Source organism: Helicobacter equorum (genome assembly GCF_900198655.1).
Taxonomy (GTDB): domain Bacteria; phylum Campylobacterota; class Campylobacteria; order Campylobacterales; family Helicobacteraceae; genus Helicobacter_F; species Helicobacter_F equorum.
This window is the reverse complement of record NZ_FZPO01000015.1, coordinates 1-115,343: the sequence shown is the minus strand read 5'-3', so window position 1 is coordinate 115,343 and position 115,343 is coordinate 1. Positions and strand designations below refer to the sequence as shown.

Below are 115,343 nucleotides of genomic sequence, written 5' to 3'. Positions count from 1 at the left end.
TCTATGGTCCTGAATCTAGTGGTAAAACGACACTAGCATTACAAATTGTGGCAGAATGCCAAAGAAATGGTGGCATTGCAGCATTTATCGATGCAGAACACGCACTAGATGTGTATTATGCAAAAAATCTTGGTGTAGATACACAAAATCTCCTTGTCTCTCAACCAGATAATGGCGAACAAGCACTCGAAATCCTAGAGACACTTACACGCAGTGGAGCAGTAGATCTTATCGTTATAGATTCTGTGGCAGCCCTCACACCAAAAGCAGAAATTGATGGTGATATGGGCGATCAACATGTAGGCTTACAAGCGAGGCTTATGAGCCACGCGCTACGCAAAATCACAGGTGTTTTACACAAGATGAATGCCACACTTATTTTTATCAATCAAATTCGTATGAAAATTGGAATGATGGGCTATGGGAGTCCAGAAACAACCACAGGTGGTAATGCCCTCAAATTTTATGCGAGTGTGCGCATAGACATACGACGCATTGCCACTCTCAAACAAAATGAACAAAATATCGGTAATCGCGCAAAAGCAAAGGTGGTCAAAAACAAAGTGGCACCGCCATTTAGGGAAGCGGAATTTGATATTATGTTTGGTGAGGGCATTAGCAAAGAGGGTGAAATTATTGATTATGGTATCAAGCTTGACATCATTGATAAAAGCGGAGCATGGCTTTCTTATGGCGATATGAAGCTTGGGCAAGGGCGCGAAAATGCAAAAGTGTTTTTAAAAGAAAACCCAACAATTGCCCAAGAAATTACAAACAAGATCCGTGAGCAAATTGGCATAAAAGATGAAATTTTGCCACTTCCTGATGAGCCAGAGGAAGAGGAACTCTAAAAAATCTAACAAAGAGGAGCAAATATGGTGCGTATTAGCAAGATTTATTCACAAGAGGTGCTAGATTCACGAGGTAACCCAACCATTAAGGCAATTGTAGAATTAAATGATGGCACAAAAGAAAGTGCTATCGTCCCAAGTGGTGCAAGCACAGGTAAAAGAGAAGCGCTAGAATTACGCGATGGCGACAAAAATCGCTTTTTAGGTAAAGGGGTCTTAAAAGCTTGTGAAAATGTTGATCTTAGCATATGTGAAGCCTTAGTAGGTGCTAGTCCATACGATCAAGGACTAATTGATGCAACACTTAAAGATCTAGATGGCACACAAAATTTCTCTAAACTTGGTGCTAACGCCACGCTTGGTGTTTCTATGGCGACTGCTCGTGCAGCAGCAAAAAGCCTCCATATACCGCTTTATCGTTATTTAGGTGGCGCAAATGCACTTGTATTGCCTGTGCCTATGCTGAATATCATCAATGGTGGTAGCCACGCTGATAACACGGTAGATTTTCAAGAATATATGATTATGCCATTAGGCTTTGATAGTTTTAGTGAGGCACTACGTGCTAGTGCGGAAGTGTATCAATATCTCAAAAAGATTCTTAATGAGCAAAATCACATCACAAGTATCGGTGATGAAGGAGGTTTTGCACCTAATCTTACAAGCAATACACAACCTATTGAAATTATCCTCCAAGCCATAGAAAAAGCAGGATATAAACCTGGTGATGAGATTGCTATCGCTCTTGATGTCGCTAGTAGCGAACTTATCGATGAAAGCGGTATGTATCATCTTGCAGGAGAAGGGCGCAAACTAACTTCGCAAGAACTTGTGGCATATTATGAGGAAATGGTGCAAAAATATCCTATTGTTTCTATCGAAGATGGCTTGAGTGAAGATGATTGGGAGGGGTGGAGTTATCTCACACAACGACTTGGAAATAAGATTCAGCTTGTAGGCGACGATTTATTTGTAACTAACAAAAAGATTCTCGCACAAGGAATTGAAAAAAATATCGCTAATGCTATTTTGATAAAACCTAACCAAATAGGTACTATCACACAAACCATGCAGGCGGTGCGACTCGCACAACGCAATGCTTATAAATGCATTATGAGTCATAGAAGCGGAGAAAGTGAAGATAACTTTATTGCGGATTTTGCTATTGCGCTTAATACTGGTGAAATAAAAACAGGATCTACAGCTAGAAGTGAAAGGATTGCAAAATACAATCGCCTCTTAGAAATAGAATCTAAACTTTCTAATAGCGAGTATTTAGGCACACAACTCTTTAAGAAATAATACAAAGAATGGGTATGCAAGAGCTCTATCAACAGCCCTCGAGATTCAAGCGATGGATGCAGATTAATAAAACATTTCTTGTCATTTCTTCGGTGTTGATGGTGCTTTTGTCTTATAGCACATTCCTACTCTTTGGGAATGCCTCACTCCACACGCTACTAAGTTTGCGCAAACAGCAAGAAAAATTACTCCAAGAAGTCGATTTGCTCCAAAAGCAAAATGCGAAGATTCAAAAAGATATTTTTGAGCTTAAGGGGTTAGAACCAAAATGAAATACATCATTGCACTGCTTATATGCTGGGGTATCCTCATTGCTAGAGAAGATCCTTTTGAGCCCTCTATCACCCCAAAAGAAGAACAGCATAATCAAAGAAAACCAAAAAAAGAATTTTTTCAAGATATAGAAATTGCTTTGCCATCTACCGCGCGTGTGCTACAAAAAGTGAACATCACATACCAAAATATCGATGGCACCATATCAACCAAAGAACTTCAAATATACCAAAACATTGATTGGCATTATCCACTAGAACTTACACAGAAGGCTATAGGCAAAAAATATACTGGTGAAAAACGCCTTAAATTCGGAGACTTTGAGCTTATTTTTGATAATAATACAATCTTTATCACTACCCAATACCCAAATGTGCGACACTTTATTTTGCCAAACCCTTACCGCATTGTCTTAGATTTTGAAGGTATGGATAAAGCCATCAATCAAACACAAATCCTAGACAAAAAATACATAAAACAAGTCGTATTTTCTAGCCACGAAAATTTTTATCGAATCTCGCTTGAACTCGATGGACAATATGCCTATGACATTAATGCGCAACGCGATGGTTATATGTTGGAGTTTAAATAATGTCAAACATTGTGCTTATAGGCTTTATGGGCAGTGGCAAAACCACGATAGGTTCAGCTCTCGCACAAAAAATTGGGCGATTTTTACTCGATACAGATTCACTTATCCAAACGACATACAATCAACATATTCCTGAAATTTTTGCGCAATATGGTGAGCAGAAATTTCGCGAGTTAGAATCTCAAGTCATTGGGTGGCTTAGTGCTAATGTATCTAATGCTATCATTGCTACAGGCGGAGGAATGCCAATCTTTAATAACATAAACACCTTAGGAGAGATTTATTATTTACAAAGTGATTTTGAAACGATCCTTGCACGACTTGATCACCAACAACGTAACAAACGCCCTCTTTTTAGTGACCAAGCACAAGTCAAAGCACTCTATCTTGAGCGTCAGAATCTCTATACCAAAGTAGCACATCACACTATTAATGCCAACAACGACATTCCAGAGATTCTTACAGAGATTCTTACACACCATAATGCCTCTAGCATTTCTAAAAACGCTTGATAAATTTCTCCCAAACCCTACTCTTAAAAATAATCCAAAAAATCAATGCGCGTAAATATGTCTCCACAAAAATCATACCAAACACAAAGCGCACATCGCCTTGATAAAGCACACATATATACATCGGTATAATCCGCAATACCCAAATACTCATAGCATTGATCATAAGAGAAAGTTTAGTCGCACCTACCCCACGCAGTGCTCCATCAAGGCAAAAAATAATCACTAGTGGCACTTGAGAGAAGCCCACTGCAATAAGATAATACAAACTCGCACGCAATACCGCTTCTTGGGTGTTAAAGATTCTAGATAATTCCACGCCAAACACACAAATCATAAGCCCCAAAATTCCCATCATAATACTTGCATACAACAAAAGTGTGTGTAAAAAATCATATGCCAAATCCATACGCTTTCTACCCAAACTCTGTCCCACAAGCGCCATAGCTGCAACTTGAAACCCAAAGCCAAACGCAAGGATAAATGCTTCAACCTTAGATCCTATTTGGAATCCTGCAATGACATCAGCACCATAATCACTCATAAATTTTTGTGTCAAAACAAGGCTAAAAAGTGTCAAAAAGCGTTCGATACCAGCAGGAATTCCAACGCTAAATGTTGTTTTACTATACTCTAAGCGTAACACAAAAGTAAAGCCTATAACTTTTTTGCGCATATAAATTACACCAAAAAGAAGCAATGCTTCAAGATAGGTAATACACACATTACATAATCCTGCGCCAAAAATACCTAATGAATCTAGCGTAAAAATCCCAAAATCAAAACCAAAAATAAATACATAATTGAGTATGATATTTAGCGTAGTGGTGATGCATTTAATATACATTATGCGTTTGGTATCACCAAGTGCAGAAAGTCCGGCTATACAAATTGTTTTTATCATCAAGGCAGGAATTCCAAACACCACAATTCCCAAATATTCCATACCCAAGAGTTTTGTCTCGCCACTTACACCATTACCCATCCAATCCAAATACAACTCACCACCCATAAATGCCACAATCAAAAGCGGAATAGACACAAAAAGCGTGATAAGAAAATTATTGCCCATTATGCTTTTTAGGCGTTGATAATCTTTGGCTCCATAGGCTCGAGACACTTGTGCACTTGTCCCAATAAAAAAAATCGCCGTGATTGCAAAAAGCATCATCATATAGCTCATACCCACATTAAGTGCGATCATATGTTCTTTGGAAAAATCCGCAATAAAATACATACCAATCGTTATATTTGCCATATCAAGCAGTGAATTAGCGCCACTTGGCAGGGCAATAGAAAAAATCTTTATAAGCTTATGGTGAAGCGAAAATTTTGACATTTTAGGGCTTTTGTGCGATAAAAGTTTGCGTGAGATACACGCCCTTGGCAGATTCACTCACGCTTCTATATAAAGGATTTAGTGCATTATAGATAATTTTCCACCCCCTAAATACTTTTTGTAATTCTGCGTGTTTAAGACTTCTTTGTTCATTAAATTCACAAAAAATATCCTTATCATAGATTTTTGGCAGAGCACAAAATGTTTCAAATATCACAAGCCCTCCACTTTTTACTCCATCTTTAATCCCAGCAAAAAGTCTCCGATCCAAAAAATAAAAATTGAGCACCACATCATATATTTGCTTAGCAATATCAAAGCTATCCAAATCCGCGCATAATGTATCAATGCGCTCTATTCCCTGAAGGGAATCTAATGCCACTTGTGAAATATCCACGCCCAAAACCTCAAATCCCAGTGCTGCTAAAAACTTCGCATTACGCCCATTACCACAAGCTATATCAAGTGCTTTTGTGCTTCCTTTTTGTGTATAAGATTCTAACAAAGGCTGATATGTGTGTAAAATATCACTTGATTGTTTTGGCATAAAACCATCGCTGTGGCGCTTATTCCAACGAATCGCATCTTCTTGCATAACACATTCCAATTCTTAAAGACTAAAAATAAAATTATACGCACTTACACACAAAAAGCCTATTAAAATATTATAATTCCCCTATGAAAAGTTATCTCATAAAAGTTTTTGGCATTATTCAAGGTGTGGGGTTTCGCCCATTTGTATATAACCTCGCGCATACTATGAATCTTAAAGGCTCTGTATGTAATACCTCTACGTGTGTAGAAATATGTCTTTATGAAATCACACGCCAAGAACTCGCCATATTTCTTGCTCATTTACGCCACATTCCAAAACCTGCCAAAATTACTTCAATCACCCACACAATATACACACCACAAACCCCTTACAAAGACTTTTCTATCCTTTATGTACAATCTCACACTCTACCCCACACGCATACAAACACACCACTTGCGCTAGAGATACCTCTAGATCTGGCTATGTGTGAACAATGCTATGCAGATATGCAAAGCAATGGGCGATTTTCCAACTATGCCTTTTGTGCTTGCACACAATGTGGTGCAAGATATAGTATGCTCTACACCCTACCTTATGAACGACAAAATAGCACAATGTCTGTATTTAGATTCTGTGAATCTTGTGCCAAAGACTATCATAATCCACGTAATAGGCGCTTTCATGCACAACCCATTTCATGCAATCTTTGTGGCATACAGCTAAACTTTGAGAACACAACCTACAATGAGGCTGCACTAGATTCTACAATCCAAGCACTCAATCGCGGAGAAATTGTCGCTATCAAAGGCATTGGTGGATATGCTCTTGTCGCCAAGGCAAATATGCCAAATGCCTTACACACACTAAGAAAGCGAAAAAATAGACCCTATAAACCCTTTGTGATAATGTGCAAGGATATACAACAAATTCGCACCTTTGCGCTTTGCTCCAACGCACAATCCAAGATTCTATCAAGTCCGCAAGCACCGATTGTGCTTCTTGCAAAACGCAAAAATCTTGCACAAGGTTGCGTGTTAGATTCTACTTGTTTGCACCTCATTGCACCACAATTAGATACTATAGGCGTTGTATTGCCTTATAGTGGCATTATGCACCTTATTTGTGCTGCCTTGCAAACTCCACTGATTTTTACAAGCGCTAATCAAAGTGGTGCACCCATTGCAATACAAGCAAAAGAGCTTATGACAATCCCACAAAAACCACACGATGCACTCTTAAGCTATAATCGTGCTATCACGCATCGCATTGATGATAGCATTGTGCGCTTCATAGCCAATAAACCAAGAATCTTGCGCCTTGCTAGAGGTTTTGCACCAAAAACACACAAACTCCACACCCCATTCACACCTACAAAAATTCTCGCATTTGGTGCAAACCAAAAGGCAAGTTTTTGTATAACCGATGGGAGTTATACATTATTATCACCATATCTTGGGGATCTTACAAACCTCGCTACCCAACAGCACTACACCCATACACTTAAATCACTTTTGGGATTTTTTGGGTTAGAGGTTAAAGATTTTACATTCTATGTGTGTGATATGCACCCACAATACGCTTCTAGCGCACTTGCAAAAGAGATTGCACAATCTATACATACAAACAAGGTTTCTAAACATTCTAAACTTTGGTTCAAAGAAGCAAATATGTGTTATGTCCAGCACCATTATGCGCATTTTTGTGCATTACTAGGCGAGTATGGGCATAGCACTAATAGCACCCAACATCTTGGCATTATATGGGATGGCACAGGATTAGGAAGCGATGGACATATTTGGGGTGGAGAGGTTTTTGTAGGCAATCTTTATCATGCAAAAAGAGTTGTGAGCATAGAGGAATTTAGTCTTCTTGGTGGAGAAAAAGCTATCACAGATATACGGCGCATAGCTCTCGCCTTGCTTATAGAATTCGCACCAAAACATATAGAACTCATAGCACATAATTTCAGCACACACGAATTACAAACCCTAAACCTTATGCATGCAAAAAACCTCAATACCATACGCACAAGCTCCATAGGAAGGCTTTTTGATGGTGTGGCATATCTTTTGGGTGTTTGCCAAAATGCCACTTATGATGGACAATGTGGTGCAACCTTAGAATCTCTGTGCAAAAGTCGCACCAAAGAGTATTATCCAATCATATGGAGAGGTTCTTTACATCTAGGGATACGAGAAATTATCAACGCACTTTGTGATGATATAGCCAAAAAACTTTCCACCAAGTATATCGTTACAAAATTTTTTAATACTCTAAGCCATATAGCACTCGCCATAGCGCAAAAACATACAACAGATTCAAAAGAAATATTTTTTGGCGGTGGAGTTTTTGCAAATAAAAGTTTGTGTGAAAAAATTACCTCACTTCTAGCCAAAAATGGCTTTAAGGCACAATTCCCCACACAATACCCGAGCAATGATACAGCCATTAGCTTTGGACAGATTCTGGCTACACTCGCACGCACAACCCACTAACACCAAAGATTATCCAAAAGCCTTGTCTTACCAACTCGCACGGCAAGTAAAAATAGGCTTTCTCCCTTGCGGATCTTTTCAATTGGTGCAAGATTATAATCACAAAAATACGTATAAAAAATATGCATCGGCACAAGAGACTTGCTAGAATCTAGGGTTTTGTGCACAAGTGTATGAAGTTCTTGCACTTCATACACGCCTTGGGATATGGCAGATTCTATACATTGTATAGTCTTGGGGATACAAAATGCTTGAGCACGTTCTTGTGGGCTTAAATACACATTTCGCGAACTAAATGCTAATCCATCATCATCACGCACGATAGGACATGCTATAACTTCAAGTGGTAAATGCCAATCTTGCAACATTTTTTGCACGATAAGCACTTGTTGGGCATCTTTTTTGCCAAAATAAGCTTTTTGAGGTCGCACAAGCATAAAAAGTTTTAATACCACCTGCAACACTCCCCCAAAATGCGTTGGTCTATCAAAACCCTCCAACACATACCCCATCATCTTAGGTGGTAATATCGTAAGCTCATCGGCACTTGGATACATCTCATTTATGCTTGGGATAAACACTCCGCTTACTCCTAAACTCTCACACAATGCCAAATCCTGCTCTAATGTGCGCGGATATGCACTAAAATCTTCATTTACTCCAAACTGCGTAGGATTGACAAAAATACTGACAATTGTATGTGTGTTTTGTGTGCAAGATTGATGAATTAGGCTCATATGCCCCTTATGCAGTGCACCCATAGTCGGCACAAGCCCAACACTTTGTGTGCCTAGATTCTCTCTAAATGCCTTCAGTGCCTCTATGCTCTGTAAAACTTGCATATCCTCTCCTAATAGTTCATAATTTCTTGCCAAACCTTAGCAATAATCCAATCTGGTGTGCTTGCACCCGCTGTAATACCACAAACCTTCTTGTCCTTAAACCATTCTTTTTGTAATTCTTGTTCATCTTCTATGAGATAACTTGCGCAATTTTTCTCACAAATATATAAAAGCTGTTTGGTATTTGAAGAATTTTTGCCCCCAACTACAATCATAATATCCACTTCCTTACTTAGTGAATCTGCTGCACTTTGGTTATCAAATGTTGCGTTACAAATCGTGTTAAATACTCGCACTTCAGCCACACGCATACTCAAATATCCCGCAATCTTTGCAAAAATTTCTGGTTGTTTAGTTGTTTGAGAAATAAGAGTGATTTTTTTGTGTAATTTCAAAAACTCCAAATCCTCTAGCCCAGCGATGATATGTGCGCCATTTTGTGCATAACTCACTACACCTTTTACTTCAGGGTGTTCCTTATCTCCAAACACAATGATTTGATAGCCCTCTTTGCTCATCTCTTCGACTATCATTTGTGGTTTTCGCACAAATGGGCAAGTCGCATCAATTACCTCAAAGTGTTGATCTTGCAATCTTTGGAGATCTTTTTTGGGAATACCATGTGTGCGAACAATAAGCTTCCTACCAGATTCTAGATTCTCCAAATCTTCACTCAAATCCACATTAAAATCTCGTTTTAAACGCGCAATCTCCTTGGCATTGTGAATAAGCGGTCCTAGTGTAATAGAATCTTTGTAATCTTGTGCGATTTTTATCGCGCGTTTGACACCAAAACAAAATCCATAATTCTTTGCTAATCTCACTTCCATACTGCAATCCTTTCTGTATTAAATATGTTCAAAAATCTGTCTTATCTCTGCGGGACTTTGCGTGTGTATCAATGCCAAAGCAAGAAGTACCCTAGCCTTTTGCGGATTAAGGTCACACGCACCAACAAACCCAAGTGCACAATCTTGCTCACTCACTCGCACAACCCCAGAACCTACTCTCGTGCTTTGCACCACAACTAAACCCTGTTGTATGAGAGTTTGTAACATTGCCTTATGAGAGTGGTGTATATTTCCCGCGCCACTTCCTGCTATTACAATCCCTTGTGTCCCATGCTCATACAACGCCTTTGCAGCCACTGCCGATCCATCATTAGCATATGAATACAAAATATCAACCTTTGGAAGTTGGGTGATTGTATCAAGGCAAAATTGCATCTTGTGTGTAGCAAAAGGTGGATTATAAAAATATGCTCTATCATCTATCACATATCCCAAATCACCAGTATTTGGACAAGAGAAAGCATCGAGATTATGTGTGTGGGTTTTGCTCACATAGCGTGCACTCTGAATCCTCTCATTCATCACGATCATCACGCCTCTATGTTTGGCATATGTATCCTTTGCAACTACAACAGCACTATAGAGATTCTTTATACCATCAGCACTCAAGGCAGTATTTGGACGCATAGCTCCCGTAAAAACAATAGGCTTATCGCTCCTAGTTACTAAATGCAAAAAAAACGCACTCTCTTCCATGGTATCACTTCCGTGCGTGATGACTATGCCCTCAATATCCTCTTGTGCCAAAAGCGTATTGACACGATGTGCTAATTTTAACCACAACACATCACTCATATCGGCACTATCGATATTAGCAATTTGCTCACACATACATTCAGCAACGCTGTCTATCTCTGGCAAAGCCTCTAAAAGTGTTTGAACGCTAAGTGCTCCTGCCTTATATCCTGTATTATGAATCTTAGCATGAGCGACCCCTGCGATTGTCCCACCCATGCCCAAGATCGCGATCATTACAAAATACGCTTAAGGATGTGTTTGCGTAGATTCTACGCGCGTAAATTGCAAAAGAATCTCTAAAAAGTTTGGAAATGACACATCAATACACGCACTATCTCGTATCTCCACACCGCACATAAGCCCTGCTATTGCAAAACTCATCGCAATTCTGTGATCGCCTCGCGAATCCACACTTGCGCTTTTTAACTCTCCGCCTTGCACGCTAAAACCATCTTCAAATTCCTCACACTCTATGCCCATAGCACGCAAGCCCTCAATAGTTGTTGCGATTCTATCAGATTCTTTGACACGCAATTCTTTGGCATTGCGCACAACACTTTTTCCCTTTGCACACGCAAATGCAACACTAAGCGCTGGAATTTCATCAATAAGCCACGCAATATTATGCACAACCTCTATAGCGCTAAGCGGTGCATAGCGCACTTCAATATCGCCTACGTCCTCATATTGTGAATCTTTGCGTGTGTAAGAAATCTTTGCGCCCATTTTTTTGAGAATCTCAAAGGCTTCTATGCGCGTAGGATTGAGCAAAACATTTTCTAGCACGACATGAGAATCTGGCACAATACACGCTGCTAACGCAAAATAAAAGGCACTAGAAGGATCAGCAGGAATACGCATTTTAAACGCATGGAGTTTCTTGCCCTTTGGAAGCGGATCAAAACTTATATGTATACCATTTGAATCGTGATATGTCATAAACTCCACACCCATACCTCCTAGCATACGCTCGGTATGATCTCGGCTTAATAGTGGTTCGCTAAATGTATTGTGTGTATTGCTATAAAGTCCTGCAAGAATCATAGCGCTTTTTACCTGTGCTGAAGCGATGTTGCTCATATAAGAAAAACCTTGCAATTCCCTACCAATAATACTTAATGGCGCCAAAGAATTATGACAACGCCCATAAATTTTTGCACCGATATTTGTCAATGGCTCGATAATACGCTTCATTGGGCGTTTGTTGAGATACACATCGCCGCTTAGCACAAAATAGCCTTGCACCCCAGCCAAAAGTCCTGCATATAAACGCATACCTGTACCTGCATTGCCACAATCAAGCACATCACTTGGCTCAACAATACCATTTTTTGGTGGGATAAAACGCATACAATCAGATGATATGTGTTCAACCTCTAACCCCAACTGACAAGCAATCTTAAGCGTATGAAGTGTATCTTCACCCAAAAGATAATTTTCTACCTCACACACCCCATCACACAAAAGTGAGAAAATCGCGCAACGATGAGAGATAGATTTATCCGCTGCAATCGTATTAATGACGCTTGAAAATGTATGTGTCTTATCAATTTTTGTGATGCGCATATTATACCTTAAGCCTTGCACCAAATTCTTGCTCTAGCACCGCTAGTGCATGTTGTGTAGCCTCTAGTAAATCTTGCTCTTGAAGTGTTTTTGTCATAGACTGCAACACAAGCCGTATGCTAAGCGCAACTTGTGAATCTAGATCTTGGGTAAAAATATCCATAGGGTAAAGAGTTAATAAGTGAGGAATATTAGCCTTAAGCAGTGCTTCTCTAATGTGATAAAACGGAATCTTAGAATCTATAAGCACGGTGAGATCACGCTGGGATTTTTGGTATTTTGAAAATTCCTTAGCATGAGTGAGATGCTGCAGTGTAGAATCTAGCGCAATCTCACACACAAAACCATCTCCTAAACCAAGCTTTGGATGAAGTTTTGCAATAAATCCTATACACTCACCGCCCTTATAGACAAAACCACTTTGAAATGGGTGCAAAATATGGGGCTCACCACAAAAACCAAATTTAGCGAAATTTTGTGTTTTGTGTGGGTGTGTAGAGGCATTTTGTAAGCTAAACTCACCAATAGTATTCTTAATAAGCGCACTAAAACTAAAAATATCCCACTTCACACCTTTAGGATATGGATAATGCTCCCCTTCTCTTTCCCCACAGACAAAGACATTAAGGCGTTGGCTTTCTTCACGCTTTTGGGTATACACAGCACCTATTTCAAAAAATCCGATACTTTTATATCCCAAATTAAGATTACGCCTTGTGCTAGTGATCATATGCGGAATAAGACTCGTGCGTAGTGTATCAAGCTCGGACACAATAGGATTTAAGAGTCCAAGTTCAGAATCTATATGTACAAAACCATATTCCTCTAAATCTTTTGAAGAAGCAAACACATAATGAATACACTCATAAAGTCCCTGCGCCAATAGTGAATGAGCCAAATTCCTACGATATGCATAGAATCTATAATGCGTATTAAGCGCAAGATTCTCTCTAAAAGCCAATGGCTTAGCACGAATAGAATCTATCCCATAAAGGCGTAAAATTTCTTCAGCCAAATCCTGCATATCTGCAATATCGTGGCGATAATTTGGCACTGTCACCATAAAGAAATTTTCATCACAAGTGACATCAATCTCAAAATTTAAGCGTTTTAGGGTTTCAGTCATTTCCTCTGGGCTAAGCGTATTGCCAATGATTTGGTTAATGGTTTGAAAAGTGGTCTTAATCTTATGTTCTTGCTCATGGCGGGTAATATTGTGCGTGCCTGAATACAATAACACATCACCGCACTCTAACATACATTGACACAAAAAGTTCATACCTTGATCAAGATTAGGATTGCTCCCACGAGTGCTTCTGTAGGTAAGTGAAGGTTTGCATTCTGGCTTCTTATCATGGATAATTTCTGAAATCACAAGTGGTGGCACATAGCTTGCCTCCAAAATCAAAATCTCAGATTTTATATCGCAAGTAATTTCATCACAAGTTATGCCTATTTGGGAGAGAATCTTATCTTGTGCACACACAACTTCTATACCAGATTTATCTTTTTTGATAGAAAGCTGTGCTTGGAGGGAATTTGTGTCTGCCCCACGCAACCGACATTCATCCAAACGATAAGCATTCAAAATCACCCCTGTCATATATGTGGCATATTCCAAGAAATTTTGAATCACATTATCTTTAAGCGCGTCCGTATAGGCAAGAATTAATGACATCGATACAGATGGGCAAAGCTCTCTTATCTCAATAATCCGATACAACAAATGTGAATACAATGTATTTTCGGTAAATACACCAAGTACACGCCCAAGTCCTATGCTTAGAATATTATCCGCATCATTAATGGGTTTTAGGCGCAAATCAAAACACGCACTAATATCTCTTGCAATCCCAAGAACACTAAGGCAATCGCCTCTATTAGGAGTAATGGATACTTCAATGACATAATTGTCAAAAAGCTCCAATCCTCGCAATTCCTTGCCTAAGGTAAGGATTCCAGCACTCTTATCAAGCACCATAATACCATCATTGATTTTTGGTAAGCCAAGCTCTGTGCTTGAACAAATCATTCCGCAACTTTCTACATCGCGCAACATTGTGCGTTTGATTTCTAACTCTTCACCCTTGGCATTACGCACCACACAACCCTCTAGTGCTACTGCGACAAATTGATCTTTAGCAACATTTTTGGCACCACACACAATTTGTAGCACTTGAGATCCTACATCAACTTCACACACACTGAGCTTATCCGCATTTGGATGAAGAGTTTTAGTCAGCACCTTTCCAACAACGACCTTGTGTGGAATCTCTATATGCGTAACACCCTCAACCTCTAACCCAATATCATTAAGTTTTGCGCAAAGCTCTTGAAGAGAAATCGCGCTAATATCGACAAACTTTGATAACAAATGCTTAGTGATAATCATCTAAAACTGCTCCAGTACTCTTAAATCTGTTTCAAAAAAACTCCGCAAATCATTCACTCTATGCAGTAACATAGCAAAGCGTTCCACACCCAAACCAAATGCATATCCACTAACATTTTCATAGCCCACAGCCCTAAAAACGTTGCTATGCACCACACCACAGCCTAACACCTCAAGCCAACCTGTGTGAGAGCACACTCTACACCCTGCTCCATCGCAAAAAACACACGAAATATCTACTTCTGCGCTTGGCTCTGTAAAAGGAAAGAAACTCGCACGAAAACGCACACGCACATCGCCAAAAATATAACGCAAAAAATCCTCTAAAATAAATTTGAGATTTGCAAAGCTAATCTTTCCTGCCTCATCAACCACAAGTCCCTCAACTTGATGAAACATTGGTGAATGCGTCAAATCATAATCCCTACGAAACACGCTACCTGGTGCTATTACGCGAATAGGTAAAGAATGAGATTCCATAGTGCGAATCTGCACTGGTGAAGTATGTGTGCGAAGCAAAAAAGAATCTTTGAAATAAAAAGTATCTTGCATATCCCTAGCTGGGTGAAATTTGGGTAGATTCAATGCTTCAAAATTATGAAAATCATCTTCAACCAAAGGACCACTTTGGATAGAAAAACTCATATTAACAAAATAATCAATAATTCTATCTAACACTTGTGTGATAGGATGTCCCAACGATCGAGAATGCAGAGTGTTAAAAAGCGATACATCAATGTATTCTTGCTCAAGCTTTGCATTTAACTCTAAAGTCGTTAGAATCTGCTTTTTTTCTTCATAGAGTGTTTCAAATGTGCTTTTTAATGTATTAAGTTTTTGGGCTACGCTTTTTTTACTCGCTTCATCGAAATCCCGTAATGCGCTAAAACATGTAGTAAGCTTGCCTTTTTTGCCTATCATGTGGATACGAAAAGTTTCCAACTGCTCCATTGTTTTGATCGTATCAAAACTCTGCTGTATTTGATTATCTAGCTTTTCAATCTCTGCTAACACGCTTCACCCTTGCTTGTAAAATAAGTCGCAATTGTAACACACAAAACTTTATTTAAAACTTTTTGGCTATGCTTAGATTCTAAGCTTTAAGCACTCTTGTATTACAATAAAGTGTTTTTTGGATTTTTATATACCAATGTGAGGTCATCGTTTATGTATAAAATAGCCATATATCCGGGAACATTTGATCCAATTACCAATGGACATTTAGACATTATCAAGCGTTGTGTTGGAATCTTTGATAGGGTTATTGTTGCTGTAGCAAAAAATCAAACTAAGCACCCAATGTTTAGCCTTACTCAACGCCTTGAAATGATACGAATCGCGCTAGATTCTATGCCCAATGTAGAGGTGGAGGGATTTGATTGTTTGTTAGCAGAATTTGCAAAATCAAAAAAATCAAATGTGCTCATACGAGGACTTAGGGCGGTGAGTGATTTTGAATACGAACTCCAGTTAGGATATGCTAATACCTCCTTAAACCCCGATCTTGATACCATGTATTTTATGCCAAGCCTCCAAAATGCTTTCATTAGCTCTTCTGTAGTGCGATCTATTATTATCCATAAAGGGCAAATCTCTCATATGGTGCCACAAGCCGTGTGTGAGTATATCCAAGCACACACAAGATAAGGAATATCTATGCACCCACAAAATCTCTCATTCTCAACCCCAAAAAATGGTATATATGTTGTGATAGAAGGTATTGATACTTCTGGCAAAAGCACACAAATTGAGGCTCTTAGCAACCATTATCCTCAAGCTATTGTCACCAAAGAACCCGGTGGTAGCAAAACAGGACAACATATACGAGAGATGACTTTACACACGCCTAATCTCGATAGTTTTTGTGAATTTTTCTTATTTTTGGCAGATCGCGCCCAACACTACCACGAAGTGCTAAAACCCAACTTAGATTCTCAAAAACTCATCATCTCTGATCGGAGTTTAATCTCTGGCATTGCTTATGCAAAAGATATCCCTCAAGCCGTTGCGTATAATCACGCAAGCATGAGAGGCATAAAACCGCATTTATGCATTCTTTTGTCTCTTAATGAGGCAAGCCTAAGGGTAAGATTGGGGCAAAAAACGCACGACAAAATTGAAGAGCGTGGTATTGCCTATATGCTTGAGATTCAAGAAAGACTGCAAAGATTTTGTGCATTACTAGAAATACGCACACTCACACTAGATGCTACCCTGCCTCGAGAACGAATCACGCAAACAATTGTGCGTGAGATTAACTCGCTTTAGTAATGATGCGATGTCTTGTGTGTGAGAATCTTAGCCTAAAACCTATTTGCAAAAAATGCCTATATTCACTCCCTATACGCCCTACTTCAAGAGTGCTTGAATGCGGACTTAAAGTCTATAGTTTTTTTAGACTAAGTGATATCGCACCGCTACTTTATAGCAAATATCACCATTTTGGATCACGCGTTTTGGCACATTTGGCGCGACATTGTGCACAATATTTTTTTGCCAAAGCCTCCCTGCACTCACAAACCATTGCCATAGGCTTAGATGATATCCCTCGTGGCTTTTATGCGCACACTGCAATCATTGTCAAAGAATTCTGCAAGGCTTCCAACAAGACATTACACCCACAATATGGCACACTCATTGCCCAAAACCCCATAAGCTATGCTGGTAAAAATTTGGCGTTTCGCCAAAATAATCCACGCAATTTCCTTTATAAACCAAAACCCCATAACACACACAAAGAAGTGATTGTCTTTGATGACATTATCACCTCTGGTCTCACGCTAACCCAAGCATACCAATGCCTAACAATGCACGATGTCCGTGTGCTCTTTGCACTAACACTCGCAGATTCTAAACTCTAAATACCATATAATCCTCGTATATAAACTCTCACAAAGCACCTGCCAAACGCGATTATGCATCTTATATTTAAGTTATTATTAAGAAAGCTTGTCCTATTATCCACGCGTTATTTTACCCCCAAAGGATATGCTATGAATACAACAAACACAAGTTTTCTTATGCTTTGTTCGTTGCTAGTGCTACTTATGACTCCGGCATTGGCTATGTTTTATTCAGGTATGGTAAAAACCAAAAACACACTAAATACCATTATGAATTGCTTTATTGTCTTTGGTGTGATTACCCTGCAATGGATTGCCATAGGATTTTCTCTTGCATTTGGCGAAGATAGTGGGTCTGGTATCATAGGATCACTGGAAAATCTTGGATTAGTAGACATTAGTGGCTATGATGAAAATGGGGTGCCTCATATCTTGCATGTCATTTTTCAGATGATGTTTGCCCTTATTGCTTCAGCCATCATCACTGGATCTCTTGTAGGGCGCATAAAACTCGGTGTTTTGGTCGTATTTCTTATTTTTTGGAGCACCATAGTCTACGATCTATTAGCGCATATGATTTGGAGTGAAAAAGGCTTTTTGCTTGTGCGTGGTGGTTTGGACTTCGCTGGAGGTGGTGTTGTACATGTAAGTGCCGGTGTAGCTGGTCTTGTAGGAGCATTAATCGTGGGCGCACGCAAAGAAGAGGACAGCTATCATATCTCTAGTGGTGCACACTCTGTGCCCTACACATTTTTGGGGGCGGTGCTTTTATTTATTGGTTGGCTAGGATTTAATGCCGGAAGTGCAGGCAGTGTCAATGAAATTGCTGTTAATGCGTTCGTGGTAAGTATCATCTCTGCAGCAAGTGGCTTTTTGGCTTGGGTTTTGTTAGAGTGGGCTATACACAAGCGTCCAACTATTTTGGGTAGTTTAAGTGGTCTTGTAGCTGGGCTTGTGGGTATCACTCCGGCATGTGGATTTGTAGGAATCTACTCAAGTATTTCCATCGGTGCTATTTCCGCAATTGTGTGCTACATGGGACTTAGCTTTATCAAAAATAAGCTCAAATGGGACGACTCGCTTGATGCATTTAGTTTGCATGGCATAGGAGGCGTATGGGGCGGTATCGCTACTGGACTTTTTGCAAGTAGCGAGGTTAATCCACAAGCCACAGGCGAAGGCACATTGGGTGAGGGATTATTTATTAGCGGTAGCTATCATTTGTTTTTAGAGCAACTTTTTAGCATTATGGTGTGTATTGTATTTTCAGCGATTGTAAGTTTTGTGATTTTTAAAATCATAGCGCTTTTTACAGATTTGCGTGTATGTGAAAATATTGAAGCACAGGGCTTAGATATAGCACTTCATGGTGAGCAAGCCTATATGATGAAAGATCATTAAGACTTTCGTGGCACACGCCACACTTGCCATACCAAAAGCACAACACCTACATCAATCATCACATCAGCAAAATTAAAAATCGCAAATTCAAAACCATAATGCCAAAACACATAATCCACAACACCTCCGTGTATGAATCTATCTAACACATTACTTACACCTGCACCCAAAATAAGCCCAAATGGCACATAATGCCTTTCTATAAACCCTCCATATATGATAAATACACATAATACCACAAGCATAATACTTTGAATATATTTAAGGTATATACCCAAAAATGCAAACATAGAAAATGCTACCCCATCGTTATACACAAGGGCATTACCACCTAAAGTAATCATATGAGAATCAAAACTAAATCCCTGCAAAAACACATGCTTTAGCCACTGATCCACCCCAAAAATACCAATGCCAACACCAAACATAATAAGAATCTTGCCAAGATTCTTGGTGGATGCAACACAAAGCTTACGCCACATTAGCCTAACTTTGCTCTAAAAAAGTTTGCAAGATCTTGGATTTGTGTTTTGACACTTTTGGAATTTTTCCCTTCTATTAAGATTCTTAGTTTGTTTTCTGTACCAGAATAACGCACCAAATGGCGATTGCCAGATTCACTCACAGAATCTAGTTTCTCTTGTAATCCCGCAATCTGCTCCAATGGCAACTTTTGAGAAACATTAAGATTTATCATTTCGCTTGGATACAGCGCAAAAGGATTAAGAGCAAGAGAAGATTTTTTGCCACTTTGTTTGATATAAGCTAATACTTGCAATGCCGATACAAGCCCATCACCCGTCTTTGCATAATCCCCAAAAATAATATGCCCACTATTTTCTCCGCCAAAATTTGCTCCACATTTTTGCATACTCTCTATCACATATTTATCGCCCACATTGCAACGCTCCAAACCAATACCATGGCTTTTTAAAAACTCTTCTAGTGCAAGGTTGCTCATAAGTGTCGCAACAATTTTATCGCCTCTTAGCATATTATTTTGTTTTTGGTACAGCGCCAAAGCACCAATAAGCTTATCACCATTTACAACCTCACCTTCATTATCCACTACTACAAGTCTATCTGCATCGCCATCAAGTGCAAAGCCTATATCAGCACGATATCGCTTGACTTCTTGTGCGAGATTTTGAGGATACATCGCGCCACATTGTTCGTTGATATTATACCCATTTGGCTCATCATTAATCATAATCGCATCAGCTCCAAGCTCTCTAAAAATAGTCGGTGCAACCTTGTATGCTGAACCATTTGCGCAATCACACACAATTCTCATACCTTGTAATGTAAGATGTTTGGGGAAAGAATTTTTGATATGCACAATATATCGCCCAATAACATCATCAATACGCTTTGAGCTACCAATCTCACGACCCACTTTGAGTGAGGCATTAAGCAGCTCTTCATCATAATAATTATTCTCTATGCTTGTTTCTGAATCTTCATCAAGCTTGTAGCCTAGATGATTAAAAAATTTTATCCCATTATCATCAAAAGGATTATGACTAGCACTAATCATAATCCCCGCATCACAGCGCATATCTTCTGTCAAAAACGCAATCGCTGGAGTAGGCATAGGTCCTACCTGAATCACATCATAACCTACAGAAGTGAGGCTTGAAACAAGGGCATTTTCTACCATATAACCACTTCGGCGCGTGTCTTTGCCTACGAGGATTTTATTGCTACGAATTGCTTGGGAAGCTTGTTGGAAATAAATTCCTGCACTTGCACCTAGCTTAATCACAGAATATGGTGTCAAAAAACGACCTGCCTTACCACGCATACCATCAGTCCCAAAGATTTTTTCTCTTTTTGCCTTGCTCATCGCTACTCCTTAAAGATTTGTAAATCTCTAAGAATCCTATCAGATTCTAAGACTTAAACTCTCTTTAAATAAATTTCGGTAGAATTTTGCCCTACATTTTTTTATAAAAGGATTAACTAGACCCATGGCAAATCATAAATCTGCACAAAAACGCATCAGACAAACAAAAACAAGAACTGATCGCAACCGCTACTACAAAACTAAACTCAAAAATATGGTGCGATCGCTACGAGAAGCAGTAGAATCTAAAAATGTTACAAAAGCTCAAGAATGCCTAAAAATAGCTAATAGAGAGATTCACAAGCTTGTCAGCAAAGGAATTTTAAAGAAAAATACAGCAGCTAGAAAAGTGTCACGACTAAACGCAAGTGTCAAAAAAATTGCCCAAAGTGCTTAATCTAAAGCATAATGGGTTTACACGATTTGGTGTGTAGCAACTTAATATAATTGGTAAGTTAGGTATCAAAATCAAATGTTAGTTAGCAAACTTCAACCCATTATCGCGCGCTATGATGAGATTAGCATACTCTTACAAACTTCCGAGATTCTACATGACATTCAAAAACTAAGGACCCTTAGTAAGGAACAAAGCGATATAGAATCTCTTGTGCAAAAAGCACGCCAATACATACAGATCCTAGATCACATAGAACAAAACAAGCAACTTTTAGAAGATAAGGAGTTAGGGGAACTTGCCAAAGAGGAATTAAAAAGCCTTGAAACCCAATCCAAAGAAATTGAAGAAGAAATAAAAATCCTCTTAATTCCCAAAGATCCGAATGATGATAAAAATATTTACCTAGAATTGCGTGCCGGAACAGGTGGCGATGAAGCCGGAATCTTTGTGGGGGATTTGTTTAAAGCCTATTGTCGCTATGCAGATTTACAAAAATGGAAAGTAGAGATCATTAGTTCAAGCGAAAATAGTGTCGGCGGATACAAAGAAGTCATCGCGCTTATTAAGGGCAAAGGTGCATATTCAAGACTCAAATTTGAGGGTGGCACACACAGGGTGCAGAGAGTCCCAGAGACCGAATCCCAGGGGCGCATACACACTTCCGCTATCACCGTTGCGATTATGCCAGAAGTCGATGATGTGCAGGTGCATATCAATCCCAATGATCTAAAAATTGAAGTCTTTCGTGCGGGAGGGCATGGTGGGCAAAGCGTCAACACCACAGATTCGGCAGTGCGTATCACACACATACCCACAGGTATTAGCGTTTCTATGCAAGATGAAAAATCTCAACACAAAAACAAAGACAAAGCAATGAAAATCCTCCAGGCTAGAATCTATGAAGCCCAACTCCAAGAACAGCTCGATCAAAATGCCACCGCACGAAAAAATCAGGTAGGTAGTGGGGATAGAAGTGAGCGCATACGCACATATAATTATCCTCAAAATCGCCTAAGCGATCATCGCATCAACCTCACGCTATATTCTTTAGAAGAAATTATGCTCTCTGGTAGTCTTGATTTGGTGATAAATCCCCTCATTACCGCAGAACAAAGCGAATCTATAAGTAATCAAACAACATAGGGATTCCTCATTTTTACACTAAGGAGGCACACAATGCTACAAGTTGGAATTTTTGGGGCAAGTGGGCGCATGGGATCATTGCTTGTCCAAGAAGTATCAAAAGATGAGAATCTACAGCTAAGTAGCGTATATGCGCGCGATAACACACAAGAGCTTTATGCACAAAACCTTCCTGTAGCAACAACTATCAAAGATTTTTTAGATTCTTGTGCGTGTATTATTGATTTTTCCTCCAAAGAGGGTAGCTTGGAACTTATGCATACGGCCAAGAATCTGCATAGATACAAACCTATGGTGATCGGCACAACAGGATTTTCGCAAGAAGAATTTAAGACACTCCAAGCCCTAAGCACACACTGTCCGATTCTATATGCAAGTAATATGAGTATGGGTGTAGCAATACTTGCAAAAATCTCTGCCATAGTCGCACAAACACTCAAAAACAGCGATATTGAGATTGTTGAATATCACCACAGACACAAAAAAGATGCACCAAGTGGCACAGCGCTTACACTTGCACAAGCCTGTGCAGAAGCTAGAGGACTAGATTTGCAAAAAGTTCGCGTGAGTGGGCGTGATGGTATCATAGGAGCACGAAGCAAAGATGAAATAGGCGTGATGAGTATCCGTGGGGGCGATGTGGTAGGCAAACACAATGTAGGATTCTATCTTGATGGCGAATACCTTGAACTCACACATAATGCCACAAGTCGTTTGACATTTGTCAAGGGCGCTATTTGTGCGATCAAATGGTTGGCTGCTAAACCAAGTGGCCTATATACCATACAAGATTCGCTAGCTCTTAATGCATAATCTAATGTGTCATTTATGTATTCTGCTTAATGGATAGAATCTACCTTGATAATGCTGCTACAAGCTTCCCTAAAGCACCGGGTGTAAAAGAAGCAGTATGTGCCTTTATGGAAAACATAGGGGCGAGTCCAGGGCGAAGCACACACACGCTCTCTATAGAATCTGGACAAATCTTATATCAATCTCGACGGCTTTTAGCAGATTTGTTTGGATTGCAAGATTGCAAAAGGGTATTTTTCACACACAATGCCACAATGGCGATAAATACACTTTTACAAGGTTTTTTGCGTCCAAATGATATTGTTGTTACCACACAAATGGAACATAATGCACTTATGCGCCCACTTCATACCCTACAAAAACGCTTAAATCTTACTATCTTACAAATCCCTTGCACACAACTTTGCGAACTGGACTTAGAATCTGCTAGGACATTGCTTAAAGGCGCTAGACTTCTAGCTTGTGCGCATATCAATAATGTCAGCGGTGCAGCAATCCCGCTTAAAGAACTTAGCATCTTAGCAAGAAATGAGGGCGTGAAATTTTTGCTTGATGGCGCCCAAAGCGTAGGCTGTATGGAAATGTATGATGTCATGCAAGAAGTAGATTTTTTGGCTCTTAGCGCACACAAAGGGCTTTTATCGCCTATGGGTGTGGGTGCGCTACTCATACATGATGATTTTGATATGCAAACTTTAGAGCCACTTGTGTTTGGTGGCACAGGTAGTGCGAGTGAAGAGGAGATTCAACCAATATTTTTGCCCGATAAGTTTGAGAGTGGCACACAAAATATGCACGGCATTGCAGGACTTTGTGCTGGGATACAATGGCTAGAACAACATGGCATAGCACAGATTCACGCACACGAACTGGCACTACGCAATACCCTTATTGATGGGTTAAAATCCCTAAAAAATGTCAAACTCTATGAAGTAGCAAACCCTGCTAATGCGACACTTTCAATTGATATTAAACATAAAAACATTGCAGAAACAGGATTAAGACTGGATAAAGAATTTGGGATTTCTGTGCGTGTGGGATTGCATTGCAATCCTGCAACACACAAAATCTTAGGAAGTTTTGCCAAGGGCGGTAGCATAAGGATAAGTGCTGGCGCATTCACCACACATACGGATATAGAATCTTGCATAGTGGCTATCCACACAATCGCACAAACCTAAAGCATATATGCCAAGCCTCTATTAACGCTTCGCGATAAGCAAAAAATGTGGATACCAAAGTTTAGGTATATAAAAGTATTGCGTATGATACCCAAGCTCCCCTAAATCCCTAGCAAGATTATGAGGATATATGCTCCGTACGCGTTCACCATTTATCAATAAATCGTGCATGGCATTAGCAAAATTCCCAAATCGATGCGTTGCATCAATATCCTTAATGACAACATAACGCGTTTTAGAAGTAAGATTATGCAAAATATTCTGCCAAGCCTTAAAATTCAAATGATGCAACACATCACTTGCAAAAAACATATCAGGCTCTTTTTTCATAGATTCTAAATCCCAAAGGCAAGTAATATTAGAATGTTTTAGAGGTGGCGTATAAGTCTTATAAATAGAATCTAATGCTATTACCCCCCCCCCCCACACCAGAGGATGAATTTTTAATCATTTTTGCGGCAAAAAATTCACTCCAAAATAATGTCCCTGCCCCAAAATCCAAGATACATTTTAAGGTATCTAGCGGAATGTGTTGCTCTAAAAGTGTTTGTATTTCTTGTGCAGGAAGCACGTAACTCCTACCAATTTTACGCAATACATCAAGGGAATGCGTTGCAAAGCCCATAAACTCTCCTTTTTATCAATGTGGATGCGACATTATAATAACCAGTCGCTCTTTTAAGACTTAAAACGGAGCATATATTCATCATAAGCTTCAAAAAGCATATCAGTATCACTCTCTTGTGGTTGCCACTCTAAAAGATCTATAGTTTGTTGAATATCTACGATATATTGTTCATCAGCTATCATATATTGCTCCTTATACATTAAGGGTATTCCCACAGATTCTAAGAAAGCCAAGATATACTTCATGCCTTTGGCATATGTAGGCACAAGAAAAGACTTAGAATGCGCATGTGTGATGAGCTTGCTCAATAACTCTCGTATACTAGGAGGATTATACGATCCTAGATTTAGCTCTGCATTTGGAATCCCCTTGTTAATCGCACATACAATGGCTTGTGCACAATCTTTAACACTTATCATCTGATAACAATTCTTGCCATTACCAATCATAGGGACAGGTAGAGAGTGTCGCACTAATGCAAAAAGTTTTGTCAAGATTCCATAACGCCCTGCACCTACGATAATACGCGGTCTAAAAATTGTAGCACGCAATCCTTGATCCCTAGCAGCAAAAATAAAATTTTCAGAATCTACCTTGGTGCGTCCATACCAACCAAATGGCTCACGCTGATGATTGCAATCTACAGGCAAGTATTGTGGTTTGCCATACACCATATCGGTGCTAAAATACACAAGATTCTTACATCCATGTGCCAACATTCTTTTTATAATATTCCTAGTTCCCTGCACATTTACTTCCCTAAAATATTGCTCCAAATTTCCTCTAGGAGGTTTTGGGGCATAAGCCCTAGCTGCTAGATGTATCACAATATCGCTTGACAAAAATCTAAATGAACAACCTTTGGTTATGTCACAATATACAAACTCAACTTCATCTGGTAAATATTGGGATTTATACACATCTATACACACCACTTGTGGTTTTTGTGTATCATGTGTGCCAAAAACCTTGGCATGATCCCCTACTAAAGAATCTAAGATTGCCCTAATGGCATAAAGACCGACAAATCCACTACCACCAATTACAATATAACGCATGACCTCAACCTTTTGCCATTGTAAGGCATACAAGCCCTAAACATATCAAGGCAATCCCTAATATCTTAAGACCCCCTAATGGCTCGCCAAAAGCAAAATATGCTACGATAGCAGAAAAAATAAACCCTATACTCAAAAATGGATATGCCACACTCACATTGACCTTTGCCAATACAATAAGCCAAGATACGATGCTTATGGCATAAATGCCCATACCACAGATGATATATGGATTTAATACACCACGCATAATAAAATCCATACTCAAACTAAGCTCTCCCAAACTACTCATACCCTTTTTCAACAAAAGCTGTGCGATTGCATTAAGCAATACAGAAAATAAAATTAATGGGATAAAAACAATCATCTAAACTCCTTACAAATGAGATACGAAGACATATAAGCTCGAGATATACACAAGCCAATAAGAAAAAAGCGTAAAGATTGATCGCGGGTTGCAAAGAATATATTAAGATTTATAGTATTATGGAAATAGCTATAAGAAAGTTTATTGTGCAAAGAAAAAAGAAGAAAGAAAACGATGTTTATATGATGATAAAAAGCTACAAGGGAGTATCTTCTAGAGTATCTATGCCCCCCCCCCCGAGAGATGTTTTGGAACCTTTATCATTCACCTCTCTAAATACCCAAAACTTTTGCAAGGGATAGGAAAACAAAGGCACACTCAATGCGATACACAAACTCACATATATATATGAAAAGTCTTTGCCCAAAAATGTGATAATTTCCCCATAGCCAAAAATGAGGCACAATGTCACAATATATTTTGGCAACATTGTAGTGTGATTTGGTCGTATGCCAAAAGCGTATTTCATCTGTGCAAAATATCCAAAAATAAAGCTCACAAGATTACCCATAAAAGTAGCAATATATCCACCGCCAAAAAACGCAAACACATTTGCTACAATATAAAAAATCGCCGTAGCAACACAACCAACAAGCACATATCTAGCTAACACTTATGTTTCCTGGTATTTAAGATCAACCCATATGAGACTAACGCAAACAATACAATGACACAAACACAAAAAATAACACCCATATTCATAGCCCAATGTATTGAAACATCTGGATTGAGGCGTTCAAAAAGAGGTTTGAATATCTTTTCACCCCGCCATAAAAAGAGCGCTAAAACAACCATGTATAATACAATTTTTTCATATTTACAAGATAGAGAAGCTAAACATATAGCAATAAAAAGCATATAATGATCATATCCCAAGTGTGGCAAAGTAAGTAATGACAATATAATAGAAGCTGCTACTACCCTATGAGTTTTAGGTTTAAATCTCCATACCAAAACCACAAAACTGACATACACCAAAAGAATGACAAAAGAAATCACCGAATACGGAGTGCCAAAAAGCTTTTGGGAAAGACTCATTAAATCACTTGGTCCACCAAGAGCATGATCACTCAAGTAAGCATAAGCATTAACCTGTGAAAGTAGATGTAAAACTTCAATGGGTGAAGCACCAACCTTAAACCCAAACAAACAGACAAACCCAAATACTATCAAAGCACTACCAAAAACCTCTTTGTAATATCCACAAAGGAAAAATCCAAGCAAAATAGGTAGTGCAAAAGAATGCTTTACACATACCAAAGACAATCCTATAACCATAATCCAAGGTTTATGTCTAAATGAGTATGCCAACACAACACCAAATCCTACAATAATTGCACTTTGTGCGTTACCTATAACATTACCATACGTATAACCAAAAAGCACCAAAATCGATATAAACCACAAAAACAATCTAGGCACACCCGCTATATAAAAGATAAATATCGTAGCAAGAAATAATATAATATTTAAAAGCCCAAAGGCTATTTTGGTACTTTCCCAATCCAAAAATGCAAAAGGCATCATAAAAAAATACATAAATGGCATATAATTTGGACCATTAGCCATAAACCTATCTCCTTCTAAAAAGGCTACATAGGGATTAATGACATCTAAATGGCTCCCCCCCCCCCCCCGAAGTCCATAGCTGCACTGCAGGATACCATTGCATATCTAGACTACTCTCAAATGCTGCCAACAAACTATAATACGAAGCTCTCAATACAACAAGAGCAAAAACTAGCCAAAAAACAACATAATATCGATTATAAAATCTCACTAAAGCCTCAGTGAATCTGCTTATTATCATATCCTACTCCTTGTCATTATGGGTTGTATTAAGATTCTGAAATACCACAAAGTCTTGCGTATCAATGATTTTTATATATGGCCACACACCATCTTGTAATTCCTGCAAGGTTTGTAAAGAATGTGCAAGATTTTGACTTATAACGCTGGGTCTTTTTAATGAGTTAAAGAATACAGAATCTTTGCGTAAAATAATAAAATCCTTTGGTACAAAGGAAAAGGTATGGGGTTTCTTATTCCATTCTTCATACACAAAGCCCTCAGGACTTAGATGACCATAGATCCTATAAATATTTTTGGGTTCTAAACCAAACTGCAAATAAGCAAGCGGTGTGTCAATAAGAAGCGTGAATGGTGGATGCATATCCTTGAAATAAGGATTTAAAAGTGCAACTAGCTTGTCTGATTGTTCTTTGATGGTGGAAAGATCACGGGGATATTTCTTAAAAACTTGTTGATAAGCATGATTGTAAAAACCACCAAATATTTCTAAAATTATGAGCATACTAAATGCCCCCCCCCCGAGCATTAACTTCATGCGATCAAATCTTTCATTAATAACAAGCACAAAAGGAATAAAAAGTAAAATCCCTAAACATATTGAACTAAAATAATATGTTTCCCAAGCTTTATTAACTTGCAATAACAAATAAAGCATCGAAACACTAAAACCAACGGCAACAGGAATAAACTTATAATATTTTTGAAATGTATGTGCGCGTGCAAAAAACATCCTACAAGCCAGAATAGCTAACGCGATACAAACAAATACTAAACAAACAAAGACTATAAGCTCAAAATAATAAAAATCTACAACCTGAAATAGCTTGTGCATGATGCTTACATCGACATAGGAACCATGATTAGTAGCATTACTATTCATATTCCCTTTAAACATATCAAGCCACGCTAAAAAACCTCTAGGGTGCATAAGATAAGGATTTGTAAGAATCCAAAGCGCAAAAATACTCAATGTAGCTATTGTAACCTTTTTGACAACATGTATGAGTGAGTGCATATTCGGATTACTAATAAAAATATAAAAAATATAACTATAAAGTAGTGGCAAAAACATAATAGCTTGAAACTTTGCTGCACCAAGAGCAAGTCCAAAAAATATAATGCCATAATAATAAAATTTACCAAAATGAAAATTATCCTTACATAGATAATATACACAACACAAAAGCAAGAGAGCCTGGAAAAGATCTGGCTTAAAAAGATAGCCAACCTTCCAAAAACCTGGCATAGTGATAGTAAAAATACAAAAAAGAAGTGCAATCCTTGAACTTACATATAATTTCGCAATTTTATATATCACCCCAAGCAAAGCGATAGCAAATAATGCATTAAGCATTCTAGGCATATAAATAGCCATTTCATAATTTGGATACACCTTAAAAGGTAAGACTATAAGGAGATTACATACATACCATAAAAAACCATAATTATAAAATTCAAAAGCAAAAAATTTTTTTATATCAAATTCTAGCATCCCCTCATACATTTTTTGTAATTGCAAAAACTGAGGGAACTCATCACCTCTCGTATATTCCAAAAACTGCACATCTAAATAACGCCAGTTAATATAGGCAAAAACCCCAAAAACACATGTGCTAATTATCCAAAAAACTCCATTAATCCCTCTCATAACACTCCTTTATACTTTAAAATACACGAGTCCGACAAAACATATAAGCCAAGCCAAAATACTAATTTGCAAGAATCTATCTTTGAGGAGAATCTTGGATGGACTTGAACTACGTTTATAGACAAAAGTAATTTGTAAATAACGAAAGATTCCAAGTAGGACAAAAATGGAAGTGAAATACAACTTATCAGTGCCAAATCTCTGTATAACTTCTTCATCAATACTATAAAAAATATATGCCACCATCACAATAGAAGCTGACACACTCATTGCTACATCAAGAAACACACGATTATAGGATTCTATATTTTGACGCATTTTGTATCCACTTCTTTCAAGCAAAATACAATCATCGCGTCGTTTAGCTAAAGCCAAGAAAAGTGCCAAAAGAAATGTAACAATCACGATCCAATGTGATAGAGGTATATCAAAACAAATCGCACCTACCCATAATCGTAATACAAATCCACATGCAATCACAAAAACATCAATAATAGCAATATTTTTAAGCCAAAGAGAATAAAGGGTATTAATAATTACATATAAGACAACAGGAATAAAAACCCCATGAGGAGAAAGGCTCATTAACAATGCCCCCCCCCCCGAACATTAAAATACACACAAACACAAAACCTACTGCTACACTTACTCTACCACTTGCGATAGGTCGGTTTTGTTTTGCAGGATGCAACCTATCATAATCCCTATCGATTACATCATTAAGACAATATATCCCACTGCACACAAGACTAAAACCTACAAACACACCCACGGCTACGCGATAATCAATCCCCCATATACCATAAATATTAAATGCAAAAAACAAAGGCACAAAAATAAAAAGATTTTTTGTCCATTGGTAAGGACGCGCGATCTTTACTAAATCTCCTAACATACACATCCATTTCAAAAAAATTTCTGAAGTCTAGCCAAAAATCTCTTAGGCTATATTTAATATTTACTCTGTGCTTTTGTGTATAATTCTCATATGCGAAAAAACCTTGGAACAAACACTCTATTTAATGAGTGTTATAATTTCCTCAAGGGCATTTACCCTAAAATCTACATGCGCTGGATCCAAATTTTCATACTCCAAAAGCGTTTGGGTAAGTTCTGTAGATTCTATAAGTTTGACATTTTGCACACACGCAAAAAGGGCTTGTTGGTTAAAGACATGCACACCGCTAATAAGTCTTGTCTGAAAAAATGCTGGCTCTAGCGGATTATGTCCACCCACCTTTGGCACAAATGATCCACCAAGCACGACAATATCGCTTACAGCATAGAGATTCACAAGCTCCCCTAGCATATCTACCACAATAATGTCTCCTCTAAGCTCGCTACCAAGCACACTTAATCTCTCATAAGTAAGCCCTATTTTATCTAGCATTTCACACACAGATTGAAATCTCTCTGGATGCCTTGGGGCAAGAATACATTGCGCGTTTGGATACTGCCTTTTAAAGTCCAAAAAACTTCGTATAATAATTTCTTCTTCACCCTTATGTGTGCTAGCCCCAAGTATGGTAAGCGGTGCGATTTTGTGATAAACTTTGCTTACTTTTGGGAGATTAAGCATTTTTAGATTCCCAAATACACTGACATTACGCGCACCGATAGCCTGCAGGCGCTTTTTATCTTTTTGACCTTGGGCAAGCACCACATCAATATTTTCAAAAATACCCTTATAAAATCCCTTGAGGCGTTCATAATTTTTGTGCGATTTATCCGAGATTCTGGCATTTAGCAAAAAAGTCTTAGCGCGCCTAGATTTTGCGATAAAAAAAAGCATTTTCCATAATTCTGCTTCCATGACAACAAGACTTTTTAGCTGCTTAAGTTTTCCACGCCAAAGTGGCAAAAAAATCTCAAATGGTAGAAACTTCACGCACACTTGTGTAGGAAATTTAGACTTAAAAAGCCTGTTTGCTTCTGCATAGCCTGTGTGTGTAATAGTAGTAATCAATACAAGCGGCTGACGAGAATCCTTCAACAAAGCCGTGATGATAGGCTCTAGCGATTTCACTTCTCCAAAAGAGCATGCATGAAACCAATACTGGGGTTTAAAAGGTAACTTAAAATGCACACCAAAAAACCTCTGGGGTAATGAATCTTTATGTTTTTTGCGCAACACACTAGCTACCAAAAGTGGCAAACACACGATATACACGATAATACAAAGCACCATATACACATATGGAAAATGAGCATAATATAGCGATTTTTTCACATTTTTCCTTGATATTTATTTACTAGTGCGTCCAAAGACACATTGTTTTCCGCCAAAAAGCACAGAAATTGCACTATCTTCGCACGCTATACTTTGTGGTATCTCCCAAGATTGTGCCCAAAGCTTGATAACCTTGTGCGTATCACCCAATACAGAATCTAGCCCATAATTTTTATATGCGTTATCACTCACAAACGCTTGAAGATTCTCTAATTTCTCATGATATGCAAACACACTTGCCAACATACTAAGCGCAATTGGTGCAGAAAAAATTCCACCCGGAGCCGATGCACAATATTTCTTGCTTTGTAAATGTGGTGCAGAATCTGAACCAAAGCTCACTTTTGGGTGAGCACTTAAGGCACATACAAGTAACGAATCTCTATCTTTTGGTGTTTTTATCATGGGTTTGCAAAACAAATCTGGGTGCATAAGATTCCCTAGCACATCATCAAGGCTTAACAACATATGATGCAAGGTTATCGTGGCATACAAATTCTCATATCGCTCCAAACTCTCTAATGATCGCCTATCGCTCATATGCTCGATGATGATTTTTAAATGCGGAAATGTGCGAGCAAGAAATTCATACACTTCCAAAAATTCAAATTCGCGATCCATACAGTACCCATTACTTTCGCCATGAATAGATAACATAAAGCCCAAATCTTGCGCAATATGCAAAATCTCAAGTATCCGCTCACTTACAACTTCACGCACACCATTTTCACTGCCTGTAGTCGCTCCCTTTGGGTAAAGTTTGAGGATTCTTATACCTTGTGTGTAGGCATGTGTCAATTCCTCTTTGTCTAGATTCTCATGTAAATACAATGTCATAAAAGGTATAAAATCCAAGCCTTTACTTAGGCGCATAATCTCATCGCGATATTGCAACGCCAAAGCAGTAGTCATAATCGGGGGTTTTAGGTTTGGCATTACCACACCAAGGGCAAAATCCCTAGCACTAAAAGGCAACACAGATTCAAGCATTCCACCCTGTCGCAAATGCAAATGCATATCAAACGGATTGCTAAGTGTGATCTCTTGATATTCTCTAGATTGCAAAAAATCCCCAAAAAATCGTTCAAAAAATGCACTCATCACTCACCCCAAAGATTGTTACTGGCATTGTGCGAGAAGTTCAAGCATTTTTTGTTTATACGACATCGCATACTCTTGTGAATCTGCCTCAAAACGACTAACAAGCACTGGCGTCGTATTGCTTGCTCGCAAAAGTCCCCAACCATGCTCAAATACCACGCGCAAACCATCAATATCAATAATATCTAAAATCTTTGGAAAGTCTGCTGGTGGGTGAGAAAGACACGTTGTTAGCTTAGCAATAAGAGAAAATTTTTGCTCTTCTGTGGTGGGAATCTTTTCTTCTGGAGTTGAAAACATCTTTGGTAAAGCTGCAATTTGAGATTCTATCTCTTGTGGTGTGGATTTTACAAACAATTCTAATGCCCTAAATGCCGAATAAATCGCATCATCATACCCAAAATACCGCTCTTTAAAAAAAATATGTCCGCTCATTTCAGCAGCAAGATCAGCGTTGAGTTCTTTGAGCTTTACTTTGAGATTGGAGTGTCCAGTTTTATACATCACTGCCTTACCTATTTTGTTGATTTCATCATACATTATACTCGAGCATTTTACCTCGCCTATGACAATAGGTTTGATGCCACGACTTGCCATTTCACGTGCAAAGAGTATGGCTAACTCATCGCCCTTATAGCTATAGTTTGTGCTTAAGAGTGCCAACCTATCCGCATCGCCATCAAAGGCAATACCAATAGGGATTTGTTTTTGTGCCATAATGGCTTTAAGATCGTGCAAATTCTCTTCCTCGCTTGGATCTGGGTGATGATTAGGAAAAGTGCCATCTGGCTCAAAATACAACGCCTCATAATCAATATGTAGATTCTCTAACACTTGCTTAATCGCCACACCTGCCACGCCATTACCACAATCAATGGCAACCTTATAAGGAAAATGCGCTAGATGAGCAAATTGCTCACTCAAAAATGCAATATAAGAATCTAGTGCTGGGAGCTTTTCACAAGATTCAGTAGAAAGTAGATATGGGTGCGTATCAAGCTGTGCTATAAGTTCCTCTCCAAGCTCTTTAATCGCCTCACCATAAAATGGTGCATTTTGCAAAGTTATTTTAAAACCATTGTATTGTGGGGGATTATGCGAACCTGTAATCATCACAGAATTTCTACACTGCACGCCATTTATGGCATTATATGTAGTAAAATATGCCACAGGAGTAGGAATAAGCCCCAAATCATACACTGCAATATGGGCATTTTCAAAACCACTTTTTAGCCACCCAAAAAGAATGGGTGAATGTGTGCGTGCATCAATGCCAATACTCACACTGCTTTCTCCAAGCTTTTTAAGTCTCTCTCCCAAAAGCCTACCGATATTAAATACCACATCTTGTGTAAGATCTTTATCAAAAATACCGCGTATATCGTATTCTCTAAATATTTTCTCTCGTCCATTTGAACTCATAACTACACTCCTTTATCGCACTAAAGAATTTTGCTAAAAATTTTACAAAAACTTTAGCAGAAATGCGATACAATTTAAAAGTTTTGGCACAGAATTTTTGAAACCACCTTAAAAAAGCAACTCAAATTCTAGATTTATAGTCACAAGGATGTATTATGCACTTTAATCGCGTATTGCAACATATCACCCCTTATGAAGCTGGAAAACCTATAGAATTAGTGGTGCGTGAATATGGCATAAAGCGTGAAGATATTATCAAACTTGCAAGTAATGAAAATCCATATGGCACTTCCCCAAAAGTCTTACAATCCATACAACTTGAGACTATGAGTCTTTACCCTGATGATTCATATTATGAGTTAAAAGATGGCTTAGCTACGCATTATGGTGTAGATTCTCAAAATATCATTATCGGATCTGGGAGCGATCAGATTATTGAATTTTGTATCCACGCACTATATAAAGAAGGGCTTAAAATCTTGCATGCAGGAGTAACCTTTGCAATGTATGGAATCTATGCCAAGCTTTATGGTGCAGAAGTCATCAAAACACCTGATAATGCTCATAATCTTGCACAATTTTTAGAATCCTACCAAACACATAAGCCAGATATTATCTTTTTGTGTGTGCCTAACAATCCACTAGGAGAATGTCTAGAATCTAAGCAAATAGAGGATTTTATCGCGCAAATCAGCCCTGATACACTTGTAGTCATCGACGGAGCATATCAAGAATATGCCACCTACAAAGATAGTGCCAGAAGCATTAATCCATCACATTTTATTGCTACATACCCAAATGTCATTTATCTAGGGACTTTTTCCAAAGCCTATGGATTGGGTGGCATGCGTGTAGGATATGGTATAGCACAAAAAGATATTACTACCGCCTTACATAAAGTGCGACCACCATTTAATATTACAACACTAAGTTTGCAAGTAGCAATCCAAGCCCTTAGAGATCAAGATTTTATCCACTCTTGCATACAGAAAAATTTCGAGGAAATGGCACGCTATGAAGAGTTTGCAAAAGATCACGCTATTAGGTATATCCCTTCGTATACAAATTTTATTACCTATCACAGCGACAAAATTCAAAGTAGCAAATGTTGCCAATGGCTTTTGGAGCGTGGGATTATTGTGCGCGATCTAACTAGTTACGGACTTAATGCTTTTAGAATCACTATTGGCACAAAAGAGCAAAATACGCGTGTGCTTGCGTTTATACAACAATATCTAGAGCAGTGACAAAAATTAGGAGAATCATTTGAATCTGCAGTTAATTTTAGAACAAGTTTCAAAAATACTTGGGCGTATTAACAAAAAACAGCGCATTATTATTCTTGCTACGATTGTTATTCTCATATCATTTGTTACCTATCTTGTGCTTTTTAGAGTGGATTCAAAAAATGAATATGAAGGCTATTCTGTGCTATTTAATGGTGTGGATCCTGCAGATAGTGCGCTTATTTTACAAAACCTCCAACAAAACAAGATTCCATATAAAATTCCTACAGATAATACAATCCTTATCCCTAGCGACAAGGTCTATGAGCAACGCATTAACCTCGCCTCTTTAGGGATCCCAAAACAAGGGAAAAAAATAGGGTTTAGCGACTTTATCGAAAATCAGAATCTTGGTGATACAGACTTTAGGGAACAAACAAAATACCAACTTGCTGTAGAGGGCGAACTCACAAAAACTATCGAAAGCATTACGGCTATTGAGAGCGCGAGTGTCCTTATTGCTCCAGCAGAAAAGTCCGTATTTAGCAAGCAAAACATTCCACCCACCGCATCGGTTAAGATTCAACTACGGCAGGGCATGGATCTCACCCAGGCACAAACCATTGGTATCAAAAATCTTGTGGCTGCTGCGGTAACTAACCTCACGCCAGATAGAGTAAAAATCATCAATCAAGATGGGGATTTACTCGGTGAACTCAATGAATTTAGCGAACCATCGGGCATGATAAAACTTGCCGAACAGCAACGCAAATATCAAATGAATATTGAGAAAAATTATGAACGCAAAATCATCGAGGCACTTAAGGCTATTGTAGGTGATGAAAACAGAGTCCGTGCGCAAGTAAGTATGGAATTTGATTTTAGTCAGGTCAAACAAACACAAGAACTTTTTGGCAACAATGTCGTTGCTGCGCAACGAAATATCGAAGAGCACGAAAAGGGTATTCGTGAAGCTCCAATAGGTGGTGTCCCGGGTGTAGTAAGCAATATAGGACCTGTCCAAGGACTTGATGATAATACTATCATGAATGAAAAACATAAAACCGATGAAGCCACAAACTATGTCGTAGATCGAACAGTAAGTGAAATCAAAGGACCTATTGGGACACTTAAACGCATAAGTACAGGTGTGGTCATCGATGGGACATATCGCGAAGTAACCAATGAAGATGGAAACAGGCGTTTGGAATATGTGCCGCGAAGTGAGCGTGATTTAAAAGAAATAGAGGATATTGTCAAAGGCGTTATATCCTTTAATGAGGATAGGGGAGATTTTGTTAAGGTTTCGAACTTTGAACTAAATGCTGCTACAGCCAATTATCGACCTAAGGATTCTTGGGAAAGCTTTTCGGAAAATATCGAAAAATACTTAGGTCCATTCTTGCCTCTTATCAAATACTTTATTGTGGCTATTGTACTCTTTATCTTTTACAAAAAAATCGTTACACCATTTGCCGAGCGTATGCTTGAAGTGCAAGAAGAAGATGATGATGAGGTAGAATCCCTCTTACGTCTTGAAGAAGATGATGATGAAGATCTCAATCGCTTTAGTGAGCTACGCAAACGCGTAGAAGATCAGTTAGGTCTTGGTGGCGGGTTTAACGAAGATGAAGTAAAATATGAAGTTATTTTAGAGCGTATGCGTAGTATCATTGCTGAAAAACCTGAGGAAGTTGCCTCGCTTTTTCAAACACTCATCAAAGATGAAATAGAAATAAATAATGCTTCATAGAGTAAGGATATAATATGGCGATTAATCTCACACCACGACAAAGAGCACAATATGATGAACTCTCTATGTCAGAAAAAATTGCAATTTTACTCATACAATTAGGTGATGAAATCACTAGTGATATATTTCGCCACCTCGATATAGATTCTATTACAGAAATTTCTAAACAAATTGCACAACTTGGTAATACCGATAAAAGTATAGGGGCAGCAATCTTAGAAGAATTTTATATCATTTTCCAATCTAACCAATATATTAACACCGGTGGTTTGGATTATGCAAGAGATTTACTTATCAAAGCACTAGGACCAGAGGCTGCCAAGGCAATTTTAGACAAACTTGCCAAAACAATGCAATCTGCCAAAAACTTTGCATACCTTGCCAAAGTACGTCCGCAACAGCTCGCAGATTTTATTATCAACGAACATCCACAAACAATCGCTCTCATTCTTGCGCACATGGATCCAAACTCTGCAGCAGAGACTTTAGGGTATTTTTCTGATGATTTACGCGCTGAAGTGGCTATTAGAATGGCAAATCTTGGAGATATTTCGCCAAATGTTGTTAAAAGAGTGTCTGCAGTGCTTGAAAACAAACTAGAATCTCTTACAAGCTACAAAGTAGAAGTTGGTGGAACACGTTCTGTGGCAGAAATGTTTAACAGATTAGGACAAAAAGCAGCCAAAGCAACTATTGCACACATTGAACAAATTGATGAGCAACTTGCTACAGAAATTAAAGAGATGATGTTTACATTTGAGGATATCAACAAACTCGATAATAACGCTATTAGAGAAATCCTAAAAATCGCCGACAAGAAGGATCTTACTCTTGCGCTCAAGTCAGCTAATGATGAACTCAAACAAAAATTTATGGCAAATATGAGTCAAAGGGCAAGCGAACAATTTATCGAGGAAATGCAATTTCTTGGAGCAGTTAAAGTGCGTGATGTAGAAAATGCTCAACGAAAAATTGTCGAAGTCGTGCAAACACTCTCTGAACAAGGTCTAATTCAATTAGGCGAGCAGGATGATGTCATTGTTTAATCAAGAAAATATCATTGGCACACAAAGTGCACGTAACCATAAGATTAGCAAGTATGAGTTTAAATCCATCACACAATATGATGATACGACACCACAAGAAATGGCACCAACACCAGTCGTGCAAGAGATTGCGCCCATAGAGCAGCCACCAAAAATACCAAGCTTAGAAAAAGAACTTGTGGATAGACTTTTGCAAAAAAGCGATGAACTATCTGATTCGTTAGCCAAATTACAATTGCAGTTTGAAAAAGCCCAAAGTCAAGTACAAGAACAACTTAATAATGCTAAAGATGAGGCATACAAAGAAGGTTACAATCAAGCGAAAGAAGAAATCAAAACAGAAATACAAGACGAACTCAATACACAAAAGAAAGTCTTGGTAGATTCTATCATCACCCTAGAAAATGCCCTTAAAGATTCTCAAACTCATCTCCAAAACCTCGAAAAAGAACTAAGTGCTATAGCTGTGGATATCGCTAAAGAAGTCATTGTCAAAGAAATAGAAGAAAATAGTCAAAAAGTCGCACTTACCCTTGCCAAAGAACTTTTACACTCCATTATCGATGCTACGGACATTACACTCAAAGTCAATCCACAAGACTATCTATATCTTAAAGAACAGCTAGAAAGCGCACAACCAGAAGGTATGCAAAAAATTACTATTCTCTCCGATAACGCACTAAAACCCGGTGGTGTCGTTATCATCAGCAATCAAGGCAATCTTGATGGAAGCATTATGACACGCTATAAAAATATGAAACAATCCATCCTAGAAAATATGAGAGAGCTATGAATACAAGCGTTATACCCCCTAAAGAAGTTGAGCAAACAGCCAAAGCTTTATTAGAGCAAAAATCTATCCACACAATGAGTCTTGATGAACTAGAAATCTTAACGCAGGCAATTCGATCCAAGATTTTACACACAGTGAGTAAAAATGGTGGGCATTTAAGCTCAACTTTGGGTGCAGTCGAACTTATCGTAGCAATGCATCATACCTTTGAGTGCAAAAGCAATCCTTTTATTTTTGATGTGAGCCACCAAGCCTATGCACACAAACTCATCACAGGACGATGGAATGAGTTTGAGAGTTTGCGCACATTTGGAGGAATTAGTGGATTTTGCAATCCTACAGAATCTAGCGATGATTATTTCATAGCTGGACATAGTTCGACATCTATATCTCTTGCTGTAGGGGCTGCCAAAAGCTTTGCGCTCCAAAATGCCTCTCGTATCCCAATCGCACTTATTGGTGATGGTGCACTTAGTGCAGGTCTCGCATACGAAGCACTAAATGAACTTGGCGCACGAAAATATCCTGTGATTATTATCCTCAATGACAATGAGATGAGTATCGCAAAACCAATAGGGGCAATCAGCAATTATCTTTCACAAGCGTTTGCATCCCCTACCTATCGATCCATACGAACCAAAATCAAAAAAGCACTCTCCGTCATGCCCGAATCTACCTCCTATCTCGCCAAAAGATTAGAAGAATCGTTTAAACTTATCACACCTGGCTTACTCTTTGAGGAATTAGGGCTAGATTACATAGGACCAATCGATGGACATAATCTAGGGCTTATCATCTCTACCTTGCAAAAAGCCAAAGAACTAAAAACACCTGTCATTATCCATGCACAAACCACCAAAGGCAAGGGTTATGAGATTGCTGAAGGGCATTTTGAAAAATGGCATGGTGTAGGTCCTTTTGATATACAAACAGGTAGAAGCATCAAGACTCCTAGCACTACCCCAACACCTACACAAACCTTTAGCGCCACACTTTTACATGCTGCCAAAGATAATCCAAAAATCGCAGGAGTTACGGCAGCTATGCCATCTGGCACTGGATTAGATGCGCTTATTGACTATGATCCAAATCGTTTTTGGGATGTAGCTATAGCCGAACAGCATGCAGTTACATCTATGGCGGCTATGGCAAAAGAGGGTTTTATCCCATTTGTTGCAATCTATTCTACTTTTTTGCAACGCGCATTTGATCAAATCATTCATGATGTAAGCATTATGAGTATGCCTGTGCGCTTTGCAATTGATAGGGCTGGAATAGTAGGCGAAGATGGCGAAACACATCAAGGGCTATTAGATATAACATATTTGCGCGCTATCCCAAATATGATACTTTTTGCACCACGCGATAATACAAGCCTTTGCAAAGCCATAGAATTTGCCATTACTTGTGATTATGCTCCAAGTGCATTTCGCTACCCACGCAATACATTTATACTTCCTAATAACACATTTGCACAAAATGAATTTAGCTTGGGGAAAGCGGAAATTCTACAAAATGGCAAAGAGATCTTGCTCATAGGGTATGGCAATGGTGTTGGTAGAGCATGGAAATGTGCTAAAATCTTAGAAGACAATGGACTTATGCCAACACTCCTTGATTTACGATTTGTAAAGCCACTTGATACGCAGCTTCTTACGCAGCTTCTTAGCACACACAAACATGCATTTGTATTTAGCGATACATATTATCTAGGTGGTGTAGCAAGTGCTATTATAGAATCACTTATGCAAACTCCGGCAAAAGAGCATATTAGTAAAATTACAAGTTTTGAAGTGCGTGATATGTTTGTCCCTCATGGCAAAAGTGAAATAGTCGAGCATTCTTTGGGATTAGATGTGCAAACACTTGCACAAACTATCCTAAATCACATAGCTTAGAGATTCTACTCTAAGCTTGAAAGTGTATACAATTAAGATTTAAAAAGTTTGAAAGATTTTGCAACAAAGAGTGTTGCAAAACTAACAACCAAGATTTTAAAAACTATCACACTTTGGGTATGCATAGATTCAAACTCTGGTGCTTGAGTATCTGTGGTATTCAGAATATAAGGCATATAGTAGAGGTTAAAAAGCAAGATCATCATAATACTCACACCAGCACTCAACATAACCAACACCCCAGAGGTTCGGAAAAGACGTGCTGCAAAAAGTTCAAAGACAAAAATGATTATACCAACAATATAAAGCAACATTGACAGCTTTTGAAAAATAAGCCCCATCAAAATACCACTTTGCTCTATGCTAATGGGTATAGACAAAATCTCGCCAGCTCGAAAGATTATGGGTGCACTCATAATGCCACATGCAATCATTGCCCCCACGCACACCCCAAGCAATAACAAATATGCTGAATCTATGCCACGAAACGCCATTTAGTCTTGCCCCTGACGCATAAAAGTTGGAATATCATAATGAACTTCTGTAATACCATCTCCTGAAACCCTACGAATCTCTCTAGATTGATGAGTGGGCGAAACACTAGAAGAAGTCATTTTAAGATTCTCTACACTCTCTTGTGCCACAGATGCTTCTACCACCTCATCGGCAAAGCCTGTAGCAATAAATGTGATACGCACAAAATCATCTAAAAAACTTTCATTGGTATAGATTCCGCACTTATAGATTGTTTCATCGGTTTCATACTCACCAATTCTATCAAGCACTTCCTCCATCTCTTCTCTAGGATAATCAGGGTGAATCTCCAAACATACAAGAATCCCTTGTGCGTTAGTTACATTGACATTCCCCATCATCTCTGAAGATAGTGCGTTATTCAAGGCTTGATTGGCTGCATTAGCTCCTTGGGCTTCACCCATACCCATTACTGCGAGTCCTCTGCTTTTCATCACAGCTGAGACATCAGAAAAGTCTATGTTGATATTACTCTCGCCATCACCTCCAAGAATAATATTTGCCAATCCTTTAACCGCATTGGCAAGCACACTATCAACTTTTGCCATAGCCTCTCTGTTGCCTATACCACCTTTTGAAGATATTCTATCATTGGGAATAATAATGATACAATCACTCTCTGCCTTAAGTTCCTTCTTACCTGCTTCTGCCACTTTTGCACGCCTTTTGCCCTCATATCTAAAGGGTGTAGTAGCTATGGATATAACCAAAGCCCCAGTTTCACGCATAATCTTAGCAATCACGGGTGCAGCTCCTGTTCCTGTTCCACCACCCAAACCAGTAGCAATAAAGATAATATCATAATTTTTGAGTAGCTCGCGTATCTCCTCTTCACTTTCTACGGCTGCTTTTTTTCCTTGTTCAGGATTTGTCCCAGCTCCCAAACCATTGGTAGTTTTTTTACCTAACTGAAGTTTAATGTGCGCCTTATTGTGTTTGAGATGTTGAGCGTCCGTATTAGCGGCTATGAGTGTCACTTCTTGCTGTATACCATGAGAAATAAGATAGTTGATAGTGTTACAGCCTCCACCACCTACGCCAATGACAGCGATACTTCCTATCTGTCCGTTCGTTATCACATCACTTCCAAGCTCTTGTATATCTAAAATATTACTCTCCATCACCATATCCTCATATTAAAATAATTGGCTTAACCATCTCCAAGCACGTTGCAAGAGATTATCACCCCCAACTTTGACACCACTTCCCTCTACATCGGTATTTTGTGTTTTTTGTTTAGGTTGCATAGGTAAAACTTGTTTTTTTATCTGCAAGTCTTGCACATTCCCCTCTTGAAATCCACTTGACAAGCTTTGTATAGTAGGTTGCATACCATGACTTTTGCGCATTTTTATCGTATTTTGCATTGTCAATTCGTAATTTGTAAAATACCCTGACGCATACAATACAAGTCCAACTGCTGTCGCCATTTCAGGATCTTTTAGGATCTCAAATCCCCCATTTACTCCAGTTGGAATAGCTATCCTTACTGGCAATGGATGCATAACACATGCTTGGTGTAAATATTGCTCAAGATTTTTGAGTTTTGTCATACCACCAGTAAGCACCACACCCCCACCAATCTGATCTCGCATGCCACTATTTTCAATAATACCTGCCAATACATCAAGTGTTTCACGCACCCTAGCTTCTGTAATCTTGTGTAATGTCGTAACAGGAATAGTTTTGTTCTCGGCATCTTTAGAAGAAATATTAAGTCCTCTTTGTGCATCGCCCTCTTGCACAATCATATCAACATATTCAACCTTGAGCTTTTCTGCCACATCACGCGAAATACCAAGCACTCTAGCAATATCTGAAGTAATATGTGCAGAACCTACAGGGAAATAACTCCCATAACACATTGACGCACCACTATAAATCATCAGATCACAAGTTTGTGCTCCAATATCAATACATACCGTACCTTGTCTGCGTTCCTCTGGTGTAAGCACAGCTATAGAAGATGCATAAGAACTAAGCACAATATCTTCTACTTCAACTTCGCACTTTGTGAGAATCTTTTTGAGATTTTCTACAATAGATTTTTTTGCCATCACAATATATGCATGACATTCAAGGTTATCGGCATTCATAAAAAGTGGGTCTTCAATAGGAACTTTATAATCCCTAACTGAAAACTTATAAGGTAACACATGGATGGGCACATATTCCTTTTTTAAGGATGCATTATATACACAAGCTTGCATAAGGCGTTCAATATCACGAATCTGAATCTCAGCGCGTTCTGGAATATTAGCCACAGCACTTGAGGAAGTATATTCTACATGGGCTCCAGAAATAGATACAATCGCTTTTTTGGCTTTGATGCCTGCCATATTTGTCGCATCTCTTATGGCTTGTCGTAAGTTTACGCTCACTTGCTCAATATTTGTAACAATGCCTTTTTGCACTCCCTGGGATTCACACGTGCTCCAACCTATCACACGAGGAGCATCACCGATAGTTTCTGCGATAAGCACATGAATCTTGCTTGAGCCAATGTCGATGGCTAAAGTAGTGTTATTAGGATTAAGATCTTCTTGCATATATGCTCCTCATTAATCAAGATCCATAAAAATTTTTGGTGGATAATGCCTGTTGAGATACTCACCAAAAAGTATCATATATACTTGCTGCTTAAAGTATGCACTCATTGAATGTAATTCTGTGGCATTTGGTTTTTCAAGTTTTTGATCAGTGATCTTATATAAAAGCATTTTTTGTCCTAATGGAATAAATCCACTCTTAGATTCTGAGTGAAAAATCTGCCCTAACACTTCCATAAATTCCATTGCGTTAAGTCCAAGCTTAGAGATGCGCTCAATTTTATCTTGGGAAAGAGAATCTAAAGACCAAAACCCTATATCCACACCCTTAAAGGTTTCAAGCTGCTTTTTCGCACTCTCTTGTAAAAGCTCTGCTTGTTTATGAACTAGAAGTTGGGCTTTGGCTTCATCTCTTGCTTCTTCATATGCCTTTGGTTGCGCTGGAGTTTTGCTAAGAATCTTTATGATCACATAGCCATCATCTTGCTCAATAGGCTTTAGAGTTTGTCCCTGCGGAGAATCTTTAAGTGTCTTTATAGCCTGAGTATTTAAGATGACACCTTGTGCTTGTATAAAATCCTCATTAATAAGCGCGATCTCTACGACCTCTCCTTTTAGCTCTCCATCTTTAAAGAGTGCATAGCTTCTACTTGCGCCTTTCCAAGCCTGATCTTTGCGCTCTAAATCCACGATTTCTTCTTGAATAGATTCAAAAGGTGGTATATTGCCATTTTCATCTGCAAACATTCCCTTACTAGTCTCATAACGCTTTTGTATCTCTTCATCACTTACAGACTGATTTTTGGCTAATACCTTAATATATTCAAGCTGAATTTTTTCTGGACTACGCCATTGTGTGCTGTGTTCTTCCCAATATGCTTTAATATCAGCATCACTAATAGTGAGTTTTGGAGCTTCAAGGATTTGTATTGCAAGTCTATCTTGTATTCCCATAGGAAGCGCCAAACTTAACTCTTCTGTCTTGGATGTCGGATCTACCATAGACAAAAACCCATAAAATACCTTTTGGGCTAATATATCATTTTTGAGTTGTTCTTCGTAATTATCTGTACGCAACCCCATTGAACGCACGGCATTTTTATATACCTCATCATTAAATACACCATCTACCATAAAAGCCTCTGTATGACGCAAAAGTTCAAATACTTCTTCATCGCTCACCTGCAAACCCAAATCCTCACCAAAAGCTCGTAATTGAGCTTGAGCGACAAGTTTTTGCAATGCCTGTATAGGCAATCCCATAGCCTTTGCACGCGCCTCATCAAAATCACCTTGAGATCGTTGCATCTGCTCATTATAGAGTGCTTGGTATTGTGTGTAATACTCATTCATACTAATCTTTATATCTCCAACCTTAGCAGCTCTATCAGCATTAAAGCTAAATCCGCCACCTCCCCACGAGATCGCACCAGCACCAATGAAAGCAATTGCACTAATCCAAATTGTAATCACAAGCCATTTTTTATGTCTTTGCATCCATGTTATCATTACACAAAACCTTAGAAATTAAAAATATCAAAAAGTTTAAAGAGGCTAATTCTAACCTAAAGACACTTTAAATTCGATTATATGACACATTTTCTTAGCAAGAAATATTAAAAAAGCATATTTGGTTGAGGGAATTTCAAGAGTTCATATGTCTTATGTGTAGCAATCCTACCTCGGGCTGTGCGCTCAAGATAGCCATTTGCCAATAAATAGGGCTCAATAACATCTTCAATTGTCCCCTGATCTTCGCTAAGTGCCGCAGAAAGTGCACTAAGACCCATTGGCTTTCCTCGATTTTCAGCCAAAAGTCCTAGATAGCGCAAATCCAAACTATCAAACCCCAATTCATTCACACCTAATTGTTCTAGTGCATAATGCGTGCATGTGGCGCTAATACTTGCTTCTTGTGCCACTTGCGCATAATCTCGCACGCGTCGCAATAATCGTAGTGCAATCCTTGGCGTGCCACGAGAGCGCTTGGCAATCTCTTTGCTTGCTGCAGAATCTATGCGTGCATTCAACTTATTACTTGCTATTTGCACGATATTATCAAGCTCTTGTGTGGAATAAAACTCCATTCTAAAATTCATACCAAACCTATCACGCAAAGGGTTTGAAAGCATACCTGCACGAGTAGTAGCGCCAATAAGCGTGAATTTGGGTAAATCGATCTTAAGCGTTTGAGCAGCAGGTCCTGAACCGATGATGATATCAAGCCTAAAATCCTCCATAGCTGGATAGAGAATCTCTTCTATCGCAGGGCTTAAGCGATGAATTTCATCGATAAACAAAATATCCCCATCGCTTAGATTTGTCAAAATCGCCGCCAAATCGCCGGTTTTTTCTATCATGGGCGCAGCAGAGACTTTGATATTAGCACCCATTTGTTGGGCAATGATATGGCTTAGAGTAGTTTTTCCCAATCCTGGAGGTCCAAAAAACAAAATATGATCTAAACAATCATTACGCAATTTTGCTGCTTGGATAAATACTTGCAAGTTTTTCTTGATATTTTCTTGTCCGATGTATTCTTCCCACGCACTAGGACGCAAACTTGTTTCGTTATCTTCAAAATCTATACTTTGAACTTCCACAATGCGATCAATATGTAATTTTTCCATACCTTAATAACTTTCCTCATCATTTGGAAATGCCTTTGAGCGCACATCATCGGCATAGTGCTTCATAGCTTGGCTTAAAAATTCTCTGCCATTTGCATAATAACGCACAAATTTGGGTTTAAATTCATTAAAAAATCCAAAAACATCACTCCACACGAGAATCTGTCCATCACACTCTACACCAGATCCTATCCCAATCACTGGCACACTGACTTGTTGCGCAATAGTAGTTGCGACTTCACTTTTTATGCCCTCTAGCAAAATCCCAAACGCTCCTACACGCTCCAATTCTTTTGCAAGATCAATAAGCTCTCTTGCTTCTTTTGCATCTTTGCCCTTTATCTTGTATCCACCCTCACCACGCACTGATTGTGGTTTTAATCCAATATGAGGCATAATCGCAAAGCCCTCTTTAATGAGAGATTCTATCATACCTAATTTATCCGCATTCACTTCAAGTTTTAGTGCATCACAACGCGTTTGTGTGTAAAATTTCAAGGCATTTTTTAGTGCCTCATCGGTGTTATAATAACTCCCAAAAGGCATATCTGCCACAATAAGCGCTCGCTTAGCTCCAGCACACACTGCTTGTGTGTGATAAATCATAGAATCTACACTAATGCCAAGTGTATCACTACTGGCATTAAAACTCATATGCAAACTATCCCCTACTAAAATCATATCCGCATATTCATCAAAAATCCCTGCCATTAAGGCATCATAAGCGGTAATAGCGACAATTTTTTGAGCATTTTTCTTGTAGTTTTTAAATGTTGGGAGTGTTATTTTTTGCATTGTTTCCTCCTTGGATTCGAGCTTGTTTGAGTATATATAACAAAAAACAATACTCCTGTACCTATAAACATTATAATACTAAGAATCTGTCCCATAGAAAGCCCCAAAGATCCATAATAGCCCATTTGTGAATCTGCTTCCCTAAAAAACTCACACACAAAACGTGCCAATGCATACCCCAATCCATACACCACACTCAAATACCCATCTTTTTTACAGAATCTAAAGGCAACAGCCATTAACACAAATACCACAATGCCTTCCAAAAATGCCTCAAAAAGCTGACTAGGGTAGCGTAATTCCCCATCGACTAAAACACCCAAAAATGCGAATGCCGAATCTGAATCTATCACACGCCCAAAAAGCTCGTGATTTAAAAAATTCCCAATTCTTCCAAGCACATAGGCTAGAGGTATTGAAAATGTCGCAAGATCAAGATAACGCAAAATAGGTTGTTGTTTAATCACACAAAAAAGTATCGTGACAAGCAAAAATCCAATGACACCGCCATGATAGCTAAATCCTGCAATCCCTACAAATTCGCCTTGTGCATTAAAAGGATTAAAAATCTGCCAAGGGTGCATAAGATAATACACACTATCACCATAAATAAACAAATACCCAATCCTAGCACCCACAATCACACCAAGCTCTGCCCACAAAAAATAACTCTCTAAATATTTAGATTCTATATCAAATCGTTTCTTAAAACGTTTGAGTAAAAATGAAGCAATAAACAGCGCAAGAAGTAATGCCACAACATAGCATAATCCATACCAATGCACCTTAAATCCAAAAATCTCAAATGCGATAGGATCAAAGTATGTGTAGAATAGATTCCACGCACTCCACTCTTCCAACTCACTCCTCCTCTTTTATCTTGATGCTAAATACATCAACTAAGTCCAAATCCTCAAAAAATGCAAACATACGAAATGTATCAACAATCACTTCAATAGGAAATTTATCATAAATATGCAACTTGCATAAATAGCCTAATACATAAGAATTAAGTGGATGGGCTCGCACAAAATAGATTCTAAATACATCGCCCTGCAAGGCATATTTACCCTCTTTGTCATTATTGTGAAAAGCTTGGATATAGTATTCTAGCTCTTGCTTGAAATCTAAAAAGGTGGTATATGTCTTGATTTTGCCTACGACTTTTAACGCTTGTATGCCATCTTGTAAGGCTATCTTTAAAATCTCCACCATCTGCTCCATATGATATTCTAAGACAAACTTTGCGCGAGATTCTAGCAAGAGATACTTTAGAAAATCTAAAAATAAGACGCATTCCCCTGCCATTTGCATACTTTGAGGATTTATCAAAACTGCATAGATATTTTGGGCTGAACAAAAAATCCACTTTTGTCGGCATAATCTTACACACAATTTTGCGTCTAGCCAAAAATTTTACATTGTGCAAATAGCGATATTTGGTAGATTCACTCAATTTATAATGATAAAAATTATGCTCTAAAATATTACTTCCCAACTCAAAAATAGCGAGCAAAAACTCTTCTTGTTGCGTAGGCGTAAGAATGTGTTTTGTATCATTTCTTGTGTTGTGAGAATCTATACGCCATAAACGCTCTAGTCTATCTTGCACACGATCGACACCTGTAAAACTAGGTTTAAAGACAAGGTAATAACACAAAGAGTAAAATCTTATAGGATAAATTCTTTTGGCAATGGCGATATGATCTCATACTGCAATAAGCGTATTTTATGCGCGTGTAAAAGTAATCGCCGAGCCGATATGCCACCATACACACTATCGCCCACAATCGGATGATCTATGGAGCTTAAATGCACGCGAATCTGATGTGTTCTACCAGTAGCAATCACAACTTCAAGCAATGTCTTTTTACCAACCACGCCTAAGGGCTTAATGTGCGTAAGTGCTTCTAAACCATGTTTATCAACGCGAGATCGCGCAAATCCTTTTTTTATCGTGGTTATGGGTTTATTAATACTAAGAGGTTCTGGGATAATCCCACTCACCACGGATCGATATTCTTTATACACCTCGCGCCGTTTAAAAGCTTCCTTGGCTTTTTTACTAAATACATTTCCGTCTTTGGTAAGCAAAATAACACCGCTTGTCTCTTTATCAAGTCTATGAAGCAACACCCACCCATCATCCTTATAATATGCTTGTAGGTCATAAGATTCTATAAATGCAGGCTTATCAATAGCCAAAAGCTCATTATTCATAAAAAGCACTTGTGGCTTTGGAATCTCCATAATACTAAAGTGCGTATTTTGAGGTAACTCAGTGCGTGCAAGAGCAAGCTTCTTGCCATTGACAAGCACAAGCCCCTTATCAATCAGGGCTTTAGCTTGATTATGAGAAAGATTTTTTTGGGTAGCCAGAAGTTTATAAGCCTTTTGCATGAGAACTTCTACCAAACCCTCTCTGCATTACGCTTGTATTTTCGCTAAAATCGCATTAAATGTAGCGCTAGAACACATCACACTCTGTACTTTGGCATCATCAAATTTATAATATCCGCCCAAATCTACAGAAACTCCCTGTGCATCAATAAACTCTTGATGAATCTTAGATTCATTTTGGTTGAGATCTTGTGCGATAGGGGTAAAAAATGCACCTAAATTGCTATCTTTTGTTTGTGCACCAAGTGCTTGTGCAAAATACAACGCAAGATAAAAATGGCTTGTGCGATTATCATCTTCTTTGACTTTGCGAGAAGGGGCTTTATTATTGTCAAGCCATTTTGCAATCGCTTCATCAAGGCAGTCTGCTAGAATCTGTGCCTTAGCATTACCAGTTTTTTGTGCAAAAAACTCAAGGCTTGCTTGTAATGCCAAAAATTCACCCAAGCTATCCCAACGCAAATGGTTTTCTTCTATAAGTTGGCTTACTTGTTTTGGTGCAGATCCACCAGCACCAGTTTCAAACATCGCACCACCTTTGAGCATAGGCACTACTGAAAGCATTTTAGCACTTGTGCCAAGCTCCAAAATTGGGAATAGATCTGTAAGGTAATCGCGCAATACATTACCTGTAATAGAAATCGCATCTTTTCCAGCCCTAATAAGCTCAAGGCTTTTAAGACATGCTTGTTTTGGTGCTAAAATTTCTATATCTTTACCACACTCTTGCAAACGCGCCTTGACAAGATTTATCATAATTTTATTGCTTGGACGCTTTTCATCAAGCCAAAAGATTGCTTTAGCACCTGTAATGTCTGCTCTCTGTATTCCTAAATCAATCCAATTTAGCACCGCATCGTATTTAACTTGGTTGGCACGATAAACATCCCCCACTTGCACCTTATGCTCCAACAACACAGAATTTGTGCGTTCATCAACAATTCTAAATACTCCATTGCTTGATGCAATAAAAGTCTTATCGTGTGAGCCATATTCTTGAGCTTTTTTCGCCATAAGACCCACATTTGAGACACTTCCCAATACTCTTGGATCAAGTGTGCCATTTTTGCGCAAGTCTTCTATCACTGCTTCATAAATTGTCGCATATGTCTTGTCTGGAATACACGCATTTGTATCACATTCTTTGCCATCTTTATCCCAAAGTCTTGCACCATTTTTTAGCATTGCTGGCATAGAGGCATCAACAATCACATCACTAGGGACATGAAGGTTTGTAATGCCCTTTTGTGAATCTACCATGGAAATAGGTGCTCTAGTAGCTAGAATCTCACGATATTTTTGCAAAATTGCATCTTTTTTGCTTGAAGATTCTATCTTGCTAAGCAGTTCAGAAAGTCCGTTATTTGGATTCACGCCAAGCTTTTGAAACTCATCGCCAAACTCCGCAAAGAGATCTTTAAAATACACTTGCAATGCATGTCCAAAAATCACAGGATCGCTTACCTTCATCATCGTAGCTTTTAAGTGAAGAGAAAACAAAATATTCTCTTTTTTAGCATAATGTATCTGCTCTTCATAAAACTCTTCTAGTTTTTCTACATCCATAAATGTTGCATCTAAAATTTCATTTTGTTCCAATTTTAGGGCACTTTTTAACACCTGCATTTTGCCATTTTCATCGATAAATTCAATTTTTACACTTGTAGGCTCTGTGATAAGGACTGCTTGTTCATTAGCAAAAAAATCGCCCTCACCCATATAGGCAACCCGACTTTTGCTATTTTTATCAAATGGCACGACCTTATAAGGATTTTTCTTTGCGTATTCTTTGACGGCTTTTGTGCAACGTCTATCAGAATTCCCTTGTCGCAAAACTGGATTCACTGCTGAACCCAACACTTTTTGATATGCTTGTTTAATATCTTGCTCTTCTTGTGTCTTTGGTTCATCAGGGAAATTTGGTACATTATAGCCCTTTTCTTGAAGCTCTTTAATCGTGGCTTTAAGTTGAGGAATTGATGCAGAAATATTTGGAGTTTTTATCAAGTTTGCCTCTGCTTGATTCACAAGCTCACCCAGTGATGCCAACGCATCTGGGAGTCGTTGCTCTGGCTTGAGGCGATCTGAAAATTGTGCAAGCACGCGTGCAGAGAGAGAAATATCTGAAGTCTCTACATCGATATCTGCCTTACTCAAAAATGCCTTAACAATAGGCAAAAACGAATATGTCGCTAATGCTGGAGATTCATCTGTGAGTGTATATGTGATTTTCATCGCAACCTTCCTTTCAAGAATGAGATTAATTGTTTTGCTAAAAACTCATACAGTATAACAAAAACTAGACTAATTCACACAGAGTTTCATAAGATTTTTGCCCTATAAGCATTGTGTGTGTTACTTTTTACACATCGCTTAGAATTGAGCTTAGAGTTTTAATATCTTGCCCCAAGGCAAGATACCATACAAGCTAAGCACCTTATTATAAGGTCGCCATATCGATGACATAGCGGAATTTTGCCCTGCCTGTTGTGAGATTTTCATATGCCTCATTGATTTGGTTTGCCGAGATAATTTCTGTCTCTGGATAAATCTTGTGCTTGAGTGAAAAATCTAGCATTTCTTGGGTTTCCTTTATACTGCCAATGAGTGAGCCATACACTTTTTTGTGGGCATTAAAAATAAGTCCTTGCGCTCCAATTTTTGGATCCACTTCAGAAGGCGGGAGCCCAACAATCCCCATTTCTCCACCAAGCTTAAGGAGCTTGAGATATGCTGTAATATCATAAGGCGTAGGAATAGTAGAAATAATAAGATCAAATCGTTCTATAACGATCTTAGGATCTGTCGTGTCATATAGCTTTGTAGCACCGAGTTTAAGGGCATCTTGTTCTTTATTTTTGTTTCTTGCAAAAATAAAAACTTCAGCACCCATTTGCTTAGCATATTTAAGCGCCATCATACCAAGCCCACCAAACCCTGCTACAGCAACTTTATCTCCAGCCTTTACCTTGCTAAATTTAAGTGGTGCGTAAGTAGTAATCCCTGCACAAAGCAATGGTGCGACCTTTTCAAGTGGCGCATCTTGTGGCACCATTATGACAAACTTTTCACTTACTACAATATTGTTAGAGTATCCACCATAAGTAGGCTCATTATTATGGCAATAATCTTTGCAGTCATAAGTAGCGACCATACCGCGTTCGCAATACTGCTCGTTACTTGCCTTACAGGCTTCGCATTCCCCACAAGAATTGACCATACATCCAACCCCTGCATAATCTCCGACTTTAAATTTACTTACCTTGCTACCAACTGCCACAACACGCCCCGCTATTTCGTGTCCTGGCACCATAGGATAGATTCCATTGTGCCATTCACTGCGTGCAGAGTGGATATCGCTATGGCAGATTCCAGCATACAAAATCTCGATTAAAATGTCACTTTCTCCCAAAGTATGGCGAGAAAATTCAAAAGGTTTGAAGGTATCATCTTTATGTTGCACCGCATACCCTTTAGCGGTGATTCTTTTGCCTTCTTTGATTTCATTGAGGTTTGAATCTAATAACATCTCATCTCCTTAGATAAAAAATAAAAATGTAATTATAAAAGATGAGAGCTACTCTAAGTCAAGAGAAAATTCTAGATTCTATGGCAATTAACGCACCTTATAGACATAAAAATACAAAGGTAATCCATATGTATTCTGATTTAACACGACTTCACCTTGAACTCCCTTGTTACGCACAAATTCTTTGATAAAAGCCTTTATACCAAGCCGTGGAATCTCATAACCAAAATCGCTTATATGTAAAAGCTCATAATGTTGCTCAAATTCCTTGAGTTTTTCTTGTGTAATATTTAAGAATGTATAAGGCGTAAAGACCACAATGTCACCACTTTGCTTAGGCACAGTAGCATTACTCCTAAAAACACTATATGGACTATTAAGATTTTCTTTTCCTAAAAGGATATTATCTATTTCTATATCAGAGTATAAATCAAAATCCTCCGCCCCATAAAACTTAAGCCATGATCCAAAGCTGTGATACACCTCTACGCCAGAAGCACGATTGACACCCTCTAAATACATATGCGTATTTGGATGTTGTTTAGTATAAGCACTCAAAAATCCTAAGGTATCTTGAAAGTTGTTTGGCACAACCTTATAGAAGGCAAATTGATATGCACTCACAAAAAGACTATTGCTTATATACAATACCAAGCAAACTATATAAATAACCCTTATAATGCGTTGTCTCCAATAATACATACCCATACCCATAAGCCCAACAAGCCCAAAAATATAGGCAGGAAGTGGATAATGCGTATCGCCAATCTTAAGCACAATATACTCGACACACAAGGCTAATGCTCCCACCAAACTTGCATCAAGAAGTGGGATATATGGAGATTTTTTGGATAACACCATAAAGATTCTACACAACACAAAAAGTGGCACTGCAACAAACAAAAAAGGTTCTTGTAAGATATAAGTAAAAACAACTTTTGCCATAACAAAGAGTTGATTATATGGCGTATCACCGTATGATCCTGCAGTGTGTTTGTGTGTTACTACGACTATTACATAGACAAGTAACCACACCACACTACTTATCACAATGGCTATATCAAAAACTTTATGAATTCGGAGTGATTGCTTATAACTCAAAATACAATGCACAAAACCAAAAATGCCGAGCATTACAAATGCTGTTTCTTTATAATATAATGCAAGATTTGCACAAACCACACCCAAAACTAAAACAATCCAAGACTTAATGTTTGTGTGTGCATACACTACATACATATAACATGCCAAAAAAAGACTAAAAAATACAAACTCCATACGCTCTGGCACAAATAATCTAAGCCAAGCAGTAATAAATGCGGGAGAAAAGATACAGAGCAAAATAAATCCATATACCACATATCGAGCATATAAAGATCGTGTATATGAAAATACAAATCGTAGCAATGCATATCGTAAACACCATACAACAACAATCAGACACAAAGCATTAAAGGCATAAAAAATCTTTGCATTTGGAGAAAACAAATAACTCAAAACATTCCACTCTTGTCCATCAAGCGGATAAAACCGCCCAATATCTGCGTGAATAAAAAATGGAATATATTCACCTATAAAGAGAGTCTTAATAAAAGTATGATCATCAATAACACTAAAAGTAGCCCAAGAAGCTACTAAAATCGCATAACCTACAACTAGTAACCAAAATACACTCTCTATCAAAATTCCGTAGAGAGGATATATTATCTTGTTATTGCCCCCCCCCCCCGAACTACATATTTCATTGTCACTCCTTAAACGTAAAATATATCAAGATTCTCTACATAATCCCCTGAATTTCTTACAAGAGATGTTATTCACCTATTGGCTGCTCATCTTCTTGTTTTTGTTTAGGGCATTTATTGGCATAAGCCACCTTGTCATTACCGACATTAACAATTTTCACCCCACTTGTATTGCGCCCAGCCTCGCGGATTGCTTCTGTATCAACCCTAATCATTTTTCCAGAACTTGTAAGCACCATCAAATCCATATCTTCATCATTAACATTCACGACACTTACAAGTTTTCCGGTTTTTGGTGTGAGTTTCATCACAATCACGCCCTTACCACCGCGAGTTTGCAGTCTATATTCTCCAGCGATTGTTTGCTTACCGATACCCTGCTCACTCACGGTTAAAAGCTTATCATTGTCATTATAAATCGTCGTAGCTCCCACGACAAAATCCTCATTAGCCTTAAACCTAATCCCTGTTACCCCTCTGCTCACGCGCCCAATCTCACGCACATCATCGACACAAAATCGAATACACATACCTTGATATGTGGCAATAAAAAGCTCCTTGACGCTAGGTGTGATGATATTTGCACCCACAAGTTCATCATTCTCATCAAGATTGATCGCCCTCACTCCCACACTACGCACATTTCCGTATTCGCTTAGGTTTGTGCGTTTGACAATACCATTTTTTGTGAAAAAGACAAGAGATTTATCCGCATTAAAATCTGTTGTCGTAATAGTTGCCATAATCTTTTCATCAGGTTGTATATTGACAAGATTAACCACTGCCTTGCCAATGGCTGTTCTCCCTGCCTCTGGAATCTTATACACCTTGAGCCAATATAATTGTCCCTTGTTGGTAACAAACATAATCGTATCATGCGCATTTGCAACAAAAAAAGATTCTATAAAGTCATCATCGTGTGTATTTCCACTTATTTTGCCTTTGCCACCACGATTTTGTTTTTCATATGTCTTGAGCTGGACACGCTTGACATAGCCTCTATGACTCATAGTAACCACAACTTTTTCATTTGGAATTAAATCTTCTACATCTATGGCATCATAATCTTCTTCAATCTGTGTCTTGCGTGGTGTGCTAAATTTTTGTTTAATCTCTATAAGCTCTTCTTTAATGATTTCTTTTAATTTCTCTTCACTACGCAAAATAGATTCTAAACTTGCAATCTCTTCTAAAAGCTGTGCATATTCGCTCGCAATCTTATCACGCTCTAACCCTGTGAGGCGTTGCAAACGCATTTCCAAAATGGCTTTAGCTTGCAATTCAGAAAGACTAAACTTTTCTACCAAAGCATTTTTTGCATTTTCTGTATCTGCGCTTGCACGAATTGTCGCAATCACCTCATCAATGTGATCAAGTGCAATTGTAAGACCCTCTAAAATATGAGCTCTAGCCCTAGCTTTTTCGAGCTCAAAAATACTACGACGAATAATAATTGTCTTGCGGTGCGCAATAAAAATCTCCAAAAGCTCTAAAAGTGTAAAAATCTTTGGTTCTTTGTTATGGATAGCAAGAAGAATAATCCCAAATGTGCTTTCCATTGTCGTGGATTTAAAAAGATGGTTAAGCACAATCTCACTCATCGCTTCACGCTTAAGTTCGATCACTACACGAATTCCCTCTCTATCAGATTCATCACGCACTTCCGAGATACCCTCAATCACTTTTTCTTTTGCAAGCTCACTAATTTGCTCTACAAGTTTTGCCTTATTGACTTGATAGGGCACCTCATCAATGACAATAACTTCTTTTGTTTTGGTATGTTCAATATGTGTCTTGGCACGCACCTTTACTCGTCCACGACCTGTGCAATAAGCTTCTGTGATACCTTGTTTGCCATAGATTATCCCTCCTGTAGGGAAATCTGGTCCTTGCACAATGGATAAGAGATCTTGTGTTTGGGCTTCAGGTATATCCAAAAGATATAATAATGCATCGACAATCTCATCAAGTCTATGTGGAGGGATAGAAGTCGCCATACCCACAGCAATACCACTTGATCCATTCACGAGAAGATTAGGAATACGTGTGGGTAAAATCAAGGGTTCAGTAAGTGTGTCATCATAGTTGCCTACAAATTCCACCGTTTCTTTTTCTATATCGCGGAGCATTTCCTCACTTGCTGCTGTCATACGCGCTTCTGTATAACGCATTGCCGCCGCACTATCGCCATCAATAGAACCAAAATTTCCCTGCCCATCGACAAGCTCCAAACGCATAGAAAAATCTTGTGCCATTCGCACTAGCGCATCATATACCGCAGAATCCCCATGAGGATGATACTTACCAATCACATCACCCACAATCCTTGCACTTTTTTTATAGGGCTTTCGTGAGGTAACACCTAATTCATGCATAGCATACAAGATTCTTCTATGCACTGGTTTTAAGCCATCTTTGGCATCAGGCAACGCACGCCCTACAATCACACTCATAGAATAATCAAGATAACTTTCCTTTATGCTGTCATCGATACGAATATCTGTGATATTTCCATGCTCTAGCAAATTTTCCATAATTCCAAACTCCAAATATAATTTTTAGGCATTGTATAGCAAAATGTCTAAAGAAAGCATTATTCCCTAAATCATTTTATAAGCTTGTTCTAAAAGCTCTTTGGCTCCATTTGCAATAAATTTCTGTGCCAAATGCAAACCAAGATTTTTGGCACTAATAAGCGCAATCTCTGGATGAGAATCTAACACACACATAAGCGTTGAATGGATACTTGCGCTCCCATCTGGCAAGCCTAAAATTGCTTCTAACACTAGTTGTGTAGATTCTTTACGTGCATGCACACCTATAGGCACTTGACAACCACCATCTAATGCACGAATAAACTCTCGCTCCGCACTACAGCAAATTACACTCTCTTCATCTTGTAATTGCTGTGCATATCGCACTACATTGACATTCTTACTCGCACACTCTATACCAAGCGCCCCTTGCCCCATTGCTGGTATCATAAATGACAAAGGCTTTATATATGTGATCTGCTTGGTATCTATCTCCAAACGCTCCAAAGCCGCTTTTGCCAAAATGATCGCATCAAACTCACCATCTTTTAATTTTTGTAGGCGTGTTTGCACATTTCCTCGTAAAGAAAGTGTGTCCAAATCCCTACGCAATAACTTTAATTGCATCGATCTTCGCAAAGAAGTCGTCCCAACTCTTGCATTTTGAGGCAAATCATCAATACCTGCATATCGCATACTCAAAAAACAATCCTCAAAACTAACTCTTTTGGTAATTGCTGTGAGCTCTAGCCCACTCTCTAACTCTACAGGCACATCTTTGAGGCTATGCACCGCTATGTCAATAGATCCCTCAAGTAACATCTCTTCAAGCTCTTTGGTAAAAAGTCCTTTGCCACCGATTTTTGCTAATGGCACATCAAGAATCTTATCGCCCTTAGTTCTAATGATTTTTAATTCAGATTCTACTCCATGCTCAAGCAACAATCGCTTTTTGATATGTTCTGCTTGCCATAAGGCTAATGCACTACCCCTCGTTCCAATGATGAGTTTATTTGGCATTCTAGCTCCTTATTATGAGTTTGCATTGAGGATCACATCTAATGCCTGTGTCGCCTCAATAATCTGTCTTTTTCGTCCTTCACGCTTGATAAGCTCTACCTTGCCTTCACCAAGAGTTTTACCAACAATAAGCGCTTGATAAAACCCTATAAGCTCAAAATCTTTCATTTTAAAACCAAAGCGCTCATCTCGATCATCAAGCACAACATCAACGCCACAATCTTTAAGTTTTTTATAAAGCTCCAATGCATAAGACATTTGATCGTTATCTTTCATATTTGAAACAATAATCACAATATCAAAGATTCTCACACCTTCGCCCCATACACAACCAAATTCATCGCTTTTTTGCTCTAAAATTGCTGGAAGCAAACGTGTAACACCAATCCCATAACAACCCATAATAAGGTTACGAGCTTTTCCCATATAATCTAAAAATGTTGCATTCATAGATGCAGAATATTTCTCACCAAGTTTAAAAATATGCCCAATCTCTATGCCTTTAGCATACTGCAATCCACATCCACAATGTGGACATTCATCGCCCTCTTTTACCTTGATGATATCTGCATAATGTGCATTGTGCAATTCATCAAATTCATTAAAGGCAACTCCTACTATATGATAATCCTTTTTGTTTGCTCCAACAATCATATCCTTAGCCTCTCGCAAACTCTCATCAAGTATATAACGCACACCATTAAGCCCTATAGGTCCTATAAATCCTGCCTGAAGCCCTGTAGATTCTAAGAGTGCTTGTGGTGCATCTTCTAAGCCACTATAGTGTGCTACACCAAGTGCATTGAGTGCGTTTAGCGCCTTTGTCTCCTCGCACTCATCATCTCCACGCACAAAAAATACCACCACTTCACTTGCATTATCTTTCGTGGCTTTGTCATCTGCATTACTAGATTCTCTTAAGGCTTTTTTGACTACAGCTTTTATAGTAAAAAATGGATGAATCTTAAAAAAATCACATAAAGATTCTATCGTCTTGGTGTCTGGTGTTAAAAACTCACAAAATGTTGCCTTTGGGGCTTGAGCACCATATTTTCCTTCATCATTTGGTGCTTGCCTACTTTTGCGCTTAGCGGCTTCAAGATTTGCACCATACTCACAATTTTTACACACTACAAGCGTATCTTCACCGCAATTTGCCAACACCATAAATTCCTTGCTACCACTACCGCCAATAGCGCCACTATCTGCCTCTACGACTTTATACTCTAATCCCAATCGCTCACAAATACGCCTATATGCTTGCTCAACCTCTCTAAATTCTCGATCCAAATCCTCATAGCTACTATGAAAGCTATAGCCATCTTTCATGACAAATTCTCGTGCGCGCATAAGCCCAAATCTCGGTCTAGCCTCATCACGAAATTTTGTGTGAATCTGATACACATGCAAAGGTAGTTGCTTGTAGCTTTTGATAAATGATCGTGCGATGTGTGTTACCATTTCTTCGTGTGTGGGTCCTAGCACAAACTCATTATCTTTTCTATCTTGTAAGCGCAAAAGTTCTTTACCATATTGATTATAGCGCCCACTTTCTTGCCACAATTCTGCAGGTGTAACAAAGCCCATGAGAATCTCTTGAGCGCCAATTTTATCCATTTCTTCTTTGATAACGGCACGAATCGCATCAAGCATTTTTTTACCTAATGGCAAAAAATTATAAATCCCACTACCTACTTGCTGAATATATCCAGCCCTAAGCAAAAGCTGATGACTAACTAAAATAGCATCTTTTGGTATCTCTTTGAGTGTGGGGGCAAAAATCTGTGAAAATCGCATATTGACTCCTGAAAAGATTACTTTGTATTTTTAGATTCTGTGAAATATTCCTCACATGTGTATTTATTGAGCATTACAATTTCATCATTGATATCAAAAATACTCTTTACTGCCTCGATAATGGGATCAGAATTGATGCTTTCTCCAGCTTCTTTTATGCGTATCGTGGGCTTATGTAAAAATGTATTAAACGCATTATGTAAGATTTTCTCGACATTTTGGCGATACTCACTAGGCAAAAAGCCCTTTTTAATTGCCTTATCAAGTTCTTTGAAGCTAGAATCTTTAGCTAGTAAGCGCATATGCTTGATGATAGGATCCACACCCAAAGTCTGCAGCCACTTAAAAAACTCCTGTGTATATTGCTCAACAATCTCATAACCATCTTTTGCATTTTCTTGGCGTTGCTGTTTGTTTTTGGTAACAATCTCTTGCAAATCATCAACCTTATAAATCTCTAGATTCTCTATTTGCACTTCTTCTATGTCTCTTGGCACCGCGAGGTCAAACCATACGCGCTTATGCATGCTTGGGCGTATCATTTCTGCACTAATCACACTATGAGGTGCACCTGTAGCACTCACTAACACATCCGCACGATCCAGCACTTCTTGAAGTTGGCTAAAGGGCTTTATTTCTACTTTGCACGCAACTTCTTGTGCAAAATTTTCCACTATGCTTTGAGCATTTTGCAAACTACGATTTATAAGCGTAATCTTTGTGTCATATTTTGCAAGGTGCTTTAAGGCGAGAATCGCCATTTCACCAGCACCCAACACTACTACTTCTTTAGAATCTAAACTTTCGCCATATTGCGAAAATTTAGCTACAAGCATATGAATCGCCGCTCCAGCTACAGATGTATGGCTAGAGGAAATATCCACGCTATTACGCACTCTCGCGGCACATTTGAACGCATAATGCATAAGACGCGTTATATCTTTGGCACAACACAAATTTTCATACGCAAATCTATAGGCATCTTTGAGTTGCCCTGTAATTTGTGTCTCTCCCACCACAAGACTATCGAGACTTGAAGCCACACTAAAGGTATGATAAATAGCATATTGATTAAGGCGTATATCCGCACATTCTCTAAGTATTGCAATAGGAATACACTTATAAGACTCTAGATTCTCCAAAATATACTCACGCGCTACTTTGGTATCCAACGCACTCGCATACACTTCCACACGATTGCAAGTAGAAAGTAACATCGCCTCTTTAATCGCCTCGCACTCACAAAGCTTGCGTAAAAATGTGAGCTTTTCTTCATCGCCAAACGCCAATTTTTCTCGCAATGTCAGATCCATATGTTTATGCGAAAAGCTTATAACAAGGTATTGTGTCTCTCGTTGTTCTTGCATCAAAACTCTCTTTCTATCATATTTTCTATAACCTCTTGAAGGTGTGCATTATTCTCGCCTTGTATAGAATCTAATGCACAAAAGGCATATTCGCGTGCCTTAGTGATACTATCCTGTATGCAATCATACATATAGAGATGTTCTCGTAGCCATGCTATCCTATCTTGGGAAAGTGGCGTGCGAAAAAGCGTCAATAACTCTTGTCTTTGTGCTTCATTTGCACGCTCATAGAGATATATATAAGGAAGTGTGGTTTTACCCTCACTAAAATCACTCATTGCGGGTTTGCCCAAAACCTCTGAATCTTGTGTAATATCAAGCACATCATCAATAATCTGAAATGCAATGCCAAGGTTATTGCCATATGCTCTATATTTTTGTGAATCTAATTTAGCCAATAATGCCCCACATTCTGCACTTGTAGCGATAAGAGCGGCTGTCTTTAGCTCACACATTTGCAAATATCGTGTTATATCGGTATTAAAGCTTTGTGCCATAAAGACATCTTCAATCTCTCCAATAGCAAGCCTACACACAGAATCTGACACGCTTTTTGCGATAGCGCTCTCATAAGCACTAAGTTCAAAAAATGCCTTTGCATACAATACATCGCCAAGCATAATAGCGTTTTTATTTCCAAAAAGTGCGTTAAGCGATGGGGATTTGCGCCGCATATTGGCATTATCGATTACATCATCATGCAAAAGCGATGCATTTTGAATAAGCTCGATAATTGCACATAACCTGAGTGCCTCCTCATTTATGCCACTCACTGCCAAAAGGAGTTTAGATCGCAACATCTTACCCTGACTCGTTTTACCAAAAAGTTCGCTTATGATCTCATTGCGACAATCCGCGATATACTCTTGCATATATCCTAGAATCCGTAATCTTACCATATCAAAATCTTGCATTGCTCCCCTTTATAGATTTTCTTCAACCACACTTGCACCATTACCTTCTATATAAAGATGTAACAAAGCCTTTTTGTCCGAAAAATCCTTAAAAAAAATATGTAATTTTGGGCTTTGCTCGGCATTCCCCAAATCTAGCACAAAATCACTGCGCTGATAATCGCGATACAAAATCACTTGATAACGGAAACTATCATATGCTATATGCATCACTAATCCATAATTTTTATACAAAGTCCAACGCATACTGAATGGTTTTTGGGTTTGCTCTAAAACAATCTTGGCGCGATAATTTTGCTCTTTGGCAAGCATTAGATCTCTGTGCCACATCCACAAAGGTTGAGTAGCCTCCAAATAAGACATTATTAATGCGACAAGCAACCATCGCATTACTCGTGATTTCCCAAAATATTACCCATAGATTCAATAGCAAGAGAATCTACAAGATCGCGCACCTCTTGCTTTTGCCCTTCATCAAGTGAGAGGGAGAATTTTTGCACATCTACACTCGCTACACCTTTAGATTCTAAAAACAATTCATACAGACTAATCACGCCCAATAAACGCTCCAATTCCATTTCTACAAGTGTAGGTGATGCGTTGCGAATAATTTCATGCCATTTTTGCAAGGGTGACTTCCCAAATATCTCTAAATCATCTAACTCCATAAACACACTCCTTAAGATAAAACCCAAGATTATAGCAAAACATTGTTTTTTCTTAACTTATCTATGTTCAAAGTCTATAATCTTGCCTGAAAGATTGTTAGGATAACAACATAAAATTTTGCCACAACAAATGATGTATTGTTATATTATTGCAACTTATTAAGATGCCATAAATACTGTAATCTTGATAAAAAATAACATTTGATGTATCATTAATGCGTATCTTAATACTGGGGGATCAAAATGAAAAAACTTAGTATGCGAACTTACAAGATTGTATGCATAAGCCTCTTGTGTTCTGTATATACTTATGGTGAAGCACGTATTGGGCTTGGTGGCATATATAGCCAAAGAGATCTTCCAAGCCAAAACTTGCATACTACTAGCAAAGATTATGGTGGGTACTTGACACTTAGTGGCGATATATCTTTTTTCCAAAGACTAAAACTTGGAGCAATCACTGACATAGGCATGGGTTCAAACACCAACAACAATTCTAGTACATTTTTTGATCCTTCCGTTAAGCTAGGTTTCAATACTTCTTATTCACATAATCCACTTTGGATCAATGTAGGATTCACAGGTGGTGCTTATAGATATGATATCACACCAAATCGTATATATACCGCATATTTTGCAGCAAGTGCTGGATTTGAGGGTAGGATTCAATCAGGTGAGAAACTTTACTACGAATATACTGCAGATTATGACTATATCTTACACGACCAAATCTCAACAAAAACACCTTCCATAGCTATCACTCATACCAACAATGGAAATTATGGCATACGCGCTTCCATAGGATTTTCTTATAAACTTAGCGAGAATATTTTCTACTATATAAAATTTAGAGCCAAATACCAAAACCTTGCCTATCACCAAACACTGCCTACAGCAAACAATCTCATAGGTATGATAGAAATTGGCATAGGTGGAAAAAATTGGTAGGATACTTGTAAATGTATGCAAAGACTAGACTATTCAAATAGTCTAGTCTTTGGTAAAAATTAGAATCTCTTAAGCGAAAAATAGATCTCACTCAACCTTTAAAGTTTTTCAAAAACCTGTAATTACACAATGCCTAAGGCAATGTTCCATACACGACCCACAAAACCCCTACAGATTGTTTAAACGTGATAGGACTGCCATTTGGTGTGCTTGTAAGCCCTCAGTTTTTGCAAGTGTGGCACACGATTGTCCAAGCTCACGCATCGCATCTTTACTAAAATAAATAATAGAGCTTTTTTTCATAAAGTGCTCCACTCCAAGTGGGGAGAAAAAGCGCGCACTTCCTCCAGTAGGAAGGGTGTGATTAGGACCGGCGAGATAATCCCCAATAGGCTCACTTGCGTATTCGCCCAAAAAGATCGCTCCAGCATTTTTAATGCGAGGAAGAAGACTAAAAGGATCAGGCGTAAGAATTTCTAAATGTTCAGGTGCGATTTTATTCATCAAAACTACACTTTCATCAAGACTAGATGTGTGAATAAACACGCTACGATTTTGTATGCTAGTTTGTGCTATATCCTTGCGTGAAAGCGTAGGTATGATACGCTCAATATGTGCAATACTCTCAACAATAAGTTCCTTATCATCACTAATAAGAATAGAGCTTGCAAGCTCATCGTGTTCAGCTTGTGAGAGTAAATCCCATGCAATATATTCAGTATTTGCCCCACTTTGCGCAATGATACCAATCTCACTAGGTCCGGCTATCATATCTACATTGACTTCGCCAAAAACCATTTTTTTAGCTGTAGCGACATAAATATTACCCGGTCCAGTAATGACATCAACTTTTTGAAAATCACATCCTCCATATGCCATAAGTCCAATAGCGCTCGCTCCACCAACTTTGTAAGATTCTCCAATCCCACATAAATGCAAGGTTGCCAAAAGAAGCTCGTTTGGTTGGTTATGCGGTGTGGGCGTGCAAACAACAATCTCTTCCACTCCAGCCACGATCGCAGGAATAGCATTCATCAAAAGCGAACTAGGATAAGCAGCCTTGCCACCAGGTATATACAACCCTGCACGTTGCACAGGAGTAACCTTTTGCCCTAACATAGAGCCATTAGATTCTGTATGTATCCAAGTTTTCTCTTTTTGCTTACTATGAAAGTCAAAAATGCGATCATAAGCTATGTGCAAAGATTCTTTAAGATCTTTGTCAAGATTATCATAAGCCTTTTTGCATTCTACAGAATCTATATGCACTTGCGCAAAATCACTTGGTTGCCACATATCAAAAGTTGTAATATGTCGCAAAATAGCAGTCTCTCCCTCATTTTTTATTTCGCATAGGAGGTTTTGCACACTTTGGCTCACATGTGTCATATCCATTGCACCACGCTTTAAAATCTCAGAAAATTTGTGTGAGAAATCTTTACTACGCGTGTCTAATATCTCTATCATTTGCTGCATTCCTTAAATGGTATGATTGTAGGTTTTGATTATAACAAAACATTACTTGCTTTTGGGTCAATATACTTTGCTATAATCCTCCCAAAAAACAAAGGAATACACATGATGCTCTATGACTGCTCCAAAAATATACCCTACAAAGTCGTAGCACTCCACACCACAGACAAAATGCTCAAAGATCGACTTATTGCTATGGGTATTTGCCCAGATAGCACAATCACACTCTATAACACGACACTTACCAAGGCAACGCTATGTGTCATGGTAAATAGCACACAAATTGCACTAAGGGCACAAGAAGCTAAGGAAATTGAAGTTTCTCCATTATTATGATGTAACCGCATAACAATACCCTCCATGCAATATATGACTACAAGCTATAATTTTCTTAAGCATCCTTTAAGGGGGGGGGTATAATTCTCCCTGAAGTTCAATATTATTGCTACCTTAAAGGAAATTTCATGATGCATACTTCGCTTAATGGCTTTAACATTGCAGAATCTTTTTATTACGAAAATGGTTTTTATATCACTGCAGATACAAAGAGATTTAGAAAATTTTTTGCACATTATGAGTTATATAAAAAAATTCTCTCCCTACCTGGAGTAGCCATAGAATGTGGCATTTTTAAAGGCAATTCTCTTTTTAGATTCGCGCATTTTCGAGAAATTTTGGAAATGCAAGACTCTCGCAAACTCATAGGGTTTGATATGTTTGATGAATTTCCGCAAACAGATTTTGAGGCAGATAAAACATTCAGAGAGGCATTTATACAAGAAGCGGGAAAGGGTATTACAGAAGAAGAACTCTGCAAGGTTCTAGACTTTAAGAAAATTCGTAATTATGAACTTATCAAAGGTGATATCACTCAGACTGCGTCACAATATTGCATATCTAATCCACAATTAAAAATCGCATTTCTACATGTAGATACAGATATTTATGAACCAGCTGTAAGTATTTTGGAACATTTTTGGGAAAAAATGGTAAGGGGTGGTGTAGTTGTGTTTGATGATTATGGGACATTTCCGGGTGAAACCAAAGCCGTTGATGATTTTTTTCACTCAAAAGATATACAAATACAAAAATTACCTATTTGTCATACACCAAGCTTTGTCATTAAGCCATAACGCATAACTCTTTACAATAGCGTGAAGCCAATCATCATAGATTTGTCCCTATAAAATTTCTCCTTAATTCCTTGCAGCACCCTAGCACACTAAAATTTCCTGCTGCTGGATCACACACTAAATCCCCGATATTGGTGCAAGATTCTATAAGAATTTTTTGTAAGGCTTTTGGTTTGCTGTGAGGGTGTGCTTTTAACTCGTTTTGTGAAATTTTTTCGCTATGCACATCACGGATATTATGAAGTTTCCAAGTCCCCTTTGCTCTAATAGGCTTTTTTTGTACGATGAGTAGATATTCGCTTTGTTTTCTTGTGCGATAACCCATACCCATTTTCATTTTATCCCAAGTGATGAGATCCACGATTTGTAAAAGTGTAGAATCTAGCCAAGGTCTCACACCCTCACACAGATGAAATTTATCAATCCATAACATAAGATAGCAACTAGGCTTTAAAACTCGGCTAATTTCTTGGATAAAATGTATAATCGTCGCTTCAGACATTTGCACCAAGACACTACGCCCCTTTTGTCGATCACCCTCATTACCATAATGCATTTTATCTAGCACACCACGATATTGTGGATCAAAAAAACATAAATCAACGCTACAATCCCCCAAACTTTGGAGTAATTCTAAGCCATCAATGGTGAGTTTGGTGTTTATTAGATCCAACATTGTCAAATCCTTAAAGTAAGGGTTTTTTGTAGAATGCTAAATCCTTGATTTTAGATTCTATACGTTCTGTATGGTATTCTAGCTCTTCTTTTCTTTTAACAGAAATTTCTATAAACTCACTTTCTTGCTCTATACCAACAAATTTTCTATTTAAAAGACTTGCTGCAATTCCTGTAGTGCTAGAACCGCAAAAAGGATCGCAAATGAGAGAATTTTCATTGCTTGCCATAAGAAGTAATCGAACCAACAATGCCAAGGGTTTTTGTGTGGGGTGTTTGCCACAACTTTTTTCCCAAGGAGCAATGGCTGGGAAGCTCCATACATCACGCATTTGCTTGCCACCATTTAAGGCTTTTAGAAATTCATAATTAAAAATATGCTTATGTTTGTGGCTTTTTTTAGCCCAGATGATTTGCTCAGTAGAGTGCGTAAGATAGCGACAACTAAAGTTTGGTGGGGGATTAGTCTTTTGCCAAGTGATAATATTTAAAATCTTGAAATCAAGCTTTTGTAATGCCCTCCCAAGTGAAAAAATATTATGATAAGTCCCACTTATCATAATACTACCCGTAGATTTTAAGGCAATTTTTGCATTAGCAATCCATTTCATATTAAAGTTATCAATATCTTCAATTTCATTACCTCTATCCCATTCCCCCTTATTCACACTTACAATTTTACCATTTTGGATACTTAAACCATCATTTGACAGAAAGTATGGAGGATCGGCAAAGATTAAATCAAAATTTTCTTTCATCTGTGGCAAAAACTCATTGCAATCACCTTGATAAAGACTAAAATTAGAATCTGTGCTTGTAAAAATGGGTTTTAACGTGCGAAATTCAGCAGTCATTTATGCCCGAATCCATAGGAATTGGCAAGCCAAAAACCTGTAAGGGGATATATTCAAAGTAATACCTACAATTTACACTAATGATATAATCCAAAACATCTTTATATTCTGGTTTTTGAAAGCAATTACTTAATAAATATACATATCCCACTTCCATATTAAGGCTAGATAAAAGTTTTTGATACTGCTTTTTCTTAAAATCGCAAGTTTGTAATTTTTCATCAACAGAACCTGCGACCTGCTGAAATTTACATTCAATAACAAAAAATGTGTTATTGATGATAATAGATACTATCATCTGGCAAAAGCCTTTTAGAAAAAATACTTTTCCAATCCACTTGACGTTTTTCTAAAAACTCATAAAATTCATATTTTTTAAAAATTTGTGCTACTAACTCACCACAATAATATACTTGCCCATTAGAATCAGTACTATAACCATTCTGTTCAGATAAAAAGGTAGCCAAATCCACCTTTCCTTCAAAAATTAATCCTGTCTTTGCATTTGAACCACCAATGCCATTTGCTATCATAAAAATCCTCCTGCAATGATTTACTCAAACACCCTTTTAAAAATAGAATCCACGTTTTTTGTATAGTAGCTAAACTCAAAGCACTCGCGGATAATCTGCTCTCCATTACCACCATTCTTGCTAAGAAGTCCCACGAGCTCAGAATCTGCTAAAAGATATTGCAAGTAAAGTGACTCCCTTTTATCATTTAGCACAGGTTGTCCCTTTTGTAAGCCCTGCCATACTTTCATCGCATTTCTTTGCACGATTTTATAGGCATCTTCACGTGATACACCACATTTTGGAAGCTCTAGCAAAATTCTTTGAGAAAAAACTAAGCCACCAGTTAAATTTAGGTTTTTCATCATATTTTTTGGATACACCACTAGCTTTTCAAGCAGTCCTTTTAAACGCATCAACATAAAATCCGTCGTAATAAAGCTATCAGGCAAAATAAATCGCTCCACGCTAGAGTGGCTAATATCCCGCTCATGCCATAAGGCTACATTCTCCATCGCAGGAAGTGCATAAGAGCGTATGATACGACAAAGCCCTGTGATGTTTTCGGACAAAACAGGGTTACGTTTGTGTGGCATAGCAGAGCTTCCCTTTTGCCCAGATTCAAAATACTCTTCTGCTTCATAAACTTCTGTGCGTTGTAAATGGCGGATTTCCACGGCAATTTTCTCACAGCTACTAGCTAAAAGAGCTAAATCACTCATTAGCCTAGCGTACCTATCCCTTTGTATCACTTGATTACTCACAGGGGCAGGTTTAAGCCCAAGCTCTTTGCAAACTAGCTCTTCAAGCTCCATGGGTGTATGGGCGAGATTGCCCATCGCTCCACTTAGCTGCCCTACAGAGATGACTTCAAGCGTAGATTCTAGAGCCTTCAAATGCCGCCCCAGCTCATCATACCAAATCGCCAAAACCAACCCAAAGGTGATAGGCTCTCCGTGGATTCCGTGGCTTCGCCCCACCATTAGCGTATCTTTATGTTCATACGCTCTTACCTTTATCGCCTCTCGCACTTGCTTTATATCCTCTAAAATAATCTTTAGAGAATCTCGCATTTGTAACGCCACTGCGGTATCAATACAATCGCTAGAAGTTATCCCATAATGCACCCATCGCGACTCTTCGCCCAAAGACTCTGCTATAGAAGTGGTAAAGGCGATTAAATCGTGCTTTGTAACTGCTTCTATCTCATCAATCCTAGCAATATCAAATCTTGCATTTTTACATATTTTTTCACAATCACAATCAGGGATTAGCCCTAAGCGATTCCACCCACGCACTAACGCCTTTTCCACTTCAAGCCACGCAGAATATTTCGCATTCATATCCCAAAGCTCTTTCATCTGCTCTCTTGCGTATCGCTCTACCATAGTTCCAACCTCATAAAACTAAATTTTGTTTAAGTAAATTAAATGCATAATCCTAACACAAAGCCCCTTAAAAACCATAGCAAAATAGAATCTAAAGTTTATATAGAGTAAAATTCAAACATTTATTTTTAATTTTTAAGGTATGTAATGCGTATAGCTCTTTTGCAAATCTCAAAAATAGAATCCCCTTTGTATTTAGAATCCTATCTCCAAAATTGTGCCAAGCAAAATGTAGAAATAGTGGTTTTACCAGAATACACATTTGAGCCATTTTTTCGCCATTTGCAATCCCTGCCCTCACCACAACTCATCGCAAGTCATAATGTCAGCATATTGCGACAACTTGTAGTGTTTGCCAAGGAATATAATTTAGAGATTATCGCACCTATTGTTGTGGATTTATATACTCTCAAACTCTCGGGTCATCGCCTTTCAAATACATTTTATAAAACAATCGCACTTATAGATTCACAGGGCTATACATTTTATGTCCAACAACGCCTCATAGATTATCCACATTGGAATGAACACGCATTTTTTGCCAACAAGCACTACAAAAAGCCAAAATTGCCCCTCACCATAGAAAGAAAAGGCTTAAAAATCGGTGTCTTATCAGGATTTGAATTGCATTTTGATGAAATTTTTATCGCTATGAAAGCCCAATCCTATGATGTCCTTATCGTGCCTTGCGCAAATACCTTTGACACACTTACAAGATGGCGATCGTTATGTAAAACGCGTGCATTTATTCATTCTTGTGCAATCTTGCGAGTAAATCGCGTAGGGACAGAATATGTCGATAAGACGAGTTGGAATTTTTATGGTGATAGCCTCTATGTCAATGCCTATGGACAAATCGAAGATAGTTTGCAAGATTATGAGGGACTAATGATCATCTCACTCCATGCAGAATCTATCCAAAAAGCACGAGAAATGTGGCATTTCCATAAACCATTTGCACAAACATAAACACAATCTGTCATTAAAACAAGGAGTTTCTAAACAATGATCATACAAACACATGAATGTCTAGAATCCACGCAAACTTTTCTCTTGCAAGGACTAAAATCTGGGACTTTACAAGCCCCTATTTGCATAAACACACATAGGCAAACACACGGCATAGGTTCAAGAGGTAATACTTGGGAAGAACAACCAAAGGCGATATGTTTTTCTTTTGCACTGCCTTTAAGTGCGTTGCCACAAGATCTAAAAATAGAATCTGCATCTATCTATTTTGGTTTTCTATGCAAAGAAACACTCAAAGATTTTGGCTCAAAGGTTTGGCTCAAATGGCCCAATGATCTCTACATAGAGCATCAAAAAATCGGTGGCGTATTATGTAACAAATGGCAGGAATATCTTACCTGTGGCATAGGGATTAATCTATATACCAAAGGCAACAACAGCACTTCATACGCGACACTAGAGCCAGAAATCAGCACACGCATAGAAACTATGGATTTTCTACAAAGATATTTTACAAGCATTGAAAAAAAAATATCTTGGAAGCAAATTTTCAGATTCTATGCGTTAGAATTTCAAAACAATTTTGATTTTGACTTCCATCATAATCATAAAAAAGTGTCCTTTAAAGAGGCAAAATTGTTAGAAGATGGTGCGATCTGTGTAGATTCACAAATCGTGTATAGTTGTAGATAACACTAATAAACGGAGTTAGAGAATGTGTGAGGTTATAACCGTTGCAAATCAAAAAGGAGGGGTTGGCAAAACAACGACTGCTGTGAATCTTGCGGCGTCATTGGCTATATCCGAAAAACGAGTTTTATTGATAGATTGCGATCCACAGGGTAATGCAACAACGACATTTAATATTAGACGCACAGATATACAAACAGATATTTATCAAGTTTTATGTGGATGCAATACACTCTCTGATGCGATTATTGATTTGCAAGAGATTCCTTTTTTATCACTCGTGCCTTCAAGCATTGCGCTTGCTGGATTTGAAAAAGATTTTTACAACAAAAAAAGTGGGCAAATGATTTTGCGCAATAAACTTGAAGAAATAAGACATAATTATGACTTTATCATTGTAGATTCTCCACCTGCGCTTGGGGCACTTACCGTGAATGCGCTTGTTGCATCAGATTCTGTTATTGTGCCTATACAATGTGAATTTTACGCATTAGAGGGCTTAGCACAATTGCTCAATACCGTGAAAGTCATTAGAGATACAAGCAACCCTAATCTAAATATTAGAGGCTTTCTACCTACAATGTATTCTAGCCAACACAATCTCTCACGACAAGTTTTTGATGATTTGGCATTGCATTTTCAAAAACACCTTTTTAAAAGCGAAAGAGGGGAATATATTGTCGTGCCTAGAAGTGTGCGATTAGCAGAATCTCCAAGTTATGGAAAACCAATTTTACTTTATGATGCAAAATCTAGCGGAAGCGTTGCGTATCAAAACCTTGCTGAACTTATCTTAGAAGACGCATAATGGCAAAGAAACCTAGGGGCTTAGGACGCGGATTAGACGCTATTTTTGGCGAGGTATCCCAAGCCTATGAAAACAACATGGGTAATTCTGATGCTGCAGTGCTTGAGCTAAGTGTGGAAGTCATCAAGCCAAATCCCTACCAACCAAGAAAATACTTTGAAGAAAATGCCTTGCAAGAACTTGCAGATTCTATCAAAGAACATGGGTTATTGCAGCCTATTGTCGTATGCGAAGATGATAATGGAGAATATGTCTTACTTGCTGGAGAGCGTAGATTGCGCGCTAGCAAATTGGCAGGATTGCCAAATATTAAAGCCATCGTTGCTGATATAGACACTCACAAAATGCGAGAACTAGCGCTCATAGAGAATATCCAACGAGCAGATTTAAATCCTATCGAGTTAGCATACTCTTATCAAGAGCTTATTGATGAATACAATATCACGCATGAGGAGCTTTCTCAAAGGATAAAAAAGTCTCGCACCCAAATCACAAATACCCTGAGGTTGCTAAACCTTGAAACATTTGTGCAAGAAGCACTCATAGAGGGTAAAATTTCACAAGGGCATGCTAAAATTTTAGTGACACTCTCGCCACAAGAACAAAAGTTGGCTTTAGATTCTGTCATAGGGCAAAAGCTTAATGTGCGTGATACTGAAGTATTAATAAAAACTATCAAAAATCCAAACACACCAAGTCATACTCCCTCCAAAAAGACACAGGTTTCAAATGAGCTTGATACAGAACTTTTGGAACAAGCGCGGAGTATTTTGTGTAAAAATGGTTATAAAACAAGTGCCAAAAACAATCAAATTTGTATAGAATTTTCTCAAGATGTAGAAATTAAGGCATTTATTGAAAAAATTTCTCACTAAATTAAAAAGTTTAAGAAAAATCATAACTTAAATTGTTAAAATACCTGCAAAACCCTATGAGTTTTACAAGCGAGATTAACTCTATCACAAATAAAGGATAGAATACATACTAAGGAGTGTCCTAAATGGAAATATCAGTAAATAGCAATCTGATGATTTTGGTATTTTGTTGCTTTGTGCTTTTACTTTTCTTTCTTAATCAATGGTTGTATAAGCCACTTCTCACATTTATGAATAAGCGTGATGAAATGATTAGAAAAGACTTACAAAACACACAGGGTAATCTACAAGAAATTGCAAAAATCCAAGATGAAATAAACACAATCATAGGAAATGCGCAAAAAGAAGCAAAAGAAATCATCGAACAAGCAACAGCTAGAGAAAAAAGGCTCATGGAAGAAAAACTGGCTGAAAAAAAAGCTGAACTAGATTCTAAATTGCTGACTTTTAGAGAGGATTTAGTCAGGCAACAAAAAGAACTCAAAGATGGTTTAGGCACACATGTTGATGAATTTAAACAAAGCATACGCAAAAAGCTTGAGCAAGCATAAAGAGGAGGAATAATGAGATATATACTATGTATTACTTTGGTGGTGATATTACCGAACTTCGCATATGCTTCTGGAGGATTTGAACAGAGTGATTTCATACCTAGACTTATAAACTTTGCTTTGTTTATAGCGGTTTTATGGTATTTTACATTTGCGCGTATTAAGGCTATTTTTGCCAATCGTAAAGCACACATAGCTTCACAACTCCAAGAAATACAAAACAAGCTTCATAAAACGCAAAAAGAAAAAAATGAGGCCTTAAAAAAGCTTGAAGAAAGCAAGAAAAAGGCGCAAGAAATCATCGATATCGCCAAAAAAGAGGTAGCCATCATTTCGCAACGCTTTGCACAGCAAACACAGACACAGATTCAAACCCTTATGCAATCAGCACAAACAAATATGGAGTTTGAGCAAACAAAGGCTATGCGAGAGGTTGTGGAATCTATGTTGAGTGACATAATTCATTCAAAAGATATGCAGCTTGAGAATAAAGATTATATCCACATTATTACAAAAAGGATTGCTTCATGATGGATTTGGTAGCTAAAAAATATACAAAGGCTATTTTGGACACATTTTCAGCCAAAGAAATAGAAGACATCGTTGCAATCTTTTCTACCTTCAGCAAAGTTATTGAGGACGAGACGATATGCAGTTTTCTCTACTCACCATTTGTTGATAAAGCAAAAAAAGAGAAACTACTTTTAGAAAGTTTGCGTATTAATGAAGAAAAATTTGAGAATCTTATTAAGATTTTGGTTCGTTCAGACAGAATCTCTGCCATACCAGGGATTGCAAAAACACTTGAAAAAAAGATTCTTGCAGATACAAAACACTATGTAGCAGTGCTTAAAATTAAAGAAGAAGTAGATTCTGCGACATTACAAAACATTGCTAAAAGCTTTTCGACAAAACTTAATGTCAATCTTGATGTACGCCAAGAAAAAACGAGCATTGATGGCATTAGGCTAAGCGTAGAAGATTTAGGCATCGAAATCTCTTTTTCTAAAGAGAGATTTTTTACTGATTTGACAAATCATATTCTCAAAGCAATTTAATCTAAGACAAGGAGTAGAACGTGGTAGCAAAACTAAGGTCAGAAGAAGTTAGTTCAATCATCAAAGAGCGTATAGAAAACTTTAATATCAGTGTTGATATTAGCGAAACTGGTAAGGTCGTTTCCTATGCCGATGGTGTAGCAAAGGTCTATGGACTTAACAATGTTATGTATTATGAAATGGTTGAGTTTGAAACAGGCGATATAGGTATTGCAATGAGCCTTGAAGAGGCAAGCGTTGGTGTTGTTGTCATCGGTGGTGGCAAAGATATCAAGGAAGGTATCTCTGTTAAAAGGCTAAAAAAACTCATGAAAGTGCCTGTTGGAGATAGTGTCGTAGGGCGTGTTATCAACACTTTAGGTGAAGCTATTGATGGCAAGGGTGCTATTGAAGCTGGTGAATTCCGCTTTGTTGAAGAAAAAGCACCTGGAATTATGGCTAGAAAATCTGTGCATGAACCACTACAAACTGGAATTAAAGCAATCGATGCACTTGTTCCAATTGGTCGTGGACAAAGAGAGCTTATCATTGGTGATAGACAGACAGGTAAAACAACGGTAGCTATAGATTCTATTATTAACCAAAAGGGACAAGACGTTATATGTATTTATGTAGCTATTGGTCAAAAAGAATCTACTGTGGCACAGGTTGTGAGAAAATTAGAAGAACATGGCGCTATGGAATACACGATTGTTGTCAATGCTCCTGCTTCATCTTCTGCTGCTATGCAATTCCTTGCTCCATATACAGGCGTTACCATCGGTGAGTATTTTAGAGACAATGGGCGTCATGCGCTTATTATTTATGATGATTTGAGTAAGCATGCCGTGGCATATCGTGAGATGTCTCTAATCCTCAGAAGACCGCCGGGACGCGAAGCATTCCCGGGAGATGTATTCTATCTCCACTCACGGCTCCTTGAACGTGCCGCAAAACTTAGTGATGATTTGGGTGCTGGTTCTTTAACAGCCTTACCCATTATTGAAACATTGGCGGGAGATATTTCAGCATATATTCCAACAAATGTTATTTCCATTACGGATGGACAAATATTCCTAGAAACAGATTTATTCAATTCTGGTGTGCGTCCTGCGATCAATGTAGGCTTGTCAGTTTCTCGTGTTGGTGGCGCTGCTCAAATTAAAGCTACAAAACAAGTTTCAGGAACACTTAGACTTGACTTGGCACAATTTAGAGAACTACAAGCATTCTCTCAATTTGCCTCCGATCTTGATGAAGTAAGTCGCAAACAGCTTGAAAGAGGTCAAAGAATGGTTGAAGTTCTTAAACAGCCTCCATATTCGCCACTTGCTATCGAAAAACAAATTGTGCTTATCTATGCGGGAGCAAAAGGCTTCCTTGATGATATTCCAGCAAATAAAGTATCAGATTTTGAAGCAGATTTCTATCCATTCTTAGAGGCAAAATTCCCAAAAATCTTGGAAGATATTCGTGCGAAAAAAGCTTTGGATAAAGATACACAAGAAGAGTTAAATAACGCAATCAAAGAGTTTAAAATAAGCTTTTCTGCATAAGCAAACATAAGGAGTGGTTAATGGGCGGCAATCTTAAAGACATTAGACGTAAGATTACAAGCGTCAAAAACACGCAAAAAACGACGCGTGCTATGAAACTTGTTTCAACTTCTAAGCTCAAAAAAACAGAAGAGTTGGCGAGACGTTCTAGGACATACGCACAAAAACTTAATGAGATGTTTGATGAAATTGTTCGCAAGATTCTTATCAAAGGTATAGAAAATATCAATAGTAAATATTTCTTAGGTTCTAAGCCAAGAGAAATTAAAAAAGTTGATATTGTTTTTATTACTGCCGATAAAGGCTTGTGCGGTGGTTTCAATCAAGCAACAATCAAAGAAGTTATGCGCCTTATGAAGCACTATAAAGAACAAAATATCAAGGTGCGTTTACGTGGCATTGGCAAAAAAGGAATTTCATTTTTTACCTTTAATGATGTCGAGGTGCTTGATAAAGTTGTAGGATTAAGTGCTATGCCAACATATGAGGGGGCTGCGCAGTTTATCCAAAATGTTGTAAAGGACTTTTTTGATGGTCTAACCGATGAAATCATCATTGTCCATAATGGATTTAAGAACATGATTTCACAAGTGTTACAGACACAGGCTTTGCTTCCATTGACAATCAATATAGACACACAAAAAGCCCTTGAAGAGTATGATGTAATGAGTATAGAATCTGAAGAAACTGAAGATATACTACTTGATCAACTCGCACAAAAATATGTGGAATACAATATGTATTACGCGCTTATAGATTCTTTGGCAGCAGAGCATAGCGCAAGGGTGCAGGCTATGGATGCGGCTACAAGCAATGCAGGTGATTTGGTAAAGAGCCTTAGTATTGCTTACAACAAAGCACGTCAGGAATCTATTACAACCGAGCTTGTTGAAATTAATGCCGGCGTTGAGGCAATGAAATAAACTTAAAGAGGAGAGAATATGCAAGGTAAGATTATACAGATTATGGGACCAGTTGTTGATATAGAATTTGATTCGTATTTACCATTCATCAATGAAGCCGTAGATGTAGAGTTCAATGTGGAAGGTAAAAAAAATAAGCTTGTGCTAGAAGTAGTAGGCCATTTGGGTGATAATCGTGTTCGTACAATTGCTATGGATATGACAGAAGGCTTAGTAAGGGGTGGGAGTGTTAAAGCTCGTGGTAAGATGATTGAGGTGCCAGTGGGCGAAGCTGTCTTGGGTAGAATCTTTAATGTAACAGGTGATGTGATAGACGGTGGGGAACCACTCAATACAGATCTTAGATGGCCTATCCACAGAGATGCTCCAACTTTTGATAACCAAAGCACTAAAACTGAAATGTTTGAAACAGGTATAAAAGTTGTGGATTTACTTGCACCCTATTCTAAAGGTGGTAAAGTAGGATTATTTGGTGGTGCTGGTGTGGGCAAAACCGTGGTTATTATGGAGCTTATCCACAATGTCGCCTATAAACATAGCGGTTATTCTGTATTTGCCGGTGTTGGAGAAAGAACAAGAGAAGGAAATGACCTCTATAACGAAATGCAAGAAGGTGGAGTACTAGACAAAGTGGCATTATGCTATGGACAAATGAACGAACCACCTGGGGCAAGAAACAGAATTGCGTTTACTGGACTTACTATGGCTGAATACTTTAGAGATGAAAAAGGCTTGGATGTGCTTATGTTTATTGATAATATCTTCAGATATGCACAATCTGGTGCTGAAATGTCTGCGCTCTTAGGACGTATTCCATCAGCAGTGGGTTATCAACCAACGCTTGCGAGTGAAATGGGTAAACTTCAAGAACGCATTACATCAACCAAAAAGGGTTCTATTACCTCTGTGCAGGCAGTATATGTGCCAGCTGATGACTTAACAGATCCAGCTCCTGCCTCTGTATTTGCGCACCTTGACGCTACCACAGTACTTAACAGGAAGCTTACAGAAAAAGGTATTTATCCAGCTGTTGATCCACTAGATTCAACTTCTAGAATCCTTGATCCACAGGTAGTGGGAGAAACACACTATAAAATTGCGACAGGTGTCCAACAAATTTTACAAAAATACAAAGACTTACAAGATATTATTGCAATTTTGGGAATGGATGAACTTTCTGAAGAAGATAAACAAACAGTGGATAGAGCAAGAAAAATTGAAAAATTCCTCTCTCAACCATTTTTCGTTGCCGAAATATTTACAGGAAGTCCTGGTAAATATGTAACGCTAGAAGAAACACTAGAGGGCTTTAAAGGTATTTTGTCAGGGAAGTATGATCATATTCCAGAAAATGCTTTCTATATGGTAGGTAATATCCAAGAAGCGCTAGAAAAGGCAGAAAAACTCAAGGCAAGTGCATAAGGAGGCTTTATGGAAACTTTAATGCTAAGTATTGTAACCCCTTATGGCAAAATATACGATGGATCTGTAGAATCTGTCGTAATGCCTGGTAGTGAAGGAGAATTTGGAGTATATCCGGGACATTGTAGCTTGCTTTCATCACTTAAAACTGGTGTTATCGAGATCTGTAAATCTAATGGAGATTCGGAACTCATAGCTATCAATTGGGGATACGCCGAAGTCTCACCACATAAAGTTGATATAATAGCTGATGGTGCTGTATCTATCAATGGTAGCGATGAAGATCAAGTAGCCACAGCTATTGATAATGCTAGAAAACTCCTAGAAGAAGCGAGTGATGATCGCGTTGCGATTTCTTCTGTTGTTTCTCGCATAGAGACTGCTGCACGCACAAAATTTTAGACTTATCAATGCTCTTTAGCATTAAACCTAACAAGTTTGTGGAACTTACATGAATACCTTTTTAGTCTTTGTCGCACAAAGTCATCCAGTTACGATTGTAGTGTTTGGGTGGCTTAGCTTTTATTTCCTGATAACACTTTGGATCTATCTTTATAAGACGCTTACCCTTGGTGATTGGTTTTCTAGAGAAAAACATAATGTTGCACTTCTTTCCGCAAGCCCTGTTAGTCTCCCAAAAAATGCCATTTTAAATGATTTGTTACTTAGTCGCAATGCTGTAGATTCAGATCTCTTGCAGGTTTGGAAAACTAAGGCTTTGCAAAAAGCAACAAGAGGACTCGTGTTTTTAAGTATTGTCTCATCTACTGCACCTTTTATAGGGCTTTTTGGCACTGTGGTAGAGATTCTTGAAGCCTTTTCACACCTAGGTGGGGGCAATGTATCTTTTGATATCATAGCACCCGTAATTTCCAAAGCATTAGTAGCTACTGCTTGTGGAATTTTGACAGCTATTCCAGCGTATTCATTTTATCTCCTCCTAAAACGCAAATCCTATAACATAGGGGTTTGTATCCAAATGCAAATCAATCTCATACTAAGCTCCCAAAGAAGTAATCTATGAGAGAAGAAGAGCTCGATCTCGAGGATAAACCGGAGCTTAATATCACGCCACTTGTTGATGTGATGCTTGTCCTTTTAGCTATCTTAATGATAGGCATACCAACCATTACCTATCAAGAAGATATTACCCTGCCTCGCGGATCAAAAAGCAAAAAACTTACTCAAGATTCTATCCTAGAAATACGCGTAAGTGTAGATAGAAAAGTGTATATTCGCGATGATGTCTATGATCTTGCAACGTTTGGAGAAAATTTTGTGTTAAAAAGTGCACATTTTGACAAAAATATCCCTGTTTTTATACGCGCTGATAAATCTTTGCTTTATGATGATGTTATCTATGTTCTAAAATCCCTCAAAGAATCTGGATTTCTAAAGGTTTCGCTCATCACAGGTGCCTAAATGCGTTTTAATATCATAATGTTTGTGGCAAGTGGGATAATTGCATTTTGCCTATATGCCTTACTGCTCCTATCTTTTGTAGGAGCTTTTAATACACAACCAACCAAATACACAACACTTCAAGAATCTGCAATTACAATCCAAACCATTGATATACAAGCATATCTTGATCTCACGCCAAAACAAGAAACCAAAATTCCTACTACCAATCCACTTGAAGGCAGTGGGATAAAAGATATGTTTACACAAATTGATGCCAACTCTTTTGCAAAATCACAAGAAATAGCTGATGACCGAGAAAAACACGCCCAAAATGCAAAAAAATTCAACGAGCTTGCACGACAAAGCAAGGATTTACAACAACGACTCCACGATCTTAACACTACGATTACCATCCAAAATGAAAGCACACAACAAGATGATGGCAAATACGATGAATGGTTTGCAAATATTAGCAAAATTTTACTTGCGCATTGGGATAAACGCTCACGCTTCCTTACACTAGACTTAGAGGGTATTGTGGTCTTTGAAATTAGTGAACAAGGCAAAATGCACTACATGGTCAAACGCTATACCCTTGATAGCGCATTTGATGAAGCACTCGATGCTACACTTAGGGAGTTAGAAACTTATCCATTCCCTCCCCCAAAGCAATCAAAAAGTTTTAGTGTAAGCTTTGGAAGCCTAAAAAGCAAAACTCGCTAAACACAAAAATACACCAAAGCATAACCGCCAACTATCAATAATATCGCCAATACAAAGGCTAAACCAAATGCCTTATCCCCAGAATCTACAAATTTCTTAAAGTCAATTTGTAAGCCAAGTGCGCTCATTGCCATTACAAGTAAAAATGTAGAACTTAACTCACCACTAGTAACAAGCCATTGTGGCAATACAAAAAGAGAATTGATAGTGACTACCCCTAAAAAGCCAAAGACAAACCACGGAATATCTAATTTGCGTTTTGATCCACTTGGCGTAGTAGAAAATAACAATGGCAATACAAGAAGCACAGGTATGAGCAAAAGAACGCGTATCATCTTTATAATCACAGCGATTTTTTCAGCCTCAGGTGAGATTCCACTCCCTGCACCTACAACATTTGCTACTTCATGCAATGTCGCACCAACATATACACCCCACTGAATCTCACTAAGTCCAAGTGTAGAAATCGCATACACAATAGGATACAAAAACATAAAAATAAGCCCAAAAACTACCACACTTCCTACTGCGATAATGCCCTTATAGGGTTGAGACTTTATACTAGATTCTAGAGCAAGGACAGCAGCAGCACCACATATCGCACTACCTCCACTCACAAGAAGTGCAAGCTCCCTATCAAGCTTAAATACCTTGACACCAATGAATGTCCCAATTACCAAGATTCCAACCACAACACTTAAACCAATAAGCATTCCCGATAATCCCACACTCATAATACCATCAAAACTCACACGGAATCCATACAAGATAATCCCTAAGCGTAAAAGCTTTTTGGCACTAAAAACTACACCTGTGTCACAAGAGCTTTTGGAATGATGATACAAAGATGAGGCGAGGATACCCAAAAGCACGCCAATAATCAAAGGTGAAATATGATAATGCACCATAAATTCACACGAAGCGACATACATACTACTCAAAGAAATAAGCAATGTCAACACAAAACCATTAATAAGATTATAAAATGTCCGTCGTATATAAATCCTTTGTTAAAAATTAATGCAAAGAGTGTTGCATTTTTTTAATAGTCCTAATTGTGCTTAATCCATAAATATAATTTGCTGCCACAATAAGTTCTTTTGCTACACTATGACTAAATGCCAAATCATTGAGTAATGATGTCCCCTCTGCGGTGTTAATGGATTTCTGATAAATAAGAGACTGGACCACAACAAATGCTTCCTTATCTTGTCGTTTAAAAAACTTTTTTTGTTGCTTTAGTGTTATTTTGACATCACTTAATTTTTCTTTGGGAGCATGCTTAATATAATCAATAAAACGCAAGAGATTTGCTAAATCCAATCGTATTTCATCATATACTTCTTGTAGGGCTATATTTGAACCCAGGGCATTTTTACGCATATTTTTCTGCAAAAAACTAATATTTTTTGTTGCCTCAGCTATCTTGCGTGAAGCAATTTGTAACGCCACAATGCGTTTAATATATTCTGGATCTTGCACAAATGTTTGAAGCTTGGTAGAAAAGTCCATAATGGCATTAAAAAGTGATTTTATCTGTGTGTTATAAAATTCTGATACATCAAACTCACGCCTAAACCATTCACGCTTTGTAAGCAATTCTTTAATAGGTATATCGGATCGGATATCGGTGCGTGAAAATCCTGTGGTGTGCGCAATAATAGCAAAAGCATTATCATAGAGGTGTTTTACCTCATTTTCTAATGCATAAATGGCTGTGTCTTTATAGGGCAATAAAGCATCACTAATAAAAAGCGGTGTAGTATCTTGCGTGCCATGTCCCTTAATCAAAGTAGTAAGAAATTCTGCAATGCGAGGAATAAACATAATAAATAACACCACCCCAAAGAAATTAAAAAGTGTGTGCCACACTGCAAGACGCAAAATAGAATCTGTCTCCAACCCAATAATATCTGAAATAGCATTATTAATCTGCACAAAATAAGAAAAAAAGACTACTACAATCAACACTGTAACAAAGTTAAATATGCAGTTTGCTACCGCCAATCTCTTGCCATTGATATTGGTGCTAAAAGAAGCCACAAGCGCGGTTACCACACCACCCACGCTCGTACCAAGTGTAGCAGCAAGTGCATCTGTATAGCCAATTTGAGATTGTGTATAGGCAGTAATAATGATAGCAAGTGTAGCATGTGAGCTTTGGATAACTGCCGTTATTAATGCGCCAATGAAAATAAAACCTACAATGGCTCTATACCCCTCAAGTTTATATTGAGAGAAATTCACCACATCTTTAAATCCCTCAAAACCTAACTTGATATAAAAGACTCCAAGAAAGAAAAATCCGAGCCCAGCAAGGATTTTACCTACACCTTTGTAGGAACTAGATTTTTGAAAATTAAACAATAATCCACCTACAATAAGCGGTAATGCCAAAGAAGAAATATTAATGGAAGAAGCCCCAGCAATCAACCACGAACCTGTAGTATTGCCTAGATTCGCTCCAAAGATCACACCAATACCTTGCACTAAACTAATAAGTGCTGCGCTCACAAATGATATAGAAAGCACAGAGACAAGACTAGAACTCTGCATAAGTGTTGTTACAATCGTGCCAAAAATGATACTCCGTAATGATGTTTTGGTTGAATTTGTTAAGGTTTTTTCCAAAACACCTCCAGAAAATACCTTAAAACCATCGCTTAAAAAAAGCATACCAAAAAGCAAAATCGCGACACCTGCACAAAGTTTGCCCAACTGCTCATTAACAGCTAAGCCATAAATAACACCAAGTATGGCAATTGTGAGAGAATAATGCCTAATAATTGTATAAAAACGTAACACATCTTATCCTTATCTTGATACCAAAATACCCCAAAAATCACCATGTTTCATAGAATCTCTTAGGGATTTTTTATTACATGCCAAAAAGACTATTCATGCCTCCATTATTAAGTCCGCCCTTCTCAAGCATAAGTGAATAATTCGTGCAAGCACCTTGTATCCCATACTCACACGCAAGCCCAAAAAGCTCTATGGCTCTTGCTTTATTTTGCTTTACACCAAAACCACCATCATACAAAACTCCAAGATTATTACAACTTTGCATATGCCCACCATCACACGCCGTGGTAAAATATTTAGCTGCGTAAAAATAGTTTTGTGTCGCACCTTCTTGACCTGTAGCATACAGATAGCCTAGATTTCCACACGCTACGATATCTCCCTGCTCACACGCCACATAATTCATCTCAACGATACCCATCGCATCTTTTGTCATACCATACACATTATACGTATTTGTCATCAAACCAAGATTATAACAACCCAGATCATTTCCAAAAGTGCACGCTGCGCGATATGCTTCCATAGCTTTAGCGTAATCTTTGTTAGTCCCTACACCATTAGCATACATCCAACCCAAATTTGTGCAAGCCAATCCATCTCCACCCGCACAAGCAATTACATACAATTCATGAGCCTGTGCCTTATCTTGCTTCACTCCTTCGCCATTATCATAGGCAAGAGCGAGATTCGCACAAGCTACATTATCGCCACCAGCACATGCTTGAACATAAAACTTCACAGCTGTATCTGGTTCGGGCACTCCTGTAGTCATACCATACATATAAATAAGCCCACTCCCAAAACATCCAGCAGCATTTCCACCCCTACAAGCCTGTGTAAAAAGCTCCAAAGCCTTGCCATAATCTCCCATTTTTGCAAATGCCATAGCAGAGTTTAATGACGCATTAGCATTTTGCATCGTGGCAACAAAATCATCATAGGGCATACTTGCAGTGTTTTGAGAATCTGTGTTGATAAGATCTGTATTTTGGGCTACATTGTTAGAAATGGAAGATTCCTGCTTGATAGTTGCATCTGTAGAGTTTTCTGGCTCTGCATACGCAATACCAAAAACACACATAATGCATATAATCATTTTTTTCATAGCCCACTCCTTTACACAATATCCCACATAAAAAGCAAAAAAAATACCAAATTTAGTGAGGTTAATCTTCATCATAAGTTATGTAATTATACATACATTCTACGCACCACACAATAAATACAAAAGCATACAACGTATAACGCACAGAAAAATATTGATCAGAGCTTGCAAGAATATTTGAGCAAAGAGCTACAAGCACTACACCAAAAATTAAAATAGCAAGATTACTATATCCATAAAAGTTTAGTGTATGTTTTTGACGCACCAATACAACAAAGAAAAGTGTGATACCTGCCACAAATAACGCCAAATCAATATAATCATAGGCATTTTGTTTAAAATAAAACGGTTGAAAGGCGCAAGCAAACAGAGCAATCACTATAGTATTGAATGAAGGTTGCGTAATATCAAGTAGCCAACCTGTATAAGTTTTGGTATTTGGTACAAGGTGCAAAATACCAAAAATAAGAGGCATAAAGATAAAAAATACATACACAACAAGGCTTAGCATAATACGCAACTTATAATCCCAAAGGCTTTCTATCATACTGCGATGATCAATGCTAGATTCTATGAGCAATAAATCAGTAAGTTCGTGAGGCTTCATCTCTATACTTGCACAAAAAGCTACGATATACACACATACCACACACATACCAAGCGCAAAGGCATAAAGCCATACATCGAGCTTTTTATACCAACTTGCGACGATTAAAAATCCCAAGGCTATGAGTGCACCACAAAACAAGATCGTATTTGTCAAAAATGAAAATAAGCCTTGATCACGGATAAAAACAAAAAAGATATATGAAAATGTATCAAAGAATCTAGAACTTATAAGAAGTATCGCGATCCAAGAAAATAATGCAAAAAACACACAAGAAATGATAGCACCCAAAAGATTATTACTAATTCTCAAAGCCTCTCCTTTTTAGTTTTTCTCTAAATAATCTTCGATACCATCAGCAATGCCAAGAGCCAAAAGCTTTTGATATTCTTTATTTATCAAAAGTCTGCCCTCATTTGCATGTGAGACATATCCTATTTCAATAAGCACAGATGGCATAAGTGCTCCAGCCAAAACCCAAAATGGACCATCTCTGACACCACCATCAACGATATTTTTATATTTTGTCCGCACAGAATCTACCATTCCAGCTTGAATATCTATCGCAAGTTTACTAGAGGCAATAAGACGATGATTATTAATCGTATGCAAAAAGGTTTGTTTGGAAAAATAATTCATTGTTGCTATATCCCCTATATTTTCGGCTTCAGCAACCTTGAGAGCTTTTTGGCTACGATTTGTTGATAAAAAATATGTCTCTATGCCACTTGGGGATTTTTTGCCTACAGGGATAGAATTAGCGTGTATAGAAATAAACAAATCCGCGCCTTTATCATTAGCAAACTTTGTGCGATCAATAAGATCAATAAATCGATCGCTCTCGCGGGTCATATGTGTGATATATCCGCGTTTTTTAAGCTCAGCTTGAAGGTATTTTGCCACTTCTAGCACGATGACCTTTTCGCATACCTTAGCCACACCCATAGCTCCACAATCCTTGCCCCCATGTCCAGGATCTATGACGATTTTTTTCTTAGCAACAAAAGATGAGGGAGCAACAGAGGCAGGGGAGATTGTAGTCGTTGTAGTATGTATTTGTGACAAAGATTTGCTCATACGAATATAGAGATTTTGAGCTTCTTTAGCAATAGTGTAGGTTCTTGTAGGTTTTATAACAATGCGCACAACACTAGGAGTGTTTTGTGCGACATTAATCATAGAATTATCTTTAAAGATAAAACTCTTTTTTGGTACTACAAGGACAGATTCCAAATCCACAAATATGCGCCCATCTTGGAGTTTTTTTTCATCAAACTTAAGAGCACTAATATCCTGATCAAAAATAATCTTAAGATTATAATCACCAAATGGCACAAGCCCCAGAATCTTATAAGTTTGAGCGCTAAGAAATGTGCTTAGAAATACTACAATACACAGGAGTTTTTGCATCACACATCACTAACAAGCTCTGTGATAATTTCTTTCACACTCTGAATCTTTTCAATTTTGTATCCATTAGCGCCGGTAAAATATAAGCCATTTACACGATCGCCCAAATGACCTGCCCCTAATGAATCTGCAATACAATATCCCACTTTTTTAGCTTCTTGTCCTCTATGGCATGGTGAAACACAATTACTCACACAACGAATCTTAGGTGCATTTCCTTCTTCTAGCCGCTCCAAAACACCCATTTTAATCGCCCTAGCAGGATAACCCACAGGGGATTTAATAAGCACAATGTCATCCTTAGTAATCTTTGGCATAATGTCTCTATATGCTTGCGCATCACACTCCAAAGAGCCCAAAAACCTCGTGCCCATTTGCACGCCACTTGCACCAAGGCTTATCATCGTATCAATGTCTTTTCTATCCCATACGCCACCTGCAGCGATGACTGGAATATCCCCCCATTGTTTTGCTTCATCCACAATTTTTGGAAGAATAGCCTCTAACTGACACTCTGGCTTAAAACAATCTTCATAGCTAAAGCCTTGATGTCCGCCACTCAAAGGACCTTCTACAATCACTGCATCAGGAATCTTTGCATAACGATCTTTCCAACGCTTACAAATAATACGCAATGCCTTAGCTGATGATACAATAGGCACAAGTGCCACATCAGAGAAGTTTTTGGTAAACTCAGGCATATTTGTAGGTAATCCCGCACCTGTAACGATAATATTTGCTCCAGCCTCACATGCATCACGCACTACACGACCATATTCATTAATCGCATACAAAATATTTACCCCAAGTGGATTATCTCCACAAAGCTTTCGAGCATTTCTAATGATCTCTTGGAGTGCTTGTTTGGAGTAAAAATTAATTGCTTCAAATGGTTTAAGATTCACAAGCTTTTGTGTAAAGTGCATTTGTTTATAATACCCAGTGCCTACAGCGCTTACGATACCTAATGCACCCTCTTTTGAGACGCTACCGGCTAGTTTATCCCAACTTATACCCACGCCCATACCACCTTGGAATATAGGATACTTGATGATGTGTTTTCCAATTTTGATAGGTTTTAACTGCATTGTAGTCCTTAGTTATTTGATGAGTATTTTAGCAAAACGCCTCTTGCCAATTTGTAAGATAAACTCGCCCTTATCTAATTTTAAATTTTCATCGCTTATTTTTTGCTTATTTAATTTTAGCGCACCTGCCTTAATATCACGCCTTGCTTGTGATGTAGAGGGAGAAAGTCCACAATCTAGTGCAATTTTGCAAATCCACTCTCCAGATTCAAAACTAAATGTTTCTATATCACTTGGAATCTCATCTTTGGCAAACACATTATCAAATTCTTCTTTTGCGCTATATGCGAGTTCTTTTGTATGATAACACTCTGTAATTTCTAGCGCAAGAATCTCTTTTGCAGTCTTTGGATGAAGTGTGCCATCTTCTACCTGCGCTTTAAGTGTAGCTATCTCTTCAAGGCTTTTAGCAGAAAGCAACTCATAATATCGCCACATTAAGGTATCAGAAATGCTGAGAATCTTAGCATACATAGTGTTTGAATCTTGTGTGACACCTATATAATTGCCTAGAGATTTACTCATTTTATTCACACCATCTAAGCCCTCTAAAAGTGGCACAGTCAGCACACTTTGCTCTTTATTAAGTCCATATGCTCTCTGCAAACTTCGTCCCACAAGCAAATTAAACTTTTGATCATTCCCTCCGAGTTCTATATCACATTCTAATGCTACAGAATCATAACCCTGCAAGAGTGGATAGAGAAATTCCACCATAGAAATGGGCTGATTATTTTTATATCGCTTAGCAAAATCATCGCGCTCCAACATTCTTGCTACAGAAAATTTCGAGCTAAGGGCAATAAGTCCCTCTACACCAAGCTTACTAATCCATTGAGAATTAAAACATACTTGTGTATATTTGGGATCCAAGATCTTAAAAACTTGTTCTTTATATGTGAGTGCATTTTGTTCTACTTGCTCTGTGCTAAGTGGTTTTCTTGTTTCGCTTTTGCCCGTTGGATCACCAATTGTTGCCGTAAAATCTCCAATAAGAAACTTCACCAAACCACCATAACGCTGAAATGTAGCAAGTTTTTGGATAAGCACAGTGTGCCCCAAATGCAAATCTGGTGCAGTAGGATCAAAACCCGCTTTTACAATAAATCTCTCTCCTGTGAGGAAAAATCTCGCAATAAGCGATCGAATATAGTCTGCACCAATAAATTCTACAATCCCTCGCTCAATTTCACGCATTGCCTTATGTAAGTTTTCTAATTGTGAAGAATCTAATCGTCGTTCAAAATTCTCCATGCCTCTATCTCCTAAATATTAATCTCATGAATATGCATCTTTTAGCGCACTAAACTCGATAATTTTATGTTGCTGCTCTATAGCATTTTTGAGTGGCTTGATGTCATTATCGATACTTTGTATATACACCTCACACAAACTTGCAAATTCATTATTCATTCTATCGTAATTCACTCGAATTACGCGACATTGATATTTTGCTAAAGTTGTCAAAAATCTTGCAATAGCGCCTTTTTTATCCTCAAGTGCTACAAGAATTTTGTAATTGTACTTTTGACTTTCTAGCCATTGCACAAACACCATATCTACACCATCTGCCATATCAGATTCTATACGACTACAAAGTTTGTGATGAATATAAAGCTTCGTGCCATTTTTAATCGCCAAGATTCCATCACCATATTTTGGATGACAACAATAATCAAAAATCGCCTCACTAATGGCAAAATTGCTAAATGCCACAATGTTATCAAGCTTGATTTGGCGCACTTTGAAGCGGTTGCTTTTAAAAAGACCAAAAAATACCCTGCGTTTTTGATAAAAATCTCTAGCGTGATTTTTGATATTTTTAAAAAAGCCTCTATCGCGCATAACCTTATATACTTCAGAATCTAGATTCTGTTGATGCAAGAATTCCTCAATAGCCTTTGGGGTGCGCTCAAACATTGTTGCCAAAATATTTATCGCCGCCCTCTTATCGACCTCTTTAAGACGCGCGTGGCATTGAAGCTTGAGCTGACTTTTTGCTTTTGATGTTTTAAGCGCATCTATCCAGCTACAACGCGGTTTTATCACCTCATCATCATTTGCGACTATGATACGCACAATATCGCTATTTTTAAGGGGTTGCAAAAGCGAAACTTTTTGGTGATTGACATATGCGCCTACAGCGCGATTACCGACATCTGTATGAATAGCATACGCAAAATCCAACACCAATGCACCAACAGGCAGACTATAGGTATCCCCCGCAGGTGAAAATACCACAAGATCTTCACGATACAAATCATTCTTGACAAGCTCATAAAACTCCTCGATAGAACTCTCTTGATGCTGGAGATTTTGCACCCAACTTAAGCTAGGTTCGCGCCCACCACTTTTATATTTCCAATGCGCAGCGATACCATATTGCGCCGTTTTATGCATATCAAAAGTGCGAATTTGCACCTCAAAAATACTAGATTTATCAAAAATAGTCGTATGAATTGTTTGATAGCCATTTTCTTTTGGGATTGCAATATAATCCTTAAGTCTGGAGACAACAGGCTTTAGACTAAGGTGTAAAATCCCCAACGCCTTATAGCATTCCAATGGAGTCTTTACAAGAATACGCACCGCCAATAAATCCAAAATTTCATCGATAGCCACACCTTTGCGTTGCATTTTGAGATAAATTGAATAATATCGCTTGATACGATATTCTATCTCAAAATCACCATCGCCAAAACCATTGCGTTGCAAAAGTGTGCGCACAGAATCTGTAAATGAGTTAAGCTTAAGACTAATAGATTGATAGTGTGTTTTAATATATGTGTCAATCTGCTCATATTCTTTAGGAAAAAGATAATAAAAACAGCGATCCTCAAGTTCTGATTTGAGTGAAGAAATCCCAAGTCTATGTGCAATAGGTGCATACACGACAAGCGTCTCTTCAGCGATACGCACTTGTTTGTCATGAGGCAAAGCATCAAGGGTTAGCATATTGTGCATTCTATCGCAAATTTTTATGACAAACGCGCGTATATCTTGGATAGAAATTAAGAGCATTTTACGGAAAGAAAGTGCGGAAGCAACAAGTTTTTTATCATAGCTTCCACCAAATTCCTCTTTGCGAATCTCCACAATTTTTGTCAAAGCATCGACTAAATGCGCCACATCCCAGCCAAATTCTGCCTGCACGAATTCAAGGCTACATTGTGTATCTTCGACTGCGTCATGCAATAACGCAGCGCATACCATTGTCTCATCACCACCATAAAATGCCACAATGCACGCCACACACATAGGATGAATAATATAAGGAATGCCACTTTTTCTAAATTGTCCTTGATGGTAATGTGTGGCACAGCCAATAGCTTTTTGAATCGTTGGAGTAATATTTGTAAATTCTTGTAGTGTTTGCGTGGCAGATTCTATGGTATCAATCTCTCCTATACGAGAAAAAAAACTCACAATATCTGCCTTATAAAAAGTTATCTATTTGTAGGAACCTGCTCGATACTCTCAAACACAACCTTGCCTTCAGCTATCTCACGCATTGCAATATCAGCAAGTTTATGTTTAGAAACTTTCATATCTACAAGCGGTGTAGCCCCTGCTCCAAGCTCCTTGATACGCGCAAAAAGCAAATTTGAAAGAACATAACGATCATTATCAAGTTTCTCTAATGCCTTAGCAGCAATTTCTTCGGTTCTCATTGATGATTCCTTGTGTAAAAATGAAGGTGGGATTGTACTATAAAAATACTAAGAATCTCTTAAAGTTTTACCCTAAGATACCTCTAAAGTTTTTATTAAAACATCTTTCCTATGGCAAACAATGCTTCTTCAATCTCGCGCTTAAAATGCACATATATAGAAGGCAACACGACAATAAGCACAACAAATGCGATAGCAATTTTAATCGGAAAGCCGACTGCTAAAAGATTAAATTGTGGATGGGTTTTCATAATCATTCCAAAAATAATATCTGAAAACAAAATAATGGCTAAAATTGGAAATGCCATAGAAAAACCAACTACAAAAAAATTACTCAATGCCTTCACATAATAACCTACACTATTATCGCCAAAAATAAAGCTCCCAAGAGGCACAGAATCTAAACTATGAGCAACAAGTTGCAAAATTACATGATGAAAATCAAGATTTAATGCAATAAGTAGAGCCAAAACACTTAGTAGTTGCCCTACAATAGGACGCTGTGAACCACTGATAGGATCATAAGCGCTTGCCATAGTAAGCCCCATAGAAAAGCTCATAAGCTCTCCACTAAAGCTAATCATTGCAAACACAATTTGTAACATAATCCCAGCCAAAAATCCCAACATCAACTCAAAAAGTCCTGCGACTATTAATACAATAACAGAAATCTGCCCCAACTCATAATGTGCAAGAGGATAAAACAAGACAGCCATAAAAAATATCATCGCCCCACGAATACTTGGAGAAATCATTTGATTATCAAAAAAAGGGAAAAACGCAAACACACCGCTAAAACGCAAGAGTAGAAGCAAAAATGTAATTACATGTGTATCGTTTGTCAAATATGGGACAATCTCCATTTTTGCAATCCTTAGGGTTTTGGCATATGCATCATAGATTCTATAACTAAAATTAGAATCTACACCTTATATGCTTGTTCTAAGAGAGGAATGATAGCACGCAAATCCTTTTGCTCGATAACGATATTTGCTGCTTGTTGTAATACTTCCTTAGCACAAAATGCCACACGCGTATCCGCATAGGCAAACATACTTATATCATTTGCTCCATCACCCACACAAAGCGTATCTTGCACACTCACGCCAAGCAAATGCTGTAACCTTGCCAACATAACGCCCTTAGAATCTCCAAACATCATCTCGCCACCAACTTCACCACTTAAAACACCAGCCTTTGTATGCAAGATATTACTAAACTCGCCATCAAGTCCCAAAATTCTTACAAAATGTCTTGTGGCAAAACTAAAACCGCCACTAAAACACACCACTTTATAACCATGGCTTTGCAAAAATTGTATAATCTCTTGTGCACCTAACATAAGTGGCAAATTCTCACAAATTTCTCGCGCCCTAGATTCAGCCAATCCAGCAAGCAAACGCACACGATTTTTAAGACTTTCATAAAAATCTAATTCTCCATTCATAGCTCTATGCGTGATAGCTGCAACTTGTGCTTCCACGCCACATTCTCTTGCCAAAAAATCTATCGTTTCACCATCCATCAAAGTTGAATCAAAATCAAAAACCGCTAATTTCATTATTTCCTCACTATTGTGCGTTTAATAAATGGCGAGAGATGTGTAAGCACTTCATAGCTAATCGTATTAAATGCCTTTGCTATGGGCATTACATTATCAAAAACACAGATTCTAGGTGCATCACTCACACACGAAAAACAATCCATGGAAGTGCGCGCCAAGATCCTCTTCCCACAGGCGGTATACAGATCTGTGTGTTCATTTACGCGAGGAAATCCATCACCATATCCAACATCATATGTACTTACTATACTCTCTTTTTGTAGCACACTTTTACCACCATAGCCTATTTTTGCACCTTTTGGCAACATTTTAGATGAGATTCTATCTGCCCATAAGGATGCTACAGGTTTAAGCGCACAAGCAACTTGGGGTGTGGCCTCTGATTGAAGATATCCATATGCGCCAATCCCCACACGCACTAAATCATCTGTGATAGTATTTGATCGCAAGGTGCCAGAAGAATTAAGCCCATGAAAGCGTGGTTTCTCTATGCCAAGCTTCTTACAAATGTGCAACACTGCGGTTTTAATATTTTCAAAATTTTCACACCCTATCTCAAAGTCATCATCTAAATCATCACCATACCCATTATGCGTGAATACGCCAAAAAGTTGTAAGCCATTTTGAGTGATTAATGTGATGTATTCCTCTAATGTGCTAGGATCGATTCCGTTACGATTCATTCCAGTATTGACTTTTAATTCAACCTTGCTTCCGTATGCCAACGAATGCAAGATCTCTTTATTATTGATTGCAATCGCCATATTAGGCGCTAACACCTCCTTTGGTTCACCATATAAAATCGTAATAGAGCCAAAAAACTCTCGCACGATCTGTGCCTCATCATATGTCTTCACAAAAACATCTTGCACACCAAATTCTCTAGCTAGGCTCGCAATCTCTCTCAACCCATGTCCATAGGCATTGTCTTTAAGAACCAGGGCTAATTTTGTGGATGTAGAATGCGTATGAAGATATTCTGAAATATATGTAAGATTATGAAAAAAAGCTTGAGAATCTAAAAGAATTTCTGACATGTAAGAAATCTATGCACAGAGCAGAGGAAATCCCCCGGCTCAAAGAATTATTTTGGCAAACTAGAAATATAAGTTGCAAGCTCTTCGATTTGATCATCTGTAAGATTAGCTGCATTTGGATTCATAAGGTTTGCTTTACCATGACGATTAAGTGTCTTAGCTCTGTAACCTTTCAAATCCTCGATGATTCTAGCTTTATCCAATCCAGCAATAGCATCATTGCCAAAGCTTGTTTTCTTACCATCAGCTCCATGGCAACTTACACATTTTTTGAAAATAGCTGGTGCTTCAGTCGCCAATGCCATACTTACACAACCTGCTGCAATAAGCAATACTAACTTTTTCATTTTCGTCTCCCTTTTTGATGAAATAACCTTAGAATTCTACCTAAATTAGGACTTATATAAGCCTTAAATTTGCTAAATTTTTACTCGAGCGCTCAAGGCTCGAGACAAAGAAAGCTGATCAATAGAATCTAAACCAATGCCTGTTGGCACACCCTGTGCGATTTTCGTGAATCTCAGATTAGTATTTTGCAATGCATCTTCGACAAAAAGCATAATCGCTTCATTTGCAAGTGTGGGCGAAAGCGCAAAAATTACCTCAACAATATTTTCAGATTCTATACGCCTAGCCAAGAGTGCAAAATCAATATCTTGCATGTGTGCCTTTGAATCTAGCACAAAATACCGACCCCTAAATTCCCCAATAGCTTCTATCGTAAAAATATCCTTTGGGTGCGCTACGATACACAATTCCCCATTTTCCCGTGCAGAATCCAAACAAATCTCACAGACTTCAGATTCGCTTAATCCTAGACATTTCTCACAAATACGCACATTGCGTGTGGCTTCTTCAAGCATATGAGCAACTTTTAATCCCAAAAATTTATCCTCTATGCTTAAAGTGAGTGCGATTTTTTGTGCGCTTTTTTTGCCAATAGCTGGGATTTGCTCTAATGCTTCCACAAGTGCAAAAAAAGACTGCAACCCCATTTTGTAGGTATTCATTTTCCCTCCCACATATTTTTTTTAGTTTTCTTTTGCTACAATTTTTAGTTTTATTCTCAAGGAGTATTATACCAATGGAAAGCCTAGATTACTATGAAGTGCTAGAAGTTACACGCACAAGTGATAAAGAAAGCATCAAAAAGTCCTACCGCAAACTCGCACTCAAATACCACCCTGATAGAAACCCCGATGACAAAGATGCAGAAGAGAGATTTAAGCTTATCAACGAAGCCTATGAAGTGCTTAGTGATGAAAACAAACGCGCAATCTATGATCGATACGGCAAAGAAGGCTTAAATGGTAGCGGTGGCGCACAAGGTTTTGGTGATATTTTCGAGGGCTTTGGAAGTATTTTTGAGAGCTTTTTTGGCGGGGGAAGCACACGGACAAAAAGAGGTGAGGATCTACACGCACTCCAAGAGCTCCGTCTAAGCTTCAAAGAGGCAGTGTTTGGTTGCACAAAAACAATCAAAAATATTTACAAAGTCTCGTGTCAAAAATGTAATGGCACAGGTGCAAAAGGTGGCAAACTCCAAACTTGTAGTGCGTGTAGAGGTGAGGGAAAAACCTACATACGACAGGGTTTTGTAACCTTTGCACAAACTTGTAGCGCATGCGGTGGCACAGGGGAGAAAAAGGTTGAGAATTGCCCAGCATGTAAGGGCAAAGGTTACGAAAACAAAGAAGAAAGCTTTGAAGTTACAATCCCAGAGGGCGTAGATAGTGGCAATAGAATCCGCTTACAAGGTAGAGGACATGCTGATAAAAATGGCAAAAGGGGTGATTTATTCTTGCAGATTCACGCTGATGATGATGAAAACTTTATCCGTGATGGCGAAAATATCTATATAGAAGTTCCAGTATTTTTTACTTCCGTGCTGTTAGGTCAAAGTATCAAAATCCCTTCCCTACGTGGCGAGCTAGAGCTAAACCTTCCAAGTAATGCCAAAGATGGTGCACAATTTGTATTTGAAAATCAAGGAGTAAAAATCCTCAATACCTCCGCATATGGAAAATTTGTAGCACAAATTACCATTATCTATCCCAAAAAACTTACTGCTGAGCAAAAAGAATTACTTCAAAAATTACATGAGAGCTTTGGAAATGAGAGCGCTCCACATCTTAACGCCCTAGATCAATGCTTTGCCAAAATCAAATCATGGTTTAAGAGTTAATGCGTAGCCTTGCTTGTGTTTTATGTATTCTCATTTGTAGTGGATGTAGCGATGTGAGCACATATTCTCTCATACCTTCTGCAAAAAATACCGATATCACGCAAGAAAAACGCTTGGAACGCAAAGTCCAAGCATCACGCAAGGCTGAGATTATAGAGGGCAAATATACGCCCTTTGTTGCTGTTGCAACATATCTAAATGATGTAGATCATATCAGCAACCCACGTGAAGTATTTCTCATAGAATTGTATGAAAAAAAGCCCGATCCCAAAATCCAAAGCAAACTCTCTTTTGCACTTCTTTCACATGATATTCACATGGAATCTCTTTTCGTAACGCGCCTAAATCCTCATCAATACACCGATATTTTGCGTCCCAAAAACCCATATAATACAATATTTGTCGTGGAATTTGATAGCATAAGTAAAAAACACAGAGAAACAATGAAACTCCAAGCAACAATCAAAGATGTAGGAAGCATGACTTTTGACTTTGGCTATCCTGTGTTAAAAAGCAAGCTTCACTAATGCGCTTAGATTCTCTCTTGCATACAATGGGATATTTTCAAAGTAGGCAAAAAGCAAAAGAGGCGATTTTAGCTCGCAAGGTTTGTTATAAAAATACATTACTTACCAAACCCTCAATGATAATCCAACCTAGCGATACGCCACTTGATCCCATATATTTAGAAATCAAAGCTCATCTAGTAAGCCGTGCGGGATACAAGCTCCAAGATTTTCTTACATATCTCTCCACATTGAATGCACCCTTGCAAATTGCTCATAGCACAATCCTAGACATAGGTTCTAGCACAGGAGGCTTTGTGCAAGTCCTCTTAGAATCTGGTGCCAAACATATCGTGTGCGTTGATGTCGGAAATGCACAACTCCACCCTACACTACGGCAAGATTCACGCATAAGTCTTTTTGAAAATTGTGATATTCGCGATTTTCACTCAACTATAAATTTTGATCTCATCACTTGTGATGTAAGCTTTATCTCGCTACGCCTTATTTTACCCTCAATATTGCGCTTTAGAGCTCCATATCTACTCTTGCTGTTTAAGCCACAATTTGAAGTAGGCAAAGATGCCAAACGCAACAAAAAAGGCGTGTTACAAGATGAAAATCTTATCAAACAAAATCTAGAACAATTTTGTGCCCTACTCTCTCAAACACATACTTGCATACTACACAAAAGTAATATCTTAGGAAAGGAAGGGAATGCTGAATACTTTATCCTCGCACAACTCAAATGAGATTACTTCTCTTGCCATTGGCAAGTTTGATGGTATGCATCTTGCACATTTTAAGCTTTTGGAGCATTTAGATTCTCAAGGTGCAATTTTATGTATCCACACGCAAGCTCCTCGTATGCTTACACCACACAAAGAATCTCACACTACCATACCTATATTTTATGTCGATCTTGCACGCATAAAAAACCTAAGTGACAAAGCATTTGTCGAATTTCTCACACGACACTTTAGAGCATTAAAGCGCATTGTGGTAGGTTATGACTTTAAGTTTGGCAAAGATAGAAAATTTAGTGCTTCTGATCTCTACACACTCTGTACGGATAAAGAAATTATCATCGTGCCAGAATACAAAATTCATGATCTTGGCGTGCATTCAAGCATTATCAAAGAATGTATCACCACAGGTAATATTCATATTGCCAATCTTTTGCTAGGGCGAATCTACACGATACATACTCACACAACCACAGGGCAAAATATTGGCTCACGCGAACTCTACCCAACAATCAATCTTGTATGCAATAACTACATATTACCCCAAGATGGTGTGTATGCAAGTATGTGTAAAATCGATGAGACATGGTATGAGAGTGTAAGTTTTGTGGGCAATCGCTTAAGCACAGATAGAGAATTTAGCATAGAAACACATATTTTAGGACGCTCTATCCCTACACTGCCACCACATCTCACACTAGGGTTTGTGCAAAAAATCCGAGAAAATAGGCATTTTGATACTTTACAATCCCTCAAAAACCAAATCACCAAAGATATTGACACCGCTACTCATATCCTACACACTATGAATGCAAAGACTCCATAAATAAGAAAGCTAGATTCTTAGAAGTTATATCACACTATATCACTTCACTAAATTTATAGCCACACTCCAAGAGGCTTTTTAGCACAGATTCTTTATGCTCCCTGCCCTTTATCTCTAATGCCATTGTGATAAGCACATCGCCATATTCCAAGCTCGTAGGTGTGCGATCATAATTTATTTGGACAATATTCGCCCCAACCTTTGTAAGAATATTTGTGAGATTCTGTAAGCTTCCTGGCTTATCTATAAGGACAACTTCTAGCTTCATTTTTCTATCAGATTTAAACAAACCACGCTCAATAATCATATTTAGCATTGTTACATCGATATTGCCCCCACTCAAAACTGCTCCGACTTTCAAAGAGGGGTTGAGATTTAGTTTATGATGCAAAAGCGCAGCAACACTTGCTGCACCAGCACCCTCTACTACGAGCTTTTGAGATTCTAGCAAAAATAAAATTGCACTCGCTATCTCTTCATCATCAACTTCCACCATATCATCAACACCCTCTAATACGCACTCAAACACGCCCTCATTCACATCACGCACAGCGATCCCATCAGCTATAGTTCGCACAGATTGAGAATTGAGAATCTGATGCGCATGAAAGCTCTTCATTAAGGCATTTGCTCCTTTGGCATTGACACCTACTACTTTTGTTTTTGGGCTTAATGCCTTATACGCACTTGCTATACCGCTAATAAGCCCACCACCACCTACTGGCACCACCACGATATCAAGATCTTGCTCTTCTATCATCTCAAGCGCGATACTACCCTGCCCTGCCATAACCTCTGCATCGGCAAATGGGTGAATAAATGTGAGATTACGATCTTTAGCAAGCTTAAGCGCATAAGCATAGGATTCATCGTAATTCTTGCCCACAAGCACTACTTCCGCACCCATTGCCTTAGTGCCATCAACTTTGAGTAGCGGCGTATTTTCTGGCATAACAATCACGGCCTTTGTCTTAAAATATTGTGCACTATATGCAACACCTTGGGCGTGATTACCTGCACTCGCACATATAACGCCCTGCGCCAAAAAATTCGTGCCATCATGCGCATCTTGTTCTTTTAGTGTAGCGATCTTGTTATAAGCGCCACGGATTTTAAATGCCCCTGTAAGCTGGAGATTTTCTTTTTTTAAAAACACCTGTGCGTTAGCCATCTTACTAATGCGTGGTGCAAAAGCAAGTGGTTGATGAGCTATCACACTCTGCAAACGCGATCTTGCGTCTTGTATATGAGAAATGTTAATAAGTTTCATACGTGCCCCATTAGATTCTATAAAGTTTGATTGCGGTTTTATTGTAACGCGTTTAGCTTGGCAAAAATCTTAAACATTAAGCTTTATTGCTATTTTTTTGTCCTATAATCCGCGACTTTAATTCATATCTGTATGGAGCGTTTATGGCACGAGATGTTTTGGGACTTTCTCTTTCGCAAAAAGTCATCGTAATCCTTGCGTTAAGTTCATTTTGTATGGGAGTTACGGAGTTTGTTATTGCTGGAGTATTGATTGATGTGCAGCAGTTTTTTAATATCGATGCGCATAAGGCTGGTTACCTCACAACTGCCTATGCATTAGGTGTCGTTATAGGCGCACCAATTATAACCATTCCTCTTAGTTCCTTTAACCGAAAAATGCAACTTTTGCTCAATCTTGGAATCTTTGGTATAGCAAATTTTGTGCTCTATGTCAGTGACAATTTTTCTTTGAATGTTGTAGCACGTTTTATCGCTGGGACACAACATGGTGTGTTTTTTGTTATCGCTACCCTCACTGCTTTGCAAGTCTCACCAAAAGGCAAGGAATCTCATAACCTCGCGCTTATGGTATCTGGTCTTACTATAGCACTTGTAAGCGGTGTGCCATTGGGGACATTTATCGGTGAGGCTTATGGATTTAAAGCAATTTTCTTGCTTATTTTTCTCTTTACAAGCCTAGCATTTCTTAGTGCATGCATTTTTATGCCAAATGACATTAAAGGGCAACAAATACGCCTTATCTATGTGTTAAAAGCTCTCAAGGTTCCTCAACTTCTTAAAGCATATCTAGTTACAATATGCACTTGTGGTGGGGCTTTTGTGCTGTATACATATCTTGGAGAACTTCTTGTAAAAACAATGGATTTTTCACAAAATGCTATGGGCGTTATTCTTTTAGCCTATGGTGCTTGTGCTATTTTTGGGAATCTTATTGGTGGCAAACTTGCCGATAGTCACGGCAGTATCACAGCCCTAAAGCTGATTATCGGTGCACAGATTCTTATCTATGCATGTGTGAGCGTGAGTTATCATTGGGATTGGCTTGTGATAGTGAATCTATGTTGTATGGGATTTGTCGCATTTGCAAGTATTCCTGCATTAAAAATGAATGCGATGAATGTCGCCAAAAAATACACTCCTGACTTTATGGATAGCTCCATAAGCGTAAATGAAGCTGCATTTAATGTGGGAATCGCAGTTGCTAACCAAATTGGTGGTCTTGTGGTTATCGCACCATTACTTGGTATCACCTACAATCCACTTTTTGCCGCGCTCTTTGCAATACCCGGGCTCATTGCAATTATCTACACGCGACACTAAGCATTTATTTTGCGACAAGCACCGGAATTGGCGAGGAATTAACAAAGCTATTTTGATGAGAACTAAAGATTCTATAAAGTAGCGAAGATTCACTCGCACCAATTACCAACAGATCATATTCATTCGCAATCTCAAGCATAATATCGATAGGATTACCTGTGCGTAGAATTTTTTGGCATGTCAGACCATTTTCCTTAAAAGCCTGCTCAAATTCATTGAGAATCTCATTAGATTTTTCATACTCAATATTTTCGATAGTTTCATAATTCACCACACCACTTTGGGCATACACTACAATATCTTGACTGACATGCAAAAGCGTGAGTTCAACATCTTTGCGATCACCAAAAAATTTTACAATCGTATCTATTGCTCTACGACATTCTTGCGTATCACTTACACCAAATAATACTTTTATCATATGCTCCTCCTTGTATTGATAAAACGACACTCCTCTTCAAAATCATTTTCAAAGAGCAAGCATCGTATAGATTCTTTAGCACTAATCTTAGCATAATGTTCATCCATAAGTGCTATAGCATTATTTTTCCACACATTAATAAGCGCACTTGATCCAAATTTACCACGATTAAAAACACGAAAAACACCATCACAAAATTCCCCCAAAAGCAGTGTTTGCACACCATTTATTAGTGTTACTTCACAATCTACACACCCAATATGTGCTTTCAGATAATATCTATAAGCTCCGGCGCAAAACTCTAAAAAACTCAAAATAATAGTATAAACATGCAAGAGTGAAGCCAAAGGGTTACCTGGCAACATAATAAAAATACTTTCGCCCAAGATCGCTATACTAAGATGCTTTCCAGGCTTTAGATTCACACCATCAAAGATAAATTCTGCGCCAAGTTCATGTAATGTGGCTTTTAGCAAATCTGCATCCCCGACACTCGCGCCCCCTGTGGTAATCACAATATCATATTCCCCAAGAGCACACAAAATTTCACGCAAACTCTGCCTATCATCTGGCAAAATTCCCTTATAACAAGTCTCATGATGATATTGCGCAAAAAGTGTCATAAGTGTTGTGGCATTTGTATTATAAATCTGATGATCTAGCGCAACTTCTCCGGGTTCTATGACTTCATCTCCGCTAGAAAAAAGTGCGATCTTAGGCTTTTTATACACCTTGATATGTGAAAATCCTTGAGAAGCAATCAAACCCAAATCCAATGCTCTAAGACGCTTTCCTTTTGGCAAAATTACCGAATTTAAGGCGATCTCTTCACCTGCAAAGCGAATATTTTGTGAATCTTTAATATCAGCAGGAAGCAAGATGGTATGCTCATTGCTGTGTGTAACCTGCTCAATAGGCACCACAGCTTGTGTGCCACGAGGAATGGGAGATCCTGTCATTACCTTATGACAAAAACCTTGAGCAAGCACAAAGCCGACATTACTCTCTCCAGCAAGTGTGCGTCCAGCAAATTTTACTTCTTTCCCTGCATCTTCTACACACACTGCATAGCCGTCCATAGCAGAATTATCAAAAGGTGGCAGTGGGCGTATAGCTACAATATCTTGCGCCAACACAAAGCCCTGTGCATTGCAAAGATCTTGGTTTATAATTGACAAAGATTCTCTTTTGAAAGCGCAACTTTGCCAAAGTTTCTCAAAAATCTCTCCAACACCTAGCACAACCCATCCTTGTATGCGAATCTATGATGTGTGAATCTACATTTCAAGCGCGTTGAGCACATTCTGGGCATACACCAATAAGCACCGCAGAAGTATCATAAAGCCTATATCCACTTTTTTGCGATCCCATTTCTTCTAGTGTAGTTGTATCCATCTTTAAGTCCTCAAACTTTCCACATTTCTCACAAGCTACATGGATATGTTTATCACAAGCAAGTTCATATTTTTGCTTATGATTTGGTGCTTTGATTTCTCGCAAAATATTTGCCTCACACAACACGCCGATATTTTTATAAATCGTAGCAAGAGAGATAGAAGGATAAGATTCTTTAATCCTTTCATACAATTCATCAACATCCATATGACCATTTTCTTCAATCTCATGCAACATTGCGATACGCTGGGGTGTAACTTTTAGATTCTTTGCTTTTAGATCTTTTGTAAATTCAACCATAAATCGACATATCCTTATTAGAAGAAATTCTTTGTGTTGTAACAAAATGCATCAAAAAAACAGAACCTTATACAAGAAAAAAGTTAATGCAAAATCATAACTTTTAGCCAAAACACAATGTTTTTTTTATACAATTCCAACTCCTAACATTTTTTAATACCTAAGGAGTTAGCGTGTTTGACACACTTACCCAATCATTCAAAAATATAACAAACAAAATCCGCTTTAACGATGATGAAAAAGCGCTAAAAGGTGCGCTAGAAGAGCTCAAAAAAATCCTACTTCGCAATGATGTGCATCATAAGGTTACCAAAGAGATTCTCACACAAGTTGAGCAAAACACAAAAGCAAAGGGTATCGGCAAACAAAATTTCACACATGCCTTGCAAGAAAGTTTGCAAAATATCCTAAAAACCTCTAGGCATTATGGCTTTATCTTTGCGCCTACTCCACCTACAATCGTGCTTATGATGGGATTACAAGGGAGCGGTAAAACTACCACCACCGCAAAACTAGGCGATTATCTTAAGGCTAGGGGTAAAAAGGTGCTTTTGGCTGCGTGTGATTTGCAAAGATTGGCTGCAGTAGAGCAACTCAAACAATTAGGAGTAAGCATAGAAATTGATGTATTTGCTCCCACTAATGATTCACAAACACCACTACAAGTCGCACAAGAAGCCAAACAAAAGGCTATAAGCGGACATTATGATGTTTTGCTTGTGGATACAGCTGGACGCCTTAGTATTGATGAAGAACTGATGAATGAACTTGTTACAATCAAAAAACATATCGCGCCTACGGAATGCTTTTATGTAGTAGATTCTCTTGTTGGACAAGATGGGGTTAAAAGTGCGGCGTATTTTGATGAAAAGATTGGTATTGATGGTGTGATTTTGACAAAATTTGATAGCGATTCTAAAGGTGGTATTGCTTTGAGTATAGCGTATCAAATCGGTGTGCCATTGCGTTTTATAGGAAATGGCGAAAAAGTGGCGGACTTGGATCTTTTCTTGCCAGATCGCATTATCTCACGACTTATGGGAGCAGGAGATATAGAATCTTTAGCCGAAAAAACTGCCACTATCATCACCCAAAAAGAAGCCAAAGACATTACCAAAAAACTTAAAAAAGGACAATTTGGGTTTGAAGATTTTCTTAGCCAAATAGAAAATATCAAAAAGCTTGGCTCTATGAGTTCGATTGTTTCGATGATTCCAGGACTTGGTAATATGGCAAGTGCATTAAAAAATGTGGACTTAGATAACTCTCAAGAGATTAAACATATCCGTGCAATGGTCAATTCCATGACGCCAAAAGAGCGTGCAAACCCTGATATCCTCAATGGTTCAAGACGCAAAAGAATAGCACAAGGGAGCGGTCTTGATGTTGCAAGTATCAATCGCATTATCAAACAATTTGATAATGCTGCCAAAATGGCAAAAAAAATGAGTCAAAAAGGCGGTATGCAAGAACTTATGAGCATACTAGGAAATGCACGATTTCCAAAGTAATATCAAAACAATTTAAGCAAACATAGCATATAATCCGCTTTTTTTGTAAATACACAAATTAAGATTCGCTATAGAAACACAAAGGAGAGCCAATGGCAACAGTAATTCGCTTAACCAAAATGGGACGCAAAAAGAAACCTTTTTATCGCATTGTAGTAACAGATTCTCGTAAAAAACGCGATGGTGGTTGGATAGAATCTCTTGGTTATTATAATCCTCTTGCACAACCTGCGGTTGTGAAATTTGACGCACAAAGACTAGAATACTGGAAGGGTGTGGGAGCAAAAATGAGTGACCGCGTGAGCAAACTCACAAGCAAATAACTACATATCTTTAGGCATATTGTAAGAATTTACAATGATAGAAAAGTTCGTAGAAACATATACCAAAAAGCTCGCCACAAGACCTGAATATATTGGTGTCTCAAGTCGAGATATCATAGAAGAAGATGGAAGTACAACACGAGAAATATGTGTTTTGGCTCATTCTGATGATCTTGGGCGACTCATTGGCAAAGAAGGTAGAATGATAGGCTCTCTTAAAACGCTTATTTCGGGAGCAAAAGCCAAAGATGGACAAAACTACAGAATCTTTATCCAAGCAATCAACTGATAATCTCATACAAATAGGCAAGATCGGACGCACCATCGGATTTGATGGGAGTTTGCGTCTTTTTGTGCAAACCGATTTCCCCACAAGCATAGCAAGGGACAAGCTATACTACACGTCCCACAGAATCTATTCTTCTGTCATTGTGCAATCCTATACGCCACTCCCTAACAAAGATTATGCAAAAATCCAGTTTTGCGACATCTTGACACAAGAAATGGCAAAAGCACTTACAAACCATATATTGTATGCCACTATAGCGCAAAGTCGGCAAGATTGCATCTTGAAAGATGATGAATTTTTTTGGTTTGATATTATCGGTTGTGACATTATAGAATCTCAAATCACATTAGGCAAAGTCCAGGAGATTGAGCGTATAGGTAACACAGACTATATGATCATAAACACTAATCCTCATCTTTTGGCAACGCAAAAACTCCCAAAAACCTTTCTTTTGCCTTATATCGATCGTTTCATTATCCAAACTGATATCGCACAAAAATGTATTTATACGCAAAATGCGCGCGAAATTTTGGAAAATAGCTAATGAAATTTAGTTTTTTTACACTCTTTCCACAGCTTATCTTACCCTATTTTGAAGATTCTATCCTAAAACGAGCATGCGAGCACAAACTTATAGATATTGAATGTATAAATTTTCGCGAATTTGCAACAAACATATACCAAGCAGTCGATAATCCACCTATAAGCGGTGGAGCGGGACAGGTGCTTATGTTTGAATCTCTAGCCTATGCATTATGGGAGGCACAAAATTCCCATATTATATTTCTTAGTCCTTGTGGTAAGCCGTTTAAACAAAATGATGCTGCACGCCTTGCCAAAAAATCCCATATTAGCTTTGTATGTGGTCGTTATGAGGGCTTTGATGAACGATTGATAGAATGTTGTGGTGATGAAGTATTTAGCATAGGTGATTATATCCTCACTGGTGGGGAGCTTGGAGCCTTGTGCCTTGCAGATAGTATTGCGCGACAGATTCCAAATGTGCTTGGTAATGCAGATTCACTCAAAGGTGAAAGCTTTGAATCTTATCTGCTTGAAGCCCCAAACTTTGCAAAAAACACATCAAACTTTGAAAAAAAAATCAAAAGTTTGCAAAAATTTGCAATCCCTTCAGAGTATTCAAAGGGAAACCATAATAAAATCGCAGGTCTAAAACATTCTTTGGCAAGTTGCAAAACGCAATATTTTCGACCCGATTTGTTTCGCACACATCTCGCGGTAGCAAAGAAATAATTTTTGACATCTAAGGATTAGGTATGAAAAATAGATATGTCGAGAGCTTCCAAAAAGCACAGATTGGCGACAAAAAAGTTCCGCAATTTAAGGCTGGAGATACTATAAGACTAGGCATTAAGATTCAAGAAGGTGATAAAAGCAGAATCCAAAATTTTGAGGGTGTATGTATCGCTATTAGGGGGAATGGTGTAGATCGAACCTTTACTGTGCGCAAAATGGGTGCCAACAATATAGGTGTAGAAAAAACATTCCCGCTTTATAGTGAAAGCCTAGATTCTATCCAAGTATTGCGTATCGGACGCGTAAGAAGAGCTAAACTTTATTACTTACGCACTCGCAGTGGTAAAGCAGCGCGCATTAAAGAACTTCGCAAACAAGATCGCACGAAATAGTACTCTTATTGAATCTGTTTGTATAAACAAGAGCACAGATAGATTCTAAAACTTCTGGTTCATTTTCTCATGACTTCGTGTAAAATATCTCTTATTTCATAAACATTGCAGATGAATCTAGTCTGCTTGCCCAACTTGCAAAAAAAATAATATAATCTCCGCTATTCTCAAAAGTAGGAGCAGAGATGAAAGAAATAACATACTTAATAACATTAATACTTGTATATTTTAGTGGCTGTTCGACAGCATATTACAAAACAGAAGGTGCATTTAATACAAAAATAGATAAAAAGCAGCCATTATAGTTGTCGTCCCGGATGATGCAAGCCTAGAAGAAATAAACTTTGGGAAAATCCTAGAACATTTAATGATACAGGATGGATATTCTATCGTAGATAACAATACAGAATCTAGAGAAAAATGTTTGTGGCATTTTCTACAAACTAGATGAACCAACCTATAAAATACGGGTAGCTATACAACATACAATACTAGCACTAGTCATACAAATACTAATATAAGTGGGTTTGTTGGGGAATACTATGTATCTGGTCGTGGAAATAGTACTACCACGACTACAACACCACAAACACATACTTATACATACTACAAAACCTACAAAAAAATCTATATAGATATTAGTTGCCTCAACAATCAAGGTAAAATAGACTATATATGGAATGGCTTTGCAAGTGCAGAAATTGATGATTATAGAGGCAATCAGGAAAACACTATTAAAAATCTTGTTGAACTTATACAAGAGAACAAGTTTCAGGGGAATGTGCGTATTGATATAGATCAAAGTTTAAAATGGGTGCTTAAAAATCAAAAGAGAAAAAATTATCTTACTATAAGTACCGATGTGGGTCTTGGATTTGCTGATGGAAGAATGGAATCTATATCACTTGCTCCTTATGGCTATTCCAATTTTCTCACACTTGATAGTCTCTCATTAGGTCTTGTTGTACCTATAACGATAAGAGCTGGATATACAAGAGAATTTAATAATAAAAGTTGGTCATTAGGCATAAATACTCTTTACATAATGGGAAATGTTGGTGGCATAGAATCTGAAACATCTTATAGCTATCCTGACAGATATTATTCATGCTATGATAATGGCTGTCCTACTACTATTAAAGATAATCGCATAGGTAGAAGCAGTAGTAACTAAAAACCTTAAAGACTGGGGTTTATTCGCTGGATTTGGTATTACAAAAAATATAAGTTCTGCAATCAATATCATAATTAAAGATAGCAATGGAATTTCACAAAATCTAACTAAAAAACTAGATTCACTCTACCCTATATGGAGAGTTGGAACATTTTATACTATTCCTGCTACAAACTTGAGTATTACCTGGGATATAAATGGAAATTGGTCACTTGATGACACTACATATATAGGCACATTTGCTACCAATCTCGGTTTGCTCTATAAAATTTAGTAATAAGAAACCACAAGAATTAAGCGAGATACTCTTTAGAATGCAGAATCTATTTTAGCAACTCTAATCCTTCAGTACAGAGATTTTGCCACATATCTACCCCAGCACCTTGGAGTTTTTGACAAGATTCAAAACTCTCTTTGGCGTGTGTAAGGTCACTAGCATTTTTATAATTTGATCCCTGTAAATACAAAGCCTGTGCGCGAGTGGATGGCGTAATATCTTTTTGCAAAAGCTCGCCTAAAATCGTATTAGAATCTTGCCACGCCCCAAGTCGCATATACGACTGCCCAAGGGCTAATTCCACGTATGGTGTCCCATTACTACTCTTATGGAGGTGTTGTAAACGTAAAATATCACGCGCATATAATTCAATAGAAGTTTCTTCTTTTTGAGTTTGGGCAGATTTTAGTAGCTCTAAATCTACATCAATCATACGCACATCATCGCCAATATGTTTATGCAAAAATGTATAAACCTCACGCGCTTCATCAAGATTACCTAGTGCCATGAGATTTTTAAACAGCACAAATCCAATGTTATAACGCCTACTCTCTCCTAATCCCTGCGCCAATGACAACGCGTCGCGACTAGCAAGTGTAGCTTGTTTTACCATACCCAATTTATCGAGATTTTTTGCCTCATAATAGAGAATATCTAGCTTTTTATGCATATCGCTTTGTGCTTGTGCCATACCTTCTATAAGTTTTTGGGCTTCTTTATTAAGCGACACATCATACAAACATGTAAATGCCACCAGATTCTGCTCATCACTAAACTTATCCTTTGGGTAATGTGCAAAATACTCCACGATTTTTGGGCAATCTTTAGATTCTATAGCTTTAAGGATTAATTCAAAATAGCTTTTTTGGGCTAATTCTTGATCTTGTGCGTCCAAAAGCTCATTATATCGCCCTTGTGAAAAGAGAATTTGAGATTTTAATTTTGTGGCTTTTTGGGCAATATCTGTATTTGGGTATTTTTGTATAAGATATTCATAACGCTCAATTTTTTTCGCATCGTCATCATCTACACCCACAAAAAAGAGCATCTTATCATCACGTTCTTTGACTTCTTGAGCATGTGCTTTATTAGGAAACTCTTGCATAAAAAGTTCATTTAACTCGTGTGCCTTTTCGTATTGGTTAGCATTTTGATAATACAATGCAGCTCTATTTAGCACCTCATCACGCGCAAACACCATATCATCATGAAGCTGTGCAAAAAGCAATTCACTCATTTTAGCCGCGCTCTCCCACATTTCATTCTCGGCAAGTAACGCAATAAAATTATATGTTTTTGTAATATTTTCTCCCAAAAATTGTGGATATGCTGATAAAAGCGTATCAATAAGTTTTTGTGCATCTTGTTTTTTGCCAGATTCTATATAAAATTCACTCCAATTTAGCGCAATCATACTCGCACTATCAAGATCCTTTGCCTCCTGATAGGCTTGCACAAAAAGTCGCATAGCAGTAGGAGAATCTGAAAGTCCATAATAATTTTTAGCAAGTTGCATTTTTGCTAGTGGCGCAAAACGCGAGTTAGGATATTCACTAATTAAGCGATCAAAAAAATACTTAGATTCTGATCCAAAATGAATATCATTATAAGCATTTCCTACATAATACAAAACCTCTGGGACATACATATCTGTCGGATAGCGTTTGACCCATTTAGTCCCCATATCGATAATAGCATCAGCATTTTCTTGTGGATCAAGTTCTTCAAGCACCTTAAGACGATAATACATTAAATCTTTGACAAAAATACTCTCGGGAAATATGCGCAATGTCTCATCAATCATTTTTATCGCATCAAAATATAAAGCATTTTTCATCAAATCTTGAATTGCAAGATAATAGGTAAAATCTTGACCTTCTTCAAACTCTAAGGGTGTGCGATTAATATCAAGTGCTTGGACAAAATTTTCTTCACCTTGAGCAATACGCACAGGGAAATTTAAACCATCTACAGGAGCATTGCTTGATGAGAGAAAAGGAATATGATCTTTATACCCTACAACTTGCCATTTTTTAGACTTTTTTGGACGTTCCTTGGGAATAGTTACTTCATCACGCAAATCTATATAAGTATTAAAAAGCTTAGCAGAAAAATTTGGCTCAATATAAAGGTAAAATTCTCCATCTATAACACGATTCCAAAACTTAAAAAAAATCGTGCTTGTAGGCGAAAAACTAGCCGTAGGAGTTTGTTTAACAACACATACAATTCTTGTAGTTTCACCATAGGTATTAGTAAGGGCTTGACACTCAAAAGGCTTATCGTGCTGAAGATTTAGGACAGAAAAATGCGCATTATTTTGCTTACCATAATTAATGCTCACCTCAAGTGCATTACTAATTCCTATAAAAATGAATGCACAACACACAAAAACCCGTAGCAATCTTACTCCTTATTTATATATATGCAATATAAGCAAGTTTTGCACCATTTTTTATGTGTCAAGATCGATAATCTGAATTTATCTCCACATATTTATGTCCCAAATCGCAGCCATAGCTCACATACGCACCTTGTGCAATTCCTAGATCACATACAATTCTAAATTCTGCAGATTCCATAGCCTTGTGCGCCTTAGCCTCTACCTCTGGAGTAAAAACAATATCGCCCTTATTATACACCAACACACCACCAATACTAATACTTAGCGATTCTTCACGCGCTTGTACTCCGCTAGCACCTATTGTTGAAGCGATACGTCCCCAATTTGGATCACCGCCAAAAATTGCTGTTTTCACAAGCAAAGAATTACTAAGAGCTTTAGCAGCACATCGCGCTTGTGCCTCATCACGGGCACCTTTTACTTCAAAGGCTACAACCCTACTTGCACCCTCGCCATCACGCACCATATCAAGAGCGAGTTTATGTGTGATCGTATCTAGTGCTATACCAAAGGCTTCCTCATCGTATGCCTCGCTTTTCCCACTAGAGAGTAAAAACACAGAATCATTGGTGCTCATATCCCCATCGACACTAATAGCATCAAAATTTTTCTTAGCATATTTTTGCAGAAGTTTTTGTGCGTGTTCTGCAGGAATGGGTGCATCTGTAGTGATAAAACAAAGCATTGTTGCCAAAGAAGGAGCAATCATACCTGCACCTTTTGCCATAGCACCAATCCTAAAACATTTGCCATTTTCTAACTCAACTTCCAAGGCAATTTCTTTACTAAAAGCATCTGTGGTACGGATTGCATCACTAGCACGCTTATGTGAATCTCTATTAGATTCAAAACTAAATTTTTCAAAAGCCTGTATAATTTGCTCTTTTGGCAAACGCACACCGATAACACCAGTGCTTGACATAATAGGATTTGTAACCCAACTAAATCGCTTCTTTAAAGCGTCCAAAATCTCACATACATCTTGCACACCCGCTTTGCCTGTCATCGCATTAGCATTTTTTGTCGTGATGAGAACAAAATTGCTTTGTTTTCCTTCTACATATTGTCTAAAATGCACAATAGGTGCAGCAGCAAATGTGTTACTTGTAAAAAGCGTATGCACACTAAAGTCCTCTTTTGCGCAAATAAACGCCATATCAAGCGCATTATCTTTTTTAAGTCCGGCTGCAACGCCATCAGCCATAAATCCATTTGATGCACACACACCACCATCTATAGGATACACATTATAATGTTTAGACATAATCCACCTCTCTAGGTTTTTGTTTTCTCATAATCAAACGCTTTGTCATTCTTATATCTTCAGAAGTCCCTATAAGAAGCATTTTGCACTCACTTGTTACAACTGCATCTCCTGTTGGCATTGTGATAAATTTACCATCTTTTTGTGTAATAGCTACAACCGACACATTTGTTACATCTCTAAAATGCGCGTCTTTAAGTTTTCGTAATACAAGCCAACTATATTTTGGCACGATGATTTCCTCCAAATCAAGCTTAGTATCACGCTTATATAAAAATTGCTCCAAAAGATTTTCCATATCTGGTCTAATCGCCATAGCCGAGATTCTCTGTGCGAGAAGTTTAGAAGCGGATACGACAAAATCGCAACCTAATTTTTTTAGCTTATCGATTTCTTCTTGTGTGCTAGCATTGGCAATAACATAATAAGGCTTGCGTCCTAATTCTTTTTCAAATAGCCTCACACTCGCGATTAATGCAATATTTTCTGTGATATTTGGTGAAAAAGTTACAATACCTTTTGCCGATGAAAGATGCGTCTTTAGCATCGCAACTTGCGTGTGCGGATCACCCATAATGTAATAAGGATATTTGTGTAAGTGCGCCTCTTGCTCAAAGTTTGGTGTATTATCAACCACCACAAAGGGAATTTGAGATTCTCGAAACTGCTTAGCAAGCTCGATAGTGTGTTTGTTGTGGTAACAAATCACATAATGATTGCGTAAGCGACTAATTTTGTAGATCATATTTTGCTCCTTGATAAGTGCAATAAGCGTGCTATTATTAAAAATACTAATAGTAAAGGCAACACTAAAGGTAACAATACCAGCACCACACACCATAAGTATAGTTGTAAAAATAATTGTAATTGTGCCAAAATCTCGCTCTTTGAGTGCGCCAAAACCCGTGTTGGTAAAGGTATATGTTGTTTGGAAGAAAGCCTGCATCAAATCATAATCTTCTAGGACAAGATATCCTATTGTGCCAAAAACAATAAAGAACTGAAGGAGTATAAGGGGGATTCTAAAAGGCTTAAGCTGCTGATAAAGTTCAGTACTTAAGCTAATATCGGGGCCTTGTTGGATCTTTGTGTGCGAATTTTTTTTTACCTTAGCCAAGGTGTAGAGAATCCTCTCTTAAGATTTTTTTCTCATTGTGCGTAGTGTCGAGGCAGCCACACGAACACGCATACTTGTGCCATCCTCTAGCTTAATTCTAACCCTACGCAAATTTGGTAAGGAACGCTTTTTTGTTTTGTTGTTTGCATGGCTTACATTATTGCCAACCATTGGACCTTTGCCTGTAAATATACATTTTCTTGACATTCTCACAACCTTTGGATGAATTTTAAGCCTGCAATTATACAAAAATATTACAAGGTTTTGCTTAAATAGTGCGATTTTGCTACCGCAAAAACCAAAACCCTAAGGAGCAAGGATACGCACGAATGGATATTGCAATACCTGTGCTTTAGGCAAGCAACCTATCGTGCCTCTTATGGCAGGACAAAAAGACACTTGACACTCTTTGTTTTTTGTAGATTCTGTATCCATGACGCCCATCAACCCTATAGGATACACACCTTGTGTTTTAATTTTTAAAATAGCTTTAAAACTCTCTGGTGCAAGAAGTTCTTGCATAGCATTTTGCTTAGCACCAAATGCCTCTGGCATTTCAGATTCTAAACATATATACGCAAATGCACCATTATTTTCTGGCAATTCCTCTAAAATGGCAGAATCTAGTGAATCTTGTATATCTATAGATGTAGATGTCTCATAAGGGTGCGAGAGATCTTGCATAAAAATTTCTATATTTCTCTCTTTTGCCACGCTTCCTAGAATCTGTGCAATAAACACGCTCTGCGTATGCAAATATAAATCACGCCCCAAAATAAGCGCACCACCACTTCGCACAAAATCCTGTATGTGTGCCACTTCCTCATCGCACAAACTACTTTCATTAACGATATAGCCAATATCTAACTCCGCAACAAATTCTGCCAAACTTTCACATTCTAATCCCAATAACGCACTCACGCCAGATTCTGTGCCAATTTCATAGCGATAGATATTGTGTGTATCCTCGAAAAAAAATGGGTGCAAGATAATCCCTTGAGTAACCTTAGAGCGCTCTAAGATCTCTTGTGCCAAAGGTGCAAAAAGTCCAAAACTTAACGCCCTCTTGTATGTAGCTCCCACGCCAAAATCTTTAAGAGGCTTAATAACCTTACCGCTATACGCACCCAATGTCTGTAAAAATGTGTGAATATTTGGGAGAGATTGTGTATCCATGCAACCACCTAAAAATTGTAATTAATCCATGAGATCACATAACTTCTACTAAACGCTTTACCAACTTCATAGCTCTCGCCATTTAATGCCCACACACTAGCTTCTAGGGGCGTAGAAATATAATAAGTCGCTATCAATCCTAATGCAAGATGAGAATCTATCTCCCAATCTATGTGCAGTTTGAGTGCGTGCTCTCTAGCGCTTGGTGCGGTAGTATATCGTCCATCAAGCCCAAAAACAAAATTTCCAGCTTTTGTTGCTCCTAATGCGACATTACTCAAAAACAGCGCACTAAACGCATCGGGCGCTAAAAAGGCATTGAGCGCAGGACCTGTGCTATACACACTATTATCAAGTGTATAGAATCCAAGTGGATTGCCTGGTTGTCCCATACGCGCATTGGCGTTGCCTATATTTTTATATACAGCGAGTGAGACATTATAATGGCGTAAAAAATCAAAATCTTGCCGTGCCACAAGCGACGCACTAAACCCCGATGAATCCCCATCGCCAAAGTTTGCAAAATAATGTCTGCCAAGACTATTTATTCCCTTGTTGTGTATAGGAAAAAGCGCGGT

At 38.2% G+C, this 115,343-nt stretch carries 120 protein-coding genes (1 of these 120 running past the window's edge); 48 read left to right on the top strand and 72 right to left on the bottom strand.

Features of this window, described 5'->3' with window-relative positions; all coding sequences use genetic code 11:
* The 5 genes in view from recA to C6H22_RS04030 are tightly spaced (at most 24 nt apart) and all read left to right on the top strand, a layout consistent with a single transcriptional unit that may run on beyond the window.
* On the top strand, nucleotides 1–851 hold the 3' portion of the coding sequence (gene recA / locus C6H22_RS04050; protein WP_095627810.1) for a recombinase RecA. The gene continues 193 nt to the left of window position 1, outside the view; the window shows 851 of its 1,044 coding nt (coding positions 194–1,044); its start codon lies off the left edge, out of view; it ends in the stop codon at nucleotides 849–851.
* A gap of 24 nt (nucleotides 852–875) precedes the next feature.
* The gene (gene eno / locus C6H22_RS04045) at nucleotides 876–2,153 is read left to right on the top strand and encodes a phosphopyruvate hydratase (RefSeq protein ID WP_104694053.1); all 1,278 of its coding nucleotides are present in this window, start codon (nucleotides 876–878) and stop codon (nucleotides 2,151–2,153) included.
* A 14-nt stretch (nucleotides 2,154–2,167) separates the two neighbouring features.
* A complete protein-coding gene (locus tag C6H22_RS04040; RefSeq protein WP_104694052.1) occupies nucleotides 2,168–2,425 on the top strand; it encodes a hypothetical protein in 258 nt (85 codons plus the stop codon).
* Nucleotides 2,422–3,018 carry an AMIN domain-containing protein gene (locus C6H22_RS04035; protein ID WP_104694051.1) on the top strand — a complete coding sequence of 199 codons (597 nt, stop codon included), beginning with the start codon at nucleotides 2,422–2,424 and terminating at the stop codon, nucleotides 3,016–3,018. Before C6H22_RS04040 ends, C6H22_RS04035 begins: the two co-directional genes overlap by 4 nt.
* Nucleotides 3,018–3,530 carry a shikimate kinase gene (locus C6H22_RS04030; protein WP_104694050.1) on the top strand — a complete coding sequence of 171 codons (513 nt, stop codon included), beginning with the start codon at nucleotides 3,018–3,020 and terminating at the stop codon, nucleotides 3,528–3,530. Before C6H22_RS04035 ends, C6H22_RS04030 begins: the two co-directional genes overlap by 1 nt.
* Here C6H22_RS04030 and C6H22_RS04025 read toward each other — a convergent pair.
* Nucleotides 3,517–4,869 carry an MATE family efflux transporter gene (locus tag C6H22_RS04025; protein WP_104694049.1) on the bottom strand — a complete coding sequence of 451 codons (1,353 nt, stop codon included), beginning with the start codon at nucleotides 4,867–4,869 and terminating at the stop codon, nucleotides 3,517–3,519. The genes C6H22_RS04030 and C6H22_RS04025 overlap by 14 nt on opposite strands.
* A gap of 1 nt (nucleotide 4,870) precedes the next feature.
* Nucleotides 4,871–5,464 carry a class I SAM-dependent methyltransferase gene (locus tag C6H22_RS04020; RefSeq protein WP_104694048.1) on the bottom strand — a complete coding sequence of 198 codons (594 nt, stop codon included), beginning with the start codon at nucleotides 5,462–5,464 and terminating at the stop codon, nucleotides 4,871–4,873.
* A gap of 83 nt (nucleotides 5,465–5,547) precedes the next feature.
* On the opposite strand from C6H22_RS04020, the gene hypF reads away from it, so the two are divergent.
* Complete coding sequence (gene hypF / locus C6H22_RS04015) at nucleotides 5,548–7,902, top strand: carbamoyltransferase HypF (protein ID WP_104694047.1); 2,355 nt, start codon at nucleotides 5,548–5,550, stop codon at nucleotides 7,900–7,902.
* On the opposite strand, the gene panC is transcribed toward hypF, so the two are convergent.
* Genes panC through pheS form a run of 6 tightly spaced genes read right to left on the bottom strand, consistent with a single transcriptional unit; the run spans nucleotide 7,899 to nucleotide 15,242 of the window.
* Nucleotides 7,899–8,744 carry a pantoate--beta-alanine ligase gene (gene panC, locus C6H22_RS04010; RefSeq protein WP_104694046.1) on the bottom strand — a complete coding sequence of 282 codons (846 nt, stop codon included), beginning with the start codon at nucleotides 8,742–8,744 and terminating at the stop codon, nucleotides 7,899–7,901. The genes hypF and panC overlap by 4 nt on opposite strands.
* A gap of 8 nt (nucleotides 8,745–8,752) precedes the next feature.
* A complete protein-coding gene (locus tag C6H22_RS04005) occupies nucleotides 8,753–9,574 on the bottom strand; it encodes a 4-hydroxy-3-methylbut-2-enyl diphosphate reductase (protein ID WP_104694045.1) in 822 nt (273 codons plus the stop codon).
* 18 nt (nucleotides 9,575–9,592) lie between these two features.
* Complete coding sequence (locus tag C6H22_RS04000) at nucleotides 9,593–10,567, bottom strand: asparaginase (RefSeq protein WP_104694044.1); 975 nt, start codon at nucleotides 10,565–10,567, stop codon at nucleotides 9,593–9,595.
* A gap of 12 nt (nucleotides 10,568–10,579) precedes the next feature.
* Entirely contained in the window at nucleotides 10,580–11,899 is a 1,320-nt protein-coding gene (gene aroA / locus C6H22_RS03995) for a 3-phosphoshikimate 1-carboxyvinyltransferase (protein WP_104694043.1), read from the bottom strand.
* Nucleotide 11,900: 1 nt separating this feature from the next.
* Entirely contained in the window at nucleotides 11,901–14,291 is a 2,391-nt protein-coding gene (gene pheT, locus C6H22_RS03990; RefSeq protein WP_104694042.1) for a phenylalanine--tRNA ligase subunit beta, read from the bottom strand.
* Complete coding sequence (gene pheS / locus C6H22_RS03985; protein ID WP_233707027.1) at nucleotides 14,292–15,242, bottom strand: phenylalanine--tRNA ligase subunit alpha; 951 nt, start codon at nucleotides 15,240–15,242, stop codon at nucleotides 14,292–14,294.
* A gap of 216 nt (nucleotides 15,243–15,458) precedes the next feature.
* Here pheS and coaD point away from each other — a divergent pair, with 216 nt between their 5' ends.
* From coaD to C6H22_RS03965, 4 genes are all read left to right on the top strand, one after another.
* Complete coding sequence (coaD, locus tag C6H22_RS03980; protein ID WP_104694041.1) at nucleotides 15,459–15,938, top strand: pantetheine-phosphate adenylyltransferase; 480 nt, start codon at nucleotides 15,459–15,461, stop codon at nucleotides 15,936–15,938.
* A gap of 9 nt (nucleotides 15,939–15,947) precedes the next feature.
* Entirely contained in the window at nucleotides 15,948–16,559 is a 612-nt protein-coding gene (tmk, locus tag C6H22_RS03975; RefSeq protein WP_233707023.1) for a dTMP kinase, read from the top strand.
* A gap of 2 nt (nucleotides 16,560–16,561) precedes the next feature.
* On the top strand, nucleotides 16,562–17,152 hold the full coding sequence (locus tag C6H22_RS03970; protein WP_104694040.1) for a ComF family protein: 591 nt from the start codon (nucleotides 16,562–16,564) through the stop codon (nucleotides 17,150–17,152).
* A 132-nt stretch (nucleotides 17,153–17,284) separates the two neighbouring features.
* Nucleotides 17,285–18,535, top strand: a complete 1,251-nt coding sequence (locus tag C6H22_RS03965) for an ammonium transporter (RefSeq protein WP_104694039.1) — start codon at nucleotides 17,285–17,287, stop codon at nucleotides 18,533–18,535.
* Here the strand turns inward: C6H22_RS03965 and lspA are convergent.
* A complete protein-coding gene (gene lspA, locus C6H22_RS03960) occupies nucleotides 18,532–19,017 on the bottom strand; it encodes a signal peptidase II (protein WP_104694038.1) in 486 nt (161 codons plus the stop codon). The two genes, C6H22_RS03965 and lspA, sit on opposite strands and share 4 nt — an antisense overlap.
* Nucleotides 19,017–20,381 carry a phosphoglucosamine mutase gene (gene glmM, locus C6H22_RS03955; RefSeq protein WP_104694037.1) on the bottom strand — a complete coding sequence of 455 codons (1,365 nt, stop codon included), beginning with the start codon at nucleotides 20,379–20,381 and terminating at the stop codon, nucleotides 19,017–19,019. The genes lspA and glmM overlap by 1 nt, the downstream gene beginning before the upstream one ends.
* A gap of 124 nt (nucleotides 20,382–20,505) precedes the next feature.
* Between glmM and rpsT the strand changes: the two genes are divergently transcribed.
* The 4 genes from rpsT (at nucleotide 20,506) to C6H22_RS03935 (ending at nucleotide 23,915) form a co-directional block, all read left to right on the top strand.
* Nucleotides 20,506–20,778: a 30S ribosomal protein S20 gene (rpsT, locus tag C6H22_RS03950; RefSeq protein WP_104694036.1), complete on the top strand. Its 273-nt coding sequence runs from the start codon at nucleotides 20,506–20,508 to the stop codon at nucleotides 20,776–20,778.
* 75 nt (nucleotides 20,779–20,853) lie between these two features.
* Nucleotides 20,854–21,921, top strand: a complete 1,068-nt coding sequence (gene prfA / locus C6H22_RS03945; protein ID WP_104694035.1) for a peptide chain release factor 1 — start codon at nucleotides 20,854–20,856, stop codon at nucleotides 21,919–21,921.
* A gap of 33 nt (nucleotides 21,922–21,954) precedes the next feature.
* Complete coding sequence (dapB, locus tag C6H22_RS03940) at nucleotides 21,955–22,734, top strand: 4-hydroxy-tetrahydrodipicolinate reductase (protein WP_104694034.1); 780 nt, start codon at nucleotides 21,955–21,957, stop codon at nucleotides 22,732–22,734.
* Nucleotides 22,735–22,763: 29 nt separating this feature from the next.
* Nucleotides 22,764–23,915, top strand: coding sequence for an aminotransferase class V-fold PLP-dependent enzyme (locus C6H22_RS03935; RefSeq protein ID WP_104694033.1), 1,152 nt, complete (start codon nucleotides 22,764–22,766; stop codon nucleotides 23,913–23,915).
* 21 nt (nucleotides 23,916–23,936) lie between these two features.
* Here the strand turns inward: C6H22_RS03935 and C6H22_RS03930 are convergent, their stop codons facing one another.
* The 13 genes from C6H22_RS03930 to C6H22_RS03870 form a co-directional block, all read right to left on the bottom strand.
* Nucleotides 23,937–24,245: a hypothetical protein gene (locus tag C6H22_RS03930; RefSeq protein WP_104694032.1), complete on the bottom strand. Its 309-nt coding sequence runs from the start codon at nucleotides 24,243–24,245 to the stop codon at nucleotides 23,937–23,939.
* A 58-nt stretch (nucleotides 24,246–24,303) separates the two neighbouring features.
* A complete protein-coding gene (locus C6H22_RS03925) occupies nucleotides 24,304–24,540 on the bottom strand; it encodes a hypothetical protein (RefSeq protein ID WP_104694031.1) in 237 nt (78 codons plus the stop codon).
* Between the two features lie 53 nt (nucleotides 24,541–24,593).
* A complete protein-coding gene (locus C6H22_RS03920; protein WP_104694030.1) occupies nucleotides 24,594–25,601 on the bottom strand; it encodes an NAD-dependent epimerase/dehydratase family protein in 1,008 nt (335 codons plus the stop codon).
* Between the two features lie 4 nt (nucleotides 25,602–25,605).
* On the bottom strand, nucleotides 25,606–25,968 hold the full coding sequence (locus C6H22_RS03915; RefSeq protein ID WP_199769803.1) for a DMT family transporter: 363 nt from the start codon (nucleotides 25,966–25,968) through the stop codon (nucleotides 25,606–25,608).
* A gap of 196 nt (nucleotides 25,969–26,164) precedes the next feature.
* Nucleotides 26,165–26,581: a GtrA family protein gene (locus C6H22_RS03910; protein WP_104694029.1), complete on the bottom strand. Its 417-nt coding sequence runs from the start codon at nucleotides 26,579–26,581 to the stop codon at nucleotides 26,165–26,167.
* Nucleotides 26,575–27,537: a glycosyltransferase 87 family protein gene (locus C6H22_RS03905; RefSeq protein WP_104694028.1), complete on the bottom strand. Its 963-nt coding sequence runs from the start codon at nucleotides 27,535–27,537 to the stop codon at nucleotides 26,575–26,577. The genes C6H22_RS03910 and C6H22_RS03905 overlap by 7 nt, the downstream gene beginning before the upstream one ends.
* A 34-nt stretch (nucleotides 27,538–27,571) precedes the next feature.
* Nucleotides 27,572–27,778, bottom strand: coding sequence for a hypothetical protein (locus C6H22_RS03900; RefSeq protein ID WP_104694027.1), 207 nt, complete (start codon nucleotides 27,776–27,778; stop codon nucleotides 27,572–27,574).
* 3 nt (nucleotides 27,779–27,781) lie between these two features.
* Complete coding sequence (locus C6H22_RS03895) at nucleotides 27,782–29,428, bottom strand: glycosyltransferase family 39 protein (protein WP_104694026.1); 1,647 nt, start codon at nucleotides 29,426–29,428, stop codon at nucleotides 27,782–27,784.
* Between the two features lie 9 nt (nucleotides 29,429–29,437).
* Nucleotides 29,438–30,013 (bottom strand): UbiA prenyltransferase family protein, encoded by a 576-nt coding sequence (locus C6H22_RS03890; RefSeq protein WP_104694025.1) that lies wholly within the window; start codon nucleotides 30,011–30,013, stop codon nucleotides 29,438–29,440.
* A complete protein-coding gene (locus tag C6H22_RS03885) occupies nucleotides 29,958–30,323 on the bottom strand; it encodes a UbiA family prenyltransferase (RefSeq protein WP_158654615.1) in 366 nt (121 codons plus the stop codon). Before C6H22_RS03885 ends, C6H22_RS03890 begins: the two co-directional genes overlap by 56 nt.
* Nucleotides 30,324–30,443: 120 nt before the next feature.
* The gene (waaA, locus tag C6H22_RS03880) at nucleotides 30,444–31,658 is read right to left on the bottom strand and encodes a lipid IV(A) 3-deoxy-D-manno-octulosonic acid transferase (protein WP_233707022.1); all 1,215 of its coding nucleotides are present in this window, start codon (nucleotides 31,656–31,658) and stop codon (nucleotides 30,444–30,446) included.
* 15 nt (nucleotides 31,659–31,673) lie between these two features.
* Nucleotides 31,674–32,759 (bottom strand): dihydroorotase, encoded by a 1,086-nt coding sequence (pyrC, locus tag C6H22_RS03875; RefSeq protein WP_104694023.1) that lies wholly within the window; start codon nucleotides 32,757–32,759, stop codon nucleotides 31,674–31,676.
* Nucleotides 32,760–32,777: 18 nt separating this feature from the next.
* Complete coding sequence (locus C6H22_RS03870; protein ID WP_104694022.1) at nucleotides 32,778–34,181, bottom strand: phosphomannomutase/phosphoglucomutase; 1,404 nt, start codon at nucleotides 34,179–34,181, stop codon at nucleotides 32,778–32,780.
* Nucleotides 34,182–34,336: 155 nt separating this feature from the next.
* Here C6H22_RS03870 and hisC point away from each other — a divergent pair, with 155 nt between their 5' ends.
* Genes hisC through dxs form a run of 5 tightly spaced genes read left to right on the top strand, consistent with a single transcriptional unit; the run spans nucleotide 34,337 to nucleotide 40,897 of the window.
* Nucleotides 34,337–35,428 (top strand): histidinol-phosphate transaminase, encoded by a 1,092-nt coding sequence (gene hisC / locus C6H22_RS03865; protein ID WP_104694021.1) that lies wholly within the window; start codon nucleotides 34,337–34,339, stop codon nucleotides 35,426–35,428.
* Between the two features lie 19 nt (nucleotides 35,429–35,447).
* Nucleotides 35,448–37,160, top strand: a complete 1,713-nt coding sequence (fliF, locus tag C6H22_RS03860) for a flagellar basal-body MS-ring/collar protein FliF (RefSeq protein WP_104694020.1) — start codon at nucleotides 35,448–35,450, stop codon at nucleotides 37,158–37,160.
* A 14-nt stretch (nucleotides 37,161–37,174) separates the two neighbouring features.
* Complete coding sequence (gene fliG, locus C6H22_RS03855) at nucleotides 37,175–38,206, top strand: flagellar motor switch protein FliG (RefSeq protein ID WP_104694019.1); 1,032 nt, start codon at nucleotides 37,175–37,177, stop codon at nucleotides 38,204–38,206.
* Nucleotides 38,193–38,999 carry a flagellar assembly protein FliH gene (gene fliH, locus C6H22_RS03850; protein WP_104694062.1) on the top strand — a complete coding sequence of 269 codons (807 nt, stop codon included), beginning with the start codon at nucleotides 38,193–38,195 and terminating at the stop codon, nucleotides 38,997–38,999. The genes fliG and fliH overlap by 14 nt, the downstream gene beginning before the upstream one ends.
* Nucleotides 38,996–40,897, top strand: a complete 1,902-nt coding sequence (dxs, locus tag C6H22_RS03845) for a 1-deoxy-D-xylulose-5-phosphate synthase (RefSeq protein ID WP_104694018.1) — start codon at nucleotides 38,996–38,998, stop codon at nucleotides 40,895–40,897. The genes fliH and dxs overlap by 4 nt, the downstream gene beginning before the upstream one ends.
* Nucleotides 40,898–40,929: 32 nt before the next feature.
* On the opposite strand, the gene C6H22_RS03840 is transcribed toward dxs, so the two are convergent.
* The 19 genes from C6H22_RS03840 to C6H22_RS03750 form a co-directional block, all read right to left on the bottom strand.
* Nucleotides 40,930–41,391: a DUF4149 domain-containing protein gene (locus tag C6H22_RS03840; RefSeq protein WP_104694017.1), complete on the bottom strand. Its 462-nt coding sequence runs from the start codon at nucleotides 41,389–41,391 to the stop codon at nucleotides 40,930–40,932.
* Nucleotides 41,392–42,552 carry a cell division protein FtsZ gene (gene ftsZ / locus C6H22_RS03835; RefSeq protein ID WP_158654614.1) on the bottom strand — a complete coding sequence of 387 codons (1,161 nt, stop codon included), beginning with the start codon at nucleotides 42,550–42,552 and terminating at the stop codon, nucleotides 41,392–41,394.
* Between the two features lie 15 nt (nucleotides 42,553–42,567).
* On the bottom strand, nucleotides 42,568–43,980 hold the full coding sequence (gene ftsA, locus C6H22_RS03830) for a cell division protein FtsA (protein ID WP_104694015.1): 1,413 nt from the start codon (nucleotides 43,978–43,980) through the stop codon (nucleotides 42,568–42,570).
* A gap of 12 nt (nucleotides 43,981–43,992) precedes the next feature.
* Nucleotides 43,993–45,489 carry a peptidylprolyl isomerase gene (locus tag C6H22_RS03825; protein ID WP_104694014.1) on the bottom strand — a complete coding sequence of 499 codons (1,497 nt, stop codon included), beginning with the start codon at nucleotides 45,487–45,489 and terminating at the stop codon, nucleotides 43,993–43,995.
* Between the two features lie 107 nt (nucleotides 45,490–45,596).
* The gene (gene ruvB, locus C6H22_RS03820; RefSeq protein WP_199769802.1) at nucleotides 45,597–46,610 is read right to left on the bottom strand and encodes a Holliday junction branch migration DNA helicase RuvB; all 1,014 of its coding nucleotides are present in this window, start codon (nucleotides 46,608–46,610) and stop codon (nucleotides 45,597–45,599) included.
* 3 nt (nucleotides 46,611–46,613) lie between these two features.
* Entirely contained in the window at nucleotides 46,614–47,405 is a 792-nt protein-coding gene (gene panB, locus C6H22_RS03815; protein WP_104694013.1) for a 3-methyl-2-oxobutanoate hydroxymethyltransferase, read from the bottom strand.
* Entirely contained in the window at nucleotides 47,393–48,265 is an 873-nt protein-coding gene (lgt, locus tag C6H22_RS03810; RefSeq protein WP_104694012.1) for a prolipoprotein diacylglyceryl transferase, read from the bottom strand. Before lgt ends, panB begins: the two co-directional genes overlap by 13 nt.
* Nucleotide 48,266: 1 nt before the next feature.
* Complete coding sequence (locus C6H22_RS03805; protein ID WP_233707021.1) at nucleotides 48,267–48,737, bottom strand: hypothetical protein; 471 nt, start codon at nucleotides 48,735–48,737, stop codon at nucleotides 48,267–48,269.
* Between the two features lie 339 nt (nucleotides 48,738–49,076).
* A complete protein-coding gene (locus C6H22_RS03800; RefSeq protein WP_104694011.1) occupies nucleotides 49,077–49,805 on the bottom strand; it encodes an RluA family pseudouridine synthase in 729 nt (242 codons plus the stop codon).
* A 27-nt stretch (nucleotides 49,806–49,832) separates the two neighbouring features.
* Nucleotides 49,833–52,040, bottom strand: coding sequence for an NADP-dependent isocitrate dehydrogenase (locus C6H22_RS03795; protein WP_104694010.1), 2,208 nt, complete (start codon nucleotides 52,038–52,040; stop codon nucleotides 49,833–49,835).
* 205 nt (nucleotides 52,041–52,245) lie between these two features.
* The gene (locus C6H22_RS03790) at nucleotides 52,246–53,334 is read right to left on the bottom strand and encodes an NAD(P)-dependent alcohol dehydrogenase (protein WP_104694009.1); all 1,089 of its coding nucleotides are present in this window, start codon (nucleotides 53,332–53,334) and stop codon (nucleotides 52,246–52,248) included.
* A gap of 87 nt (nucleotides 53,335–53,421) precedes the next feature.
* Entirely contained in the window at nucleotides 53,422–55,017 is a 1,596-nt protein-coding gene (locus tag C6H22_RS03785; protein ID WP_233707020.1) for a hypothetical protein, read from the bottom strand.
* A gap of 130 nt (nucleotides 55,018–55,147) precedes the next feature.
* A complete protein-coding gene (gyrA, locus tag C6H22_RS03780) occupies nucleotides 55,148–57,613 on the bottom strand; it encodes a DNA topoisomerase (ATP-hydrolyzing) subunit A (protein WP_104694007.1) in 2,466 nt (821 codons plus the stop codon).
* Between the two features lie 66 nt (nucleotides 57,614–57,679).
* Nucleotides 57,680–58,633 (bottom strand): hydroxymethylbilane synthase, encoded by a 954-nt coding sequence (hemC, locus tag C6H22_RS03775; RefSeq protein ID WP_104694006.1) that lies wholly within the window; start codon nucleotides 58,631–58,633, stop codon nucleotides 57,680–57,682.
* Between the two features lie 12 nt (nucleotides 58,634–58,645).
* Nucleotides 58,646–60,430, bottom strand: coding sequence for a proline--tRNA ligase (locus tag C6H22_RS03770; RefSeq protein WP_104694005.1), 1,785 nt, complete (start codon nucleotides 60,428–60,430; stop codon nucleotides 58,646–58,648).
* Nucleotides 60,431–60,447: 17 nt separating this feature from the next.
* Nucleotides 60,448–61,797, bottom strand: coding sequence for a glutamyl-tRNA reductase (hemA, locus tag C6H22_RS03765; protein WP_104694004.1), 1,350 nt, complete (start codon nucleotides 61,795–61,797; stop codon nucleotides 60,448–60,450).
* Nucleotides 61,797–62,711, bottom strand: a complete 915-nt coding sequence (locus C6H22_RS03760) for a polyprenyl synthetase family protein (protein WP_104694003.1) — start codon at nucleotides 62,709–62,711, stop codon at nucleotides 61,797–61,799. The genes hemA and C6H22_RS03760 overlap by 1 nt, the downstream gene beginning before the upstream one ends.
* Before the next feature lie 9 nt (nucleotides 62,712–62,720).
* Complete coding sequence (locus C6H22_RS03755; RefSeq protein WP_104694002.1) at nucleotides 62,721–63,101, bottom strand: hypothetical protein; 381 nt, start codon at nucleotides 63,099–63,101, stop codon at nucleotides 62,721–62,723.
* Complete coding sequence (locus C6H22_RS03750) at nucleotides 63,101–63,379, bottom strand: DUF2018 family protein (RefSeq protein WP_104694001.1); 279 nt, start codon at nucleotides 63,377–63,379, stop codon at nucleotides 63,101–63,103. Before C6H22_RS03750 ends, C6H22_RS03755 begins: the two co-directional genes overlap by 1 nt.
* A 243-nt stretch (nucleotides 63,380–63,622) precedes the next feature.
* On the opposite strand from C6H22_RS03750, the gene C6H22_RS03745 reads away from it, so the two are divergent.
* The gene (locus tag C6H22_RS03745; protein ID WP_104694000.1) at nucleotides 63,623–64,327 is read left to right on the top strand and encodes a hypothetical protein; all 705 of its coding nucleotides are present in this window, start codon (nucleotides 63,623–63,625) and stop codon (nucleotides 64,325–64,327) included.
* A 168-nt stretch (nucleotides 64,328–64,495) separates the two neighbouring features.
* Here C6H22_RS03745 and hisD read toward each other — a convergent pair whose 3' ends face one another.
* Nucleotides 64,496–65,791: a histidinol dehydrogenase gene (gene hisD, locus C6H22_RS03740; RefSeq protein WP_382276001.1), complete on the bottom strand. Its 1,296-nt coding sequence runs from the start codon at nucleotides 65,789–65,791 to the stop codon at nucleotides 64,496–64,498.
* A 114-nt stretch (nucleotides 65,792–65,905) separates the two neighbouring features.
* Here hisD and C6H22_RS03735 point away from each other — a divergent pair, with 114 nt between their 5' ends.
* Entirely contained in the window at nucleotides 65,906–66,136 is a 231-nt protein-coding gene (locus C6H22_RS03735; RefSeq protein WP_158654613.1) for a FeoA family protein, read from the top strand.
* A 128-nt stretch (nucleotides 66,137–66,264) separates the two neighbouring features.
* On the top strand, nucleotides 66,265–66,933 hold the full coding sequence (locus tag C6H22_RS03730; RefSeq protein WP_233707019.1) for a class I SAM-dependent methyltransferase: 669 nt from the start codon (nucleotides 66,265–66,267) through the stop codon (nucleotides 66,931–66,933).
* 34 nt (nucleotides 66,934–66,967) lie between these two features.
* Here C6H22_RS03730 and C6H22_RS03725 read toward each other — a convergent pair whose 3' ends face one another.
* The 5 genes from C6H22_RS03725 to purB are packed head-to-tail and all read right to left on the bottom strand — an operon-like array spanning nucleotide 66,968 to nucleotide 70,362.
* A complete protein-coding gene (locus C6H22_RS03725) occupies nucleotides 66,968–67,609 on the bottom strand; it encodes a DNA methyltransferase (RefSeq protein WP_104693997.1) in 642 nt (213 codons plus the stop codon).
* A gap of 10 nt (nucleotides 67,610–67,619) precedes the next feature.
* A complete protein-coding gene (locus C6H22_RS03720; protein ID WP_104693996.1) occupies nucleotides 67,620–68,462 on the bottom strand; it encodes a DNA-methyltransferase in 843 nt (280 codons plus the stop codon).
* Nucleotides 68,452–68,760: a PD-(D/E)XK nuclease superfamily protein gene (locus tag C6H22_RS08835; RefSeq protein ID WP_233707018.1), complete on the bottom strand. Its 309-nt coding sequence runs from the start codon at nucleotides 68,758–68,760 to the stop codon at nucleotides 68,452–68,454. Before C6H22_RS08835 ends, C6H22_RS03720 begins: the two co-directional genes overlap by 11 nt.
* Nucleotides 68,735–68,995 (bottom strand): hypothetical protein, encoded by a 261-nt coding sequence (locus C6H22_RS08830; protein ID WP_233707017.1) that lies wholly within the window; start codon nucleotides 68,993–68,995, stop codon nucleotides 68,735–68,737. Before C6H22_RS08830 ends, C6H22_RS08835 begins: the two co-directional genes overlap by 26 nt.
* A 20-nt stretch (nucleotides 68,996–69,015) precedes the next feature.
* Entirely contained in the window at nucleotides 69,016–70,362 is a 1,347-nt protein-coding gene (purB, locus tag C6H22_RS03710) for an adenylosuccinate lyase (protein WP_104693995.1), read from the bottom strand.
* A 147-nt stretch (nucleotides 70,363–70,509) separates the two neighbouring features.
* Between purB and C6H22_RS03705 the strand changes: the two genes are divergently transcribed.
* The 14 genes from C6H22_RS03705 (at nucleotide 70,510) to C6H22_RS03640 (ending at nucleotide 81,320) form a co-directional block, all read left to right on the top strand.
* Nucleotides 70,510–71,331 (top strand): carbon-nitrogen hydrolase family protein, encoded by an 822-nt coding sequence (locus tag C6H22_RS03705; RefSeq protein WP_104693994.1) that lies wholly within the window; start codon nucleotides 70,510–70,512, stop codon nucleotides 71,329–71,331.
* Between the two features lie 36 nt (nucleotides 71,332–71,367).
* On the top strand, nucleotides 71,368–72,024 hold the full coding sequence (locus tag C6H22_RS03700; RefSeq protein ID WP_104693993.1) for a biotin--[acetyl-CoA-carboxylase] ligase: 657 nt from the start codon (nucleotides 71,368–71,370) through the stop codon (nucleotides 72,022–72,024).
* A gap of 22 nt (nucleotides 72,025–72,046) precedes the next feature.
* Nucleotides 72,047–72,829: a ParA family protein gene (locus C6H22_RS03695; RefSeq protein WP_104693992.1), complete on the top strand. Its 783-nt coding sequence runs from the start codon at nucleotides 72,047–72,049 to the stop codon at nucleotides 72,827–72,829.
* Nucleotides 72,829–73,704 carry a ParB/RepB/Spo0J family partition protein gene (locus C6H22_RS03690; protein WP_104693991.1) on the top strand — a complete coding sequence of 292 codons (876 nt, stop codon included), beginning with the start codon at nucleotides 72,829–72,831 and terminating at the stop codon, nucleotides 73,702–73,704. Before C6H22_RS03695 ends, C6H22_RS03690 begins: the two co-directional genes overlap by 1 nt.
* Before the next feature lie 125 nt (nucleotides 73,705–73,829).
* The gene (locus tag C6H22_RS03685) at nucleotides 73,830–74,255 is read left to right on the top strand and encodes a F0F1 ATP synthase subunit B family protein (protein WP_104693990.1); all 426 of its coding nucleotides are present in this window, start codon (nucleotides 73,830–73,832) and stop codon (nucleotides 74,253–74,255) included.
* A 12-nt stretch (nucleotides 74,256–74,267) separates the two neighbouring features.
* Complete coding sequence (locus C6H22_RS03680) at nucleotides 74,268–74,786, top strand: F0F1 ATP synthase subunit B (protein ID WP_104693989.1); 519 nt, start codon at nucleotides 74,268–74,270, stop codon at nucleotides 74,784–74,786.
* Nucleotides 74,783–75,313, top strand: coding sequence for a F0F1 ATP synthase subunit delta (locus C6H22_RS03675; RefSeq protein WP_104693988.1), 531 nt, complete (start codon nucleotides 74,783–74,785; stop codon nucleotides 75,311–75,313). Before C6H22_RS03680 ends, C6H22_RS03675 begins: the two co-directional genes overlap by 4 nt.
* 20 nt (nucleotides 75,314–75,333) lie before the next feature.
* A complete protein-coding gene (gene atpA / locus C6H22_RS03670; RefSeq protein ID WP_104693987.1) occupies nucleotides 75,334–76,848 on the top strand; it encodes a F0F1 ATP synthase subunit alpha in 1,515 nt (504 codons plus the stop codon).
* 20 nt (nucleotides 76,849–76,868) lie between these two features.
* On the top strand, nucleotides 76,869–77,771 hold the full coding sequence (gene atpG, locus C6H22_RS03665; RefSeq protein ID WP_104693986.1) for an ATP synthase F1 subunit gamma: 903 nt from the start codon (nucleotides 76,869–76,871) through the stop codon (nucleotides 77,769–77,771).
* Nucleotides 77,772–77,789: 18 nt separating this feature from the next.
* Nucleotides 77,790–79,193 carry a F0F1 ATP synthase subunit beta gene (gene atpD / locus C6H22_RS03660; RefSeq protein ID WP_104693985.1) on the top strand — a complete coding sequence of 468 codons (1,404 nt, stop codon included), beginning with the start codon at nucleotides 77,790–77,792 and terminating at the stop codon, nucleotides 79,191–79,193.
* A 9-nt stretch (nucleotides 79,194–79,202) separates the two neighbouring features.
* Nucleotides 79,203–79,595: an ATP synthase F1 subunit epsilon gene (atpC, locus tag C6H22_RS03655; RefSeq protein WP_104693984.1), complete on the top strand. Its 393-nt coding sequence runs from the start codon at nucleotides 79,203–79,205 to the stop codon at nucleotides 79,593–79,595.
* Between the two features lie 49 nt (nucleotides 79,596–79,644).
* Nucleotides 79,645–80,217 (top strand): MotA/TolQ/ExbB proton channel family protein, encoded by a 573-nt coding sequence (locus tag C6H22_RS03650; protein ID WP_104693983.1) that lies wholly within the window; start codon nucleotides 79,645–79,647, stop codon nucleotides 80,215–80,217.
* Entirely contained in the window at nucleotides 80,214–80,615 is a 402-nt protein-coding gene (locus tag C6H22_RS03645; protein WP_104693982.1) for an ExbD/TolR family protein, read from the top strand. Before C6H22_RS03650 ends, C6H22_RS03645 begins: the two co-directional genes overlap by 4 nt.
* Nucleotides 80,616–81,320 (top strand): TonB C-terminal domain-containing protein, encoded by a 705-nt coding sequence (locus C6H22_RS03640; RefSeq protein ID WP_104693981.1) that lies wholly within the window; start codon nucleotides 80,616–80,618, stop codon nucleotides 81,318–81,320.
* Here the strand turns inward: C6H22_RS03640 and C6H22_RS03635 are convergent.
* The 14 genes from C6H22_RS03635 to recR all read right to left on the bottom strand — a co-directional run bounded on the left by C6H22_RS03635 (nucleotide 81,317) and on the right by recR (nucleotide 95,620).
* The gene (locus tag C6H22_RS03635) at nucleotides 81,317–82,294 is read right to left on the bottom strand and encodes a YeiH family protein (RefSeq protein ID WP_267892023.1); all 978 of its coding nucleotides are present in this window, start codon (nucleotides 82,292–82,294) and stop codon (nucleotides 81,317–81,319) included. The genes C6H22_RS03640 and C6H22_RS03635 overlap by 4 nt on opposite strands.
* Nucleotides 82,295–82,337: 43 nt before the next feature.
* Entirely contained in the window at nucleotides 82,338–84,125 is a 1,788-nt protein-coding gene (locus tag C6H22_RS03630) for a Na/Pi cotransporter family protein (protein WP_233707014.1), read from the bottom strand.
* A 73-nt stretch (nucleotides 84,126–84,198) separates the two neighbouring features.
* Nucleotides 84,199–85,233 (bottom strand): tetratricopeptide repeat protein, encoded by a 1,035-nt coding sequence (locus tag C6H22_RS03625; RefSeq protein WP_104694056.1) that lies wholly within the window; start codon nucleotides 85,231–85,233, stop codon nucleotides 84,199–84,201.
* A gap of 61 nt (nucleotides 85,234–85,294) precedes the next feature.
* On the bottom strand, nucleotides 85,295–86,152 hold the full coding sequence (locus tag C6H22_RS03620; protein ID WP_104693980.1) for a hypothetical protein: 858 nt from the start codon (nucleotides 86,150–86,152) through the stop codon (nucleotides 85,295–85,297).
* A 12-nt stretch (nucleotides 86,153–86,164) separates the two neighbouring features.
* Nucleotides 86,165–87,250, bottom strand: coding sequence for an N-acetylmuramoyl-L-alanine amidase family protein (locus C6H22_RS03615; RefSeq protein WP_104693979.1), 1,086 nt, complete (start codon nucleotides 87,248–87,250; stop codon nucleotides 86,165–86,167).
* Nucleotides 87,250–88,338 (bottom strand): nitronate monooxygenase, encoded by a 1,089-nt coding sequence (locus C6H22_RS03610; RefSeq protein ID WP_104693978.1) that lies wholly within the window; start codon nucleotides 88,336–88,338, stop codon nucleotides 87,250–87,252. Before C6H22_RS03610 ends, C6H22_RS03615 begins: the two co-directional genes overlap by 1 nt.
* Before the next feature lie 12 nt (nucleotides 88,339–88,350).
* Nucleotides 88,351–89,592: a tyrosine--tRNA ligase gene (tyrS, locus tag C6H22_RS03605; protein WP_104693977.1), complete on the bottom strand. Its 1,242-nt coding sequence runs from the start codon at nucleotides 89,590–89,592 to the stop codon at nucleotides 88,351–88,353.
* A gap of 24 nt (nucleotides 89,593–89,616) precedes the next feature.
* Complete coding sequence (locus C6H22_RS03600; RefSeq protein ID WP_104693976.1) at nucleotides 89,617–91,764, bottom strand: RelA/SpoT family protein; 2,148 nt, start codon at nucleotides 91,762–91,764, stop codon at nucleotides 89,617–89,619.
* Nucleotides 91,765–91,784: 20 nt separating this feature from the next.
* Nucleotides 91,785–92,009 carry a DNA-directed RNA polymerase subunit omega gene (locus C6H22_RS03595; protein WP_104693975.1) on the bottom strand — a complete coding sequence of 75 codons (225 nt, stop codon included), beginning with the start codon at nucleotides 92,007–92,009 and terminating at the stop codon, nucleotides 91,785–91,787.
* Between the two features lie 95 nt (nucleotides 92,010–92,104).
* Complete coding sequence (fliR, locus tag C6H22_RS03590; protein WP_104693974.1) at nucleotides 92,105–92,872, bottom strand: flagellar biosynthetic protein FliR; 768 nt, start codon at nucleotides 92,870–92,872, stop codon at nucleotides 92,105–92,107.
* A gap of 59 nt (nucleotides 92,873–92,931) precedes the next feature.
* On the bottom strand, nucleotides 92,932–93,570 hold the full coding sequence (gene serB, locus C6H22_RS03585) for a phosphoserine phosphatase SerB (protein ID WP_104693973.1): 639 nt from the start codon (nucleotides 93,568–93,570) through the stop codon (nucleotides 92,932–92,934).
* Nucleotides 93,570–94,610 (bottom strand): alanine racemase, encoded by a 1,041-nt coding sequence (locus C6H22_RS03580; RefSeq protein ID WP_104693972.1) that lies wholly within the window; start codon nucleotides 94,608–94,610, stop codon nucleotides 93,570–93,572. Before C6H22_RS03580 ends, serB begins: the two co-directional genes overlap by 1 nt.
* Nucleotides 94,611–94,657: 47 nt before the next feature.
* Nucleotides 94,658–94,957: a c-type cytochrome gene (locus C6H22_RS03575; protein ID WP_104693971.1), complete on the bottom strand. Its 300-nt coding sequence runs from the start codon at nucleotides 94,955–94,957 to the stop codon at nucleotides 94,658–94,660.
* 72 nt (nucleotides 94,958–95,029) lie between these two features.
* Nucleotides 95,030–95,620 carry a recombination mediator RecR gene (gene recR, locus C6H22_RS03570; protein ID WP_104693970.1) on the bottom strand — a complete coding sequence of 197 codons (591 nt, stop codon included), beginning with the start codon at nucleotides 95,618–95,620 and terminating at the stop codon, nucleotides 95,030–95,032.
* A gap of 74 nt (nucleotides 95,621–95,694) precedes the next feature.
* Between recR and dnaJ the strand changes: the two genes are divergently transcribed.
* The 4 genes from dnaJ to C6H22_RS03550 are packed head-to-tail and all read left to right on the top strand — an operon-like array spanning nucleotide 95,695 to nucleotide 98,873.
* Nucleotides 95,695–96,795, top strand: a complete 1,101-nt coding sequence (gene dnaJ, locus C6H22_RS03565) for a molecular chaperone DnaJ (RefSeq protein ID WP_104693969.1) — start codon at nucleotides 95,695–95,697, stop codon at nucleotides 96,793–96,795.
* 53 nt (nucleotides 96,796–96,848) lie between these two features.
* The gene (locus C6H22_RS03560; RefSeq protein WP_158654612.1) at nucleotides 96,849–97,322 is read left to right on the top strand and encodes a hypothetical protein; all 474 of its coding nucleotides are present in this window, start codon (nucleotides 96,849–96,851) and stop codon (nucleotides 97,320–97,322) included.
* Entirely contained in the window at nucleotides 97,322–98,053 is a 732-nt protein-coding gene (tlyA, locus tag C6H22_RS03555) for a 23S rRNA (cytidine-2'-O)-methyltransferase TlyA (protein WP_104693967.1), read from the top strand. Before C6H22_RS03560 ends, tlyA begins: the two co-directional genes overlap by 1 nt.
* Nucleotides 98,019–98,873 carry a bifunctional riboflavin kinase/FAD synthetase gene (locus C6H22_RS03550; protein ID WP_104693966.1) on the top strand — a complete coding sequence of 285 codons (855 nt, stop codon included), beginning with the start codon at nucleotides 98,019–98,021 and terminating at the stop codon, nucleotides 98,871–98,873. The genes tlyA and C6H22_RS03550 overlap by 35 nt, the downstream gene beginning before the upstream one ends.
* Before the next feature lie 34 nt (nucleotides 98,874–98,907).
* Here C6H22_RS03550 and ilvA read toward each other — a convergent pair whose 3' ends face one another.
* Nucleotides 98,908–100,143 carry a threonine ammonia-lyase gene (ilvA, locus tag C6H22_RS03545; RefSeq protein ID WP_104693965.1) on the bottom strand — a complete coding sequence of 412 codons (1,236 nt, stop codon included), beginning with the start codon at nucleotides 100,141–100,143 and terminating at the stop codon, nucleotides 98,908–98,910.
* Nucleotides 100,144–100,286: 143 nt separating this feature from the next.
* Between ilvA and C6H22_RS03540 the strand changes: the two genes are divergently transcribed.
* A complete protein-coding gene (locus tag C6H22_RS03540; RefSeq protein ID WP_104693964.1) occupies nucleotides 100,287–101,465 on the top strand; it encodes an MFS transporter in 1,179 nt (392 codons plus the stop codon).
* Between the two features lie 4 nt (nucleotides 101,466–101,469).
* Here C6H22_RS03540 and C6H22_RS03535 read toward each other — a convergent pair whose 3' ends face one another.
* From C6H22_RS03535 to C6H22_RS03525, 3 genes are read right to left on the bottom strand one after another with little or no spacing between them, the layout of a single operon-like run.
* A complete protein-coding gene (locus C6H22_RS03535) occupies nucleotides 101,470–101,886 on the bottom strand; it encodes a universal stress protein (protein WP_104693963.1) in 417 nt (138 codons plus the stop codon).
* Nucleotides 101,883–103,127: a molybdopterin molybdotransferase MoeA gene (locus C6H22_RS03530; RefSeq protein ID WP_104693962.1), complete on the bottom strand. Its 1,245-nt coding sequence runs from the start codon at nucleotides 103,125–103,127 to the stop codon at nucleotides 101,883–101,885. Before C6H22_RS03530 ends, C6H22_RS03535 begins: the two co-directional genes overlap by 4 nt.
* 43 nt (nucleotides 103,128–103,170) lie before the next feature.
* A complete protein-coding gene (locus C6H22_RS03525) occupies nucleotides 103,171–103,581 on the bottom strand; it encodes a Fur family transcriptional regulator (protein ID WP_104693961.1) in 411 nt (136 codons plus the stop codon).
* Between the two features lie 173 nt (nucleotides 103,582–103,754).
* On the opposite strand from C6H22_RS03525, the gene ffh reads away from it, so the two are divergent.
* The 7 genes from ffh to C6H22_RS03490 all read left to right on the top strand — a co-directional run bounded on the left by ffh (nucleotide 103,755) and on the right by C6H22_RS03490 (nucleotide 108,527).
* Nucleotides 103,755–105,092 carry a signal recognition particle protein gene (gene ffh / locus C6H22_RS03520; RefSeq protein WP_104693960.1) on the top strand — a complete coding sequence of 446 codons (1,338 nt, stop codon included), beginning with the start codon at nucleotides 103,755–103,757 and terminating at the stop codon, nucleotides 105,090–105,092.
* Nucleotides 105,093–105,184: 92 nt separating this feature from the next.
* On the top strand, nucleotides 105,185–105,415 hold the full coding sequence (gene rpsP / locus C6H22_RS03515; RefSeq protein ID WP_095628315.1) for a 30S ribosomal protein S16: 231 nt from the start codon (nucleotides 105,185–105,187) through the stop codon (nucleotides 105,413–105,415).
* Between the two features lie 34 nt (nucleotides 105,416–105,449).
* On the top strand, nucleotides 105,450–105,704 hold the full coding sequence (locus tag C6H22_RS03510; RefSeq protein WP_104693959.1) for a KH domain-containing protein: 255 nt from the start codon (nucleotides 105,450–105,452) through the stop codon (nucleotides 105,702–105,704).
* A complete protein-coding gene (gene rimM, locus C6H22_RS03505; RefSeq protein WP_104693958.1) occupies nucleotides 105,664–106,248 on the top strand; it encodes a ribosome maturation factor RimM in 585 nt (194 codons plus the stop codon). The genes C6H22_RS03510 and rimM overlap by 41 nt, the downstream gene beginning before the upstream one ends.
* Complete coding sequence (trmD, locus tag C6H22_RS03500) at nucleotides 106,248–106,958, top strand: tRNA (guanosine(37)-N1)-methyltransferase TrmD (protein ID WP_199769801.1); 711 nt, start codon at nucleotides 106,248–106,250, stop codon at nucleotides 106,956–106,958. Before rimM ends, trmD begins: the two co-directional genes overlap by 1 nt.
* A 23-nt stretch (nucleotides 106,959–106,981) precedes the next feature.
* Nucleotides 106,982–107,353, top strand: a complete 372-nt coding sequence (gene rplS / locus C6H22_RS03495; protein WP_104693957.1) for a 50S ribosomal protein L19 — start codon at nucleotides 106,982–106,984, stop codon at nucleotides 107,351–107,353.
* Between the two features lie 781 nt (nucleotides 107,354–108,134).
* A complete protein-coding gene (locus tag C6H22_RS03490; protein ID WP_104693956.1) occupies nucleotides 108,135–108,527 on the top strand; it encodes a hypothetical protein in 393 nt (130 codons plus the stop codon).
* 323 nt (nucleotides 108,528–108,850) lie between these two features.
* Here C6H22_RS03490 and C6H22_RS03485 read toward each other — a convergent pair whose 3' ends face one another.
* The 6 genes from C6H22_RS03485 to C6H22_RS03460 form a co-directional block, all read right to left on the bottom strand.
* Complete coding sequence (locus C6H22_RS03485) at nucleotides 108,851–111,208, bottom strand: tetratricopeptide repeat protein (protein ID WP_104693955.1); 2,358 nt, start codon at nucleotides 111,206–111,208, stop codon at nucleotides 108,851–108,853.
* 58 nt (nucleotides 111,209–111,266) lie between these two features.
* A complete protein-coding gene (gene argJ / locus C6H22_RS03480) occupies nucleotides 111,267–112,472 on the bottom strand; it encodes a bifunctional glutamate N-acetyltransferase/amino-acid acetyltransferase ArgJ (protein ID WP_104693954.1) in 1,206 nt (401 codons plus the stop codon).
* Nucleotides 112,465–113,601, bottom strand: coding sequence for a potassium channel family protein (locus tag C6H22_RS03475; protein ID WP_199769804.1), 1,137 nt, complete (start codon nucleotides 113,599–113,601; stop codon nucleotides 112,465–112,467). The genes argJ and C6H22_RS03475 overlap by 8 nt, the downstream gene beginning before the upstream one ends.
* Nucleotides 113,602–113,607: 6 nt before the next feature.
* Nucleotides 113,608–113,796, bottom strand: coding sequence for a 50S ribosomal protein L28 (gene rpmB, locus C6H22_RS03470; RefSeq protein WP_104693952.1), 189 nt, complete (start codon nucleotides 113,794–113,796; stop codon nucleotides 113,608–113,610).
* A gap of 99 nt (nucleotides 113,797–113,895) precedes the next feature.
* Nucleotides 113,896–114,765: a hypothetical protein gene (locus tag C6H22_RS03465; protein ID WP_104693951.1), complete on the bottom strand. Its 870-nt coding sequence runs from the start codon at nucleotides 114,763–114,765 to the stop codon at nucleotides 113,896–113,898.
* A gap of 8 nt (nucleotides 114,766–114,773) precedes the next feature.
* Nucleotides 114,774–115,343 (bottom strand): outer membrane family protein (locus C6H22_RS03460; RefSeq protein WP_199769800.1); only part of this gene is annotated, 570 nt, incomplete at its 5' end.

Bases quoted from the DNA above. Each gene is read 5' to 3' on its own strand.
- eno (WP_104694053.1), top strand. From the start codon at position 876: ATGGTGCGTATTAGCAAGATTTATTCACAAGAGGTGCTAGATTCACGA.
- C6H22_RS04040 (WP_104694052.1), top strand. From the start codon at position 2,168: ATGCAAGAGCTCTATCAACAGCCCTCGAGATTCAAGCGATGGATGCAG.
- C6H22_RS04035 (WP_104694051.1), top strand. From the start codon at position 2,422: ATGAAATACATCATTGCACTGCTTATATGCTGGGGTATCCTCATTGCT.
- C6H22_RS04030 (WP_104694050.1), top strand. From the start codon at position 3,018: ATGTCAAACATTGTGCTTATAGGCTTTATGGGCAGTGGCAAAACCACG.
- C6H22_RS04025 (WP_104694049.1), bottom strand. From the start codon at position 4,869: ATGTCAAAATTTTCGCTTCACCATAAGCTTATAAAGATTTTTTCTATT.
- C6H22_RS04020 (WP_104694048.1), bottom strand. From the start codon at position 5,464: ATGCAAGAAGATGCGATTCGTTGGAATAAGCGCCACAGCGATGGTTTT.
- hypF (WP_104694047.1), top strand. From the start codon at position 5,548: ATGAAAAGTTATCTCATAAAAGTTTTTGGCATTATTCAAGGTGTGGGG.
- panC (WP_104694046.1), bottom strand. From the start codon at position 8,744: ATGCAAGTTTTACAGAGCATAGAGGCACTGAAGGCATTTAGAGAGAAT.
- C6H22_RS04005 (WP_104694045.1), bottom strand. From the start codon at position 9,574: ATGGAAGTGAGATTAGCAAAGAATTATGGATTTTGTTTTGGTGTCAAA.
- C6H22_RS04000 (WP_104694044.1), bottom strand. From the start codon at position 10,567: ATGATCGCGATCTTGGGCATGGGTGGGACAATCGCAGGGGTCGCTCAT.
- aroA (WP_104694043.1), bottom strand. From the start codon at position 11,899: ATGCGCATCACAAAAATTGATAAGACACATACATTTTCAAGCGTCATT.
- pheT (WP_104694042.1), bottom strand. From the start codon at position 14,291: ATGATTATCACTAAGCATTTGTTATCAAAGTTTGTCGATATTAGCGCG.
- pheS (WP_233707027.1), bottom strand. From the start codon at position 15,242: ATGGAGCAGTTGGAAACTTTTCGTATCCACATGATAGGCAAAAAAGGC.
- coaD (WP_104694041.1), top strand. From the start codon at position 15,459: ATGTATAAAATAGCCATATATCCGGGAACATTTGATCCAATTACCAAT.
- tmk (WP_233707023.1), top strand. From the start codon at position 15,948: ATGCACCCACAAAATCTCTCATTCTCAACCCCAAAAAATGGTATATAT.
- C6H22_RS03970 (WP_104694040.1), top strand. From the start codon at position 16,562: ATGATGCGATGTCTTGTGTGTGAGAATCTTAGCCTAAAACCTATTTGC.
- C6H22_RS03965 (WP_104694039.1), top strand. From the start codon at position 17,285: ATGAATACAACAAACACAAGTTTTCTTATGCTTTGTTCGTTGCTAGTG.
- lspA (WP_104694038.1), bottom strand. From the start codon at position 19,017: ATGTGGCGTAAGCTTTGTGTTGCATCCACCAAGAATCTTGGCAAGATT.
- glmM (WP_104694037.1), bottom strand. From the start codon at position 20,381: ATGAGCAAGGCAAAAAGAGAAAAAATCTTTGGGACTGATGGTATGCGT.
- rpsT (WP_104694036.1), top strand. From the start codon at position 20,506: ATGGCAAATCATAAATCTGCACAAAAACGCATCAGACAAACAAAAACA.
- prfA (WP_104694035.1), top strand. From the start codon at position 20,854: ATGTTAGTTAGCAAACTTCAACCCATTATCGCGCGCTATGATGAGATT.
- dapB (WP_104694034.1), top strand. From the start codon at position 21,955: ATGCTACAAGTTGGAATTTTTGGGGCAAGTGGGCGCATGGGATCATTG.
- C6H22_RS03935 (WP_104694033.1), top strand. From the start codon at position 22,764: ATGGATAGAATCTACCTTGATAATGCTGCTACAAGCTTCCCTAAAGCA.
- C6H22_RS03930 (WP_104694032.1), bottom strand. From the start codon at position 24,245: ATGAAAAAAGAGCCTGATATGTTTTTTGCAAGTGATGTGTTGCATCAT.
- C6H22_RS03925 (WP_104694031.1), bottom strand. From the start codon at position 24,540: ATGGGCTTTGCAACGCATTCCCTTGATGTATTGCGTAAAATTGGTAGG.
- C6H22_RS03920 (WP_104694030.1), bottom strand. From the start codon at position 25,601: ATGCGTTATATTGTAATTGGTGGTAGTGGATTTGTCGGTCTTTATGCC.
- C6H22_RS03915 (WP_199769803.1), bottom strand. From the start codon at position 25,968: ATGATTGTTTTTATCCCATTAATTTTATTTTCTGTATTGCTTAATGCA.
- C6H22_RS03905 (WP_104694028.1), bottom strand. From the start codon at position 27,537: ATGGCTAATGGTCCAAATTATATGCCATTTATGTATTTTTTTATGATG.
- C6H22_RS03900 (WP_104694027.1), bottom strand. From the start codon at position 27,778: ATGATAATAAGCAGATTCACTGAGGCTTTAGTGAGATTTTATAATCGA.
- C6H22_RS03895 (WP_104694026.1), bottom strand. From the start codon at position 29,428: ATGAGAGGGATTAATGGAGTTTTTTGGATAATTAGCACATGTGTTTTT.
- C6H22_RS03890 (WP_104694025.1), bottom strand. From the start codon at position 30,013: ATGAGCCTTTCTCCTCATGGGGTTTTTATTCCTGTTGTCTTATATGTA.
- C6H22_RS03885 (WP_158654615.1), bottom strand. From the start codon at position 30,323: ATGTTAGGAGATTTAGTAAAGATCGCGCGTCCTTACCAATGGACAAAA.
- pyrC (WP_104694023.1), bottom strand. From the start codon at position 32,759: ATGAGTGCATTTTTTGAACGATTTTTTGGGGATTTTTTGCAATCTAGA.
- C6H22_RS03870 (WP_104694022.1), bottom strand. From the start codon at position 34,181: ATGAGTTCAAATGGACGAGAGAAAATATTTAGAGAATACGATATACGC.
- hisC (WP_104694021.1), top strand. From the start codon at position 34,337: ATGCACTTTAATCGCGTATTGCAACATATCACCCCTTATGAAGCTGGA.
- fliG (WP_104694019.1), top strand. From the start codon at position 37,175: ATGGCGATTAATCTCACACCACGACAAAGAGCACAATATGATGAACTC.
- fliH (WP_104694062.1), top strand. From the start codon at position 38,193: ATGTCATTGTTTAATCAAGAAAATATCATTGGCACACAAAGTGCACGT.
- dxs (WP_104694018.1), top strand. From the start codon at position 38,996: ATGAATACAAGCGTTATACCCCCTAAAGAAGTTGAGCAAACAGCCAAA.
- C6H22_RS03840 (WP_104694017.1), bottom strand. From the start codon at position 41,391: ATGGCGTTTCGTGGCATAGATTCAGCATATTTGTTATTGCTTGGGGTG.
- ftsZ (WP_158654614.1), bottom strand. From the start codon at position 42,552: ATGGAGAGTAATATTTTAGATATACAAGAGCTTGGAAGTGATGTGATA.
- ftsA (WP_104694015.1), bottom strand. From the start codon at position 43,980: ATGCAAGAAGATCTTAATCCTAATAACACTACTTTAGCCATCGACATT.
- C6H22_RS03825 (WP_104694014.1), bottom strand. From the start codon at position 45,489: ATGATAACATGGATGCAAAGACATAAAAAATGGCTTGTGATTACAATT.
- ruvB (WP_199769802.1), bottom strand. From the start codon at position 46,610: ATGGAAAAATTACATATTGATCGCATTGTGGAAGTTCAAAGTATAGAT.
- panB (WP_104694013.1), bottom strand. From the start codon at position 47,405: ATGCAAAAAATAACACTCCCAACATTTAAAAACTACAAGAAAAATGCT.
- C6H22_RS03800 (WP_104694011.1), bottom strand. From the start codon at position 49,805: ATGCAAAAGGCTTATAAACTTCTGGCTACCCAAAAAAATCTTTCTCAT.
- C6H22_RS03795 (WP_104694010.1), bottom strand. From the start codon at position 52,040: ATGAAAATCACATATACACTCACAGATGAATCTCCAGCATTAGCGACA.
- C6H22_RS03790 (WP_104694009.1), bottom strand. From the start codon at position 53,334: ATGTTATTAGATTCAAACCTCAATGAAATCAAAGAAGGCAAAAGAATC.
- gyrA (WP_104694007.1), bottom strand. From the start codon at position 57,613: ATGGAAAATTTGCTAGAGCATGGAAATATCACAGATATTCGTATCGAT.
- hemC (WP_104694006.1), bottom strand. From the start codon at position 58,633: ATGCCAAATAAACTCATCATTGGAACGAGGGGTAGTGCATTAGCCTTA.
- C6H22_RS03770 (WP_104694005.1), bottom strand. From the start codon at position 60,430: ATGCGATTTTCACAGATTTTTGCCCCCACACTCAAAGAGATACCAAAA.
- hemA (WP_104694004.1), bottom strand. From the start codon at position 61,797: ATGCAAGAACAACGAGAGACACAATACCTTGTTATAAGCTTTTCGCAT.
- C6H22_RS03760 (WP_104694003.1), bottom strand. From the start codon at position 62,711: ATGCAAGATTTTGATATGGTAAGATTACGGATTCTAGGATATATGCAA.
- C6H22_RS03755 (WP_104694002.1), bottom strand. From the start codon at position 63,101: ATGCGATGGTTGCTTGTCGCATTAATAATGTCTTATTTGGAGGCTACT.
- C6H22_RS03750 (WP_104694001.1), bottom strand. From the start codon at position 63,379: ATGGAGTTAGATGATTTAGAGATATTTGGGAAGTCACCCTTGCAAAAA.
- C6H22_RS03745 (WP_104694000.1), top strand. From the start codon at position 63,623: ATGAAAAAACTTAGTATGCGAACTTACAAGATTGTATGCATAAGCCTC.
- C6H22_RS03735 (WP_158654613.1), top strand. From the start codon at position 65,906: ATGATGCTCTATGACTGCTCCAAAAATATACCCTACAAAGTCGTAGCA.
- C6H22_RS03730 (WP_233707019.1), top strand. From the start codon at position 66,265: ATGATGCATACTTCGCTTAATGGCTTTAACATTGCAGAATCTTTTTAT.
- C6H22_RS03725 (WP_104693997.1), bottom strand. From the start codon at position 67,609: ATGTTGGATCTAATAAACACCAAACTCACCATTGATGGCTTAGAATTA.
- C6H22_RS03720 (WP_104693996.1), bottom strand. From the start codon at position 68,462: ATGACTGCTGAATTTCGCACGTTAAAACCCATTTTTACAAGCACAGAT.
- C6H22_RS08835 (WP_233707018.1), bottom strand. From the start codon at position 68,760: ATGATAGTATCTATTATCATCAATAACACATTTTTTGTTATTGAATGT.
- C6H22_RS08830 (WP_233707017.1), bottom strand. From the start codon at position 68,995: ATGATAGCAAATGGCATTGGTGGTTCAAATGCAAAGACAGGATTAATT.
- purB (WP_104693995.1), bottom strand. From the start codon at position 70,362: ATGGTAGAGCGATACGCAAGAGAGCAGATGAAAGAGCTTTGGGATATG.
- C6H22_RS03705 (WP_104693994.1), top strand. From the start codon at position 70,510: ATGCGTATAGCTCTTTTGCAAATCTCAAAAATAGAATCCCCTTTGTAT.
- C6H22_RS03700 (WP_104693993.1), top strand. From the start codon at position 71,368: ATGATCATACAAACACATGAATGTCTAGAATCCACGCAAACTTTTCTC.
- C6H22_RS03695 (WP_104693992.1), top strand. From the start codon at position 72,047: ATGTGTGAGGTTATAACCGTTGCAAATCAAAAAGGAGGGGTTGGCAAA.
- C6H22_RS03690 (WP_104693991.1), top strand. From the start codon at position 72,829: ATGGCAAAGAAACCTAGGGGCTTAGGACGCGGATTAGACGCTATTTTT.
- C6H22_RS03685 (WP_104693990.1), top strand. From the start codon at position 73,830: ATGGAAATATCAGTAAATAGCAATCTGATGATTTTGGTATTTTGTTGC.
- C6H22_RS03680 (WP_104693989.1), top strand. From the start codon at position 74,268: ATGAGATATATACTATGTATTACTTTGGTGGTGATATTACCGAACTTC.
- C6H22_RS03675 (WP_104693988.1), top strand. From the start codon at position 74,783: ATGATGGATTTGGTAGCTAAAAAATATACAAAGGCTATTTTGGACACA.
- atpG (WP_104693986.1), top strand. From the start codon at position 76,869: ATGGGCGGCAATCTTAAAGACATTAGACGTAAGATTACAAGCGTCAAA.
- atpD (WP_104693985.1), top strand. From the start codon at position 77,790: ATGCAAGGTAAGATTATACAGATTATGGGACCAGTTGTTGATATAGAA.
- atpC (WP_104693984.1), top strand. From the start codon at position 79,203: ATGGAAACTTTAATGCTAAGTATTGTAACCCCTTATGGCAAAATATAC.
- C6H22_RS03650 (WP_104693983.1), top strand. From the start codon at position 79,645: ATGAATACCTTTTTAGTCTTTGTCGCACAAAGTCATCCAGTTACGATT.
- C6H22_RS03645 (WP_104693982.1), top strand. From the start codon at position 80,214: ATGAGAGAAGAAGAGCTCGATCTCGAGGATAAACCGGAGCTTAATATC.
- C6H22_RS03640 (WP_104693981.1), top strand. From the start codon at position 80,616: ATGCGTTTTAATATCATAATGTTTGTGGCAAGTGGGATAATTGCATTT.
- C6H22_RS03625 (WP_104694056.1), bottom strand. From the start codon at position 85,233: ATGAAAAAAATGATTATATGCATTATGTGTGTTTTTGGTATTGCGTAT.
- C6H22_RS03615 (WP_104693979.1), bottom strand. From the start codon at position 87,250: ATGCAAAAACTCCTGTGTATTGTAGTATTTCTAAGCACATTTCTTAGC.
- C6H22_RS03610 (WP_104693978.1), bottom strand. From the start codon at position 88,338: ATGCAGTTAAAACCTATCAAAATTGGAAAACACATCATCAAGTATCCT.
- tyrS (WP_104693977.1), bottom strand. From the start codon at position 89,592: ATGGAGAATTTTGAACGACGATTAGATTCTTCACAATTAGAAAACTTA.
- C6H22_RS03595 (WP_104693975.1), bottom strand. From the start codon at position 92,009: ATGAGAACCGAAGAAATTGCTGCTAAGGCATTAGAGAAACTTGATAAT.
- fliR (WP_104693974.1), bottom strand. From the start codon at position 92,872: ATGGAGATTGTCCCATATTTGACAAACGATACACATGTAATTACATTT.
- serB (WP_104693973.1), bottom strand. From the start codon at position 93,570: ATGAAATTAGCGGTTTTTGATTTTGATTCAACTTTGATGGATGGTGAA.
- C6H22_RS03580 (WP_104693972.1), bottom strand. From the start codon at position 94,610: ATGTCAGAAATTCTTTTAGATTCTCAAGCTTTTTTTCATAATCTTACA.
- C6H22_RS03575 (WP_104693971.1), bottom strand. From the start codon at position 94,957: ATGAAAAAGTTAGTATTGCTTATTGCAGCAGGTTGTGTAAGTATGGCA.
- recR (WP_104693970.1), bottom strand. From the start codon at position 95,620: ATGAATACCTACAAAATGGGGTTGCAGTCTTTTTTTGCACTTGTGGAA.
- dnaJ (WP_104693969.1), top strand. From the start codon at position 95,695: ATGGAAAGCCTAGATTACTATGAAGTGCTAGAAGTTACACGCACAAGT.
- tlyA (WP_104693967.1), top strand. From the start codon at position 97,322: ATGCGCTTAGATTCTCTCTTGCATACAATGGGATATTTTCAAAGTAGG.
- C6H22_RS03550 (WP_104693966.1), top strand. From the start codon at position 98,019: ATGCTGAATACTTTATCCTCGCACAACTCAAATGAGATTACTTCTCTT.
- ilvA (WP_104693965.1), bottom strand. From the start codon at position 100,143: ATGAAACTTATTAACATTTCTCATATACAAGACGCAAGATCGCGTTTG.
- C6H22_RS03540 (WP_104693964.1), top strand. From the start codon at position 100,287: ATGGCACGAGATGTTTTGGGACTTTCTCTTTCGCAAAAAGTCATCGTA.
- C6H22_RS03535 (WP_104693963.1), bottom strand. From the start codon at position 101,886: ATGATAAAAGTATTATTTGGTGTAAGTGATACGCAAGAATGTCGTAGA.
- C6H22_RS03525 (WP_104693961.1), bottom strand. From the start codon at position 103,581: ATGGTTGAATTTACAAAAGATCTAAAAGCAAAGAATCTAAAAGTTACA.
- rpsP (WP_095628315.1), top strand. From the start codon at position 105,185: ATGGCAACAGTAATTCGCTTAACCAAAATGGGACGCAAAAAGAAACCT.
- C6H22_RS03510 (WP_104693959.1), top strand. From the start codon at position 105,450: ATGATAGAAAAGTTCGTAGAAACATATACCAAAAAGCTCGCCACAAGA.
- rimM (WP_104693958.1), top strand. From the start codon at position 105,664: ATGGACAAAACTACAGAATCTTTATCCAAGCAATCAACTGATAATCTC.
- trmD (WP_199769801.1), top strand. From the start codon at position 106,248: ATGAAATTTAGTTTTTTTACACTCTTTCCACAGCTTATCTTACCCTAT.
- rplS (WP_104693957.1), top strand. From the start codon at position 106,982: ATGAAAAATAGATATGTCGAGAGCTTCCAAAAAGCACAGATTGGCGAC.
- argJ (WP_104693954.1), bottom strand. From the start codon at position 112,472: ATGTCTAAACATTATAATGTGTATCCTATAGATGGTGGTGTGTGTGCA.
- rpmB (WP_104693952.1), bottom strand. From the start codon at position 113,796: ATGTCAAGAAAATGTATATTTACAGGCAAAGGTCCAATGGTTGGCAAT.
- C6H22_RS03465 (WP_104693951.1), bottom strand. From the start codon at position 114,765: ATGGATACACAATCTCTCCCAAATATTCACACATTTTTACAGACATTG.